Source organism: Paenibacillus silvae (genome assembly GCF_014639235.1).
In the GTDB taxonomy this organism is placed as follows: domain Bacteria; phylum Bacillota; class Bacilli; order Paenibacillales; family Paenibacillaceae; genus Paenibacillus; species Paenibacillus silvae.
In genome coordinates, this window is sequence record NZ_BMFU01000001.1 from 976,543 (window position 1) to 1,091,885 (window position 115,343).

A 115,343-nucleotide genomic window follows, 5' to 3' on the forward strand; every position below is an offset into this window, starting at 1 on the left:
TATACAATCCTCGTTGGACAAAATTTTCGCGCGAGAAAAATGTTCTTCTCTCAGTGAAGGTAAGTTATTCGTTTCAAACGAAATAGTACCGTAGCCCTTCAGAGGAGATTGTTGACTCTAGGACAGACTGTCCTAGAGACCATTCCGAGGAATATCTCGTTATGTTTTACGCAATGTTAAACAATTGTTATAGGATATGTGACTCACGCCAATTTTCGGTCATTATTAGAGACTTGTATTCAAGTTGGACATAACGCCCAATCAAGGAGGATGGAATTTCAACTCACCTTAAACAGTTCCCCTCAGTTTGGGGCTTCAGGTCAAACTTACGAGTAATATAGTCATGAATCAATGTGGGCATTTTGTCCTTATTGAGACCACGAATATATAATGTAAAAAAGGACAACACCCATTTGTGTCATCCCCATACATCTATTCAACTTGTCTTGTTATCTCCTGATCCATTAATCGTTTCTGTTTCCTGATCAGTGCGAGTTCCTTTCTAATCTTCATCCTACGTTCAATTGTGATATCTAATCGTGATCCCTCTTTAACCAAGTCATTATATAAACTTTCCAATTCAGTTGTGATGGTATTCGTCTGTCTTAGATTTCTCATCTTCTTCTGATACTTCACTTTCCCCACTGCGCGATATGGTGGAATATCCGTAGTACTCAAACTCATGATCTCATCAAATAAGGATCCGTCAGATATCATTTTATGTTCCTCCTTCCTACACGGATGGAGCCATGATATCAAACATTTCCGAATACAATGTCTCCAGGGCAAAGGATTGCGGTTTATGATTAATTCTGATTTTAGCATCCATAACTTTCATTAGTATTGTCCATTGTGGCTGCGACTGCCTTGCACGATCCAGTAATGCTAATGTGAGCAAAGCACATGATGAAGGGGATTTAAAGAATACATCTATGACTTCTCGTTGCATCTGATATTTATTAAGCGTCCAGTATGATTGCTCCTGCTCAGATAACCTGTAATACTCTTCTTCGTAACGCTTGTAACGATAATCTTTAATCAAACCCTTAATGTATAGTATAGGATTCATGGTTCATCTCCTCTGATTTCAATTGCTTTTTAAGTACCCACAGGTGGGAATGAAAGAGTCATTTCATCAAATGTGGTATAATCGTGTAGTATCATTCATATATATTGCTCTTTCTTCATCTGGGGAGATGGTATTTACAGAGAGAGCAATATATATGATATTTAAACCATTGTTAAATGAATTCACAAAAATATTATGTTGCTTGTTCCATCACATTCTCTATTTAATATCATTAAACAAGTTGCATTACTGCACGTTCAAAACGGATATTCTTATCAAACTTTTTTGCAGTAATCAGATCATTTACGTTAACTCCCCATTGTTTCATACGTTCTACTTCGTGAGGCACAATACTTTCCTTGAAGTAGACACGCAATGCTTGCAATGGATTGAGTAAGTACATATCCAAGAAAGAATCATCAGATATTGAATTGAGTGCAAGTTGCTCTTTTCTTATGTCATATAACACAAGATTAGTTGCACTACTGTTACCATAGCGTTCATTATTTGCAGGGTGATCAATTACACGTTGGATAAAGTCAGTGATCAACTCAGGCGTTGTAAGGATTGCCTTCATATTAGCAATAAGGACGATTGCTGTTGAACTGATTTCAAGAGTAGCGATTGCAGATTCAATAGTTGTCATAGTGTTGATCCCCTTTACTTGTGTAGTTGTGGATGATTTGATAATCAGTGTCATTATGTATTAACTCCTTTTGGTTTGGATTGCGTTGTGCTTCACTCGATACTCTCATTCTATATCGAATTTCATTAAATGTAAATAGTTTAACTAAATTAATTTATCGTTTTTAGATATACTATATATAATAAGAAATGCGTGTTACAATACTGACTATAGTACTACAACTACACAATGAGGTGTTAAAGTGTCCAAGATCGACATTAATCTAAATTCCATCCTTGAAGAATTGAATATAAGTAAGAACAAACTTGCTGTTGAAGCTAAGTTAAGACCCAACCTAATTACTGAAATGTCAGAAGGTAAAACAAAGGCAATTAAGCTTGAAACACTTCAGAGACTTCTTGATACTCTAAACACCATTTCTAAAGATGTTTATGGTAAAGATAGTAAAGTTTATGGTGTGTCTGATTTGATTAAATACACCCCCAACATTATAAGAGTTCACAGTGGCAAAGATTAATTACTCAATCTTTCTCAGTATTAAATAGCATAATCAGCAAAATGAAAAACAGCGAGAACACACTCCCGCTGTTTCTTTTTGTCTATTGGGTAAAATTAATCTTTCTTAAAAAATAAAGAGATGCATCTGCATCTCAGTTGAACTTTCTATTGATTTTTATCGGGCCAATCCGAACCATAACCTATTTTGCCACAATCCGCACAGATAAAGTCCCCTGTAGAAGCACCTTTAAAGTATTCTTTAATAAGGCGTGAGTGAAAACATGGTTTATCCCCATTTTTTTCAGAAAGTCTCCTGCTGACTTCATCGGAGTCGTCTGCTTGAATATTCATAGAAATCACCCCACATATTTAATTATATTTAAATTCTACATTCTTAAAATGAGTTTTGCAAGGAACCCATTCTCTTTGTTTTACTACTTAATTACTCTAGAAATTGAAAATATAAATCAGAATTTCATTAAGAGTTAACTTACGTACTGTACTTGCCCATAATCGCTTCAAATATTTGTAAGTTAAAAAAACTGACAGTATCCCTATGCGACTCTGAGCCGTGTTTTAATTTGCTCTAATGTCGCTCCGCGCTGAGCTTGGTTGTAGATAAATTCAATCATGTCATGCTTTTTCTGAATACGGTAGCGATGTAACCCATCGATCAGGTTTCCCCGGCTACGATACGCACAACACAACGCGGCAAACATAAGCAGTGTCAAATACCGATCTATGGCCTGAGCCGAACGAACCTGGTAACGATCCATGGCTAGCTGAACTTTGGCTGTGCGAAAATAGGTTTCAATCGCCCAACGTTTGCTGTAATAGCTCAATATTTCTTCATTATTCAGGGAAACATCTGTACGTAGAAAAGCTTTCATCTGCTTGGGATCAAAGCCTTCTCCCTCAGTCCAACACAGGAGCAAAACGGCGTTTTCGACCAAGTTAAGCTTACCTTCATAACGATATACTCGGTAAGTGGAGGAGCCGATGGTCACCAGATCGGTATCCGTTTTTGAGATGTATGAAGCAAAGCTTTGGAGCGATTGCCGGATGCCTTGCGGATAAAAAATGCGGTTTGTTTTCAAGCCACTAATGACATGAAAGCCGCGCTCCGCACAGGTTTGAAGTATCGAAGCAGATGGATACCACGAATCCATCAGGACATAGGTTTGGCAGGAAGAAAGAGGGACAGCCCGAATCATGTCACCAGCCAGTTCAATTTTACTTTTTCCTTGCGGATCGTAACGCGCTGTGGCAAAAGGAAATACATGATCCCCTGAGCGAAGCAGCGTTTGAACCACAGCGTGCCCGTAAACATGTCGCCGCTGGAGGTGAGAATATTGAAAAGAAGCCCCTTGAATCGGGTGTGTGGCCTGTGACGAAGGCTTGGTTTTTTCACACACGGTATCATCGAGAATAACAAACATGGGGCTACGTTCTCGCCGAGCGAACGCCTGAATTTGCTGAAAAGCGGCACGTTGAACGATGTGTTCCAGATAAGAAGCCTCCCAGTTTCCGTGAGTTAAGAAATGACTCAGCGTCCGGCGATCCCGCTCTTGCAAGCTTTCCCGGTGAATATCCGTCAACGTTCCTGTATATCCAGTTGAAAGCATCCCATCCACAAAATGTTTGATGTGGTGAAGTGCAGGTTTGGAGAAATAAAACGGAAGTTTCCACTCATTCCAACGATTGTTCCAATAGTTTTGTTGTGATAAAGTAGACGTATGAGACATATCTTGTTCTCCTCTGCGTGGGGTGGTTGGTGGTACTTCTATTTTACGCAGGGAGTCAAGTGTGTCTCTATTTACATTTCATGGAACTAATTTTGAGCAAGTACAGTTACGTACTTATCAATAATTCTTCTAAGCATTATTTATTTAATGTGAAAAATTCATCAATATATTTAATATATGTATCAATCACATCAAAACAAAAATTCTTTAATAAGAAAAACTTTTGTGCATCTGCATCAGTTAATTTAATTATTGGTGAAAGATGTACATTCTTTTCTCCTAACACTTCATTTATAACTTCCATAAGTGAGTACTCTATTGTAGGATCTGGAGATATTATAGAGATTAATTCGGCTCTCTTACTCTCTTCCTCCCATATATTACCGTCATTATGCACAATACAATTCCTAATTTTATTTAAATCTAAAATCCGATCTCTATTTGCCCCTGTAGGTAAAACTGCTCCAGCTTCCTCTTTCATGAATAACTCAAATCTTTCAAGGAGAGACAAGTGTGTATTCTTATTTCGATTATAAGTTACATTCTTTTGTTCAGAAATATAACCAACAATTTCATACAAGCATTTTTCAAATGTCGAACAGATAGTAATAAATAAAGAAGAACGAGAAATATGTGGAAATATATTTAAAATTTCAACGTTTTTGATAATGGGTTTAATATACTCTCTTTCTTCTTTTCCATTAATAAGAAGTGTTCCCGTTTGAATTTCAACAATATCAGCATTCGAAATAAAGCCTTCTGTTGTTTTAGCATATGAATCTAATTTCATTAATGCATACTTTAAATGCTCAAGGCTAGAAAAATTGATTTTTAAACTCATAAAACAACCACCTTAATGTTTATTTTAATTGTAGCATTTAGATTACAATATATGCTTGTTTTAGATAAAGTTCAACTTTTAAGTCAATTGGTCAATGTTACGTCCAAAATAGAAAACACAAAAAGGTTGACGCAATGTCAACCCCAATAGGCTACCCTATACCGTATATCAAACCTAAATTGTCCATATTCAGAAAGCCAACTTTATATCTTGAATAGGCGTACGAACCATCGGGTTGCCTACCTACGTTATAATGCTCACAGATCTTATAGTATTCTTCTCTCTCTAGTTTTCCATGCTTGATATACAAATCTCTTGCCATTTTAAGCATTCCACTATTCCTAATGTTTGTGACAGTTAGTTGTGGCAAGTTGTACCACTCAGCAATTTTAGTCAACCTAGACTGGACAAGATACTTTGTCGTTGGCTCATCAAGACTTTGCTTAATTTTCGAGCTTACAGCAGATCTGACTATATAATCATTATCAATCAATTCGTTTGAATCAATTTTGATGTTCGATTTAAGAACACCATTATTTTTAATGTATCTCTCTTCTTGATTTGCAATCCTAAGAATATTGTATAGGTAGTCTGATACCGCTATATCCCTGATTTCTCTACCCTTACGACCATCATTGAAGAGCATTATTTTATATCTTATTTCGTCATTTTCTCGTATTTGAGTAATATGCTCCATCTTCATATTAAGCAGCTCACTATTTTCTTTGCCCATGATACCTTCAAATATAGCCTGTACTATAGCTTTATCCTGAAAGTTTAAACATCCATCAACAACATTTCCTATATCTTCTTCGCTGAAGAGTGTAGGATTGCTGTCATCTAAAAACTGAATATAAAGTCTATTTCCTTTTACAGCATCAAGCGGATTTATATTGTCCTTACGTAAATCCTGCTCAATAGCCCAACGAATATAATTCTGAATGATGCTCACTGTGCTTCTGACAGTAGCAAGTTTAGTGGACTGCAATAGGAGCAATACTTGTTTGATTTCATTTAAATTAAAATCATATAAGTCCATTTCTAACCGTTCTTCGATAGCCGATGCTCTACGAAGTACTCTAGAATATGCTTCTTTTGTATTCTCATTCTGTCTTTGCAGGAATCGCTCTTTCTGCGACTCGTTGTATAGATGATCATCATATATCTTATTCACTGTTATTCCCCTCTGAGCTTAGATTCAAAGTGATTAATTATTTGATTACGGATACGTTTGTTTCCTGTGAGTGATTTCTTGGCATTTAGAAGTATCTCAAGTTCTTTATAGTCAGAAATAATACAGTTCACATATTGTTCTATCTGATCTAATCCTATATCAAGATCTTTCATGAACTTAGATAAAACAATGTATCCTATAAACATCAATGGATGGCTCATAATTGGAGTTTTACGCTTATCAGCGTCAATTGAAAACTCTTCTGGATAACTTCCAACCAAATAAGTAAAGAAATCATTGAGATAATTTGAAGTTTTAATTACGTCTAATTGTCTGTCGAAATGATACATGCGGTCAATTGAGAAACTCATGATATCAAAAGTAGTCAACTCACCAGCCAAATCATTTACTGTCGTTGCTGAAGCAATCTGCTTTCCAATTTCTGATTTCCTCTGGAGAATGGCAACCACCTTGTCCGACATTCTTTCCTGTGCAAGCTCATCTCTTCTTTCCTTCTTCAATACGTTAATTGTATTGATCTGACCAAAATACTTTTGAGCTGTCTCATGGTCATATGACCTAATAGAAAGTATCATGTCTAAATCTAAATTAGGATTCATCTGTAAAGCTGCTATAGCACCCTTTAAGCGGTGGAAACCATCGAGTATAGATATAACTGCCCCATCGTTAATAGTTAGCGTTCTAGAGTCCTCATAGTACGCCACAGGATCAACTTCTGTCGAGAATACATTAAGTGTAATCATATCTTCAAAGTAGTGATTAGCAGCCATTTTAGATGCAATCCTCTTAACACTCGCCTTATTGACAATTGGTGTTTTGACGACTCCTTCAGACTGGTTAACTGCATATTTAGCACCACGTTGAGTTTCGTAATCGTACACAATTAATTGACTCTCAGACATCCTCACTAAATCTGTAATAGCAATTTTAGTTATGTAGCTGTCATATTTAAGCATGGTAGTGTCTGAAAATGAAATAGGTAATTCCATTCTTTTCTGAAGTATAGATTTAAGGTTATCCTGAGCATCTCTTATCTCACGTTTACCGAAAAGTTGGTTTGGATCTAATTGCTCCTTACCTGTCACATTAAATAAAGCTTGGCATACACCGTACAATATTGAAGCATCAATTTGTGTAATGTATTGTGAAACATACTCTGCTTTTTTCAATAGTGAGTCGATTACTTCTACAGAAATATTCAGTTCAATAAGCTGATATTTAAATTGATACTTTAGTTTCTTCGAATCGCTTATTTCTTCAAGTTGTGTAATGATTAATTTCTCAATTTCTGATCTGTCTATTTTCATATGCATGAACTCCTTCCATACATATAATATGGTATCACAATTAAACTAAAATAACATGGTTAAGTAAAATTTTGCGATTCAATTGATGACACTGTTTCAATGAACATTACACTTCCGAAATTCGGAACTCGTTCTTAAAGTTAGGGTGTCATCAAGTGACACCCAGAGACACGATTATATAGAGCTAGGAGTGGCTGTGTTTGATTTTTAGGAGCTAGATGAACAATTATAAGGCAAATAAAAAACAGCCGTGTGAGGGCTGCCTAGAAGTTTATTGTTGGTATCTGTGGTTTAAGCGGTGCAAGAACTGATGCTATAAAGCCTGATAAATGTTCAAATGAGTATCCAATAAGATCGCCCACACCTTGATAGCTATAGTCTGTCTTGTAAGCAATGTAAAATAAGATAAGAAATGCAGAACCGCCGAAAAGAATAAGCTTGTCCTTTAAAGATAATGATCCCATGTAAAAACTCCCCTTATTATATAGGAATACTATACCATGTAACTATAGTATGTTTGCAAATCACAAGTATTTAAACTTACGATTTAATAATCGCTCTTATTACATATAGAGTTTAGTCCTACACTATATGTACAGTGGATGTTTTCTTAATTGCTTTTCGTGTTTTATTTGATCCCCTAACCAACTTTTCGAGAGTCAATTTCCCTTTAAGAATAAGAGTTGCTCCATCTTCAATCTTACCTTGTTTTGCGTGTACATCATCTTGACGATATGCGCCACCAGGCGCAGATTGTGTTCAATAAGCAGATTGCGCGAATGGGCATTGCCTTCTGCCATAAGGCGCAGATGTTTGGCTTCGTCATCCTCAGCAAGCGGCTGGGGAAACGCATTGTTTTTGACATACGAGACAAGTAACGTTAACTCTTTAATGAACAGGGCAATTGCGGTAAACAATCCGGGCACAGATGACACCTCCTGCAGTTTTACAACGATCTGGCCTGAGCACACAAGGGAACAGGGTCGATCTATTGTATGTGGGCAGGGGCCCATAAGTGCACGTACCATTGAAAAACACATGAGCTTTATGAGGCCCTCGTATTAGCGGAAAATACGAACGGATTCTCTCTCTCGATCTTTTGTTCGATTACTGTAAATAAATGTTGTTAAATTGATTTTTTTACCTTATTATAGTCTCGAAAGGAGGAAATATATTCCATTTACAAAGAGGTAAGACGCCTCATTTTTACCATGCTTTCTTGCACTCTTGTTTATCTGCAAACTACTTTATTTTCTGGGAGGAAAATAGTATGCACAACCTGTACGCCTCATTCAAGAAGTCCTGGGTTTCTATTTTAGTTCTCTCTCTCTTGCTTCCTATGCTCACAGGAATTTGGCCCTCACATGTTTATAGTGCATCTAACAACGAATCAACAATAACAATAACAGCAGATAATGAATTCACTTTATATGTTAACGGAAAAACGATTGGCACGGGGAACGATTGGACCAAAGCGTATACCTTCCAGGTACCGATCCAGTCAGGGAATAACGTTGTTGCAGTCAAAGCGACGGATTGGGGCAGCTACGCCGGGTTCCTCGCTGATCTCCGTTATATGGAAGACAGTATCGTCACGGATATGAACTGGAAAGTGTCTGAACACTATGCGAGCGGCTGGGAAGATTCCAAATTTGATGATTCTGCCTGGTCCAGAGCCAGCGACTTTGGCCGATATGGCGCATCGCCATGGAATCAGATCGCAGGTATGCCAGACGACACGAGCGCACACTGGATCTGGGCTGGCAATAGTAATATAAACACACCAAGCACTGAGGTCTATTTCCGAATTTCGTTTAATGTTAGCGAAGATGGCGCATCCATTATTAATCCTTTTCAATCCTCAGGACAGTTCGAACAAGTCGAGTACCAGCTCAAGCCTAACCTTCCTATGCCCTCGGTCATCTCGCAAAAATTGCCTGTAGTTGATAACGTTTTTGAAAATGTTGAAGAGAAGGGCAGCCTGCTGCTTACGTCCAACGAGGCGGAGCCATTAGCCTCCAGTCTGTCTCCAGGGCAAATTTTCCTTGATGAACATGCGGCTCGTGCGATCAAAATAACCAGTGCCAGCCGCAGCTCGGATGGAACATTAATTGAATACACCACACCAGGCGTTGAGGAACTGTTCGATCATTACGACATCCCCGAGCAGGAAGTTTCTTTGGAGGAACGCAACATCGTCATACCCGATCCGGATATGGTGCTGGATGAACCGGGGCTGATTCAGACAACAGAAGCTGACACGTTAGCCGTTGAATCGGAGCAAGCCGACTCTACATCGATTAAGCAAATTCAGATCGACTCCTCTGTCACCGGTTCAACCGAAAACGCAACCGAAAATTTTGACGAGTTCCAAAGTGAGTCTTTGTCTTCGCAAACGAAAACGGCTTCAGATGATGCCGAGGCCATTCAATTGAACGAGATCACGCAAGGGACAGCAAGCAATGATTTTGCCAACTGCCGCAAATCCGGGAATGAATTCATCTGTGATTTCAAGAAAGTGCTCGTGAACCAGCAAAATGCAAACGGCAACAAGGTCTTTGTCGAAGCAGGCGGCAAGCTCACATTAATCACACCTAAAATTACAGGTAAATACAAAGCTTTAGGCAATTATGACCTTAAATTCACAGCAGGTGAGAAAGCCAATATTTATCTAAAAGGCGAAGCCAAATTCAAGAAAGAAGTTAAAGTTCCCATCATGGGATTCAATGTCGAAGCAGGCAAGCTGGGCTCGGTTTCTGTCGGGGTATTCCTCGTCATCGGTGTTGACGGGAACGTTACATTTGAATTTCAGGTCGATCAAGGCTACACCGTTACGGCGGGTGTCAAGGGAAAAACAGTTGCATTTATCCCGATCCAGATCAAGCCATACAGCAGTGTGGATCGATATCTGACGGTCACACACAAGATCGAAGGACAGATTACAGCATGGGCAGGCGCCAAAGCTGAAGTGGGCCTGAAGCTCGTTGGCAAAAAGATACTGGAGCTGAGTGTTTTTGCGGGCATTGAGGGAACGGGCAAATGGACAAGCAGCAACGATGTACCAAGCACCATGTCACTAACCATCGATGCACTTGTAAAGGGGGAAGGGGCTGTACTGAATAAATCCTTCAAGCTGTTTGAACTGCGATGGAATCTGGTCAAACTGGTGAAGAATCCTTCAACCAATCCTGGCATAGGAACCAATCTGGCACGGAATGCATCCATAACCGTAGATTCAACCTTCCCGGGCTACTCGGCTTCCCGGATCAACGACGGTGACCGTAACACATCTCTTGGCGAGAGCTACAGCTGGGCCAATAATCGAAATACACCCTTGCCTCAATATGTCGTTGTAGATATGCAGACAGCTCAAACGATTAACCGCATTGATCTGTACACTTCCCAAGGCTATGCGCTTGCGGATTACGACCTGCAATATTGGAATGGCTCAACCTGGGTGAATCTGGTTCAGATTACAGGTAATCAGGAGCTGATGCGTTCCCATACATTTAATGCTGTAGACACAACCAAGGTTCGTGTTGTTGCTCGCAAAGGGCCAAGTCACCAGCCGGGTTATGTTCGGATTAATGAGCTCGAAATCTATGGCAGCCCTAACCTTGCACGCACGGCAACCATAACAGCAGACTCCACCTTCAGCGGATACTCTACAGCCAGAATCAACGATGGTGATCGCAGTACAGCTCTCGGCGGTGCTTCCAGTTGGGCAAACAATGCCAACACTGCTTTACCACAGAACGTAACCCTCGATCTTGGGCAGAGCAAACAGGTAAGTAAAGTTGATCTGTACACAAGTCAAGGTTATGTAATGTCTGATTATGATGTGGAATACTGGAACGGTTCAAGCTGGGTATCACTTGTGAAGATCACAAACAACACCAACGTATACCGCTCACATAGCTTTAGTCCGATCAACACTTCCAAAATAAAAATTGTGTGCAAAAAAGGGCCTTCGCATCAAGCCGGATATGTCCGAATCAATGAACTCGAAATATACTAAGTTGAGCTAATCAATCAAACATCCTCCGGGGGAACCGCCAGAACATGTGCGGCGGCGTACCCCGGAGGATTGTTATGTCGGCAATTGCACGGTAATAATCGACCCGACTCGCTGCAAGAGCACAAACTCCTTCTCAACACTTTCAACAAAGTATTTTTTCTCCCCCAGCAAAATGACATCATTTTCAGCCAACGGCACCTCACTTTTGAAATAGATTACATTGTCTGTTTCACGGAAAGCGCCCCTGTAATATATCATCTCATCCCTCTCTTTCTTCCCACCGCTATGTACTCTTTATTCTATATTATAATATCTCTCCTCCTTATTTGAATCTGCTTCAAATTGCTGTATAACACAAAAGCCTCAGATTCTGTATCACACAGAACTGAGGCTGCTGCTCATCCGACTCACTTCAACACTGAACGTGGTCTATGGATGATTCCTTTTGGATGGAATAAAGTGTACTTATTTGAAAATACGTTGAGAGAATTGATACAATCCGCTATTCCAAACTTTCGGCTCATGTCCGCCTACATCTTGATACCAGATGTGTGGAACGTTCATACTGCTGAGACCATTTTTAAAGTTCTGGCTTACCCACAACAGACCATCACTTCCTCCGCAGGAAATCCAGAGCAATTTCAGTTTGCTGGCTGCCTGTCCAGGATTCGTGATCAATTGGTTCACAGGCTTCGTATTTGGTGCTGCCGAGAAGGCACCCACATAAGCGAACGTATCCAGATTCTTCAATCCAAAATTGAGAGATTGTCCGCCACCCATGGACAGACCGGCAAGCGCACGATTGTTCTTATCCTTGTACACCGGATAATTAGCTTCGATATGAGGGATGAGGTCCTTGAGCAGATCCTGCTCGAACCGTTCAAACGCGGCGACCTTATCCGGTGCATAAATGTCACCTATCGGGCGATCATCCTTCATCGCACGGCCATTCGGCATAACCACGATCATATCGGACAGCTTGCCTTCTGAATACAGGTTGTCCAGAATGTTCTTCGGTTTCATCGCATTAACCCATTCGTACTCGTCCCCGCCAATACCATGCAGGAGGTACAGAACACTATACTTTTTGTTTGGTGTATAACCAGGCGGCGTGTACACCATTGCCTTTCTTGCATTGCCAACAGTCGTGGAATAATACGTAATCAGATTTGTGTTGCCATGCGGAATGTTGTTCCGATATCCATCATACCCGGGTGGTGCAGGCACAACCGGAGTGTTGGCCAGCGCATTCTGACCTGTAATATCTGCAGTGTTTACTGCACCCTGATCAACCGTGGCTTGGATCGCAGCCGGGGCTGTACCTTCACTTGTTTCAGCTGCCGATGCCATCGTTGGAACGAGAAGTGCAGCTGTGATCGAAAGACTTAAAATACGGGACAGACGTTTATTCATCAATATCATTCTCCTTTAACATTGGATTTCAAAACGTGCACTCACCTTGCAGTGCAGCTATTTAGCTGCACCCCTACTTGAAAGCCCTTACAATATAAAGTGAAGTTCCTCCCTTCCGCAAATAATCGCACCTCTGTCTGCCTTTTTTCACAAACGCAAAAACAGACATCCTCCAATCAAATTTTACAAAGAATTCCATTTACCACTCCATTATATCACCGATCTTGTTATGTACATCAACCAAATACTTAAAAAACCATACCTCTTACTTTGAAAAATATACCTATTTTTTAAGAAAACGAATATATGCCTATGCGTCTCATTCTCTTTACATAAGCTGAACAACAAAGCCTCCGTTTCCCGTTTCAAGAGAAAACAGAGGCCTTGTCCAGTACTTTGACTTCAGTACACCGATGCCTGATGCATAACATCTGCACCTTCAGGTGAAGCTTTCCTGTCATGCATCAGCAGACTGAATAACAAACCGACCAGACCAAGTGCGGCAATCACCGCGGCATAGAGCGGAACCGAGATTAGCCCCGTGTGTGTTATAGCAAAACCACCGATATAAGCACCAGCGGCATTCCCTAGGTTAAACGCAGAGTGGCTTGATGTTGTTGCCAGCAAAGGTGCCTCGCGGGTCATATTCATAATGCGGATCTGGAGTCCAGGCATAATGCCAAAGGCTGCAACGCCCCAGAGGAAAATGGTTATGACCGCCAGAACCGGATGGTGCAGTGTCAGTGTTAATACTGCCAGCAGAACTGCCAGAATAGCAAAGTTAACGATAAGCGAAGGCATGAGCTTCCAGTCTGCCAGACGACCGCCGACCATATTGCCCAGCGTAACACCGAAGCCAAACAGCACCAGAATCCAGGTTACACTTTGCTCGGCAAAACCGCTAATATCCACCAGCAGCGGTGTAATATAGGTAAACACTGCAAATAAACTGCCGCAGCCCATCGCCCCGATGAGCAGCACAAGTAATACCTGCGGCCGGATCAGATTACGAAATTGCTGTCCCAGATTGGCAGGCGGCCCTTGAGGAATGACCGGAATAAATCGAATAATACCCAGCAGTGAAATAATGCCCAGGATGGTGATCGCTCCAAAGGAAGATCTCCAGCCAAGCTGTTGACCGATAAATGTACCAAATGGCACACCAATAATATTGGCAATGGTCAGGCCTGCAAGCACAACCGACACAGCGCCAGCCCTTCGATCTGGTGTAACCAGCTTTGTAGCCAGAATTGAACCTACACCAAGAAATGTACCATGGGCAAATGCCGTCAGAATACGTGCAGATATCAGCAGTCCGTAAGTAGGTGCTATGACAGACAATGCGTTACCAAGGATGAAAATACACATCAACAGCACCAGCAGTTTTTTCTGTGGAATTTTGTGAGTGAACACGGTCAGAATCGGCGCACCCACAGCTACGCCCAGCGCATAACCGGTAATAAGCTGCCCGGCTTGTGGAATACTTACGTTCAGGTCTGCCGCCACATTGGGGAGCAAACCCATAATGATAAACTCCGTCATGCCAATGGCAAATGCTCCGATTGTCAAGCATAACAGCGATAAAGGAAATGTCCTCTTTTTACCCGATCCAGAGGCAGATGATCGTCCTGTGTCTTCTTGCGGCTCTTCCGCAGAAGCATGGAGTGAATGTTTTGTCTTGCTCATGATGATTTCTCTTCTCCCGTCTTTCTGATAACTATTATTTTCTCTATTTATTTATCTGCGCATCTTCGCCGTGTGCTTTCAACCATAATGCTTCGTTTAAACGTTCGAAATCCTCTTTCATCGCCAGCTTGTCCTGCCAGTGTGCCGGAATACCACTTTGCCCGTAATACGCTCCTGCGATCTGTCCATATACAGCGCCGGTTGTATCCGCGTCATCTCCCAGATTCACTGCGAGCAATGCCCCGTCCGCAAAGCTGGATGACTTATAAAATGCCCACAATGCAGCTTCCAGAGAACGAACCACATAACCACTACCCTGAATTTCGGGCGGTTCTTTGCGCTGATAAGATCCCGAGACCACTTCTTCGATCCCAGGTGAAAAAGACATACCCGGCTCCGTCCGCCAACGCTTCATCATCTCAGGGGACAACATGGTTGCCTTGTCTGCTCCGCGAAGCCCGGCTACGACAATCGCCGCGAGCGCTTCACAGGCTTCTACACTCTCGAGCGCAGCATGTGTCGTTCGAGAGCTGAGTCCGGCGTAGCGAACAGCCTCTGCGGGTTGATGAGCATAAGCCATCGCCACTGGTGCAAGCCGCATAATGGAACCATTGCCCGCTGTCATTGGATCGCTTGAACCGCTATAAGGTTCACCGGTTCGTACAAAACGATCCAAGGCACTTCGTGTCGCCCCGCCAATATCAAAGCATTCTCCCGTACTGCTCATATAACCAACTTTGTACCAGTTCGTATACCGGCGCATCTGATCAGCCGCATTGAAGCCCTGCTGACGGATCAAGCTTTCCGCCAAACACAGAGCCATGGACGTATCGTCAGTCCACTGCCCTGCTTCCAGGCCAAACACGCCACCGCCTATCATATCCGTAACGGGCTCGAAGGTCCCTGGGGCACTGAATTCAACCGTAGTTCCCAGTGCATCCCCCACTGCAAGCCCGATGAGACATCCGTCAAAACGATCCTTGTTAAGCATAGTGTAGTGCTCCTCCTCTTTATTTGTTTTACTTTACATGCTTGCGGCCCGACAAGCAGATGCATTTCTTCTATTATAAACGTGTCGAAAGCTGTTGAACGGTCAATCTCATTTATTTTCATAAAAAAATTTATTTTTTTTGATGCTGAAAAATCCGTTTATTCAGTATAACGCTTACATGCTTAACGCTTAACGGTTTGCAAAGCCATCAATTTACTGAAAACAAATCATTTCTATGAAAATTTTCAATGTAAATAATCATGACATGCTTGACCCTGAACTTTGTCCTATGTTACGGTTTTATTAGCTTCACCGCATATTTTTTCCCAAATTAATTATCATTCATTGAATTCGCGTCAACTAATGTTCCGCGAATTCAATGAATGTTCGGGAATGAAATCGCAGAAAACTTACGAAAATAATGTTTCATTTTCCAAACCCAAAACAAATTCTGAAAACAGGAGGAACAAAAGCATGATCAAAGCGCTGATTTTTGACTTCGATGGAACGATTATTGATACAGAGACGGCATGGTTTGTTGCGTTTCGTGATGCGTATAAAAAACATGGGGTTGACCTTACGCTGGAGATGTATTCTCAATGTATCGGCACCAGTCTCAAAACGTTTAATCCGTACGAGTACCTTATCACAGATCTGAATCTTCCGATTGATCGGGATGCGTTCAGGGAATCCGTTCAGCTGCAGCATGCTGCGCTAATGAATAAAGAGCAGGTTCGCCCGGGGATTCAGGCGTATCTGGAGCAGGCACGCGAAGCCGGACTCAAACTCGCCGTTGCTTCCAGTTCCAGGCGTGATTGGGTGGAGCAGCATCTGGAGCAGCTGAAACTGAAAGATTATTTTGAAGTGATTCGTACAGCCGATGATGTTGCCCATGTGAAACCAGACCCCGAATTGTACAATCAGGCGCTTGATGCGCTCGGAGTCCATGCGGACGAAGCTGTAGCCATAGAGGATTCACCTAACGGTGCACGGGCAGCTGCCGCAGCCGGTATGCACTGCGTAGTCATTACAAATACCATTACAGGAACACTGGAATTCGAAATGCCGCACCAACGGCTATCCTGCCTGACCGACCTCGAATTAAAAGATTTGATCTCGAATCCGCTCGTCACTACCGTCTAAGGTCTGAACGAATTTCGTTATCCAATCTCAAAAGGGGGAGTTCACACATGAAAGCTGTACATTTTGGTGCGGGCAATATAGGCCGCGGATTTATCGGTCATATGTTGTCCGCTTCCGATTATGACGTCTGCTTTGTCGCACGTAACCCGAAGAAAATATCCATGCTTCAACAAAGGCAGGAGTATCCCATTACACTCGCCAACAAGCAGCAGGATACCACCATCGTCAACAACGTAACCGCCATTAACGTAAATGAGCAGCGTCGCGTAGCGGAAGAGATTGCTTCCGCAGATCTGATCACAACGGCGGTAGGTGTGTCAGCCCTTGGCGACATTGCCGAGCCTATTGCCAAAGGCATCTATCTCCGCATGAAAGCAAACAATTACAATCCTCTGCATATTATCGCTTGTGAAAACGCCATTGGCGGCAGCACACGGCTGAAGAAACGCATCTATCCATTCCTGGATGAGCGCACACGGGCCAAGGCCGAACGTTATATTTCATTTCCCAATGCAGCTGTGGACCGGATTGTTCCGGCACAAAACCACGAGGACCCGCTACAGGTTACCGTTGAACCTTTTTATGAATGGGTTGTGCACCGCCCGGCTCTGCTCGACGGTTTCAAAGAAATCCATGGCGTTCATTACGTCGATTCTCTTGAACCCTATATTGAGCGAAAGATGTTTACCGTGAACACGGGTCACTGTGTCGCCGCATATTTGGGTTATCTCGCGGGATTCAGAACGATAAGGCAGGTCATGAGCAATTCCACTCTTCGCGCCAAAGTACGCCATGTAATGGAAGAGACGGGCGCCATGCTGATTCGCAAACACGGTTTTGACACTGAAAAGCACCAGAAATATATAGATACGATACTCGAACGATTCGCCAACCCGAATCTGACCGACCAGGTCACCCGGGTCGCACGCTCCCCGCTTCGCAAGCTCTCGCCTCACGACCGGCTTGTACGCCCGGCGATGCAGGCCAGTGAATTCGGAATTGCTATTCCCCATCTAACCTCTGCGATGGCAGCCGCGATGTTATTTGATGACAAACGTGATGAGGAAGCCATGAAGATGCAGCACATCATTCGTGAAAATGGCCTCTCTTCTTTCATCCACGACCGCATGGGTATTCCCGAAGAACATCCCGTTCATCAGCAAGTGCTCACCCGATATGAAGAACTGCAAAGGAGCAAAATAAACGCTGTTCTCACCTGAATCCGCTGTTCAGAAACTGGATTCAACCCAACAACAACATCAGATGAATCATGACAAAAATGCCGGGAGGAACCCATGTCTTATTTGTTCCTTCCGTTTTTTTGACTTCGATCCGCCAGACAACAAAAAAATAGCGCATCCCTCTCTACTGAAAGGAAATGCGCCGCGTATTTGTTAGTTCTCTAATCTATTCATTCATTATGGAGTTGATTGATGCATAGACCATAGGCACGAAACCTTCGGATGGTTCACCAACAGGTGCATGAATGTGGAAAATGTATCCGTTGCCGTCCAGTTCTTTAACGATGAAATATTGCGTTTTCTTCTCATTCTGAGACATCATGAACAATCTTGCATCTTTCATCGGCCCGTTACTGAGTTGTTCAGCTGTTAACGCCTTGACTTCTCCGTTCTTGGACAACTCTTCCCTCGCATCCATTTTCAAATGATCCAGATTAAAGTCCGCAGGCAACTTCTCAATCTCTACCTTATATGCAGGATCAATCTTCATCGTTAACTCATGGTCTTCTGCATCAAACGACATTGGCTCAAAAATATAAAGAGAATAGCCTTTGGCCTGCGCCAGCGTTACTGTTCGCTTCTCTGTTATTCCTTCGACCGTTACTTCGAGTTCTGACGCTGCGGGTCGATCAGACGTTACAGCTCCTCCTGTACCCGAACCCTGGTTGCCATCATCGGCAGATGCGATCTTGGTAATCTCGGTGAGTACGAGCTGTTTCGTGGAAGCGTCAAGCGTTTTCTCTACATATTTGAATCGAACCGTATCCTCATCATCCATATCGTCCATTGACTTCTGCATATCCTCTCCCACCTGGAAGGACATCGCTTTGTCATTCACACGAATCTCAACCGTATGCGGGTCTGCCCAGCCTGTCAGAATTCCTTCCGCTTCAATGGCATCACTCTCCTGCTGCGGCGGCTCTGTTGCTGGTGACGACTCCTCCGTATTACCCACAGTCGGCTGAAGTGCAGGTGCACTGCTGCCGCAAGCCACAAGCGAGAATCCCATAAGCAGAACCAGCAATGTGGCGCTGACCTTTACCGTATTCCCTTTTCGCATATGAACACCTCCGTTAGCTTATACGCAATGCTGCTTGTCCATGTTGCTGCCCAACTATATAAGCTTAACTAAAGATTTTACACCATACACTCCGATGACAGAATAACCTTCCAATCGCTGTTATCCCCAGATTTTTCTTACTCCCTTTTCCAAAGGGGAAAATCCGGTGATAAAGGCGATCGCTCCGCTTTTTCAGGTTTTTTCTGTCCTCTCCGTTCACGTGTAAATGAATAGTTTAACTTATACAGTATACAGCTTCGTTCTATACTAGTACTTACACGAAAGGCAGGCAGATCAATCACGTAAACACGGTATTGGATAGTGCACATCCCCGTCAGCTCTTTAGCCCGCCTGATCCAGCTTGACCAGTTGTGCATGAGCTGCGTTGAAGGCCTGCGTTTGCAAGTTGAATTGTTTGCGTACTTCGGCCAGCTTGGCGTACTCTTCATTACGCGTGCGAATGGCACGTTTAATTTTGACCAGATTCGGCTTGGCCTTTGCTCTCATCAGTCCGTACAGCTGCTCTTCCGCATCCAGACTGCTCTCGTAGGAGGCAACAAACAGTTCGAACGTCTTGGCTCTGGCCTCATATTGATCCAGTACTTTCCCTGCGTGAGCAAGTGTCTCTTGCTTCTCGATCGTAAGCTCCCCTAGCGAATGACGAAGCTCTTCCGTCTTCTCTGCCGTTTCCTGCATGACCTTGCCAGTCTGCTGCAGCAGTTCTCTGCGTTCCTTGATATGAGCCTCCGCCTGATCCAGCAGCGGTTCGATATTACTGTTTTTACTTTTACCTTTGCTTAAAATAGACTTATATAATTCCATATCCTCTTGTTCATATTTGGTCATGGCTTTCAGACTCTGGTCGATCTGCTGACCGCCCTGAACCAAACGATTGACCTGATTAGCTGCCGGCTCCTGCGGATCTCCACATCCACTGAGCAGAAGCAGCAGCAAAATGCTGACTCCAAATATTATTTTCTGACGCGTAATTCGCATGTATTCTCCCTCTCTTGCATTACTCTTTATATTCGATCAGTTATAAGCGGGTATCTCCGCTGAAATTGACAACCCAGTGTGCATTCGGATCGTAGACCTCGAACTCGTAGCCGCGCTCCTCCAGCAATTTCATAATACGCGGCAATGCCTGTACAGTCTGTTCCCGTTCATGCATCAGAATTACTTCTTTATCTCTGTGCACACTGTTGCTCACCCGGGCTACAATTTTGTCAGGCTGACCCGGCAGGTTCCAGTCCAGCGAGTCTGTCGTCCAGTCCCACATTTTGAAACCGGCGGCTGCGATATCCCCTCTGAAAGCTTCGCCGATCTGCGGGCTGCTTCCATATGGCGCACGGATGAGATGGGGTGTAAAACCGATGATCTTCTCAACCATCTTTTGCTCTTTTTTGAACTCGTTCACAAAGTTTGCCGAGCTTCCGCTCTTATAGAGCTTTGTATAGTTATGTGTCATGCTGTGCAGTCCTGGGTAGCTGCCCTCTTTCACCAGACGTTTCACTGCACCCCGATGCTCATTCAGCTGACGTCCCACCATGAAAAAGGTGGCCTTTGCCTCATGCTGCTTCAAGATGTCGAGCAATTGATCGGTATAGATACTTGGCCCGTCATCAAATGTTATGTACGCCACCTTGCGAACCTGTCCCAGAAACCGCGCAGGCTCCTCTTTTGCCTCAGGTGTAACCTGAATCATGCCCAGCTTGGCGGGCTGCTCAATTACCGCAATGGGGGGCGGGGCTGCTACCGTTTTGATCCAGTGAGTCATACCGATGAACAGATATGTCATACCCGCAACAAACAGGGCTATAAGCATAAGGGCTACACTTAACCTGCCGTATCGAATTTTTCTTCGTCTATGGGTTTGCTTCCGGCTCATGCTGCGAATTGCATTTCCATACTCTCTCGTTGCTTCTTGTTGTTGTACTCTCACGTACTGCCCACTTCCTAACTTTCATTTTTTCCCGATTCATGGAATATTCTCTCGACTAATGTCTCTATATAGAAGATTAATAGAAAATTGGGCCTTGTGAATGACAGAATAGTTACAAGCTCGGTTACAATCTGCTTATCTCTTTTCCATGTTTCTCTAACGACTGCTTATCAGCTGATTTTAACCTTTGTTACAGGCAAAAGCTTCTCCTAATTTTCCAGGCTCCCGGCAGTTTATTTCGAGCTTCCCTGCGGTGATCTTCTCCTGTATAATGAGATGATTTAGGTTATCTATTTTTCAAGAAGGAGCTACACCCATGACAAGTATAAGCCGTGTCGGCAAATCTATCTATTTGTTATTTTTTGTCGGCATTATTGCCATTTCTTTCTCCTCTATTTTTGTACGCTGGTCTGAAGCAGATGTTGCGGTCATTGCCATGTATCGTCTATTTTTAACCAATCTGGTTATGCTTCCTTTCATTTGGCCTCACAGGCATGAGATGATGCGGCTTGATTTCCGTCAGTGGGCTCTGCTGCTTGCTTCCGGTGTCATGCTTGCCCTGCACTTCCTGCTGTGGATGGGATCATTGCGATTAACCAGTGTGGCGAGCTCCACCGTCATTCTTGCACTGGAGCCGATTCTGATTCTGGCAGGCTCGGTCTGGCTGTTCAAAGCCAAAATCAACCGTATGATGCTGATCGGCATGGGTATAGCGCTGTTCGGGTCGATTATCATTGGTGCTGGTGATTTTCAGGTGGCAGGCACTGCACTGAAAGGGGACATTTTATCCTTGCTTGGCACGATGGCAGTAGCTGTGCATATGCTTCTGGGTCAATTTTTGCGGACGGGGCTCAGTGCCTTTTCGTATAATTTCTGGGTGTTCCTTGTTGCTGCCTGTACGTTTGCCGTTTACAATCTGTTCATGGGTCATGCTTTTGGCGGTTATGCTGCTTCGGAATGGGGCATCTTCCTGCTGCTCGCGATCGTACCTACCATCTTCGGCCACTATCTCTTTAACTGGCTGCTGCAGTATATGAATGCAACTACGGTGTCGATGGGTGTTCTTGGAGAGCCTGTATTCTCATCCCTGCTGGCGTGGATGCTGCTCGGTGAGTCACTGAGTACTCTGCAAATGTCGGCGGGTGTCGTTATCCTGTTCGGCGTGTGGATCTTCATTCGTTATGGCAAAACCAAACCGCAGCCTGTTCCGGCTGATGCTCCCATAGCCGCTCCAGGCTCTGTTGAACCCAAGACAGTGTAATGGATGGGTCAGGAAGAGCTGATCCACATGGGAATACGGAATGAAAAAAAGCAAAAGGCCGGAGCCTGCAAACAGCAGACTCTGGTGATGAAACAGTGTGAGCGAAGGAAATCAGTTTCGAAAAAAATCATTACATATAAAGGCGGTGTTTGTTGTTATGAAAAATATTGTATCCATGCGCTGGCTGCTCGCCAGAATGTACGAACCGGACGTTGTTATCGCAGACTGTCGCTTCCTGCTTGGTCAGCCCGATGCCGGACGTGAAGCTTACGAAGCCGGACACATTCCAGGGGCAATCTACCTTGATCTCGAAAAGGATCTGTCCGCTCCCGTAACCGAGCATGGCGGGCGTCACCCGCTTCCTGATCCGGCTGCGCTTGCAAGCCGCCTTGCCAAAGCAGGCATCGGCTCCAACAGCCGCATCATTGCCTATGATGATCAAGGCGGCATGAACGCCTCGCGCTTGTGGTGGCTGCTGCGTTATATGGGTCATGAACAAGTATATGTTATGGACGAGGGCTTCTCCGCTTGGCAGAACGCAAAATTCCCGGTAACAACAGATGTGCCGGTGCAGATTCCATCTTCGTTTGAATGGAACTTACAGCCGCAGATGCTGGCAAGTGTAGAGGACGTACAGCATGCTTCCGCAAGTGGCAGCGCGGTGCTGATTGACTCCCGTGATGCCCGCCGTTATGCGGGGCTCGAGGAACCGATCGATGCCAAGGCCGGACATATTCCGGGGGCCGTGAACTATTTTTGGAAAGACGTGCTTAATGCGGATGGTCGCTGGTCTGGTGTTGAGGCATTGGAGGAGCGGTTCGTGAAGCTGGGGAAAGATGATGCCATTATCGTGTACTGCGGCTCAGGCGTCTCGGCGTGCCCGAACGTGATCGCGCTGGAGGAAGCAGGATTCTCGAATGTGAAGCTGTATTCCGGGAGCTGGAGCGACTGGATCAGTTATGAGGGGAACTCGGTGGCGACGGGGGAAGAATAAAGACTTAAATAGACATACAGGATATGATCTGGAGTACATCGCTCATGTGGGGATGTACTTTTTGCGTTGGGCTGAGAAGGATAGAAGACAACAGGGAGTCAATGTTTGTACGCTGAAAACATTTTATATAGGTCCAGAAGTGCTTGTTATGTCAAATCTACACGATATATTCGATGTATAATCCCCTCTCACATTTCCCTAAACACATATATCCCTGCAAAAGCTGGCTGAAGATCCGAAAATTCAGCTTAGTAGTTGAAAAGATAGTGTTACTGGTGCATATAGTCTTAAAGGAATAGGAAGGTAATCAACAATTGATGCAAGAAGTAAAGTAATCAACAAAATATATAAAAAACGTGGTACTATATTCCTGTATGTGGTAATGTTTTGTTAGATTTTAGGGGAATTCATTTATTGTAGATGAAATAATGATAACCAATAATTTAGAAGACTTAGACAGCAATTAGTTCTTCACAGTCACGAATCGATTCAATTCTATTTTTCTTGTGACGAAATTAGCGATGTGTCTCAGGGGTGTTTGAAATCTTTCTTAAGTAGATGACCAGCATCTAGAGATTAAACATTTTCATTAGCAACGTAATCTTGCTGTTCATGCCAAATTTGAATTGTGCTCATCGTATTCTGCTTGCTTTTACTGGTGAAATTTGAAACAAAGGTGGTACATAGCTTGTTGCAGCTTAGTAGATACCTGACAAAACGATTATGGTAGCCCTACGCATAATGGCTGAATCGAATAAGAAGAAACCGAGATGAGTATCCAATGCAAGGCGACGAAGGAAGAAAATATATAAGTAGTCATGCCCATTACTCATGTGAATAAAATTGTACAATTTACCCAAGGGAAAGAGCAATTCTAACAATATTCCAAATTTTGGGTTTAATTAATAAAAAGTTTTTTACCTCGTAATATACAGATGCCATAATGACTGGAGAAGAAAAAATGAAGAATATAAATAATGAAAAATTTTGGAGAAGATTACTAAATTATATTTCATTTGTTCTGATATTTGCTTTAATAGAATTTGTCATATATCATGTTCTTACTAAAATTGGGATTGAAGAATATTGGTTAGTAATACCAGTGGTATTTTATCTTTTTTCTATGTTGATTAATAATTTTTGGGCCAAATCAAATTTAAATTCTCGATTATTAAGTGCTGTAAGTTTAGGAGCATTAATCGTACTATATTTCTATATCAGTATTGAGAAAATCAATCTTTGGGTTACCAGTAATGCAGAATTGCTATCTTTTCTTATTGTGTTGATTTATTTTATTAATTTGATTCTAGTTAATAAAGCAATAAAAGTTACTGAAGTAGATAGTATGAGTAATGATAATAATAGTTTATTTAATTTGTTTTATATTAATACATCGAAAGTCCATGAAATAGTAATGCTAATTGATAATAAGATTATGAAGACAGTAGAAAAAGAACAAATCTCAGAAGAATTACTCAAATATAACTCATCGCTTAATTTAAATGTCCCTGATACTCTGACAACTGGAATTGGTTATTTGAAGGAAGATAATTCTAAAAAGAAAGTGTATGAGAGTTTTGATGTGAAAAATACGAAGTCTATAATGCTTAGAAAAATATATGAAACAATACAGGCTAATAAGCAACAAAGTAGAAATACGCTAAAAACTGGCGATTTAGTTGTTTTTGAAAACATAGAACTCAGACCAAGGAATATTGATGATACGGTACTTGTATTAAATATTTTAAGGGATAGTAATATCAAGAATTCATCAAATGATAATTTAGAGATAAATCTCAACAAAATGATGGATAAAATGCTTGATGACTTTACTATAGACTATATATTTTCATATAAAACTGATGATGTTGAAGAAGAATTTATCGTTCAATTGCCGTTCAAAAATAACGATAACTTTGAAAATGGTTATCAACATAATGACTTGCAATTAGGCAAACTAAGCTTAATGGGTATATACCGTGGGGAAATTGACTACTCTCAGCGAGAAAGTACATCATCAAAGTTTTTAGATCTAATGTCAAAATCATATCAAAATGAGTTGAAAGAGGGTTCAGACGCAATCATGAAATCTAGTAATGCATCTGGAGAAGCGGTAGAGATAGCATTTGACTTTAGTCATAATAAATTGAGCGAAAAATTAAATTTGATTGATGTAATAGCAATTATACAAGAATTAAACATAGATAGGAAAAATTGAAATGGGAGCATTATTATATATTTATGATAGAAATAAAATAACGGATATGAGAGATGCTCTTTCTGATAGGAGATTTATTAGCATTAGTTATTTGCTTCATATTTGCGACAATATAGACGACTTGATGAATCTTGATTATACTTCTAGGAGTAATCTAGTTATAGATCTCAGTAATCTTATTAAAGAAGGAAATCTGAACAGCATTTATACTGAAAGATATTTACTTACAATACTAAGCGAATTTGAAAACACCATATTTTGCATTAGATCCGAATACTTTAATTCATTAATTGATATATATCCATACCTTTTTGATGATGATAAAATAAGCTTAGAATTCCAAGAAGCAGAACAAATTCAAAATGAAATAATTGGTAAAAGTCTGAAAATTATTTCTTCTTTAAAGTTGTTCGTATATAGAATGAAAAGTACGTTTAGACAATTATCAGATGATAATAAAATAGTATCTTTATTAAATCTGGTTGATGCATTTGATGGAGTATCATTAAAGTATAACCCTGACATCATAAGAGATGCAACGAAGGAAAGTAATGTTGATTTTGTTGATATATCATCAATCATCCCACTCTTTAATGTTAGAAAGGATTTAATTTCTTATTTTGAAGTATTACTTTATCATATTGCAACAAACGAGAAAGTAAGCTTTTCAATTACTGATGAATTCTCTGAGGAGGCTTTACAGTATTTCCCTTTAGTTTTTAACGGGGTAGAATACATCGACAGCGAAACTGTTAACACTAGTACTATCAGTGATAATGATAAAGTAGTTAATATAGAAGAGATTAATTTGATATCTAGACAAATAAACAGAAAATTACAAGGGCATCAAGCATTCAAAGATGATTTTAGTCATAATTTATTAAAATTCACTTTTTTAAGCACATTATCTAAACGAAAGATACTATCGATATTTCTTTGTGGCGATTCTGGAATAGGCAAGACTGAGTTCGCTAAGATTGCATCTACCATAATGTTTCCGAGTGAGCAACTTATAAAAATAAATTTCGGGAATTATTCAACAGAAGGTGTTTTGAATAGCTTGATAGGCTCACCGCTTGGTTATGTAGGGAGTGGAGAAGGTGGCGAATTAATAAATAAAATTAAAACATCAAAATCAAGGATAATTTTGATAGACGAATTTGAAAAGGCAACTCCAAGTGTATTCAATTTTTTTTATGAATTGCTGGAGGATGGGAAATTTACTGATCGACATGGGGTAGAACATGATCTATCTGGATATATTATTGTGTTCACTTCGAATATGTCCCAAACAACATATCGAAATATGATACCAGACCCATTAAAATCAAGGTTTGATATGGTATATAATTTCACTGATTTAGCAGAAGAAGATAAGATGACATATATTATAAGTACAGCAAGTAACTTAGTTGATAGGCTAAAAGAAGAATTTGGCATATTAGTGGATATTAATTCGATTCAGACACCTTTAAATGAGCTTGCTAGATATAAAAATCTTAGAGATATTAAACGTAAGATAGAAGACATAGTATTTGTCACTTTCTTTGATCTATGGAAATTAGATATTTGAGTTGGATATTGCTGTGTCATTAAGGCGCAGCTTTTTGTACGACTGGCACTCGCCTCTTTGCGAATGTTCTCCGCAATGAACAAGTTATGACAAGCAGCGGTTACGCTACATTGAGTAAACACGAACTAAGAGTTTAGAGGATTGTTTTCCACAGGGGCAGTTTTAAATGTATGCTGAAAGCTGGAGCGAATGGATCAGTTATGAGAGGAATGTGGTGGCTACCGAGGAGAAGAACTAATCGTTATCCAGAATCACGGAACTATTTGGATCGTTGAGTCTTCTTTGGCTTACTAAGGAATATATCGCTTTGGTACCTCAAATATCGCCTAAGATGTTCTTGCTGTTCTCCCCTGCTCGTAATACTATTTCATATTCAGCGAAATGTACCAAGATTCCGCGAGCGGACCGAATTGGAGGCGGCTTTTCCAGCTCATTTTCATAACGGGCTGGAGAAGCCAGATATACGAAATTAAAGCTGTACTCCATCAAGTTAGTGATTGAGTCTTCGTACCTTCGCCATTTTGGAGAAATCATTTTAAAGCCAAATTGATTTTATTCGATAAGTCGGCTATTTGGAGATTTCTCCGGAAAAATTAATGCGCTTTCAATGAGATATTTAATTTTTTTTCGTTGTTCTTCAATGACTACGACCTCTTTAGAAAGTTCATTGAAAAAAGAATAATGACTTTTGACTCCCAACATGATTAAGTATGAAGCTCCTTCAGATCGGCTGTTTACATGTCCACTTGTAATTAAATCATCAATAATACTCATGACATCATCTGAAATACGAACAGAAACGACATTTTTTCTAGTTTCTTTATTTAGATCATTTTTTTGAGCTAATAAACGCTGAGCCGCCTCTTCGGTAAGTAATTTCTTTTCTATAAGACCTTCAAGAATCGTTTCATCAATCGGAACTCCCATTTGCATTTTACGTTCAAGCTTTTCTTCCGTGGCTTTTTGAATATCCATTTTTTCACACTCCTTCATATCGACATTACATTATTACACGTAATTTATAAAGTCATTTAGCCGCGTTTCTTCCCCAAAAATCGAGTGAAATTCTTGGCAAGTTGATTCCTGTGATATTTGTTCCTACAGCACGAAAGGAAACATTTTATTGCTATCGGACCGTAATCCCAATTCGGCATTTCATAGTTGCACACCAAGCTTGCCTCCCGTAGGACATATGTCTCCTTTTCTACGAAAACGATTAAAAAAGCTTTATAATCCACTGCAAATGTTCGATATACAACAAATGAACATCCGCATATCCCATGTTTACATCCTGAAATCGAGCTCAGAAATGTGGCACGGGAGAACAGAATAATACATATAACAGGTTGTTAGGAACAGAGAAAGTTCTGTCTGGTGGTAAGGCAGGAACTAACAAAGGAGAAGAAGACATGAAGGGACGAACGAGTCACAAACGAAACAAACGCAGCATCTGCGTGAACTTGCTGTTATCCATGCTATTGTTGGTTAGCAGCTTGCCGCTATGGCCAAGCAAGGCAGCGAACGCTGCAGCCGAAGGGTCATATCTCTTATCCCTGAACAGACCGGTGTATAGCTCCTCATCCCTTGGTGGGAATACAGCCGATCTTGCCGTGGATGGAAACAAAGATACCCGATGGGAAAGTGCATGGCAGCAGGACCCTCAGTGGATCTATGTTGACCTGGGCGCAGTTGCCTCCATCTCGAACATTTCGATTCAGTGGGAAAATGCTTATGCATCCTCCTTCGATCTTGAAGTGTCGGATGACGAAGTTAACTGGGAGCAAGTATACTCCACAACGAAGGGTCAAGGCGGTCTGACGGAAGTGGAGGTTTCCGCCAATGCACGATATGTGCGTTTGTTCAGTCATGAACGGGCACAGCAAGCCTACGGTGTATCTCTTTACGCGTTCGATGTGTATGGAACGGGTGGAGCAAATCCGCCTCCAAAACCAACTGCAGCCAACCTTGCCCTGGGTAAATCGGTCATGGCGTCATCGGAGGAGATTGACGAACCTAGCCGCTCCGCCGAAGACAAGGCCAAAATGCAGAAGCGCGATTATGAAGCGCGCAATGTGACAGATGGTGATTCAGGTACACGCTGGTCTTCCATTTACAAGGATCAGGAATGGATTGTTGTGGATCTTGGTCAACCTCATGAAATCGGAGGAATTTCGCTGCAATGGGAAAATGCGTTTGGACGTGCTTACGACATTCAGGTATCCGACGACGCAAAGCAATGGACTACGCTGTATCGGGAGTTACACAGCAACGGTGGACGGGATGACATTCCTGTATATGCTGAAGCCAGATATGTCAGGCTTGCAGGGCTTGGCCGAGGTACAACCAATGGGTATTCACTTTATGCCTTTGATGTATATGAGTATATTCAAGGGAATGAAAAACCGGTCTACACCATTCCGTCTATTCCAGAGATGAGCTCGGTACAAGTCGGCGCTGGCAGTTATGCCATTAATGACATCACGATGCTGCAGCCGAAAAACCCGAAAAATCGCACAGCCGACATCACCGCTCCAATTCCATCCAATGACTGGTGGCAATCGATTCTCGTTTCGGATTTAGGAGATGGAAACAATCTGGTCACGCTGCCGTTCAAAAATAGATACTCCAAGCAGGGGCTTCATATTTTGAATCCTGGTGCCGGATACGTTTCTGCTGACGGCAACTCGATGGATGCTGATGGTGAAGCTGACCTTATCCTGACAACAAGCGATATGAACCCGGCCAAGGTCAATACCAAGGTCGCAGGATACGGAGATTACTCCGCTAACATCATCATGAGTGATGATGACACGGCGAAGGTCAATACAACCTTCGTAAAAGGCTCCCCTTTTCTATACAATACGTTCGAGAACCCGGAAACCATCCTGCTCCGTTCACCGAACATCACACGTCTCTTTGATGATCAAAATCATGAGATTGTGCTAAAGGACGGGGAATCATGGACCGGGGATCATATCGGCGTAGAAGTCACCAATCAGGACAGAGCGCCTTCGCCGCAAACTTTTACAAGAAACTACGGCCTTTATGCACCTGAAGGAACCACATTTATAAAGCTTGGCAATACAATTAAGATTAAGCTGGGATCACACGAAAATTATTTATCGCTGGCTACTCTGCCATCTGCGTCAGAATTAGCATACTATTACCAGCATGCCTATGCTTTTGTGACGGACACAGTTGTCGATTACGACTATAACGAGAGCACTTCACAAGTTACAACGACCTTCAGCTCGGTTACACAAACGAAGCGTGCCAACTTTTCCGCGAGCACATTAATGGCTTTGTTCCCGCATCAGTGGAAACTTGCAACAACTCCACTCACGGAGCTCGCTTACCCTTCTATTCGTGGAGAGATGAAAGTGAGCGAAGGCAACAGCTTTACAACACAAGATCGTTTCTACGGCATTATTCCTCAATTTGTGGAGCCGGATGATCCGACTTACTCACGCGCGCAATTAATCAGTTATCTGGATCAGCTTGATGCAGATACGTCAGGCAATATAATGAGTGAAGATCCCTACTGGCAGGGGAAAAAACTTCATCCGCTTGCACTGGGTGTGCTCATTAGCGATCAGCTTGGAGATCAGGAACGTCGGGACCACTACCTGTCCCAGTTAAGAAGCATTTTGACCGACTGGTACACCTATTCACCGGATGAACGTCTACACTCCTATTATTTTTATTACTCGGATGAATGGGGAACGATCTTCCCTTATGGAAGCGGGTTCGGAGTCAATACCGGGCTGACGGATCATCATTTTACGTATGGTTATTACGTCTTTGCATCTGCGGTGCTGGCTATGTATGATCCAGCTTTTGTACAGGATTATGGCGATATGGTCGAACTGCTGATCCGGGATTATGCCAATCCTTCGCACACAGACGATCAATTCCCATGGATGCGTAATTTTGATCCTTATGCAGGTCATTCCTGGGCGGGCGGTTATGCCGACAATCGCAGCGGAAACAATCAGGAAGCTGCAGGCGAAGCTCTATTCAGTTGGGTCGGACAATATATGTGGGGCGAAGTAACGGGGAACAAAGCCTATCGCGACGCAGGTATCTGGGGCTTTGTCACCGAGGAAAAAGCAGCCGAGCAATATTGGTTCAACTATGATGGGGATAACTGGCTGGAAGGATACAAACATGCTACCGTAGGGCATGTATACGGCAGTGCTTACCTGTATGGTACGTACTTCTCCAACGAGGCCGAGCATATTTACGGCATTCACTGGCTGCCGCCCGCAGAGTGGATGACCTATTATGGTCGTGATCCGAAGAATACTGCGGCATTATACAACGGTCTGATCAAGGATCTTGGGGGTCAGCAGGAGCACACATGGCAGCACATCATCTGGCCCTTCCAATCCATCGGGGACCCGCAGGCTACTCTTGCGAAGTGGGATACGAAAGAGATGCAGCAAAACGAAGTCTTTAACGCCTATTGGTTCATACACAGTATGGCATCCACAGGAACACGTACCATGGACATTTGGGCTGATTCCCCCGCAGCGACCGTATACGAAAAGAATGGCGTCTACACGGCACAAATCTGGAATCCATCAGATACCGCCAAAACGGTTCGCTTTTATAATGCAAGCGGTGCTTTGGGTTCAGCTACCGTCTATGCGAAGGCTCAAGTGAAGGTCAATCCATTGGAACATACAGTAGTCGAACAGCCGGATGCTTCACAAGGCGTCACCTATCTGGATCGCAGCAAATGGACGATTACCGCCTCTTCCAGTTCGGAAGCAGTGGAACGCATGATAGACGGAGATTTGACTACCCGCTGGTCATCGGGACAAACACAACAGCCCGGAGACTGGCTCCATATTGATCTGGGCAACGAGCAGATGATGGACACTCTTTTCATGAACTCCGGCAACAGTGGAGGTGATTATGCCCACGGGTATGAAGTTTACGTTTCGAAGGACGGTGAGAACTGGAGCATGCCGATTGCACAGGGAACCGGGACATCTCCGAGCCTGTCCGTCGATTTGGGAATGCAGACCGCGCGTTACATCAAAATTGTATTGACTGCTCCCGCAGACAGTTGGTGGTCCATCTCGGAACTCAAGCTCGCCCGATTCGGGAAATTGGACCAAGCACCTGAACAACCAAATCCAGCTCCAGCCCCGCTGCCCGATCGGTCAACCTGGATCGTGACCGCTTCCTCCACGCAAGGAACGGATGTCTCAGCTCACATGCTGGATGGAAATAAAGACACATTATGGACGAACGGACGAAAGCAAACGAGCGGACAGTGGATTACGATTAATCTTGGGCAAACGAGTGCTTTTGACGCGATAGAGCTGGACCCGGGGAACGCCAAGGATGACTATCCGCGGCAATATCGCATTTTCGTTTCCGATGACGGGCAAAACTGGGGAACCTCTATTGCCGGAGGCGAAGGAACGCCGGGACGTCTCTCCATCACCTTCCCCGAACAGCAGGCACGTTATGTGAAGATCATGCAGACCAGTGAATCCGATCAATGGTGGTCGGTCTCTGAGCTATTTGTTAATCACTATGGAACAGGAAAACAAAAACGTCTGCTTCCAGATGGCTGGTCCGTCACAACGTCTTCCGGTGAGGGGGCTGCCACGGTGCTGGATGGCTCGAACGAAACTCGCTGGACTTCCGGTCAGACACAAACAGGCGGTGAGTGGCTTCAGCTGGATCTGGGCCATTCAGAGACAGTGAACCGGATTGTACTGGATAGTGCACACTACAGTGAGGATTATGCTCGTGGTTATGAGGTATACACCTCTCTCGACGGCATGGATTGGGGTAAAGCTGTGGCTACGGGTGAAGGGAAACATGCCTTGCTGTTCATTGCATTCGCTCCTCATGAAGCCCGCTATATCAAAATCGTTCAGACCGGAACGGATTCTCACTGGTGGTCTGTAGCTGAAATCGCAGTTTACACTGCCGATCAGACACTATGGATACCCGGGAAACAGGATGAGCTGCTGCCTACCGAACTGGATCGGACATCCTGGACAGCCACAGCTTCCACGTATGAGGACGTTGGTGCACTGCTGGATGATGATCTGAACTCACGCTGGACCTCTGCATCCGGACAACAAGCCGACCAGTGGATTCAGATCGATCTGGGAAGCATCCAGAATTTCAGCCGGTTAACTATGGACTCAAGCAGCAGCACCAATGACTATGCCCGCAGTTTTACAATCTTCACTTCAACGGATGGCGAGCAATGGAATTCGGTTTCAGAAGCTGTGGGAACAGATTCTTTAATCTCAGTGACATTCACGAACCAGAAGGCACGATATGTCAAAATTGCTTTGACTACGGACAATGCTGAGTGGTGGTGGTCTATTGCTGAGCTGAAGCTGTACCAATGATACACTGAATTAAAAATCATCAATCTTACGCTGAATAAAAAAACATTAATCCAAGGATTTAAATATCGTTCGTGTAACCACCTCTCTCCCTTAATTTTGCGGGACAGGGGTGTTTTTTTGAATTCACCCGCTTCTAAATGCAATAAGCAGTTATCTCGAATTGAATACGTACTTTCAAATCACGAATACGAACGGCAGCAGGACACACTGAATATCCACCTAAGCACAGCTTTAGCGACCGTCATATGTTTTTTTTGCGTTGTTCCCGAAATCAGCCTATTGGAAAATTGAGGATTGACAGCGCTAGACATCCAATTTAATATAATCTTAGCGGAAAACTATGAATAAATTCAGTAGAAATAAATCCACTAAAAGGAGACTACAAAATGTCTGCCCTCCAAACGTTTAAAGCATCTGCTCATCTGCAAAACGGAGTTCAAGTGAAAGTAGCATCCCGAAACTTCGAGTTTATTATCGACGAGCCCAAAAGCTTGGGTGGCACTGATACCGGCATGAATCCGGTGGAAGCTTTACTCGCCTCGCTGGGAGCATGTCAGTCGATCGTAGCCAGGGTATATGCGCCTAAATTCGGGGTGAACCTCAATGATTTCTTTGTAGATGTAGAAGGCGATATTGACCTGGATGGCTTTTTCGACAAATCAGAGGTGCGTCCGGGCTATTCCGATATTCGGTATACATTCCGTATCAAAACAGATTCTCCTCCAGAGCAGGTTGAAGCATTTGTACAATTCCTAGAGAGCAAGTGCCCGGTTGGAGATACGTTGGCACATCCGGTTAATCTCAAGTTGGACAGAATTATCATCGAAAACTAAGCAGCCTATAAATACTGTGAAACCGGGGTTTTAAAAGATTCCTCCCAACAATTTAATGGTCAAAAATTTTTCTCTACCGTAATAGGTAGAACTGATATTGAATTGTTAACCATACAAATATTAGAGATAAAAAAAGCCCGCGTTTTTCGCGGGCTTCTGGATGAAATCTATTATTGCTTTTTACTTAAAGATACATTTGCTGTTAACGTCTTGTCGATCGTCGTCCAGTTTACATAAGCACCCAGTATTTCATTAATAACGGAAACCGGAACTGCGGTTTCGCCATTTAAAAGCTTTGGTACTTTACTGTTGAACACTAGTTTATCGTTAATTGAATACACATCTGAACCAATTTGAGCACTTATATTTTTTGTGCCTAATTTGATTTGTGTTGTACGCGACTTATTAACCCACACTACTGTACCGCCCAAAAGCTCCGAAATTGTTCGAATCGGTACATAGAACTCATTGTTATGAACAACCGGTTTGATTAACGTACCATCTACATTCATGGCAACGTCAACATATTCAAGGAAATCAGTCTTTCGAATGAGTCCATGAACCCCTTTAGTTCGGTCTACGACCTGAGATACTTCATAATCCGTTGCAGCCGACAGATAAGCATAAGCTACACTTCTATCCATATCAAGCTTATCGGATAAAAATTGAATCGATTCACGCACTGATTCTTTCATTGCTTCATCCAAATCAGGATCCAGTCCAATGGGAATCCAATAATCCTCTGTTTCAGCAAAGGGCTGCGTGAATTCTCCACGATGTGGTATTGATGGATCACCTTTCTTTAACACCGTTAACCGAACCGTACCTCTTAAGGAAGCTTCCAATGCAGTTAACGCTACTTCTCCATCTCCTTGAGCAAAATGTGGATCTCCAGTATAGAATAACCCGCCTTTAACTTGAATCGGATAATAAATAGTCGCACCAACACCTAACTCATTAATATCCATATTGCCTCCTGTTTCAATAGGCGGGATAGAACTCACAACTTCGCTGGTATTTGGCGCAACCCCCATCACACCTAGAAACGGGTTAATTGGAAAACGTACCTTCTTGCCGGCTTTTGTTGGTAATAAACCATACCAATTGCCGTTGATTTCTTCAATAGGCGTAAATATAGATACATTATTATATAATTCCGGTTTTGTTGCGCTAGCTCCCTCTTGCGGGCCTGTATTTTCTGGAAATTCGTTAGGAAGGGCACCTTTACCATGGCGGTTAGAAATGACACCATATGGAACTCGAGTTTGCAACGAAAGGACTTCTACTTTAAGAACATCTCCTGGCATCGCTCCTTCAACCGCTACTGGCCCAGTGATAATATGAGGTCCGTCTTTTACATAATCATGCTTAATCGCAGACGCCGCAATTGCCTTCGCATCATCCAACACTCCATCGGGTGAGATACCGAATTTGCCGAAGTACTCCACTGGATTTCTCCCTTGATCCTCTATCAGTCCCTCATGCGATACCGTATCAAACGTTACAGCACTCCCTGATGGTACAGTAAGAATCGGTGAGCTGTCTCGATTAGGCAGTGATCCCCAGCGAATGTTCTCAGTCGCAGACGTTACATAATAATCACCTTCTACCTTATCGATGGTTGTTGGTTGCAGCGGCATAGAAAAGCCCACTGAAGGTAGAGCAAATGTAAACATACCTATAATCCCTGCTGAAATGCCAAATTTCCTAATGGTTCGGTTAATAAACATTAAGCTCCCCTTCTATAATATGTAATATTACCTAACACGAATATACAATAACATATAAATGTATTAACAACAATATTTTATTGTCATAAAAAATAACATAATAGAACCAAATGTCAAGAATACCCATATAAAATCCATAAATATATGTCAATATAATTATCATGAATAAGACATGTAAAATTTAAATACATTTAGTAAACTTGAGGATCCTTCTTCAGAGATTTGAACAAACGAAATGAAGTGAGCTGGAGCGACTGGATCAGTTATGAGAGGAATGCGTTTGCGACGGGAGAGGAATAGAACACCGAAACATTGGCTTCAATGTCAACATGAAGTCAACCAGGTATGAGTAAAATATCAAAATGACGTAAACAGAAATTCAAGCTGATATAACAAAAAGCCTCCGTGAGGAGGCTTCAGCGTTGTTTATCAAACAACATTTTTGGCTTTATTTTAGCGGAACCTTCATTTCCAGCTCTTCAATGTAATTTTTAACGATCTCCCCATCGGCATCCAGCTTATACGCGCCATTTGTTGCACCAGGTACTTCCATCTCGGGATAAAACGGTTTAATCGTGATAGATTTAGCGTTTGCTTGAATCGGAGTTAACACGATGTCATGATACAGTGCTTTTTCTTTATTGTTATCATCTGTACCAAACGCAGTTAAGTAATCCAGTTGACGGCCGCTGTCATCCACAAACTCATACATCATACCAAAAACCCGCTCTGTTGTATCTCCCTTCCCAATCAGTTGAATACGAGTTGAAGTTGATGTAAGACTTATTTTACCAAGCTCAAGAGTCAGGTTCCCCAGCCTGTTTGGTCAAGCTGTCTGTTAACACCACTGGTTTGTCTGCTGTCTTTTGCATTGGAAGTTCAACAATGTAAGGTTTATCCACCCCTGCAAGCTTTACCTTTAGTTTAAGCTGAAACTTCTCTGGAAAAGTGTAGCCTTTGCCGCCTAACCATGAAGGATCCGTAATTTTAACACGAATACTTTTAGAATGATCTCCAGGCCCCCACCCTAGGTTAGGCCTTTGCCCAAGCGTTTTTCCACCAAGATCCATAATAGATTTTCCGTTAATATAAACGTCAATAGACTCAAGAGTCCCTTCATCCATAGGCTTGCTTTCATCTCCTGCACCGTTGTACACGAAGCTGTTCTTTAGTCCCTTGCCCGTCCGGTCGATCGAAATATCAATAAGGTTTCCGTCAAACACAGCTTTTTTCACCTCAAGCGTAATTCCACTCTGAGTCACTCGAACCGCGTCCGCTTTAATCGCAGCCTTTCCTTTTTCTCCAGTAGCTTGAGCTGCCGCAGCATCAACCGTTGTTGCTTGATATCCCCAAGCCCCGCCTCCAACTAACAATCCTGTTGCCAAAGCTGTTACCGCAATCATTTTAGATGTGTTTTTCATGGTTTATCGTCTCCTCTTGTTTCGGATGAAATCTCGTATAGTTTCTGTATTTCTGCTTGATCCACCGGAAAGGTGATCTCCAGCCCATTGATATAATTTTTAATGACTTCCCCGCGCTCGTTTAGTTTGAAGCGTCCTGAAGAGGATGAAGGATCCTCCATTTCAGGCAAAAAAGCTTTCAGTTTGATCGATGAAGGAGCCTTTGCCATACGTTCAAACAGCACATTATAACGAAGCTCTCCTGCGTGGCCGGTTTCATGCGCACCATATCCGCCAATGAAACCCAGCACATTGCCCCTGTCATCCCACAGTTCAAACCATAGCCGATGCTGCCATTCCTGATCATCCGAATCAACACTTAACAACACTTGGGTTGTAATTGGTGTGAACTGGATTTCACTTAAGGTCAGCTTGTGGCCTCTCCATTCTCTCGACTTCTGAACGGTGGACATGACATTGGCCTGCTGTTTACGTACCGGGAGTTCCATCACAAATGGCTCCTCAATCCCCTCCAGACCAATCTGAACTGTCAGCGTAAATGCATCTGGAAGTGCTGATGTGAACTGCTGCGATGCGGAACGTGGCGTTAATTCATAAATGGCTGTATTTGGATCGGATGTGCGTTTTGCACTAAGACCCATATTCCATCCATTTTCCTGCCGATCGATGGGACGTCCATCGATCTGCGCATCAAAGGAATGAATGGCTCCTTTAGGGTATTCGTGCTTTGTTCCGTTCCCCGTAGAAATTTGGTCAAGAATACCGCCACTTTGTTTTTCTCCATCACGAGTAACTATCATGGATAGCCTTATGCCATCGTAGACAAGCTCTGGAATACGGAGAGTAATTCCATCATGGGTGGCGCTGGCTTCCACGACTTCTGCAAGACCGTTCTCCTCCAAGGTTTGCAGGCCTAAGTCGTCGGCGGCCAGCTTAAACAGACTGCCGATGAGTGGAACACTTTGCAGTGATGCTGCTATGGCTGGTGATACAGCGGCACCGCCCAGCAAGCCACCGATCGTAACAATCATCACCGCTGCAGCTATCAAAAGGAACCGGTAAACCGGGGACACAGAACGAACAGACTTTTTACGGTGGTGACTGCGTTTTCGCATCGGGAGAGCCTCCAGTGCGGCATAGACCTCTTCCTGACGGTGGCGAATCATGTCGGGTACCTTACCCGCATTCGCTTTACCCAATTCCCGCAGTTCCTGATCAAGATCACGTTGATTCAATCGCACTCTCCCCTTTCCAATCCATTTGTTTCGCAAGCACCCCGCGTGCTCTGTGTAAGCGTGCTTTGACAGCACCTTCCGACAGTTCCAGAACACTCGCTATTTGTTTGATCGGCAAATCCTGATAATAGAACAGATGAATAACCAAACGTAACGACTCGTCCAGATTCTCAACAGCTTCCCTTAAATCTTGCTGCCTGCTGTTTACAAAATGTGTTAGATTGCCGCGTGTTTCAGTCTGCTCAGGCAGCTCCGCCATGACAACGGTTCGTTTGCGCATACGGAGCACCTGATTACATTCATTAATGAGAATGCGAATAAGCCATGTTTTAAAATAAGCTGTATTCCGTAAACCGGTTATGCCTTTATATGCTTTCAGTGTTGTTTCCTGAAGAGCATCCGCGCAATCCTCATCCCGTCCCACAATGGATTTTGCCAAACTGTACAGCTCGGGCTCCAGCCTCCGGAATAGCTGAATAAAAGCTTCACGATCTCCCTGCTGTGCTCTTTTGACTTCTTGCTCCATAATTTGATGCACGAATTTCACTCCTTCTGAGGGCCCTCTATTAAATTAGATGGACGAGTACAGCAAAAGGTTATATGTAGGATAAAAATAAATTTCTGCGATTCACTAAAATGCTAAAAACCGTACATTCGGGCTCCTTTTATGATGTGGAGAAAATATCCTGTTCAAATCATGAGTAAGCAATGAAAATAGATTATGATCATTACAATCAAGAATGGATTTACAGTTTTACAGAAGGGAGCCACTCTCCATTGAAAGCAACCATAGATACACAAGAACAGCTGTTAGTTTGGCATCGGGCAGCATTAAGCATTATGGATATACGATACATTACGATAGAAGCTGGCGATCGGCACTCTCCTTATTTGTTTCCAGCAAGTGCCTTTCTGTACGTAACACACGGCAGTGCAACAATAACTTTAGATGGTATTGAGCATGTCTCCAAACCTTTTTATATGTTACATGGAGGAAAAGGTACCCGTCTGGATATCACCCTGACCAGTGATGCCTTTCGTTTTTATCTGATTCTGTACAAGGCTTTTTTTCCCAACCCGGCTGATCTGCGGGTCCTTCGACATCTGGATCCACATATGCCATTCCGCGTTCAGTATGGCTTTATTCCGCTCCACCCTGCTATCTTATACAAACTGGCTGAACAGATGCTTAGCGAATGGCATACAACCAAGCGATTAGAGCATCTTCATGTCAAAACAATGTTTTATCAATTCACCTATGAATTGCTCAGACAAATGGATCAGCAGAAGGTCCATACAACATATCCCAATCTCACATCTCAGCTCATAAATTACATCCAGGAGTACTATGCTGAGCCATTAACCAGGGAAACGCTCGCCCACACCTTTCACTATAGTGGTGCTTATCTGTCAAAATGCTTCAAACGTGAAACCGGCACAAGTATTATTGATTATTTGATAAGTGTTCGGGTCACTAAAGCTAAAAAACTGCTGCTTCAAACCAGCTTGTCTTTACAGGAAATCGCAGCAAGTGTCGGATATCCAGACGTCTCCTACTTTATTCGCATATTTAAAAAGCACACTGGAATTACGCCGAAACAATATAAAAGTGAAACACGCTCACAGAAAAAAAGCGCTAATGATCCTATCATAAAGCTCGGATCATCCATTGCCCCTCGTAAACTTCGTCGTTATATTGAGAACAGAACTGAGAATCATTATCAAAACAATGAAAGAGGAGATTTACGGATGTTTAAACGCAAATTACCTGTCGGCATCACGCTGCTGTTATGTCTGACTCTTTTGGTCACGGCCTGCTCCAAACCAGCAAGCACAACTTCAGCAAGTGACAGCGCCACCAATACTTCTGTAGGTACAAATACAACGTCCAGCACAACAACGGGCAACGCTTCTGAATGGATTACTTACAATGCGATTAATGGCGAAGTAAAAATCCCTAAAAATCCACAACGCGTCGTTATGGTAGCAGGGGCATTCACCGGGCATTTGTTAGCACTTGGTATTAAACCCGTTGGAGCAGGAGACGAGTCTTTCAACAGCTATACGGAAGGAAAACTTGATGATGTTGTAAACATAGGAAATGACGTGTCTTATGAGAAAATAATGGAGCTGCAGCCAGATTTAATCGTCGTCTGGAATGATGCAGAAACCATTGAAAAACTGTCCAAAATTGCACCGACCGTTGCTGTTGAATACGGAGTTCCTTTTCGCAAGCAATTGATCGAGTTTGGCAAAATGACAGGCAGAGAAGAACAAGCAAAGGCATGGATTGCGGACTGGGATGCCAAAATTACTAAATACAAGCCACTGGTGAGACAAGCGGTTGGTAATCGTACCGTATCCATCTTTGATTCAGGAAGTGCCAAAGAATTTTATGCCTATGGCAGCTTCGGCAGAGGTGGAGATATTATTTATGGAGAGTTTGATCTAAAGGCTCCTCCTATCATTCAAAAAGAGGCCATTGATAGCGGTAAGGGCTGGGCCAAACTCTCTCTTGAGTTGTTGCCCCAATACGCGGGGGATTACATTTTTATTAGCAGCTGGACAGGTGATGAAAGTGCTGCTCCGATTTTTGAAGGCACGATCTGGGAGAGTCTTCCTGCTGTGCGAAACCAGCATGTTTACAGGGAAGATAGCCGTGGCTTTGTGTTCAGTGACCCCATTTCGCTGGAAGCCCAGCTTGAATTTGTCGTGAAAAGCTTAACCGACATGGAGTGAAATCATTTGCATATTTTCATAATCAGCTTCAAATCCTATGAGATGGTTGGGACATTCTGGACCCAATAATAAATTGATGCCATTCGCTATTAAAGGAGAATCCCACATGAAGGCAGCCATCGTCACAGAGGATAAAAAGGTTCGTGTAGAGGAAAAACAGCTGCGCCCACTCAATCATGGAGAAGCACTCGTACAGATGGAATATTGCGGCGTGTGCCACACAGATTTACATGTGAAAAATGCCGATTTCGGTAATGTTACAGGCAGGGTGCTTGGGCATGAAGGGATTGGCAAAGTCATTAAGTTAGGGGAAGGCGTGACAAGTCTAGAGATTGGTGATCGAGTCAGTATAGCCTGGCTGTTTGAGAGCTGCGGTCGCTGCGAATATTGTTTGACGGGGCGAGAAACACTGTGTCGTCAAGTCAAAAACGCGGGCTACACAGTGGATGGTGCGATGGCAGAACAATGCATCGTTACCGCAGATTATGCGGTCAAAGTACCCGACCAGCTTGATCCCGCTGCAGCAACGAGCGTAACCTGTGCCGGGGTGACCACTTATAAAGCGGTAAAAGTAAGTAATATCCGCCCTGGTCAGTGGATTGGAATTTTTGGCATCGGCGGTTTGGGAAATCTGGCTGTCCAATATGCCAAACATGTGTTCAATGCCAAGGTGATTGCTTTTGACATCAGCGATGAGAAGCTTGAGCTTGCACTGAAGGTGGGTGCAGACCATGCCGTGAATAGTCTAAAGGATGATCCAGTGCTGAAAGCCAAACAGCTAACCAACGGAGATGGTCTTGATGCAACTGTAGTCACCGCCGTTGCCAAAAAACCTTTTAATCAAGCCGTAGATGTTGTCAAAGCAGGTGGCCGGGTAGTTGCTGTAGGATTGCCTACTGACAAAATGGATCTCGATATTCCTCGTCTGGTTCTGGACGGCATACAGGTGATTGGCTCCTTGGTGGGCACCCGAGAGGATCTGCAGGAGGCCTTTGGCTTTGCCGCCGAAGGCAAAGTGGTACCGATTGTGAGCAAGCGTAAAATTGATGATATCAACCAGATCTTCGAAGAGATGGAAGAAGGTAAAATTCAGGGCCGCATGGTGATTGATTTTACAACTTAATGCGAATTACACAAACCGATAGGCTATGATGATGACATCGTAGCCTGTTTTATTTATGTTCTTTTATGGTTTTTATAAATGCTAAAAAATTGTCCTCCTGTCGTAGACACAAACTATTCACTTACAATTATTGGTGTTTTGTAGTAGACTTTTATTGTAAATATATAGTTATTATATTATAAATTTAGGAGGAATTTTCGTAATGAATCGTTATCTCTCATTATTGCTAAGTTTCTGTTTGATTTTTCTTAGTATTGCTCCCTTTGCAGAAGCAAAGCCGAATCAGGTTGGCTCCAGCGGACTTTATGAAGTCAGCACAGGTGTTTCTTTATATGCTGAGATTCAGGGCGTTAAAACCTCTCTTCCCACCGTTGTTTTCATTAGCGGGTATGGTGATGATTCATCCGTCTGGTCTGATATGCAATCCGAGATTTCCAAAACAACGTTAACTGTATCCTATGATCGGGCCGGACTTGGTCTTAGTGACGACACCACCAAGGATAAAACAGCAAAACAGCAAGTGAAGGAACTACATAAGCTTTTGCGAAAAGCTAATATTCCAGGGCCGTATGTACTGGTGGGCCACAGCCTCGGCGGGGTAAATGTGCGAGCTTTTGCTGACCGTTATAGAGATGAAGTTGCAGGAGCTGTTCTGATCGACGCCTCTCATGAAAAGCAGGAGGAAGCCATTTTAGCCACCCTGCCTGAAGAATTTAAAGAATTGTATTTATCACAATTTACTGTTGAAGGAAGCTATAAGGATGTCATCAAAAGCTTCAAATACATTGAAAAGCTGCGTGCCAAAGATACATTACGTGATCTTCCTTTAACCGTTGTTTCTGCAACAGAACATGGTATGGGACCAGAAATGGAATTGAAATGGGCAGAAATGCAGCTGGATCTGGCTTCGTTGTCCAACCATTCTACGCATGTCATTGCTCAAGGATCAGGACACTATGTATACCTTGACCAGCCAGAACTTGTGAAGCAGCAAATCCTTACCATGCTTGCACAATAGAAACCGGATATGTATCAGTGAATAGATCACGTGGAGTGATATATATTACGCTGTGACTGGTTAAACAATAGCCTCCAGAAGGAGACTGGGACATGGAATGGATGTATGAAGATGAAGATGTAGCTCAAAGAGTGACACGCGCCATTCAGACAGGTGATACTTCCTCTTTGGAGCAGCTTTTATTGGATCACTCCGGGTTGGCAAAAACAAAAATTCTGGAACGGAACCCTCAGAACAAAGGGGGCTGCTCAACCGTTTCCCGGACACTGCTGCATATAGCCACAGACTGGCCGGGTCATTTTCCCAATGTAACAAAGACGATTCGTATGTTGACCGGATACGGTGCTGAAGTTAACGCCCCCATGCTCGGTGCAAATCACGAGACCCCCTTGCATTGGGCTGCAAGCTGTGATGATGTACAGGCACTGGATGCTCTGATCGATGCTGGTGCTGACATTGAAGCATCCGGGGCCGTAATTGCCGGAGGAACACCGCTGGACGATGCCGTTGCATTTGCACAGTGGAATACCGCAAGGCGTCTGGTTGAACGCGGAGCTCTTACCGCACTTTGGCATGCAGCCGCACTCGGAAAGATCGATGCCATCAAAAACCATTTTAAAGGAAAGTCACTACCGGAATATTATCCTTGGACTTCAGGTAGCTCCTCGGCTCCAACAGATACAGTAAATATATCTTTCTGGTGTGCTTGTCATGGGGGCCAGCAAGAAGCAGCCGCATACCTTCTCCAGCAAGGTGCTGAACTGAATTGGGCAGCTGCCTGGGACGGATCGACACCATTGGACACAGTCAAGCGAAATGGTTTCACCGACTTGGTTACTTGGCTCGAACGACAGGGAGCTAAAGGTGCAGATAATATCAATCGTGAGATATGAACAGCCAGACTTACCGTAACAAGCAGTTAATTTCAGCGCAAATAAGGGGCTGGGTGCACTCAAACATGTTGAGTCGCCCAGCCCCTGCTTATGTATATTTTGCCATCATCATGTCATCCATGATGAGCTCGGACCCAATCACATTATAATAGATCATAAAATGCAGCCGTACCTGATTGATATTGAAGGTGCAGGGTTCTTTGACCTTGAGCATGAGCACAGCTTTCTGAAGCTTCGATTCGGCGAATACTATCGTTATTTTGAACAAGAAAATCTTGATTTTGCACGGCTGTCATTCTATCGTTTATGTCATCATTTATCGTTGACCTCAGGGGGACTAAAGCTTCTTCACAGACACTTCCCCGATCGGCAGTTTGCCAAGAATCTTGCTGCATATCATGCAAGGCAAGCGATAGAGATGCTTTCACATAACCGAGATTAATCGTTATTACCATTCATTGGGAACAATCGTTATTTCTCACAGGATGGGACCAAAAATGGAACTGAAATGGGCGAAATGCAGCAGGATCTCTTAACGCTGTCCCACCATTTTGCGCATAATTGTTGCTCAAGGATCAGGGCACTATATGGCTCGACCAGCCAAAGCTTGTGAAGCAGCAATCCTTACCATGCCGACCCAACAGAAAACAATATGTGTACAGTGAGAAAGTAACCGCCTAAAGTTCTAAAACTTCTGGCGGTTACTTTCTTATCGACAATGAGATTAACGTGCCCTGCCTTATAAAAGATTCCTTCAAGATCAGACAGGAATGCAAATCCATCCCCTATTTTATACATTGTAGATAAGAGCCTACTGCTCTAATATTTAAGAGTTTTTTGTCTGGATTGGAACTATTTAATATTTCCATTAAGTGATGCTAAGACCCGCGCTCGCATATCCTGCAACAGTGGTAGCCACATCGATTCCGGCTGTAACTGTTGCTGAGAAGACCATAAGCAATCGGTCACTCGCAGCTACTGAAATACTCAGCCCTGTGGTCAATCCACTGGAGATTGTGCCTAATGCTAGAATGCCAGTCAACGCTGGTGCCAAGGTTACAACGGCTCCCGGCACGGCCGTAAAGCTATTATCAGGTGTAGTGGATCGGAATAATTGTGCAGTAATAGTTATTGTAGTTCCGACCAAGCTAAGTGCTGCTGTTGTACTAAAATAAGCAGCAAGCGAAGTAATCGTTCCAGCACGCGGTGCAGAAAAAGCAAAGTTAAGCAACGTGCCCGGTGAGCCTGTGAGGTCAATAACTCCTCCACTGATCGTTATTCCAGTTGTACTGCTCCCAAAACCAACCAAGCTGGAAGTATTCAAAACTCCGCCTAAAACCGTAGTTAGTGAAGCCGGAAGACCAGATGCATAAGGAATAATCGCTCCAGTACCTGCCACGCCTGTTGCACCTGTCACGCCTGTCGCTCCAGTACCACCTGTCGGACCTGTTGCTCCTGTCACGCCTGTCGCGCCAGTACCACCTGTCGCTCCTGTCGGACCTGTTGCTCCTGTCACGCCTGTCGCGCCGGTACCACCTGTCGCTCCTGTCGGACCTGTTGCTCCTGCCACGCCCGTCGCGCCGGTACCACCTGTCGCTCCTGTCGGACCTGCTGCTCCTGTTACGCCTGTCGGACCTGTTGCTCCTGTTACGCCTGTCGGACCTGTTGCACCAGCAACGCCTGTCGCTCCCGTCGGGCCTGTTGCACCAGCAACGCCTGTCGCTCCCGTCGGGCCTGTTGCACCAGCAACGCCTGTCGCTCCTGTCGGACCTGTTGCACCAGCAACGCCTGTCGCTCCTGTCGGACCTGTTGCACCAGCAACGCCTGTCGCTCCCGTCGGGCCTGTTGCACCAGCAACGCCTGTCACGCCTGTCGCGCCGGTACCACCTGTCGCTCCTGTCGGACCTGTCGCTCCCGTCGGGCCTGTTGCACCAGCAACGCCTGTCGCTCCCGTCGGACCTGTTGCACCTGCCGCTCCCGTAGCCCCAGTTGCCCCTGTTGTACCCAGAATTTCACCCAGTAGTTCCGAAGAAACTAAACGATGGGCTGTCACTAGAGAGCCAGTACTGCTCTTCCCCCACACAGATATTTGGACAGGATCATTAAACTGAGCTGTTGTAGTGAAGGTGAATTCAAAGGCATCTAAATTGGCAAAGTAATTGTTTGTTATCACTTGATTTGGTGCAATATCAAAAGTTTGACTGACATATTGAATCCTTGTTCCGCCACTCATATAATATCCTTGAATTAGTACAGTCGAGACTGTAGCATCACTTCGATTATCAATTCTAACCGTTACGGATTGCGTCGGTCTTACACCACTAACAGCGTTATTTTCAATTGGCCCTGTCGATAAAAAACTCATCGCTTTGCTCCCTTCGTTGAAGAATAGTACCTTTGATGTGCATCTACCAATTCTCCTGATGCCTTTTTTCCCCACACTGAAATTTCGCCATCTCCCACATTTGCCTCATTTATTTCAAAAAGATACTCAAAGGCATCTAAATCCGCAAAATAATTACGAGTCAATGCCTCATTAGGAGCAACACTTATCAGTTCACTCACATACAACGTTCTTGTTGTGTCTAGCACATACCCCTGCACTGATACGAGTAGCTACCCGACTCACAATTCTAATAGTTACCTGCTTTGTTGGTCTAACACCGGAAACGGCATTATTCTCAATCGGTCCCGTTGACAAAATTGTCAATCTTCCATCTCCCTCCTTCTGTGAACCTCTTACTCCAGCAGCAATGCTTTACTAAAGACTTAATAATAATATTCCTGTACAGAAGCAAAGGTTCGGTACAAACAGGTATAATTCGCTTTGTTTACAGCTTTTTTGCATTTTCCTCCTAAACGCCTCTATCCCGAATTGGGGCGTATCTTGATACCTACTGAAGTGCATCTTTTACCGCCTTTTCGCCCCCTGCTTTATCACTTTTCCTTGACGCGCCCCGGCACACCTGCAGAAAACTTCCTGACTTGGAACGAAAATTCAGCAAAATTGGCTTCCTTCAGAATTCTCAGACACGCCCTAGTAAGCACACAAGAGAATTGAAGAATATATTCACTTTTGATCAAAAAAGGTCACAATAAAATTAAAAAAGCTGGCATCAGCATATCACCGACGTCAGCTTCCATAATGAATTAAATCATCGCCTGTACTTACTACAGCTTGTTAAACGCTTTGTTTTTATCAAAAAAACGGGCATTGTGAGAGGAAACACCTGCCATATTCGGGGCAGAAGGGTCCAAATATGTTTTTGCACTGTTAACTGCAAGGACTGCGTCAGAAAAAGCGCCTGCGATCAGTCTGAACTTGCTTCCATAAGTAATAAAGTCACCTGCACCAAATATCCCGGGAATACTTGTCCGCATACGTGCATCAACCCTTACTCCATAATCATCCTGCTTTAATCCCCATTGTACAAGCTGACCGAAATCACGATCATACCCATGGCATACAACAATCTCGTCGATGTCTAGCTGCGTAATCTCTCCATTCTCTACCTGAGTAACCTCTACCCGCTCTATATGCTCTCCCGCCCCGTATAAACGAGAAAGGGAATAGGGTGTCATTACCCGAACCATCGCTTTCATCTGCGCAACAGGTAACTCATGTGCACTGAACTGATGCTGTCTGTGAATCACGGTCACTTCGGAAGCGATTGGAGTGATCTCATTCGCCCAATCGACGGCCGAGTTTCCTCCACCTGAGATTAGAACACGCTTTCCAGCGAATCTTGACAGATCAGTAATCGTGTAATGCAAATTGGTCAGTTCATATCGATTAGCGCCTTCAATATCAAGCTTCTGTACCTGAGTTATGCCCCTTCCCGCACATAATATGATTGTTCTTGTATAATGCAGCTCTCCTGTTTGAGTAGTGAGCACAAAAATCCCATCTTCACGCCGTTGCATCTGATCTACTTGTTGCCCGTAAACGATGGTTGGTTCAAAGGTTCGTGACTGAATCTCCAGTGAATGAATCAGCCTCTCACAGCGAACTGGCTCAATTCCGCCAACATCCCAGATCAGCTTCTCTGGATAGGTTCGCATAAATCCACCCAGCTCCTGCTTGGCCTCAATGATTTTGGTTTGCATGGCTCTCATACCACTATAAAAAGCTGCGTACATGCCCGCCGGGCCCCCACCAACAATGGTGATATCATAAATATCCGGTAGCTTCGTCATCTAAGGCACCAGCTTTTCTACCACATAATCCATTAACTTCACAGAGCCGATTGGACCGACACCTGATGTAAATTCACTTGTTTTTAACGGAAAGACATGATCATTCTTCACAGCTTCGAGATTTTTCCACAGCTTACTTTGCTTTAAATTTTCCATAGATTGCTTCGTATCATAACCTTTAAGCGTTCGATCCTCCAGGAATATATAATCCGGGCTCATCTCTGGCAGAAACTCCAACGAAAATGGGTTGAACCATACAGTAGAGTCCTTGATCGCTTCCGGACTGTTCAAACCTAACGTGTTATAGAAAAATATGCTGCTATTTCCTCCCTTTGGCCCCATAAAACGATATCGATCATGCTCAACTCTGAGTACCAGTACCGTTTTATTCCCTAGAGCAGCAGCTATTTTTTCTCTGGCTTGTTTTGCTTTTTCATCAAATTCAGTTAATATACTTGTCGCTTTTTCAGACTTATCAAATATGGCAGCCAGTTTTGGCATGGCTCGCGTCATTTCACTATTGGAATCTAGTGCCACAGTAGGAGCAATTTTGGACAACTCATCATACACGCTTTGTTCCATACCTTCACCTGCTGTAAGAAGCATATCCGGCGACAGGGCCAACAGCTGTTCATAATTCATTTGATATTGCTCAATTTCAATAATTTGAACACCATGTTCCTTAAAATATGCTGGACGATATTCAGCCTCTACTTCCGGTGTATATAAAACGATTTGTGGTGTGATCCCCATCTCTATCAAATACTCGGCATAAATAGAGTTTAATACAACAAGATTTTGGGGATGTGCAGGGATCGTTACCTCCCCAAACTGATCATGCACCACTTTTGTCTCATCTGCTACGTTAACTGCTCCCTCTGCCCCCGTTGTCACTTCGGTGCCAGCTACTGCTGTGCCCCCTGCATCTGTTTCCTCTGTCGCCCCACCACTGCATGCAGCAAGCAGTAAGCCTGCAATCAGCAACAAAATACCTAATCCTTTAATTCTGACTTTCATGATTTGCTTCTCCCTCTCAAATTGATAATGATAATTATTATCAATAATACTATCAAATCAAAAGGGCCTCTTCCATAGCATATCGTGCGTATCAATTTGGATTATTGTGCTTCCACAAAAGTGGTACTCGTCAGATGCTTGGTGATTTCATCGAGAATGATTCGATGTCCTGTAACACCATGACCATTCACCCACAAACATGTATCCACATAATACACAGTATTGTTTTTTACTGCTCTCAGTTCGTTCCATTGCAGAGTTTCACTTAATTTACGCATACTTTCATCCGCATTCAAATGCTGCATTTTACGTATTTCGACAAACAGATAATCAGGATCAGCTTCCCATAGCAGCTCCAGTGAACAAGCATTAAACCAGGCATTTCCCTGTTGCAGTGGTTGAGGCAGGGCAAGCCCGAGTTGTTCATACAGCAGCTTGGATATACCATGTGAACGTCCTCCCAAATAACGATAACCGAATGCCTCTACCCTCAAGACCATGACCGTGGAGGAATTTTGAATTACGGGCTGCAGCTGTTGCTGTGCATTCTCTATTTCCTGCTTCATTTGCAAACACAACTGTTGTGCCATCTCCTCACGTTGAAACCAGACAGCCAATTGATGAAGTACAGGTTCTACATCCTGTGGAAGTCCGGTCAGAACGGGCCCATCATTGCGAAGTTTATATTTGACCTCTTCCGCCCATACGTTGCCAATTATAAGTTCAGGTTGCGCTTCTAATACAAGCTCGATATCCGCTTCATACTGAGCAACCTCCAGCAGTATAACTTCATGGTCAGCAAAAAAATCACGTTGATGCGAGGACAGCAATAACGGTGTTACAACAACAGCATTGGGAATAATCCCTAGATGAATCAGCGCTTCCGCAAAAAGCGGAGAAAGAGATAGAATTCGGCGTTGACATAACGTCTGCCGGTAGCTCTTTGGTGAAATGCCAGTCAGTTGTTTGAAACGACGGCTGAAATAGTGCACATCCTCGAAGCCGGATTTTTTAGCAACATCCTGAACGGTTGCAGTGGTCAACACCAACTCCTCCTGCGCACGATAAATGCGGTAATGCGCCAGAAAATCCAGCGGTGGCTTTCCATAGCATTCATTAAACTTTCGAGAATAATGCCACGGACTGATTCCGGCAACTTCCGCCAGCTGCTTGCGCGTCACCATCTGATCGTAATGCTCCTGGATATAAGTAACGGTTCGCTGGAGGCCAACTTCTGGCGTAACCTCATCTTCTGGTAGATAGAGGATATGTAAAAGCTCATACAGCAAATGTTGCTTGGTTACCCACGCCGATTCACCTTCCTGCAAACCAATCCCGTTCAAATACTGAATAAGGCCGGCCAGTTTCCCGCTCGTCAGTTGCACCTTCTGATATGCATACGTATTCCCTGACGGGAGATGCCATCTGAATGTCTCTGTTTGTATGTGTTCTTGTGGCACAGAAAAAATATCGAACTGAATATTAAATCCGGCCAGATCGAGATTTCCGACCTCCAAAATCTCCACTAAAGAGTTTTTTTCAAGTGCGATAAGTTCTCCACATGAAACCTGAATAGGTTGACCATTAATATTCCAGCTTGCTTTTCCGTCAATGATTAACAAAAAGCTGTGATTGACCAGATGATGTCGCTCACCATTAGACACCCATGCACTGTCTAATGCGCTTATTGATTTCCATTGGGCAATCCATTCCGTATTGTTAGACATCCTTTATCCTTTCTGACATTTAGAACCTATCAAATCAAAATTAGTACATCTATCTGAATCAAGTTAATCATTCTCAAAATATTTGAAAAAACGGATCGTTTCTTCATAGTCCGCTTCATCCGAATAGATGCCTCTCATTTGTCCCAGAGCTATGGCAAAATCCACGTATCCGTTTGCTTTTGCTGTGATCAAGTTGTCATGCACCTCATACGTAACAGTGTGACTTGCATCATTACTCGTATACTTCTTCCCTTCCAAAAGGCCTGCCTGTTTAATCAAATCTACGCCAGAACATATTGCACCAATATATTTATGATCTGTGTTCATCTTTTGCAAGAGTGAAACCAGTTTTTCATTTTGCTGAATTTCGCTGATATCCCCACCTGGAATAATGAAAGCTTCAATATCACCATCATTAACCTCATCAAGCGACTGTTCTGGATTAACCCTCAAGCCTTCATAAGACTTCACAGGATTAGAAGAAATACCAACGGTGATGATCTCTCCCTTGGTTTTCATCAGGTACATCGCAAGCATAATTTCAAAGCTCACATATCCATCATAAATTAAGACATGTGTTTTCATATAAACCACCTGCTCTTATGTATCAGTATTGTAAATCAGCTTTAAAAGCTACAACCTGATTCCAATCATAACATATGAGATATAACGATAAACATTTAGAAGTTAACCCGCAAATATATTCTTCCGTTGCTTCTACTTTATTTTACATTCTTTGTTACAAAGTGATTGTATTCTTTCCAAAATATGATATGATATCGTCAAAACAATAAACATTTTAAAGAAAATATGAAAAATAATTACATTAAAATCTCTTCCACTCTTCCGACACTCGTTTCTAAACCATTTTATTGAAAGCGATTACAAACGACAACCTGACAGATTATAGTTAAAAGCACCAACACTCCTGCATTTTGCTTTCATACCTTCGGGTTAAAGCTGTGCATCTGCATCTTATTGATGTTCTCACCTTGTTGCAGGTCTTCAGCTTGAGCCATAGATCACATCTTGAGCACGAATCCAAACGCTTATTTAGAAAGGAGGCTTTGTTAAGGAAACCCTCTCCATCGTTGTAAGCGCTTCAATTCAACTTTTTAAGGTACCATCATCCTAATCCAATGGAGGCGAACGTATGATTCGTAAACGATTAGCTTTGCTGATGTCACTCATACTGGTGTTTGTCATGATGCCTATGGAATCAAGCTATGCAGCCAATAATGCTGTTGCCAAAACACCTGTGAATGCTAATCCCCTGGTTGATCATAAGCTGGGAGCCGACCCTTATGTGCTGGTGCACAACAATCGGGTCTATGTTTATATGACGGGAGATACTTACTTGTATAACAACGATGGCTCTGTCAGAGAAAATAACTACGGCACCATCGGTAGAATCAGTGTGATCTCTTCAGCTGACATGGTGAACTGGACAGACCACGGTTACATTCCAGTAGCCGGCGCCAATAATGCCAATAACGGACAAGGCATCGCCCGTTGGGCAAGTCAATCCTGGGCTCCAGCGATTGCCAAAAAAACCGTTAACGGCAGAGAAAAGTTTTTCCTGTATTTTGCTAACTCGGGTGCAGGTATTGGCGTTCTCTCAGCGGACTCCCCAATCGGTCCTTGGTCCGATCCAATAGGACGGGCACTCGTAACTCATGGAACACCCGGGATGTCAGGCGTAACCTGGCTCTTCGATCCGGCTGTACTGGTGGATGACGATGGCTCGGCATATTTATATGCTGGAGGCGGCATTCCGAACGAGAGTAACGCGGCTTCCATCGCCAATCCCAAAACATCTCGGGTCATTCGTCTCGGTGCCGACATGACCAGTGTAGTGGGCAGCGCAACAACCATTGATGCCCCTTATATGTTTGAGGATTCCGGCATTCATAAATACAACGGCAAATACTACTATTCGTATTGCATTAACTTTGCTGGCAATCACCCGGCAGCCTATCCTAAAGGTGAGATCGGATATATGGTGAGCGACAGCCCAATGGGTCCATTTACGTATAAAGGTCATTTCCTCAAAAATCCGGGCACCTTCTTCGGTGTTGGCGGCAACAACCATCATGCTGTATTCCAGTTTAACAATCAATGGTACGTCGCATATCATGCACAAACGGTCAGCAAGGCTTTCCTCGGAGATGGCAAAGGCTACCGTTCCACACACATCAACAGGCTGACGCATAATGCAGATGGTACAATTCAGGAAGTACAAGGCAATATGACTGGTGTGCCGCAGACGGCGAACCTCAACCCGTATGTACGCGTGGAAGCTGAAACCATTGCCTGGCAAGCAGGCATTAATACACAGCCAAGTCAGGCAAGCGGCGGACCAGCATCCAATCAGAACGTAACCAACATCCATAATGGCGATTGGGTTGCTGTAAGCAATGTCGATTTTGGCTCAACAGGAGCTTCCAAATTCAAAGCGAACGTTGCTTCTAACGGCAATGGTAACATTGAGCTCCGACTTGGCAGTCCGACAGGCACCCTGATTGGTACACTTAACGTAACATCCACGGGTGGGGCTCAGACCTGGCGTGAACTGGAGACCAACGTTAACAATACGACCGGCATTCACAATCTGTATCTTGTGTTCACCGGTTCAGGTAGCGGAAATCTGTTCAATCTGGACTACTGGCAGTTCACCTCCGGTTCAGGGGGAAATCCAAATCCAAATCCTAACCCGAACCCTTCTGTGACACGGATTGAAGCGGAAAATATGACTGTAGGTGGTCCATACGCAGGTGTGATCAGTTCTCCTTTTAACGGAGTTGCGCTGTATGCAAACGATGACTATGCAGCATACAATCAATATTTTGCCTTTCCAACACATCAATTCTCTCTAAGAGGCGCTTCCAACAATAACAGTACAGCCCGAGTCGATCTGGTGATCGGCGGTGTAACGGCAGGTTCATTTTATTTTACCGGAACACAACCAACGGTGCAGACGCTTTCCAACATCACACATGCTACGGGGAATCAGGAAGTAAAGCTCGTTGTCACCACAGATAATGGAACCTGGGATGCTTACATTGATTATCTGGAATACTCTCTATAATTTGTGATCATGACATTCAGGGAGGCATCGTTATGTGGAAAAAAATCGGGGCACTTTTGCTCACCATTCCCTTGCTGTTGACAGCATTGCCTCTAACTCATCAGCCCGCCTCTGCGGCGACCTTTAACAATCCGGTGCTATATGCAGACGTGCCTGACAGCGATGTTATTCGTGTAGGCAACGCCTTTTATATGACCAGCACCACCATGCATATGAATCCGGGCGTACCTGTCATGAAATCGTACGATCTGGTCAACTGGAGCATTGTAAACTACGTGTATGACACGCTTGGCAACGGCGATGTGCAGAATTTGAATAATGGTCAAAATGAATATGGACGCGGCTCCTGGGCGAGCAGCCTTCGCTACAACAACGGCACCTACTACGTAGCCTTCGGCTCCCTTTCCACGGGAAGGACCTATATCTACCAGACAAATAATATTGAGACCGGACCGTGGACGCCATATACCTTAAACAGCTATTATCATGATCCGTCCCTGCTTTTCGATGGAAACCGGACCTTTCTCGTGCACGGCAGTGACAACATTAGCATTGTGGAATTAACACCGGATGCCAAAGCCGTCAAATCTGGCGGACTGAATCAGGTGCTGATTCCGAATGCCAGCAATATTGCGGGTTCCAATATGATCGTAAAAGCAGAAGGGGCACATATCCAGAAGATTAATGGCATGTATTATGTATTTCTGATTGCCTGGCCTGCAGGTGATGGACGCATACAGCTCGCTTATCGTGCAAATACGTTGACAGGCCCATACACTGGAAAAGTTGTGTTAAGAGATTCTGGCATCGCCCAAGGCGGCATCGTAGATACTGCATCAGGAGCTTGGTACGGTATGCTGTTCCGTGATAGCGGAGCCATCGGACGCATTCCTTATCTGGTTCCAGTCACCTGGTCGGACAACTGGCCTGTATTCGGAGTTAATGGCAAAGTCCCGATGACCATGAACTTGCCAGTGGATGGCCAGCCAACGACCAAAATTTACGGCTCGGATGAATTCAATGCCGCTTCTGGCTCATCGGGTCTCTCAAAATTTTGGCAGTGGAATCACAACCCTGATGCCAGCAAATGGTCCTTGAGCCAGCGACCAGGCTTCCTGCGTATAACCACAGGCAAGCTCAGCAAAAACATTTTGGAAGCACGCAATACGCTGACACAGCGTACCATTGGTCCAAAAAGCACGGGCATTACCGCGCTGGAAACAGCGGGCATGAAGGATGGAGATTATGCGGGACTCGCTGCGTTCCAGGCCAAATACGGTTTTGTTGGGGTAAAGATGAACGGCAACAACAAATCCATCGTTATGATTAATGCCGGCTCGGGCACGATGACTGAAGTCGCAAGTGTACCTTTGAATCAAAACAAGGTCTATCTGCGAGTCATATGTGATTTTACGAATCAAACAGATAAAGCTTATTTTGCTTACAGTCTGAATGGAACCAACTGGACTACCATTGGCAACACACTGCAAATGTCGTACACGCTGCCACACTTTATGGGCTATCGGTTCGCATTGTTTAATTACGCGACCAAATCTACCGGAGGGTATGCCGACTTCGACTTTTTCCGTATAGAGTAGCCTTAGTCGCCTTCAGTTGAGATTACGCTGTACGCCATCACATCTGATGACCTGGACTTCACTTTTCCGTGGAGCCAGGTCATTTTAGTTTTGGTTTTCATTTTCTGAACTGCCTGATATAACGAATGTATTCTTTCGCACTTTGGTCAATTTCTTCATCGGTTGCCTGAAATGAGGCGCCATAGACAGCATAATGCGGCAAGGCGATAACGCCGACATGATTCATACTCGCCTTGAATGGTGCAACCAGTTCCTCCACACTGAAGCCAACCGGCATAGTTTTTGCATAATTTCCCTCTTTGTCCCCAATAGATATTGCGAGCCCCATCCGCTTTCCGTGCAGACGATCTCCCTTTGATCCATATGCCCAGCCATGAGTGAAAACGTCATCCAGCCATTTTTTAAGCAGTGGCGGGTAGCTGTACCAATAGAACGGAAATTGTAAAATGATATGCTCGTGTGCCTCCAGCAGTTTTTGCTCGCGAACCACATCGATGCTCCAGTCAGGATAGGTCCGATATAACTCGTGAATGTGTACCTCCTCTGCATGCTGCTCCAGCTCCTTTTTCCAGCGTTGATTCACCCTTGAAGCAGCTATATTCGGGTGTGCCAGAATAACTAACGTTTTCATACGTCGATCCATTCCTTTCTCCAGAAAAATGATTACAGGCTTGAATACGAACCATTATCCACTGTGCCAGATCAAAAGAAAATACACACAATGAAGTAAGATGCTTACCTCAAAGTGCGTATGGACTTCTGTTTTGCATCCGTGAGACAATATATAGTTATAAACGAAATTGTACGAGGTGGTATCCATGAAGCAGTATCAATTAGGAATTGAAGCAACACTAGAAATCATCGGCGGCAAATGGAAGGCCCTGATCATCTGTATCCTGATGTCAGGTGTCAAAAGAACAGGTGAACTGGAACGCAGCATCCCTGGAATATCGCAAAAAGTGCTCATTCAGCAATTGCGTGAACTGGAACGCGATGGCCTTGTCGAAAGGCATGTCTATCAGCAGATGCCTCCGAAAGTAGAATATAGTCTTACTGAATACGGGGTGACAGCCAATACAATTGTCGATGTGATGTGTGCCTGGGGAAGAGATAATATCGCGTTCAGACAGCAGCGGGGAGAAGAGATTGTACTGTTATCTGAAACATGAAACATGCCTCATTCAACCTTCATGTTCCATACTGCACCTTTATAGTAAAATTTATGGTGATACCATATTAATAATGGTGTTGATACAAATGGTAACATAAGGGGGATTTCAAAAATGAAAAATTTTATTGTGTTTGGGGCCAGTAAAGGACTCGGTGATGCATTTGTCAGAGGATTGCCACAGGCTGGTGATAAAGTATGGGTTGTATCCCGCAGCAGGCCGGAAAGCCTGAAGCTGGACGATGGTGTGCAGCGGATATGGATTCAGGCGGATCTTTCCGAGCTTCAAGCCGCCCGGCACATTGCAGAACAGCTGCGAGGCGAAACGCTGGATGTTCTTATTTATAACGTGGGCATTTGGGAAAAGGAAGGATTCGAGGAGCATTATACCTTTGATCAGGATGAACCTGCCGATATTCAACAGCTGATTCATGTCAACGTAACGTCCACCATTGTATGTATTCAGGCACTGCTGCCTCAACTGCGGCTGTCAGCGGCAGGCAAAATTATTGTTATTGGCTCAACCGCCGGTCTAAGCAATGCGGGCAGCACGCAGGTTTCTTTTGTCGCCTCCAAGTTTGCATTACGGGGTATCACAGAAGCTTTACGCGAACATACCAGGAAGGACCGCATTGCGGTAACATGCATTAACCCTGGCGAGCTGGCGGCAGAGATTCCGTACGAAGCAGGTGCAGAACGTGCATTGTCCGAGTACGGCGGGACACGCATCCCTCTTCAAGACATCGTGTCCATCGTACAGTGTGTTGTCAGCCTGTCCAACGCAGCCTGTGTCAAGGAGATTAACGTGCCTGCGCTTACCGATCTGAACACATAGGGCAGTTAGCTGGATCCATACTGCGCCTTCAATCTAAGTCTGATGGCTATTCCCTTCACATTGTTCTCTATGTCAAGTATCGGGATATATGCTCTATCGCCATCGACTGCACTCGATTTTGTTCCGGAATATGCTCATACAGAATATGTGATTTTCCCTGCTGTATGAGCTGTTCACGCATAGCAGCAATGCGTCCTTTATTAAAATCGATGAAGCGAAAATCAATCTGACGCAACAGCTCAAGCTCTGACAGCCGGGCGAATGATTCTGCTTTGAGTGCAGTATTGATCTCCTTCAGTTCCAGCACTTCAAGAGCTGTGGCCGTCCACAAATACTCCATATCCCGAAGCGATTTCATATAACTGAGCTCGAGCTGTCTAAGCCGGGGCATCTGCGAAAAATCACATAATTGCTCCAGCTTGGACAAGCATAAATGCAGGAATTCCAATCCACGCATACGTTCCAGTCCATGGATACTTGTCAGCTTCCGCACGGAGCTGAGCTTGAGTATACGGATGGATGACGGTGCCAGTATATCCAGTTCGCTTCTCAACTCACAGTTATCAAGAGACAAATATTGAAGCGTCGGCAGCACTGCTAATGTGTCAAGACAATCGACCGGGCAGTTCAGGATGAGCGTCTCCAGAGACTTACATTTCTCAATGGAGGTCTGGCTTTGAAATTTCCCATGCAGCTCAAGATACGTTAACTGTGTGAAATGTCCAATAAAACTCAAATCCGTGGCCTTGGCAGGGGAGTTTATAATGAGAAAAAGCATCTGACTCATTGCACCTAAAATAGTAAAATCCTGCTTCTGGGAAACATGCAGCTGTAGAGCAGACACATTTTTCAGCTGCGCCAAGCGTCCGAGGAAGCTTGATTCGTACTTTGCTTTGACATCTGCATTAGAGATGTGAAGAATGAGATCGGGTCTGGCTGAGAAAACCTTCGCATCCAATTGGACCAGATCCTCAACCGTATCCACACCGACGCGAAAATGAACCGTCGCCCTACGCCGCAAATGCTGAACGGCCTGATTCATCTTCTCTTCATTCCAGGGCATTCCTTGCATTGAAGCATGCCAAATCTGGGTCATCTTCATCTTTCTTCCTCCTGTCTCCACCGATATCGAAATCATACTCCATCACTTCATTCCATTATAAACGAATTCCATTAAAGGAACGATCCTGCAAATTACATCAAAATTAAATTAAAATATTTTTCATTCGACAAAAATATACAAAAACCTATATGATATGCCGACATATAACTCAGGAGTTTAGCGCTTCTTAATTAAACATCTGGGGAGATGGAATATGTTAAACATTTTAAAAAAACGGGGAAAAGCCGGGGCACGCAAAGCCAGTATGGCGAATACGCTGTCCATTGTTTTATTGGTGATTATTGTCGTTGTGTTCGCTGTACTTGGAACATTTGTGTTCACGAGTACAAAAGACATCATGGTTCATCAGCAGGAATCCATGCTCCAGACCAAAACACAAGCCATTGTCAGTGAATTCGATGCACTGTTTAAAGAAAAAGGCGCTCTGGTCAAGCAAATGTCAACGAACAAATTATTCAGGCAATACATAGAAACAACCAATTCAGCGGCTGAAGCATCCACGTCCACTTATGCTGAGGAAACAAAGGAAACACTTGCCGCTATCGTGGAGGCTGAGCCTTCGTTTGCCGATGCATGGGTTGCCGGGCTCAATGGAAAAGGCTTCTGGATTCAAAATGACGGCGTAGTCTCTGCACCTGATTTTGATATTCAGGCACGTCCATACTTTCAGCCGCTGAAAGAAGCCGATGGACTCTACTATTCTGACCCGTATATAGATGTTGCCGCGGGCAGTGTTCTTATGGGCATTTTCTATCCAATCAAGGATGAGAACAACAATATGATCGGTTTTGCAGCAGCCGATATTGCATTTAAAGATATTCCGAACATTATGAAAAGTTATTCTTTGGGCAGCACAGGTTATTCCATTTTGCTCTCCAAGAGCGGAGAAATTCTGTACCATCCGGATGAGAGCAAGGTGCTAAAAGAAAATATCCTGAAGAGTCAAGGCGATATGGCTGAAGTAGGTAAGAAAATGATTGCTGGAGAATCCGGCATAACCTTGATAAATGACAATGGGGAGAACCGCTACATTGGCTATGCAACCAGCAAAGATACCGGATGGTCGGTAGGCTTGACCATCTCCGAGAAAGAGGTTTTGGAGGAACTCAGCAAGTTTACCACCTTGACTTTGGCGGGATTCATTGTAGCCACCTTGTTGCTTGTAATTATTAGTAATATTACCCTTCGCGGTCAGTTGCGCACGATTCCGCAGCTACTTGGCAAGATCAAACAGATTGAGCAAGGAGATCTCACGGTCAAACTGGATATCAAATCCAAGAACGAGATTGGACAGATTGCCGAGGGACTGAACTCCATGGTGCATAAAATTCAGAGTATGCTGCAGATCGTGGGCAATTCAGCACAAGTTCTTAACCAATCCTCCAATGACCTGCAATCCATATCTTCAAGAACTGCAGTGACGATGAATGATACATCCACCGCGATTAACGAGATTGCCAATGCAACCAACTATCAATCCATTGAAACCGAAAATATTTTACGCAAAACAGGCTCATTGTCGAACCAGATTGATGAGATTGCCGCCGATGCACAGGTTATGGGAGCTATGGTACAGACCTCTGCCGATCAAAGCGGTCATGGCCTGGCCGTCGTAGAACAATTATCCAGATGGTCCGATGAGAACCATACCTCAACTCAGGCCGTATCCTCTATTATTCAGGAAATTGATCAGAGCCGGAATGAAATATCCAGCTTTGTCGATACGGTGAAACAAATTGCCTCGCAAACCAATCTGCTCGCCCTTAATGCCTCCATTGAGGCTGCACGTGCCGGAGAGCATGGCAGAGGATTCGCCGTTGTAGCAGAAGAGGTTCGCAAGCTGGCTGAACAGACTGCACTGGCTACAGAGGAAATTAACAAAAAGGTCAATGTAATCGAAGAGAAAACCTCTCTATCGGTTGAACATACCGTGCGTGGTCTGAACATTGCTGAGGAGAACGCGAAATCCGTGGAGAATACCAAGAAAGTGTTCTACACCATTAACAAGGATCTGAAGGAGCTGCAGCTCCGCATGCAACAGATTACAAACAGTACAGCCAGTGTGCATCAGCACAAGGACGAAATATTCCAGGCTCTGGAGGTTATCTCCTCGACCACCGAAGAGAACTCTGCTTCAACCGAAGAGGTAAGCGCAAGTACACAGGAACAGCTCGATAGCATTCAGCAGGTCGCTGATCTGTCCAATGAGTTGAATCAGCTGTCTGCCAAGCTTCAGGACGAATTGAGCCACTTCAAGGTCAAATAAGCTGCTCAGCTCTCTGCTCTTCTCTTTTGTGCGTTATGCATTTATTATTAATAAATATGCGTACGAAGAGCATTGGAGGCTGATGGAATTAACATGGAATTTGCAAAACGAATGAATCACTTTAGTGAAGGCATCTTCACCAAGCTACTGGACATCAAGCGTCGCCGGCTGGAACAGGGGCAGCCCGTCATTGATCTTAGCGTCGGGACACCCAACATTCCACCGGCCCCGCATATTATGAACGCACTCTGTGAGGCAGCGGCTGATCCGGCTAATTATATTTACGCAGTCAACGATCAAAGTGATCTGCTGCAGGCCGCAAGTGACTGGTATAAAGAGCGATATCACGTTGAACTGGACCCGCAGACAGAAATTTGCTCACTGCTCGGCTCCCAGGAGGGGCTTGCACATATCTCCCTCTCGATCGTGGATGAAGGTGATCTTGTACTCGTTCCTGATCCCTGTTATCCGGTGTTCGCAGATGGTCCTCTTCTGGCGGGAGCTGAGCTCTACTATATGCCGCAAAAAGAAGAACACAACTACGTTATTCAGCTGCATGAAATCCCTGAGGCTGTCGCAGAGCGAGCCAAATTCATGCTGGTATCCTATCCGAATAACCCGACTACAGCGATGGCCCCAGACTCCTTCTATGAAGAGTTGATTGCCTTTGCCAAGAAATACAGCATTATCGTGCTGCACGATAATGCGTACAGCGAGCTTGTATTTGACGGTAAAACGTGTGGCAGCTTTCTGGCTTACCCGGGTGCCATGGATGTAGGGATCGAGTTCAACTCCTTGTCCAAAACCTATGGACTGGCTGGAGCACGAATCGGTTTTTGTCTAGGCAACGCTAACGTTGTCTCTATGCTGAAAAAACTGAAATCCAATATGGATTACGGTATGTTTATTCCAATTCAGCGGGCGGCAATTGCTGCTATTACAGGTGACCAAACGGATGTTGGACGGGTTAGAGCCATCTATGAGGAACGGCGTGATATGCTGTGTGAAGGCTTTGCGAAATTAGGCTGGCTTATCGACAAACCGGAAGCCACCATGTTTATCTGGACCCGCATTCCTGCACATTACAGTACTTCGGAGCAATTCGCGACGGAGCTTGTTACCAAAGCAGGTGTCATTGTTACGCCAGGCAGTGCCTTTGGCCCATCAGGTGAAGGCTATGTCAGACTGGCTCTCGTTCAGGATGTCGAGCAGCTGCAGCAAGCCCTTGACGCTGTAAGAGACAGTGGTATCCTGATGGCTGATTAAGTTCAACTGATAAGCTGTATGCAGGATGTGCAAAAAGTTAAAAGCACCAAACCCGTATGAAAGGGTTTGGTGCTTTTTTTATTTTACCGCTTTGCGCCAGTTCGAACGGTACATCAGGTACAGGAAGTACGGTGTGCCGATGATTGCTATCAGAATACCTGACGGTATTTCGGTTGGAGCCATTACCGTTCTGCCTATCGTATCGGCGAGCACCAGCAGAACTGCCCCGGCCAGTGCCGACAGGAACATGGACTGTCTCAGCTTGTGGCCTGTTAACAGCCGAACCATATGTGGTGCAATCAGACCGATAAATCCGACCGTACCTACACAAGCGACGGCGCCAGCCGCAAGCAAAACTCCTGTTGCCATTGCGAGCAGGCGAGTACGCCGTACGTTCATGCCAAGCCCGGAAGCGCTGTTGTCATCAAACACCAGCAGTTCGAATCTGCGGGCAAGCCACCAGGCGATCGGAATCAGAACCAGCAGGAATATGCCAATAACCTTGACCTGTTCCCATGTACGGGCATACGTACTGCCTGTGAGCCAGATGTAACCACTGCTGCCGTAGACGGCTCCGCGTACAATCAGAATCTGAATGCCCGCGCCGGCTATAGCTGACATGGCAATCCCCAGCAGTACAACAGCGGATGGATTCAAGCCTTTTTTCCACGATAGCGAAAATACTACTGAAGCTGCAATGGCTGCACCAACGATAGCTGCAGCAGGCAGCATATACATCGGCAGACCAGGCCAGAGTATGAACACCATCATAGCTCCCAGCCCTGCACCCGAAGATACTCCGACGATGGAAGCATCGGCCAGCGGATTACGTACTGCCATCTGAATCAATACACCGCTGATGGCGAGAGCAGCGCCTGCCCCGGCAGCCACCAGCGTACGCGGGATGCGAAGCTGCACAAGTGCAGAGAACATGCCATCTGACTGGAACAGGCTTGGTAGCAGCTCAGCCAGAGGAATACGCATTCCACCAAACATGGTACTAAGCAACAGCAGCAGAATCGTAATCGCTGTGAAAAGAATAGCCAGAGGCATGAAGGCGAAGCGGCGCACACGCCCGCCAGTGCTCATAGATGTTGTCATGCCGCCGCCATTCCCCGCTTTCATGCGGGTAAGCACCAGCCAAATCAGCCAAGGCGCGCCAATGATTGCCATAACAGCGCCTGTTGGCAGCTCCATGCTGGAGTTGTGAACCATTTTGGCAAGCACATCCGCTCCAACCAGCAACGCTGCCCCCCAGATGAATACACCAGGGATCAACAGTCGATTGGAGCGCACACCACTCAGACGGACCAAATGTGGAGCTACCAGACCGACAAAGCCGATGGGGCCAATGACACTGACAATCACAGCAGCCAGAATAACGGCAATGATGAGTCCACCCGTCCGCGCAAGTCCAACTCGCTGGCCGAGGGAGGAAGCAGTAGATTCATCCAGCTCCAGCATATCCCATTGCTTGGACAAAAGCAGCGCGATCAGCGTTACTCCAATAACCCACGGCCAGGCATATTTGACACCTGTCCAGTCATTTTGTACAAGCGTCCCTGAACCCCACAGAAATAAACCCTGTGTCTCCATGGAGAAAAAAATATGCAATGCGCTCGTAAATGAACCAAGGATCATCGACACAATCATACCGGACAATGCCAGCCTTACCGGAGTGGATGTCCGTCCACCACCCATAAAATAAGCGGCGAACGCAGCAAGCAGGCCACCCATGGCAGCAAAAAGAAATGGCGACTGACTGAGTACACCAGGAAAAAGAATAGCGCCGAGCACAACGACAAAGTAAGCCCCGGCATTGATACCAAGCGTGTCTGAAGCAGCCAGCGGGTTTCGCGTAATCGTTTGGAGCAATGCTCCCGCCACAGCAAGTGCCCCACCGGCAAGGATGCCAATAACGGTACGCGGCATACGCAAATCCCAGACCATGTTATGCTCAAGCGTCCCTTGTCTGTTCGTAAGCGCACCCCAGACGTCATGCAAAGAAATGGCGGCCTCACCATAACATAAACTTACAAAAAAAAGCACGATAAGGGCGGTCAGACCGCCCCCATAGATGCTTAACATACGCCAGTTCACCGCTGGCTTGGCTCCTTGAAGCGAGCTCATTTGGTAATCGCCTCAACTACACCGTCAACCAGCACTTTGGAAGAAATCGGTCCGCCAAAGGTCCAAGTTGTACTGCCCAGCTGGTACGTACGTTTTTCCTTCACAAAGTTCAAACCGTTCCATACCGAATTATTTTTCATCGCCGTTCCAAACACGTCATCATCCGGTTGAGTAATATAGATAAAATTACTGTCCTGTACAGTAGATAAGGATTCGATGCCTACAGTAGAGAAACCGTAATTTTCAAGCTTGTCCGGCTGCCAATCATTGACCATGCCGATCTTGTTCAGGGTACCTGCTACGACCGAGTTATCCGAGAACATACGCAAGGAAGCCGCGTTTTGATATGTGAATGCCTGTGTCAAAGCATAATGGAAATTTTCTTTACCGGCTGCAGCCAGCTTTTCTTTGGCATCTGTATAGTGCTGATCCAGACCGCTCAAAACTTCCTTCGCTTTATCTTCTTTGCCCAGTACGGCTGCAATGGTATTAAAAATAGTCGTCATCTTATCATAGTTATAACCTTCACCATTGTATGGATCGAATTCCAGCGTTGGAGCAATCGCATTCAGCTGATCATACACATTCGTATTGTTGTCCGCATTAGCAATAATCAGATCCGGCTTGAGTGCGGCAATAGCCTCCATATTCGGTTCACTGCGTGTTCCGATATCTGTTACGCTGTCATCCAGAGCAGCTTCATTTGTTACATACACTTTATAGTTTGCATTATCAGCATTACCGACAGGCTGAACCCCCAGGGCAACAACATCCTCTGTATACGTCCATTCCAGCGTGACAACACGCTTAGCGGGCTTGTCCAGTGTAAACTCTCCACGATTATGCTGCACCGTAATCGGACCGGCAGTCTCTTCAGCAGGCGCACCGCCGGAAACAGCGTCTTTACTCGGTTCTGATGTGGTAGCTGCCTTACCGCAACCTGCCAGCACCAAAACAAATGCCATCATAATCAATAGTGCGTGTAACCCTTTTCTCATATCTCTTGTCTCCCCTGTTTGTATGTATTTATATGATAACAATTATCATTATCACTAATGAGTTCTGTTTTGTCAATGCTTCTGCCGATATCTTTCCACTGCTTCACCTCAGCAAAAAAAGGAAAGGCATGGCTTGCAGTCCATCCTCTCCCCGTACCCATTCAGCCTGAGTTGTTTGAAAATACCAGCTTAAAATAATCAGATACCTCACATTAGCTGCATTGTAGTGATGCAGGTTTGGTCATCTGGGTATGTAGACAGCTGCTTCTCGGCCACCTTGCCATCCTGAACGATACGGATCAGATAGGTACGGTCCCTCGGCACCCATAAATCCATAAATCCGTTCGCTCCAGACTTTAACACTTCATCTTTCATGAATGTGTTCCCCTCAGAATCATGAATCGTCACCATGAACTCCTCATTCACCATCTCGCCCTGACAGCCCGTTAAACTATGAATTTCACAGGGATGGGTCTGCTGCACGTAGGGAGCAATGGACAGAAAAAATTCATTTTCCGGCAGGGTGTAAGTCGTTTCCTTATTCCCTGTTTCTGTCACGGTCAACGTTGTAGCACTAATCGAAGCAGACTGCGGTTTCTCCCGGCCTGTACTGATATCCTCTACCAGCTTTCGAACATCCGTCCCTTCGGCCTGCTCAGCCTTATCTCTGCCTGCTGTGTTTGCAATCAGATACGTACCAAGCAGAATCAAAACGACAGCACTGACAATCATCCATAATGGCTTTTTCATCAGGCAACTCCCTTCTTCTTTCCTCTAATTATATAAAGAAATTACCTTTAAAAGGGATCTGTCCAGCATCGTTCACCATTTTTTCATATTTTTGGTTCTTATTCATATATAGAAAAAGATATCTGCCTATCACATAGAAGAAGAAGCCTGCCTATCACATCTGTGATCAGCTTGCTTCTTCGGTTCTTTCTTGTTCCTCAGCAGGAATATGGAAGGATTGCGAAACGGGGATTATTTTGCAGGGGTTGTGCTTGCACGGAGCTGTTCATTCAGCTTCAATACATTTTCAAACTTGAGAATGCGTCCACCTTTTTCAGGTCTGTTGTAAGAACTCGGTATTGGAATCAAGTGGTTTTCACCTCCTTTCAGGTTAATTAGTCATTCAGTCAGATCGGGACGTCGTTTGAATCTTCAGATAAACAAGTAAAGGCTCTAATTCAGCCGTATATACATGCTCCCTTCTACCGTTACGCACCTGAACATCCGTCCATACCGCAAATTTGCTGTATAATCGATTGATATAACGGTTGTTTGCGGCTGCGTGAAACTGTATGGTCTGAACATGCCTGTTCTCCTCACAGATCCATAAGACGACATCTCTAAGGCCTGCAAAAAACACTCTGCTGCTTCGATACTTTTTAACCAGTACGGCTGAATCAATAAAAGCGGTGTGCACGTTCTCGATGTAACGATACTGGATGAACGCGCTGAGCTGACCCTGATCATCATCAAACAAGAGTAGATGAGTTTGCTGAATCGTATCAATTAAATGAAATAAGGCGTCATGAAGCATATACTGCTCATCGAATTCATCACTGTTCGCCAGATAAAAACGGGCAAACCGGGCATAATCCTCATCTTTTAAGGAATGATGGCCCTTTGGCTGCAAAATCAAGATGACGTCATCCTTTCCTTACCCTTCTACACACAAACCTCACGTTCAAACGAAGCCAGGTACGCCCGAAGCTCAGCAAGCTTTACAGCATAAGCATGTAACGTGCCTGCTCCAAATGTTTTACTGGATACTTGTTCTGCAAATTTGGAGAATAGCCGGTGCATGCTCCCTTCATGAGGAGCCCAAAATCGAATCTCCTGTACAGGCACAACCTCATGCACATGATCATCCAGATGTTGTACCAGAAACCGGAGCCCCTCTATAAAAATTCGGCTGCCACGATGCTTATTTACAATAAAAGCGACCTGCAGTTGTACCACATGCTGATCTTCATAATTCTGCTCTCCCGTACCATGAATAAATCCAAATGCACCTGCTGTCTCATCTTCTTCATCAAAACATAAGATTGCACTACCGTTCATAAATAGCGGACTGGAGATATAGCTTAGCGTTGTCGAAAAAGAATAAGGTATATTCAACTCACTATAATGAGCCAGCAGAAAATCCATATATCGATGTTGGTACATAAATGTTATGCAGTCCGAAAAGTAATACTTCATAAACCAATTCCCTTCCTGGTTGCCGGGTCTTAATGCCTATGTATTATGTGGACTATTGTACTTAGATAAGTTTAAGTTTTGTTTAAGTTCATCGAGATTCAGGAAATTTTTCTTTCGACAAGTCGGACAATGCATCTATAATAAATATACAAATTTCCCCTCGGCCGGAGGTCACCCTGATGAAACAAAGCAAATCGGCATATGGTCCTATCCACAAACATCCCTTTATGCTGGCTGGCCTGCTGCTGCTACTGTTTGCTGCCATAGTCCTACTGAGACAATGGAGCAAAAATGATGGTATTTCAGCCCAGGTTCCCAAGCCTCCTCCTGCCGCCACACAGGGCATGCTGGATTGGTCCAATCTGTACACAGATCAAGCAGAAAACATCCCGCTGGATGGAGAGTGGGAATTTTACTGGCGTCAGCTTCTAGAGCCTATTGATTTTCAAGCCGCTCATGCACCTGCCCCCAGTTTCGTACAGCTGCCTGCACCATGGACAAACTATTTGGACAGCAGCGGTAAGCTTCTGCCCAGTGAAGGCTATGCAACATACCGGCTGAGCCTCCTGCTCCCGCAGGAATTGAGCGAGAAGGCTCAGCCTCTCGCACTGTATCTCAAAAGCATTGCCTCCGCTTACCGCATCTGGATCAATGGTCAGCTCGTTGGCGGGAATGGCAGTGTGGGAACGGATCGCATATCCGAAACCCCGAAAAGTTATCCTGAAGTTGTTTATTTTCAACCACGAACGGGCTGGAACGAAATTATTATTCAAGTATCCAACTTCTCTCAGCGCAATGCAGGCATATGGCAGCACATAGAGCTGGGTACAGCCGATAACATCTCCTGGGCCCGTATTCTGCATGTCTCTGCACAATCCAGTATTGTTGGCATTTTCGGCGTTATGGCACTGTATTACGCATTTGTCTTCTGGAATCGCAGAAAAGAAACCTCGGCCCTGCTCTACAGTCTGCTCTGTATGGCGGTTGGTGTACGCACTGTAGTGCTTGGTGAATCCACTGCACTTTACCTGCTGCCCGGGCTTCCTTGGGAATGGGCGGTTAAAGCAGAATACATATCTGTTACCATGACGGCTCTATTATTAATCCTGTTTATTAACCGGGAATACCCGGCGGAAGCTGTGCGCCAAGTCTCCGCCTTATCTGGAGTTATTCTGCCAGGATGCATGCTGCTCTTTCTAGTGACGCCTGCACATGTGTATACATATCTGTTAACGCCATTTACATGGGGAGTTTTGTTCCCGGCTCTGCTGTACACGCTGTACATCTATATCCGATCTGCGATGAAGCGCAGAAAAGGGGCCGTGACCAGCATGATTGGCTTCCTGTTTTTTATGGCTTTTGCCCTGAATGATATGCTGTTCTACACGGTCCATCTGCCCACGGAGGATATGTTGTCTGTAGGACTGCTAGTGTTCCTGTTAACCCAGGCGTACAATCTCTCCTCTCGTTTCTCGCGGGCATTACATCGATCAGAACAGCTATCATTACAGCTTCAGGAATCGAATCTGCAACTGGAGCAGATTGTCGAGGAACGAACACGGTCACTGCAACGAACAAATGCAGAGCTTCAGGAAGCCAATCAAAAAATGTCTGACTCCGAGCTGTTCCGTACCCGGCTGCTATCCAACATTTCTCACGAGTTGAGTACACCCATTACTTCGATCAAGGGCTTTGCCAAGGCACTCAGAGATGGAATTATTACAACCGATGCTCCCAAATATGTGAATCGGATCTACACCCGTTCAGTTATGCTTGAACGGATGATCCATGATCTGATTGACCTGACCAAGCTGGAGACGCATCAGGTGCAATTCAGGATGCAGAACGTCTATATCATTCCTTTTATGCAAGAGCTGTTCCTTAAATATGAACCGGATGTTCAGGCACACGGCATTCAGTACGTGATGGATTTGCCTGAAGGAGCAGACCTGCTATCCCCCGGGGGAGATGGCTGGATCGTGCGTTTGGACCCGATTCGACTGGAGCAGGTGTTATCCAACCTGATTTCCAATGCACTGCGTTTTACTTCGCCTACGGGCATCATTCAAGTGCAGCTGCGTTTAACAGAAGCGCCTTCGACGGAGACGGGCTGGGTCGCATGCGTCTGTGTCAAGGATACAGGAATAGGTATCCTGCCCGAGTGGCAGGAGCGAATCTTCGAACGTTTCGAGCAAGCCAGTCCAACCTCGGTTCAGGATGAACATAAAGGATCAGGGCTAGGGCTCGCCATCTGCAAGGAAATTATGCACTATCATCAGGGAAATATAGGTGTAAGCAGCAAGCCCGGCTCGGGCAGTGAATTCTGCTGCCGATTACCTGCGTGGAAAGGAAGGTTGTCACCCCATGACAAGCCGTGAAGACATACGTCATATTCTCATCGTGGAGGATGATACAGATATTGCGGAACTGGTACAGATTTACTTACATCATCAGCATTACAGCACTTCTGTAGCGCATACGTTAAAGGATGCAGCCAAGCGGTTCGAAGAGCATGAACCTGATCTCGTGCTGTGTGATATCCTACTTCCTGATGGGCTGGGAACAGAATGGATTCATCTTCTCAGGGAAAAGACAGACCTGCCTGTTATTTTCCTGAGTAGTCGGCAGGAGGCCGAAGATATTATTCAAGGCTTGGAAATCGCAGATGACTATATTACCAAGCCGTTTGATCCAGATATTATGGTGGCTCGGGTCAAAAAGAGAATGATGTCTTCACGAATAATCCCTTCCCATCCTGGCGATTCGAACGGAAAGGTTTGGCGAGATGGATGGCTTGATATCCACTTTGATCGTTATGAGGTTTACGTCGGAGGGAACGAGCTATCCTTGCCTGCCAAAGAGCTGCAGCTTCTGCTTCTGATGGCAGGGCGCCCCGGACATGTTTTCAGCACGGATCACCTGTTTGAACAAATATGGGGGCTCGACAATTGGAGTGATGTGCGTACAGTCATGGTGCATATGCATCATCTGAGACGTAAAATTGAAAATCCGCTTGACCCTCATCGTTATATTGTGACTGTACGCGGTCTTGGATATAAATTTCAGGCAAAGCAGGATCACCGATAAAAATGCGATGTGAAACTGTCGCCTGCTCTCCATTGTGTGTGTTCCTTTCTTCATCATCAAAATTAACCAAAAATAAAGGCTGTTCCTTACGAGGTCATCATCGTATGACCTCGTGGAACAGCCTCCATCTCGTGATTGGAACAGTCAGGGCTTCATTTCCTGTTACTGCACCTTTCTTCTCATCAACATATACGCAAATAACGTGGATATCACATAAGCGATAAATATCCCTATACAAGTATGCAGCATATTCAGCGTTCCCTCTTCCACGTAGAACGGAAGATCCAGTAGACTACCCGTGCCACCTAACACCAACGATTTGACAGACAATAGGCCGAAATACAATCCGCCTAAGGCACCGCCAAGCATAGCTCCACCAAATGTTACCCAGCTTCTCATATTAATGGCATACATTGCGGGCTCCGTAACGCCGAACAACGCCGCTCCGCTTGCCCAAAAAGACATTTTTCTGGACTGTGTCTGCTCGCTGCGCAAACCTGCTGCGAGTGCAGCTCCCGCCTGAGCAACGAAGGCAACAAGCATGACGGGAAGCAACGTGGTGGAACCCGTCATCATCAATTCATTGATTGCAATCGGAATTAACCAGTAATGCATACCCATGAGCATTAGAAGAGGTATTAGTGCTCCCAGCAGCATTAACAAAAGCACAGGTGAGTCGCTGAGCAGCGAGTTGATGCCTTCCGATAACTGTGCACCACTCCACTCCCCAAGCGGACCAAGCACGATGAGCACAACGGGCACCATCAAACCGAGAGCCAGTGCCGGAGCCAAAATACCTTTCAGCCATTCAGGGCTAAGGCGTTCAACATGTCTTTCTACCCAGGACACGATCGCGATTGCAGCAACAACCCACAGCGATGCCGAGTAGAAAGGAGCCTGTGACACAAGCGGCACCTTCATAAAATGCACCTCTTCACCGCTCGCCATTAATTGCACCATCTGCGGGTACAGCATCAGTCCGCCAATAGCACCTGCTACATACAGGTTACTGCGCAAACGATGTGCCGTGCTTATCGCAACCAGAACAGGCAGCAGATAGAAAGCACTGTCACCAATGGATTTCCAGATCATCCAGGTCTGACTGTTCATAAAAGAGCTTTCCTGCTCGCCAAAGGAGTCGATAACTACAATCAAACCAAGGATACATTTGAGCACCGCAGCCCCCAGAAGAACAGGCATTAACGGCCTGAACACATCTGCAACAAAATGCAGCAATCGTGAAGCCCTATTCGCTTTAGGTGTATTGTTCCGGAATTTCGCTTGCCTCTCTTTCTCTTGGTTCATTTGGTTCTTATCGTTCCCTTCTTCAAGCTTGCTTCCTGCTTTCTGATCTTTTACTTGCTGCTGTTCTTGCGTTTGCTTTGGTTCTCTCTTTTGCTGGTCTTCCTTCTTTTCTTTCTTTTCTTCGTTGTTATTCTCCATATGTACCTGCTCCTTCTCCTTGCGTTACGGTAAAACCGTATTTTATGATGCATCCTAGGACGTGTCTTGAAACCTACTGAAGTGCATCTTTTACCGCCTTTTCGCCCCATGCTGCGTCACTTTCCCTTGACGTGCCCCGGCACGCCTGCGGAAAACTTCCTGGCTTGGAACGAAAATTCAGCAAAATCTGCCGCCTTCAGAGTTTTCAGACACGCCCTAGTTTATATAGACATATCCATGAAAAAACTTCAATAGGATTAAAACACTAATTATCCTGATTCTTCTTTATTTTCGCGCAAAAATCACCTCTAAAAAATGCAAAGAACCTGCATCGGATGCAGGCTCTCGTTCCTGGCTTCTATTCAAATTCAAGATAAAGCCAGCATAGCGTTCATATCTTCTTCTGCTGTCGTAATCAGCTTCAATCCGAACAGATCAACGAGCACATCCAGAACACCTTGTGAGATAAACTCGGGCGGCTTCGGCCCGATTCGGATATCCTGAATGCCAAGACTGAACAGGCCAAGCAGGATGGCAACCGCCTTTTGCTCAAACCAGGACAACACAATGCTGACAGGCAGCTCATTCACGGTGCAGCCAAATGCATCAGCCAGGGCCATTGCAATTTTCACCGTTGAACCCGAGTTGTTACATTGCCCCAGATCAATGTACCGTGGAATTCCAGTATTGCCCACCGTACCATAATCCACATCATTGAAACGGAATTTGCCGCAAGACGTGGTGAGGATTACGGTATCATTTGGCAGCGATGTCGCGAGCTCCCGATAATAATTGCCCCCCTTGCCCGGTGCGTCACAGCCTGCAATGACAAAGAAACGGCGAATGTGTCCGTCTTTGACCGCTTGAATAATCTCTGGCGCAAGTCCGATCACCGTCTCGTGATGGTATCCTGTCGTTAACACTTGCTCTGATTGTACATTCGCTGCTGGCAAGGCCAATGCCCGTTCAATCAGAGGCGAGAAGTCCTCTCCCGTAATCTTGGCTACACCTTCAAGGCCAGCTACTTCATAAGAGAAAAAGCGGTCCGCATAGGTACCTTTGATCGGCATCACACAGTTGGTTGTTGCCAGAATGGCACCCGGAAATTCCTCAAACAGTCTGCGCTGATCGTACCAGGCTTTACCGATGTTTCCTTTGAGATGAGCATATTTCTTCAACGCGGGGTAACCGTGCGCTGGCAGCATTTCTGAGTGAGTGTAGATGTTGATGCCTTTGCCTTCAGTCTGACGCAGCAGTTCCTCCAGCGCATACAAATTATGACCGGTCACCACGATACACTGCCCTTCAATCCGGTTCTGACTGACAGTGATCGGCTGCGGAATACCAAATCGCTCGGTATGCGCCCGGTCCAGTACATCCATAATTCGAATGGCAGCATTGCCCACCTTCATCGCCATCTCCAGATGCTCCTGCTGATTAAAATTGGAGTTTGTGAGCGTCATATACAAGGCCTCATGTGTGATTCGATCCACCTCGGGATCGGAATAGCCCAGCTGGCGTGCAGGTGTGGCATACGCTGCAATGCCTTTCAGCGCAAAGATCATCGTATCCTGCAAGCTGGCAATCGTTTCATTTTTACCACATACTCCGATCACTTTACATCCACCGCTCGGCGTCTGCTCACATTGATAACAAAACATAAATATCCCTCCATACCTGGTTTAAACGCTCTTCGTTATACAATCAGCGTACCAGACATGGGCAGGCTCAAGTGTGATGGTGCACACAGTTTTATAGTAGAACCGTGATCAGAAGCAGAAAAACAGCCACAGTAACCCGAAATTTATTGTCCATTGTACGTTATCCCCCTGCATTAAAATAAATTGGATGTCGTGATCGGCTAATCGAGCTTCGCTTAACGTTATTTGCTGTTCCATATGCATACATTTCCTACTATGTTTCGCCAAAAAAAATATGACATTATTGCCATATAAGCAATTGAAGTGTAAAATAAACTATTGCTTTGTGGCGATTTCATATGCCCGAACACAACTGAAATTCATTTTAATCATGATTACCCTATATACAGACAGGAATGGTTACGTGAAAGATAAAATTGTAATGCCGCTCTGGACCTGCTGCTTGTTTATCGTGGTGATGAACACCACCATGTTTAATGTGTCGCTGCCGGTTATTATTCGCGATCTGAAGATCACATCCGACCTGGGATCCTGGGTTATCTCCAGTTATTCCATCGGATATGCTCTGTCTACCGTGATCTACAGCCGTCTGTCCGACCGTTTTCCAATCCGCAGGCTGGTGACGGTAGGTTTACTGATCCTCGGCTGCTCATCCTTGCTGGGTTTGTTCGCACACAACTTTGCCTTGCTGCTCACAACGCGTATTTTGCAATCAGCGGGTGCAGGTGTGATGGCCGGGCTCGGACTGGTCATTGCAAGCCGGTACATCCCGATTGAGCGACGCGGTGCCGCACTGGCGCTTATCTCATCAGGCAGTGCAATGGCTTTTGGACTTGGCCCCATTGTGGGCGGACTGATCAGTGAGTATTGGGGCTGGAACGGGCTGTTTGCCATTACTGTACTGGTGCTGCTTGCCCTGCCAGTATTGCTTTATTTTCTGCCGCGAGAACCCGTCAACCGTGAACATCCTTTCGACCTGACTGGTGCCATGCTCACCATAATCAATGCAACCACCCTGCTGGTGGCGATTACACAGCGCTCATGGATATGGCTGGTGGTAGGCGTCGTTTCTCTGGGGGCACATATGCTGTATATTCGCAAGGCAAGTCTTCCTTTTGTGAATCCGCATGTCTTTCGAACACGAGGCTTCACCCGCCTTATTCTCATTGGCTTCTGTGTGCTGGTCGTTAATCTCGGCAACCTGTTTCTCATGCCGTTAGTGCTTGCTGATCTGTATCATCGTTCTGCCCTTTCAATTGGCTTGCTGATCGCTCCAGGCGCGCTCATATCCGCCTTCTGCACTCGTTATGTCGGTCGCTGGATTGACCGTTATGGCAATATGCGTTTTATGCTGATCGGACAAAGCCTGCTCGCTGCAGTGCTCCTGTTGTTTATGCTTGGACTTGACCAGTCGGCCCTGGTCATCACCGGCGGTTATGTATTCTTCTCTCCAGCACTGTCGGCATCTATGGCCTCCCTGAACAACGAAGCCTCACGAATACTGCCCAAGCATCAGATCGGTTCAGGCATGGGACTGCTACAGCTGATTCAGTTCTTCGGCGGTTCGGTATCGGTTGCTGTGTGTGGAATACTACTGCATGGCATACCCGGCGTCTCGGTAGAACAAGCCTACCATGTGGTATACGGCTGCCTTTTATTCATATGTGCCGTTTCGCTTGCACTCACCTTATGGCACAGCAAAGCTGCTTCCCATGCCCGGCGAGAGGTTCATTCCGCATCCTCTGCACGTTAATACTCATGAAATATACTGCCAAAGGCTCGCATCTGTTTGCGAGCCTTTGGTCTATGTTAATTCAAGCGTTATTCCAGCGAGGACCTGGGCTGGAGAAGCGCAGCAAAGGCCCCGAAATGCGCAGCAATAAGCTGTACATTTTCCTCCATCAACTGCTGTGCTTCTTCACTCGTCTCCGCTTCACTTTCGGCGTCCTCTCGCACCATGGCCATCTCATGCTCCATCAAGAGCACAGAGGGTCTCTCTTCGTTCTGTCGAAAATCCAGCAAATAATTGTTGCCACTGCTTACACTCCACGCGATCGGAATAATCCGCTGCGGATCAGGATTAACTTCATCCACCAGCTTAGCATTTTTGGCAATAAACTGACTATCCAGCACATGAAAACGAATATCCCAATCCTCCACCTCCGTACCCTGCATCAGATCAAAAGAAGCACCATCATGAAGACGTATAAATTCCAGATAATCCTGTGGAAAAATAATACCGTAATGCTGCTGAATACGAGTCACCGTTGCATCTACATCATTCATGTCAATCCAATCCTCCTTCGGGCCACCAGAATAGATCATTACCTTGTGTTCGCTCGATCTTCCTACTCCACGGACTCCGTCTTCATGTCACTTGGCTTCCAGCACAGTTTTCCAGGCTTCAGCGATAGGAATCGGCGCTTTGCTGCTGCTCTCTCCGCCGCCTTCCTTCGTCCACAGCGGGGGATAATAGGCAAACACCTGGCCCGCTCCCAGCTGTGCCGTATCCTCCTGCCAGCCTTTCCAGCGAAACGTTTCGTAAAACAGCTGCAAATCTCCCTCGGCCAGCCAGGTCATAAACTCCGAATAGGACAGGTCTGTCGCTTCCCATTCAAGCGCATCAGGAGCAAAATAATAAATCTGGCCCGTGCCGCCATACTTGCCGGTGTCCAGCGCAAAGAAGCCACCTGCCACATCGTAAGCAACAACCATCATACCCGCGAGCGGTTGTATCTCAGGCTCATCACTCAAGCCATTCCAGCGGGTCAAGCTGCCATGTCCATGTTCATCGCCTGCACCCAGCAGCGTAATCCAGCCATGATCTACCACGATGCCCTGCGTCTCATATGCCACCGCTCCCAGATAGGAGCGTGTGCTCACCTGCAGCCTGCACAGCGCATCCTCTCCCAGCTCGAGCTGTGCAGAGACGTAGTTATATGTATTTTCTCCCTGATCGAGAAGCTCCTTGAGCTCCTGCCAGGCATGATTCTCGCGGTCAATCCATTCGTTAGCAGATAACCTGTTCATTTTTTGCAAACACCTCTCCCGTGTCCATAATTTTTCTAAAGCATAACATGGCTTATTCTGCCATTCAAATCTGGGGGCTAGCAAATTATAGCCTCTCGCATCTGGTATAATTAGCTTCCAGACCATTATTGAAGGAGGTGTCCCTTTGTTTCGTTCAGTCCTGCTCTTCTCCGCTCTACTCCTGACGATAGTGACTACCAGCTGTTCGGATCAGGGCCATCCCCTCTCCGCTACACAGCCAATGACTTCAGATACAATGACGGCAGAGAGAGCATCCAATCACCAGATGATCTACTATATTTCACCACAGGGAGACGATAACAATCCCGGCACAATCCGCTCTCCATGGAAAACCATTCAGTACGCGGCAGATCATGCAGCCCCGGGCAGCACCATCTATCTGCGTCAGGGTGTATACGCTCAGAAAGTCAAAATAACCCGTAGCGGACTTTCCGCGGGCAAGCCTACCCTTCTCACCAGCTATCCAGGGGAGAAAGCCATTCTCGATGGCAAAGGTCTTCCGGTTCGCGGTGTGGAAGGCATGATTGAGCTGGAGCATGTAAGCCATGTGACGATTCAAAATATAGAGATTCGCAACTTCTCCACAACCCTTAGAGGACAGGTTCCTGTTGGCATTTACGTCCATGGAGCAGGGGAGAACGTACAGCTTCTCGGCAACAAAATACACGGGATCGCCAGCCGGGCCACACCCAAAGGGGCTAACCTTCAGGGCAGAGATGCCCACGGCATTGCGATCTATGGCACGGAGCATCCACAGGCCTTGCGCAACATTATTGTTAAAGATAATGAGCTGTATGACCTCGTGTTAGGCTCCAGCGAATCTCTGGCGGTCAATGGCAATGTGGATACATTCGCTATTCTGAACAACAGAATTCATGATAATGACAACATCGGTATTGATCTGATCGGATTCGAGGGCATCTCAGAGGATGATACGTATGATCAGGCCAGAAACGGCATCGTGCGCGGCAATACCATCTATAACATCACATCCAGCCGAAATCCATCTTACGGTCTTCCCCTTCCGAATAACAGCAATGCTGCTGGCGGCATCTATGTTGATGGCGGCAAAGACCATATCATTGACCAGAACAAGGTATATCGTAACGATATCGGCATCGAGATTGCCTCCGAGCACGCCGGACGTTCCACCCGTAACATTACCGTTCGTGACAACCTGATTTATGCCAACCGACTGACAGGTATCGCCATGGGCGGTTATGACAACAATCGGGGAGCAACGATGAACAGCACAATCATATACAATACAATCGCTAACAATGATACGTTAAATGCAGGCAACGGCCAGCTTCTGATCCAGTCTCAAACCAGAAACAACCTCTTCACGCACAACATCGTTGTCGCCGGCTTATCCGGCGTGCTGATCTACAACGAATATACGAGCAACGTGAACAATGTGTTTGACCATAATATTTATTATGTTGAAGGTAAGACAGAAGACGCCCTTTGGGTATGGAAAAATAAAATCTATCCTGATTGGACAGCGTACCAACAAGGATCAGGCAATGATGCACACTCACGCTATGCAGATCCGGCGTTTGTGAACAGCTCGAAGGCAGATTATCGCCTGCGAGACAACTCCCCGGCCAAAGCCTATGGCCATCTGGCCCCCAGGTAATAACCTTTATTTCAGTTTATACAAATATCTGTATTTCAATGGATGAACTGCTGTTTTAATATAGAATAAAATAAGATGATTACTGATATCAGGAGGATAACATGATGCAATCTCTGAATGCGGCTTTAACCCGTTTTGTGGAACAGCAAGATTTATATAATGAAGCCTACGGACTTTTTCAAAATCACGATCTTCGGCCCCGGGTGCTTCCGGTTCAGCCAGAAGTGGACAAGCGTATTTTTCTTTCTCCGGAACTCCAGTACTTCTATAGTCACTACGAGATGGTAGATGCTAAAGCGGAGGGAACACTGAAAATGAAGAGTGCAGCTGTGGAAATTGGCGATGCGGCTCTGCTCTTTTTCGTGGCCCCTGAGCACCTGCATCGTCAACAGCTGGGGTTTCGCTGGACCGGTTTGCAGGAACCTTACGAGGAATCGGCTTCCTGGCCGCCCAATCATGTTGTCATCGCCAATATGAACGATGATCCCGTTATCGTTGACACAGAGGCACCAGATTCTCCTGTATATGCTGCATTTGAGGGTGGAGAAGCAAAAATTGTCGCTCATTCTCTGGCAGACTTTTTTAACGCTCTTGCCATCCTGATCGAAAGTGCACGTACATATGCAGGAGAAGTAAAGGACGAAGAAACCTTTGAGACGAAACCGGAATACCTTTCTGAGGTGCAGCCAAAATTAGAGGCGTTGCTCGGAGAAGAAAACACAAAACACCTTATAGAATATCTATCTTTATGACGAGTATACGTTAATCAGATAGGTATGGTTAGGAGGATCTATCCATGATTTACGTCGCTTTGCTGCGAGGCATAAATGTAGGTGGCAATAGCAAAATCGGGATGAAGCAGCTCAAGGAAACGTTTGAACAGGCCGGGATGCAGAAGGTCGTGACTTACATTAATTCCGGCAATATCATCTTTGCCGATGATCAGGAACGAACCGATGCCCACATGGAAATATCCGAACTTCTGGAACAGGCCATTGCGGCGGATTTCGGCTTGCAGATTAAAGTACTGCTACGAAACCTGGAGGAGATGGCATCTGTCATGCAGGTGCTGCCTTCCGATTGGACAAACGATGATCAGGCCAAAAGTGATGTGCTCTTTTTGTGGGATGAAATTGACAATGTCGATATTCTGGAGAAGCTGCCGCTTAAGCCGGGGATCGGAGCGCTCATTTATACGCCTGGAGCACTCCTGTATTCGGTCAGCCGAGATGAAGCCTCCAGAAGTGGCATGAATAAGCTGGTGGGGTCCAAAATGTATTCCTATATGACCATCAGAAATGTCAATACGACACGTAAAATCTATGATCTTATGCAGGCAGCAGCAGAAAAGTAATCGCATACCGCGACACTGGTGTTAAATTTCCTGTTAAGGAAGGGTTCCTGACGTTTAAAAATGCATGACAAAGACAAAGGGCTTAACATTCTTGTTAGAATGCCAAGCCCTTTTACAAATTTTCACTCTTATCTATGCTTTCCAGTTAAATCTTCGGATTTGCACCCTCTATCTTAGAAAATCCTGAGCTTTTGATTCACGCATCGTGCACCGCTCTCTGAATCCGCATATCCTCGCTTTACAGCATGCTGTAGAGCTTTATCTTCATCAATCAATCTGAATGCGTCTGCGTGACTGCTCATCGCCCGGACGTTTCGGAATGTCCAGCTTCAGCACACCATTTTCCAGCCGTGCCTTGATATTATCCTCGTCAATATGATCGACATAGAAGCGGCGCACAAACTCCCCGGCACGACGCTCCTGCCGAATCATTCGGCCCTCGTCATCCTTCTGCTCGACCATTTCGTTGCGTTTGGCGCGAATGATGAGCTCATTGCCCTGTACCTGAATGTCGATGTCTTCCTTGGCCATGCCCGGAAGCTCGGCTTCAACGAGATATCTGCTATCTTCCTCTCGAATGTCGGTACGGAAAGGCTGCATACCCGTTCCAAATGAAGAGAAGAATGAGGTGTCAACCATGTCATGGAAGGATTTCAGCATCTGTCCGAACGGGTCATCATTTCTTCTGCGAAATGGAATCAGATCAAACATGAACATCATCTCCTTTAATGTGGTTGGGTTTAATTGTTGCTTACATCTATTATTGTATTCATGACACTGCAAAGGTTCAAAGTCGATGTACAGCGATATAAAGCGATGATTCGCCGTCTTGGTTAATTAGATAAAAATAGATCGTTTTTTCATTTAATTTGACCATTTTTGACCTTCTGACTTTATCTGACCAATTCCAGATACGTTACCGTATCTCACTGCACATGAATCTCCTGTCCAGATGCCTCTACTTGCCTTTTGCCTGCTCCCCTAAACTGTAATATGGCTAATAAGAAAGCTACAACTACCGCGGCAAAACCTGCCCAGTTCAATGTCATAACAGAAGCACGGCTAATCACAAGTCCGCCTAGACCCGAACCCAACGCAAAGCCAAATTGAATAAATGACGTATTCACACTCAGTGCAATATCCGGGCTGCGAGGTGCCAGCGTAACCAGATATAATTGCTGGGCAGGAGAGATACTCCACGTCGCCAACATAAATATCATCAAAACGAGAATCAGCAAGATCAGATGTGTACCCGTCACCGCAAATAAAAGAAGAGTTACTCCTTGCAGCACCAGCCCTAGGAGAATAGTGAATTTCGAGCCTTTGGCATCAGCCAATTGTCCACCCAGTTTGGAACCGATAAAGCTGCATATGCCTGCCAGAAACAAGATCAAGCTAATTTCGGTCATGGAAAGGGAAGAACTCGTTTGCAGAAAAGGCGTAATATACGTGAACAAGGTTGCGTATCCACCCACATATAACAGGGTCATCATCAACGCAATCAAAACTGCTTTATTTTTAAGCATCGAGAGCTGCATGCCAATCGTAACCTTCTCTTGCTCCCGAATGGATGGAACCTTCCGATAAATAATAAGCAACGGAACAATACTCAGGATACCGATCACAACAAACAGCATTCTCCAGCCAAACATCTCACTGAAAAATGTGCCGATGGGCACACCAAGCACAAGCGAGCTGCTTAGACCCATCAGAATAATTCCGATCGCATTGCCCCTCTTCTCCTGCTGAACAAGCCTTGTCGCTGCAGCCATGGCCACAACGGTTGTCATGCCTCCGCTTGCTCCCTGAATGATCCTTATCCAGAGCATCGCTTCATAGGAGAGATCAAATATCATGATGCCATTGCTCATAATAAAAATCCCAAAAGTCAGCAGCAGCAGTTTCCTGCGGTCGACATTAATGGTTGCAGCAATCAGTATCGGTGCAGCGATAGCTGCTGCAAGAGCAAATACAGTGACGAGCATGCCCGCTTCCGCCGTGGATACGCCGAGCTCTGCAGCCATCATCTCAATGATTCCCGTAATAATGTATTCAATCGTGCCGATCAGAAACACAGCAAGTGCCAGAATATAAATCGTGCCTTTATTGTTCAACCGTTCTCACTCCATCTTCTATATGTTTTCCATTCATTTCCCCTCGTTACGTTCATATAATAGGGATCTGAATTTCAATGTACTGTGCATCCTCTTCAGGGGATAAAGGCAAGTATAATTCTCTGCCAGGCTCGTTCTCCTTGATCTGATAATTGTTTTTCTCGATCCATCGCGCCAGATGTACACAAGCGGCCACATCAAAATTCGAATGTGAATGAAACGCCATGGAAGCAACCATCGGTTCAGCCGGCAGACTTCTCAGCTGAAACGGCTCGGGAATAAAAGCTGGTTCGCCTGTTAAGTAGTAGCCTATTTCATACTCGAACTCGTCCTCTTTTCCATGCACATCTCGCCATAAAACAACCTGTGGACCTTGAATCCATTGACGTATGTCTTTGGTCAGCAAGGATTCCAGGTGGCACAGCAGCTCTGGAATGCGCTCTTCTCCACCGCTTGCATTATAGAACAAGAACGTTTGAGCTGCCTCGGTCTTGATTCGAATCTCCTGGCCTGTCTCCCATTGCCGGTCCTGCTCCATAAGCTGGAGGCGCTCCTCAATACGAGCAAGCCTCGCTTGCTCCAGGTCAATCATGTGCTGAATCTCACTTCTTTTCAGCCTCAACATGCCCTGAATCTGCTGATGTGATATGTCTTCCTGAAGCAGCTGCGCGATCTGCGGCAGCGTAAATCCCAGTTCCTTGTAGATCAGAATGCGATTCAATTCAAGCAATTGATCTGCTGCATAGTATCGGTATCCCGTCTCATGATCAACCTTACGCGGTTTGAGGATACCGATCTGGTCATAATAGCGCAGCGTTTTCAGAGAGAGCTTGCTGAGCTTTGCAAACATACTGATTTTGAACAAGATATCATCTCCAATCCATAAAGCTTAATGTGAGTATACAGTCTCCCGTGCAGGGGAAAGTCAAGAGTTGTTAGATTAAAAGAGAAGCAAAAAAGGACAGGAGCAACGTTCTCCTGTCCTTCATTCTCATTTTAAGCTAATGGGTGTTATTTTTCACTACTCCCAGAAGAAACGACCTGCAAACACTTTCTCGGTCAACAGTTTATAGGTATCTTCAGGCAGTTCCTTTTTCATCTTCGCCATCACGGCTTCCTTGCCCTGATTATATTGAGAGGACATACCGATCTCGGCTGTAGTGTTATTGGCATCCAGACGCATGATCGGTGCCTTCGCATCTCTTGTCCACGGTGTCCATGCCGCAAGTGTCGCCTTGCCGCCCGTGCCCGGATTGCCAGTATATAAGAACTGCTTCAGGTAAGCTGCCATCGCAGCAGACAACTGCTCACGTCCAGGCTTGTTCTCATCACTGAAGTAACCTTGCGGGAAATAAGCTGCGATTCCATCCGCATGCCCAGTATAGAAGTCCATGTCTGCACCATGCGGAGCACCAAGCAGTGTCAGCAGACGTTCCGAGATGACTCCCGGCTGTGTGCCCCATGCAAAACGATATGCATACACGGGCGGCTGACCTGCTGCGCTGGTCAGTTTCTCCGCTACACGCTCCGCATTAAAGCCTGCGTACGCTTCGCTGCCATATTGGAGTGCTGCTGCATACTGTTCTGCTTTTGTCTGATCCGTAAACAGCGTTCCATCATTGATGGATGGTGCAAAGTTCGGATCACCGAAAGCAAATCCCGAGAATTCCGTTTCCAGGCTGCCTAGCAGCACAGGAACTTTAGCATAGTTGCCATCGTTAATCGCATCAAAGCCTTCTTTTGGAATCACTGTACCATCCCGGAACAGATGCGGGAATGGCTGCATGCGGATGGCGGTTGCGCCAAATGCAGTAACCAGTTTGTCCGCAGGAAGTGCGCGCAAATATGCTTCGAGCTGTGCCGGTGTCTGCTTGGCGATCCATGCTTTGGCTTCGTCAGCATTCGCAGCTTTGCCATCCTGCACGAGAATTTTCACCATTGCATCCTCGGATTTTTGCTCCCCTTCTTCAGGTGTGGCAGTGGTCAAGCCGCCACTGAAAGCAATGGCTTTCTGATACAACCCTTTGCTCAGCGGAGAGATCAGTGTGGCCAGCACATCACGCGCTCCGGCTGATTGTCCGGCAAGGGTAATATTTCCTTTGTCTCCACCAAAACCTTCAATATTATCCTGAACCCACGTTAATGCACGGAAGGCATCCAGCAGACCGTAGTTGCCGGAATCGTCAAGCGCATTGCCTGTTTTTAGCGCAGCATTCTGGAAGAAGCCAAGGGCTCCTAGGCGATAGTTTACCGAGATGATGATGCTGTTGGTATTCCGGGCAAGCTGTTCCCCCTGAAAATCCTTGCCTGATCCTGTCATGTTACCGCCGCCGTGCAGGAAAACCATAACGGGCAGTTTTGTACTGCTTGTGTTTGGACGCCAGATGTTCAAATATAGAGAATCTTCACTGCCTGCTGTACTTTTACCGGAGATTTGCAAGCTGTTAGCCGCAAAATCCTTCGCCTCTCTCGTACCCGTCCAAGCCTTCGGCTCCTGTGGTGCCTTCCAGCGCAGCTCGCCGACAGGAGGTGCAGCGTATGGAACGCCCAGCCAGCCAAGTGTACCGAATTGCTCATACGTTTTACCATCAATGGCACCGTACTTGGTTTGCTGTAGTGTCTGAGGTTTGAACGCTCCATTCTGTGCATGCTTCGACAAGAGCTGCTCCAGCGTTCCTGTGCCGTTTTTGAGCTGGGCTTGCAGTGCCTGTGCAGTCGCTTCTGCCATCAGGCGATTGGTTAGTGGCGATTTTTCTTTACCTTGAAGGGATTGGATACCCTGGCTTGCTGCAAACGCAGAAGCTTCTCCCGATTTGTAATCTGCATCTGTTTCATAACCAAGAACCTTGAGCAGCAGCACCGCATATTCTTCTGCCGTCAGCGGAGCGTTAGGATCAAAATATTCTGTATCCGCTTCCAGCCCAGCCAGGTAAGGATGCTGCTTCAGGTAACCAACGACCGGTTCAAGCACTTTACCTGCTTGCGCAGCATCTTCATATGTTGCTGTGCCCTGATAAGCGAGTGCTTCTTTTTCCAATCCCGACAAACGCAAGTAAAGCACAGCAGCCTGAATACGAGTCGCTTTTTTATTCAAATAGGCTGCATTTACCCCCTGGCCGTTACCTTGGATAAGCTTTGCTTGAATCAGCTTCTCCATCGCCGGGGATATCGCTGGACTTGTATTACCTGCTGCATATGCCGGAAAACCCGACACACACAAGCTTAGAATCGCTGCTATTGCAATAGAACGCTTCATTTTTTTCATTGGTTCATTCTCCTCGCTGTCTAATCGTGTATGATTCAAAGAACTGCATTGGCACCGTTATACTCTTCGCACAGTATGCCAATGTTTGGAGTTTTCTATTTCTCTATAACAGCCTACGAAAATATGACCCTCCTTCCGGTTAAAAATGTACGAGCCGCTGCACTTCCGGGCATGACCTCAGGCGATTTAGAATATAAAAAAACCTGAATCAAAGGCAATCAGACCGCGTTAAAACATGGTCTTCCGCCCTTAATTCAGGTTTTGCCTGCAATTTCGTAACAACCCTGAGCATGATGAGGTTTTGAACTGGAACAGGTCTTGCCCTGAATTCGGTTACAATCCTGTCATTATCGTGATATTAACACACAATGAAAGCGTTAGCAATATCTTTTCGCACTGAAATTCAGGTGCGTCAATGTTACTCCTGCAGTTTTTTAACTTGCTCGATCAAGCTGTCCAGACCCTTATCGGCCAGATATGGACCGTAGTTCCAATAGTTGCGAGAGACGTTGATAATTCGATTATTTTTAATTGCAGGTATGCTCTGATATACAGGCTCCTCAAACAGCTCCATCATCTGATCCATCTCATCGTCTTCCATCTGGGTAAAGAAATAATCTGCTGGTTTGTCAGCCAGCTTTTCCAGAGAGAGCACTGTTCCACCATCCGAGTATTGTTTGTACTGCTCGGGCATCGAAAAGCCGAAATCTTCGTAGATCAGCTTGCCCAGGGTACCGCCCTCACCGCCGAGCAAAACCTCTTTATTATAGATAACAAATGACATCGCTGTTGTTCCCGGCTGAATATTAATGTTTAACTCACTGCGAATACTCTTCAATTTATCTTCAAACGTCGTAATCCACTGTTCTGCTTCTTGCTTGCGATCCATAATATCACCCATCGTTCTGAGCGTATTCACTACATCCGGGTCTCCGCCCCAGGCAACCGTTATCGTCGGGGCAATCTTCTCGTAGGTCCCTACGATTTCCTTGCTGGTATAATCGGGCACGATGATCAGATCCGGCTCCAGGCTTGATATCATCTCAACATTGCCATTGCCTGACCCAATATCAGGTACACCGGCCATTTCTTCTGGATAGAGCTCCAGTGTCTCCGTATTGACTCCAGCCGGTTTCATACCCAGCGGCAACAGATATCCACCATATGTAATGACTACAGGTTTGGAAGGCTTCGCCGGAATCTCAACCTGACGATTAGAAGCATCTGTATACGTGCGAACCGATTGCTGAGCTGGCTCTGTACCCGATGCAGACGGGGAATCGGCACCCGCCCCGCATGCTGCAAGCAGCAAAGACAAACTAAACAGTAAACTGACAGCCATTGAAGGCTTAAAACCAAAATTCAAATCGTTCACACTCCATCTGTCGTATTGATAATGATTATCGTTATTATCAATATAACGACGCATGTTTCCGTCAGCAATGAACGATTCCGACCTCTTGTTCGTACGATTTGAACCTTTGAGCCGATGACTGTGCATTTTATATTGTGCCGGAGTCTCTCCTGTCGTTCGTTTAAATATGCGGCTGAAGTAATACAGATCCTTGTAACCTACGCTCTCGGCTACCTCACGAATCTGAGCGTCCGTCTCGGCCAGCAGGGTTTGAGCTCGTTTGATCCGTGTCTGAACAATATAATCCATCGGACTGCAGCCATACTTTCGTTTGAATACTCGTGCCAGATAATGCGTGCTGTAATGGAAATGAGCAGCCATATTCTCCATTGCGATCGAATGGGTATAGTGCTCCTGGATATAGGCCTCAATCTGCTCCGCCAGTTCAAGTGATTCACCTTGATGCTGACGCGCCATCTCCCATTGCCGGAATTGTTCATGCACCAACTGATAGAACAGCCCCATGACCTGTAATCGGTCCAGTTCCCTGCTGCTGTTCCAGGAATCTGCCATTTTATCTAAAATAGCAAGAAGCGTCATTGGGTAAGTGACCGCAAAGTAATATGAAGCAGGTGGTTGAGAGACATCCGTTTCCATCCGACTCGCGTCATCACTGGCATCTTTACTCACATTGGAACTAACAATAGGAACCGGTTGAGGTTTATATAAGATCAGATCATATTCCGCTGGTTGCTGCCGCAAACAACGAATAAAGAGCGTCATGCCTTTGTCACCATGTAAAATAAGGGGCTGCACCGAGGTGAACCTCTGTGTGCCAAACTGAATGTCGACCTCCCCTTTATGAATAATCACAAAAGCTCGGGCAGGGAAAACATAGGGCTGTAGCTCTTGTCCTGGCTGGAGCACAATATGGCGAATATCCATAAGCTTCACCTGATGTGTGTTCCACCATCGAATGGCTTCTGACCATTCATTCATCCTTTATCACCTCAAAACAATCATTGAACTATATTTCCGCATGTCTGATTTAATCCTTAACATACAAGAGTGCCCATCATTTTGTCCAGTTTGTATGCATGTCAAGAAATATATGTCAAGACTTATATGTCAATCCTTGTATTTAATCGTAATTTTTACATTTAATTAACCCAATCCCATCTCTCCTTTAGCAATTGTTGTATACACTGGGTTCTGGATACTACACTATACATATCTATTAGGAGGATGTTCATGTTAAATCGCTTCAGTACCCGGGCAGCCAAAATGATGCTCGCGGTGACCACCATTGTTACAGCTACGCTGGGAGGCAGTAATGCAGCCTCGGCTGTGGAAGACAGTACGTCAACGACTTCGGGTTCACCAATTAAAAATGTTATCATTCTGATTCCTGACGGTATGGCAAATGACGCTACCGCCCTGGCTCGTTGGTATAAGGGCTCATCCCTGACCATAGATTCCATGGCAAGCGGTATGGTGCGTACACATTCCGCAGATGCGCCGATTGCCGACTCGGCCCCTGCAGGAACAGCCTTTGCAACAGGTCACAAATCTCACACCGGTTATGTCGGTGTATTACCTGATAAAGCGACTATGCCTGGGCAAAAGGCCATTGCTGTCGGTGATGAGAAGAAACCGGTTGCTTCCGTGCTGGAGGCTTCCAGACTTGCAGGCAAATCAACTGGGATTGTAGCTACATCTGAAATTATGCACGCTACCCCAGCGGACTTCTCTGCGCACTATCCGGATCGTAAAAACTATGATGCACTCAGCAAGCAGCAGGTGTTCAATGGCATGGACGTTGTATTGGGCGGCGGCAGCAAATATCTGGAGCCAGCAGGACGCAAAGACGGTGACAACCTTGTCGCCTCCATCAAAGCGCTCGGCTACGATTATGTAACTACACCTGCGGCGATGAAGGCCTCAACGTCAAACAAGCTGTGGGGCATGTTTGCTCCAGCAGGGCTGTCCTACAATATGGACCGTGATCCTGCCAAACAGCCAAGTCTTGCGCAGATGACCTCCAAAGCCATTGACGTGCTCTCCAAAAATGAAAAAGGCTTCTTTCTGATGGTTGAAGGCAGCAAAGTGGACTGGGCCGCACATGCCAATGACCCGATTGGCATTATCAGTGACGTGCTTGCTTTTGATGATGCCGTCAAGGTTGCCATGGATTTTGCCAAAGCCGACGGACAAACCGCTGTTGTTGCTGTTTCCGACCATCAGAACGGCGGCCTCACGATTGGCAATGCTGCGACTACAGGCACGTATGATAAGGAGCCGCTGTCCACGTTTATCGGACCTCTGAAAAAAGCAAAGCTGACAGGTGAGGGCGTGGAAGCCAAATTGAATGCCAAACGCACCAACATCAAAGCGGTGATAAAGCAATACTACGGCATTTCGGACCTGACTTCAGAAGAAATCGCTGCGATCAAAGCCGCTGAACCGGGCAGCCTCAACTATGTTGTCGGCCCGATGATCAGCAAACGAGCAGACATCGGCTGGACAACCGGGGGACACACAGGCGGAGACGTTGTGCTATATACTTATGCACCTAACAATGATCGCCCGTTCGGGGTTATTGATAACACAGATGTAGCGAAATACATGGCCCGTGTACTCGATCTCAATCTGGACAATGTGAGCAAGCAGCTGTTCGTACCAGCGAAGCAGGCATTTACAGCGAAAGGTGCAGCGTACAAGCTCGATCTTACGGATGTTAAAAATCCCAAAATTATCGTTACAAAAGGTAGCACCAAGCTTGAATTGCAAATCTACAAAAACGTGGCACTTGTAAACGGCAAGAAGACAGCGCTTGAAGGTGTTATTGTGTACAACGGTGTCGATGCTTTTGTGCCGCAAGGCGCTGTGGATCTGATCCAATAGAACAAGCTGGCTCGTTATTTTCCAATCCAAAAAAGCTGCAGAGATCATCTCGCAGCTTTTTTGACGTATACCTGAGGTTCAATTCACTTATGTTACGCTTATATTTACTTGAAGAATGTCACAATGCCATACTGAGAAGTATTCTTCCAGCTGTCATTGGTCAGGTCATTCCATTTCGCTGTGCTTTTGTTATTGTTCCCCTGATTATCGTTAACCTGAAGCTCGAAGCCTATTACATCCCCTGCCTTAGGCGTAAGAGATTGCAGCCTTATCTTCGCCTCCACCTGATATCCCTTCGCCGTTTTCTTCACAGCACTTTGGAGACGTCCTGGAGAAGCACTGCCTGCAAAAGTAGCCACATTATCTGCACTAATTCGGAACTGCGCATCATCATACTGGTAAAAAGGAGTGCGCTGATGATTCTCATCCAGGAAAATCTCAACCGAGTCCTGATCCCACGGATCGGTAGCATTGGTGATAATGTTCGGATCGGTTACATCAATGAACAGATACAGGTCTTGACCGGACCACATTGCACGAGCTTCCGCAAAGGCTCCCCCGCCTGGATTGAGAGGCATCACCTGGAATGGAGCAACTTTATTCCACTTGGCATCCTTCTCACCATCAATCGTGACGGTTCCTTGCAGAGCTTGAGCAGATTTAGGCATATTGGCCAGCTGAATGACGCCGTATTTGCTCGTATCCGAATGCTGAGATAATGTACGATCATTCCAGTACAGCATCTGATGTGCATTCGTTCCACCTGCTCCGGCATCCGTCACCCGCACATCCAGCCCTATTTCACGGGACAGTACCGCTGGTGCATTAGCCCACGGAATGGATACCTCCACCTGATATCCGTTCGTAACCTTTCGCACATGATACGTATGCGGCTGTGCTCCTGTCGCCGTACCTGCACGAGTTATCGTAATATGATGATCATCCGCTTCATACACAGGAGTTTTACCATTATTGAGATCAACAAACAGTTCTACCTTGTCCTGCGGATTTTTCGTTGTGTCCTGCACATCAATTAAAACATACAAATTGTTGTTATCCCACAGCGTTCGGAACGCCGTTACTCCTGCACCCGAATTGCCTTTTAAGGCAGTAGCTACGGCCTTGTTCCAGACCGTATCCTGCTTGGGTGCTTTGATATTTGGTGTTCCGGACAATGTAACGGCTCGATTCGTCAAAACAGGCAGGCTTGATGCATCCGCCAGTCCCCAATAGGCCGGTTTGGATTGCAAAGCCGAGTCAAACAGGAAGGCTTGATTGTTATACGATTTCTCATCCTGCAGTCCCCATAAGGTCACGGAGGAGATCACATCACTATGCTTTTGATACAAGTCGAACAATTCCTTATACCGATAGGCTTGCTTCACGGCCACATCCTGAGGCAGCTTCTCGCCAAAAGGAATACCGCTGTCTACATCCAGCTCGGTAATCTGGATATCCAGTCCGAGCCCGGCGAACAGATTAATCGTTTTCTCAATTTCGGCAATTGGAGGAGATTCCAGGTTATAGTGAGATTGCAGACCTACACCGTCAATCAATCCTTTATCCTTTAACCTTTTCACCAATTGGTACATATGCTCTCTTTTCTCAGGAACCTCTGTAAAATACTCGTTATAATATAATTTCGCATCCGGGTCGGCGGCTCGGGCAAATTCAAACGTTTTCTCAACATAATCCGGACCGATCAGCTCATAGAACGGACTTTTGCGCATCCCGTTGGCATCCCCGTTGCTGTCCGCAATCGCTTCATTCACAACATCCCAGGCATATATTTTGCCTTTATATCGTTTCATGACCGTATCAACATAGTTCTGAATGCGACTGAGAAGCAGGTCTCTGCTTGCGGGATTACCCTGATCATCCTTGAACATCCACTCCGCTGCATCAATATGCCACAGCAAGGCATGTCCACGCAGGCCCATATTATGCTGTTCTGCAAATTGCACATATTCATCTGATGCCTGGAAATCATACACTCCCTTCGAAGGGGATACGAATTTGGGCTTCATCTCATACGTTGCCGTCAAGCTGTTAAAATGTTTGGATAACAATTGACCGTATGCCCCTTCGAGCTGCCAGCGATACACAGCTGCCCCGATGGGGAACTCGTTCTGGTACAAGTCCTGCAAAGAAGCAATATCGGTCTCAATAGCCAGCTCTCCCGCTTCCTCAATCTTCACATCATCCACATAAAAGGATAAGGTATCAACCGCGTCTTCGGAAACATATGGCGTTTCAATAAACAGATTCAATTCCTGCGGATTGTCACTGTATTGAAACGTTGCGGTAATGTTATGCCACTGCTGCCACTCGTCCTTAGGAATAGTCACCTTGTCCAGCATATTCCAGCTCTCTGCCCCGTTTTTCTTGTAGGCTGTGAGTTGAATCGTTTGATCTGCAGCTGGTTTCTCCGTAAGTCTGACATAAACCGATATGTTATACGTTGTATTGGGTTTCAACAGACCTTTCATCGGCAAACTCGGCCCATAATAGGAACGTTCCCGATTCGTAACCAGCATGCTGTATGTACCTTGGTGCGCTGCCTGCTGTGTGACCGTCAGCTTCTCGCTGCCGATGCGAGGAACCCAGCCTTGAAGTGTGCCATCCTCAAAGTCGGCGTTAAACGGACTACCATTCTGTTTGACCGTTGTCGCAGCCCCCGGGTTGAATGCCTGCTCCGTCTGCTGTTCTTGTGCAAATACAGGCTGCTGGACAGGCAGCATGGTCATGATCAGCGTTGCTGCCAGCACGGTTGAACTCCATTTTTTAAACGTATTCATTAAATGCCTCCTCTCGTTTTTTACATTATACTCTATGAAATAACGCTTACATATATATTTTTGTAATTTTTTTCAATATTTTAGCCTACTCTACTTTCTTCGCGTATAATAAACATGAACCGACACCACCCATGCCAAAAAGGAGAGATCCATTATGTTGACCAAACTCAACTGGATTACACTGCGCGTACGTAATCTGGACGCGTCGATTCACTTCTATCACCATCTGCTCGGCATGCTCGTGCAGCGCCGATTCGAAAGCCGCGGGCGGCAGATCGCCATGCTTGGCCTGGGTCTAACCGGCGAAACCTTGCTGGAGCTAATTGAAGGAAGTGAGCAGGTGCTTCAACCTGAAGCCGGCATATCTATAGGATATGAAGTTGCGGACCTTGATATCGCAATGGAGCGCCTGGCGGAAATGCATATCCCCCTGCTGCGCGGACCTGTGCAGCCCAACTCCCGCCTGCGTTTTATTTACATTGCAGACCCGGACGGCTTCGAGGTACAGCTTGCCGAGCATCTGGAATAAGATATACATATGAGCGTACTCACACGGCCGGAGCAGAACAGCGTTGCTTACAGCTTCATGCGCCGCATCAACGGCACACCTATACGATTCAGCAGATGATCCAGCAGTGCCCAGCACCACCGTCTGTGCAGCGGCAGATGGCGGTCATACACGGCGGAATATTCGAAATCCGCTTCCGCGCCGCGATTGCGCTTGAACTGGGCCGCACCCGCACTTTCATGCAGCAGAACACCGTTGTCACGAGCTTGTTCAATGAGACAGGCCGACAACATGCGGTACAAGCCAACGGATTGTGGAATGTCTGTATCATATCCGAACAATGGAGTGGTCATGATGCCATTCCGGCAGAAATAACCCATAACGGCATCGATTCGCCCCTGCTTGCGCAAGCCATAGATCCTTAACGATCCGCTCGCTTTTGCTGCAGCAATGAAACGTTCGCTGAACCGGGGATTGTCGTAGGAATACTTGTCCAGATATAACATGCGGTACAGCTCCACAATCCGCGGAATGTCTGCATCTGTCATTTCAGCGCCGGTTATCAGTTCATAACCATGCTTGTCCAGCAGCGCTTTATCTCGCTTGAGCAGCCACCGCGACTTGGCATTGCCAAAGCCCTTATCACTCGCCTGATACAGATAAATTTGCCTGCTAGGTATGGAACGGCAGCCTGCACCCTGAAGCTCTTTTATAATGTCCGAATGCAGCCGGGCACTCAGGGAACGGAAGATCACGGTATGCCGGGGATATCGCTGTTTGACGGCTTCAAGAATACAAACGGCCTGTTCGCCAGTCATGGCGGGATACAGATTGGTCGATAACAGCCAGTTATTCACATGTACAACCTTGTTGATTTTCGCTTTTTTCATGCCCCGGCCGAGGATACCGAGCAGCATGGAAAGTCCTTTTTCCAGCATCGGCTTCTGGAGCATGATCAGTTCCTGCTTGGCATACGTGACGTAATGAGTATAAGGTGAACAGACATATGCGTTATCATACTCTTCTTCATTAACAGTCACCGGCAGCACAAGCTCATTCATACGGGCAAGAAGCAGCGTCGTATTAACATTCGTCATATATTCAATGGTTCCATGCATCATCATCGGTTCAAGATAAGCCTGGGCGTATTTTGCATCTGCAGTATCGGGCCAGGTCATATCCTGGATTGAATCGCGGTCATAGAAGGTGACCTGTGTATCTATCACTCTTTTTCCCTCCATAGCGGCCTATTCCTGAATCCTTCCTCTGTGTTTCACAAAATCAGCGATCCGCTCACCTGCTTGCAGATTCGCACGATCATAATAATAAACCATACCAAAGTGATAGGTCATCTGTTTTGCAACGATATAGAAGCGCTGATGCTCAAATTCATTTTCCAGACAAAACACGATACCGTTTCGTTCATAGCCATACATCACAGGATGTAGCTGAACAATCTCCTCTTCGGTTGCAAGCCGAATCTGGTCCACGCTGAATATCGTTCCCGGGCATAGAATAAACTCCACCCCCGTAAACGTAATTTCTACATTATGATAATATGTAAAGTCAAAGCTGCCTGCCAGCACCAACTGCTCGCTCTGCCATTGTGAAGGCTCAGTGATATAAAAGTGCTCAATATGGTCTGCCCTTAACTTCTGCTGCAGCTGCTCGACGATTCGGACCTGCTCGTTAAACGATTCATGTGTCATGATCCAATCCACCCTTTCTCCCGGTTAAAAATTCCGCAAGATGTCGATATGTTGGACCGTGCACTCTGCTGTTCACTTCTGCCATGTCCATTTCCAGCCAGTAATCCGCCTCCATCAGTTCAATCATATCCAGCCGGGTTATATGCGCACATTTCGGATGCTTGGCCGCCTCAACCATCGGCTCAGGGCTGTCATCCCAATTAAATTCGCTCACCACAGCATGGATCAGCACTGCCGAATCCAGCGTTTGGACTCGTTCACACGCCTTGACTGAGGACTCCTCATATATAATATCATCTACGATCTGCTGCTCCTCAGCCGTCAGCTTCAAACGAACGGCTCCCGCTGTATCCAGCAGCAGATCAGCAAGATTCAGGTTGTGTTTTCTTGCCAGATTCCAGGCTGTCGCCAAAATGCCGTGAGGGGAATCCACTCTGGCGCCATATTCAAGCAACAGACGTATTGCTTCAGGCTGCTTGAACTTGACTGCTTTTTTCAAAGCGGTATCCCCAAGCTTGTCTTCCGATTCCAGATCGGGTTCAGCCTGAAGCAGGCAGCGAATCCCCTCCAGCGGCATGCGATTGGTCAAAAAAAGCATAAGCGGTGTGCGTCCACGCTCATCCCGTTCATTCAGGTCTAATGCAGATGAAGCGATGACCTCGCTGACATATTCAATATGTTTGGATTTACTGATTTCGGTCCAATTCATGGGTCCTTCCCCTCGTTTCTTCATCTTGTATCTCACTACTCTCACTCTATCGAAAAAGACAAAGCGCTACAAGGGACCTTTGAACGCCAAAAAAAGCCCGCATAGTGCAGCATCTTTGTGCACTCGCGGACTCCTTTCCGGCTCGTCTGGATTGAATTAAACTTGCTCGTTTCCTTTACAAGTATACAAGCTGCAACCTGACTTGTACTCAGGCTGACCTGGATTCCAGACTGACCTTACTGACCTTGGCTGCTGACGTTTTTTCTGGAAGCTTGGCTTCTTTTACCGCGGCTGCGCTGGCTCTCTGATGATCTGATACCAATGCACTTAAATCCACGATCAGCCTCTCCAGCCCTCCAAAGCTCTCCACCATATTCTGTGTCAGATTACGCTGCTCCTCCATGCTCGCCAAAATCTCCTCCGTGGCCGCACTCGACTGCTGCGTCACACTCGAAATTTCGGAAACCTCATTCACTATTCGGGTTGAGGATGTCTTCATCGTTGCCGAGCTTGTCTCGATCTCGGTAGCCTGACCCAGCACATCCTGCGAACCATGATTAATGGACTGGAACACTTCACCCGCGGTCTGTACACTTTCTCTTCCTTGCTGCAAGGACTGGCGAATGTCTTCAAATCGGCTTGTCAATGCCTGTGTTTGTGTTCTCAGACCTGTTAATATCGATGTAATCTCATGGGCAGATTGACCTGAGCTTTCAGCCAGCTTGCGTACTTCCTCCGACACCACAGCAAACCCCCGTCCATGCTCACCTGCGCGTGCTGCTTCGATTGCCGCGTTCAGTGCAAGCAGATTCGTTTGCGTTGCAATATCGGAGATGCTGTTCAGCATCATCGTCATGGATTCACTCTGGTCATTGAACTTCTGCATATCATCAGCGGTTGTATGAATTGCTGTATACAAGTCCCGCATTTGCATATTCAACTCATCCATCTGTTTACTGCCCATTTGTGTACTTGAGGCCATGCTCGCCGAGAGCTCCTTCATCTGCCGGGAATAGGAAGCCACATCTTGAATATGACGATCAGACAAAGTAAGAGACTCTGAAATATCCGCAATGCTTGTGGCCTGAAACTCCACTCCCTTGGCTACCTCGCTGAACCCAAGCGTCACCTCATTGGTGATAGAGCCGGTAGCATCTACCTTTTCCTTGAGCTGTTCCGTATATCCCGAAAGTCCAGCCACCGATTTTTTAACACGTTCCAGCATTTCTTCTACACGCTTCCGCGAGTTCTCTACCTCATCCCATCTCTTCTCACTCTCTTGAAACAACTTCTGATTCAGTGCAGAAACTACGACTAAAATAATCCCCGCCACTGCAAAAAGTGCCACATTCGTGATGTTCTCAATCAACTGCTCCCGAGTAGCTGTAGGTACAATCAACAGTTGCAGAATGCTGTTTGCAAGCAAAACCGAGAACCCGCTAAGAAATATGCGCTTATCCGGATACACCAGCAGTAGAGCTGATATAACTATAGCTATGAGTGAATCCACGGTTCCCCAGCCGGCAAAAATGCCGCATGCGGTGATTAGGGCAACGTTTATCCACGGAATCAGATGGATATGCTTTTTCTTGGCATTGGCATAAGTCAACCAGATCCCATACATAATCACAATTGCATTGGAAGCAAACAACTTGGGATCCGTAAAAGCAAGCGCTATTCCAAATACTACTACAATCCATAACATCATCGTAATCAATTTGTTTCTTTTCCAGATAATTTCATCAATACGACTCATGTGTACCCCGCCTTTTATGTAAGTTCAAACAAATGCAGGCTGCCGGTTTCATAAACATGCAAGCAGACCGCTTAAATATATATCGGCCGGAAATGATACAAATGAATATAGTATTTTAAATAATATTATGTTCATATACTATATAACGTCCAAAAGAAAAGAGCCTGCTCATGCGCAAATACGCATGAAACAGACTCAGCTTTTCTTTGAATTAGAGACACATGGTCCTGCCTCCGTTATTTACCAAATACCAATGTAGTATTGGATGATCCGGCGTATTTCGTAACAAATTCACGTGCATACGCTGCGCTCTCCACCTGATAGCTGTAATTGGAGCTTGGTCTCCAATTCGTTTTTGGCGAAGTCGGGCTGTTCAAAGCAGGTGTACTGCCTGAATCTGTGAACTCTCCCTTGCCCTTGTCATCCAGAATGCCGCCTTTTTCGGCCCCTGCACCAAAATAGTTATTTTCCGAGTAAATCCGGGCCTTCTCCCCGATTGTGATTGCTTGATTGAAGTTGTTTGCATAATTGTTTTTGATATGGAAGTATCCGTAACGCATAAGTCCAGGGCCACGTACATACAGGTTTTCAAAATAGTTGTTGGACATCGTCACATGAGGTACGCCGTTGTAGCTGCTGTTGCCATCATTCGGGTGTCCCAGAATAATACCGTATTTGTGATTGGCAAATTTGGAATTGCTGATCGTAATATAATCGGCCCGGTCACCGATATACAAGAGCTTGTCCAGATCGCTGCCGCCAGAACTGTAGCTGTGGCCAGAGAAGGTCACATGGTCAATCCAATAGTTTGATCCGGAAGTGATGTACATCTGGATATCATCGTTCGCATTGATATTAGCTGAATGATTAAAAGTCAGGTTTTGAAAAATAACGTTGCTTGATCCTGATGTGGATCTGAAGTGAATGTTTGTTAATGTGTGATTGTTAAAAGAACCTACCAATGTTTTGTTGGAACCAAATTCAACTTTTTGCAAGCTGGAGGAAGAAATATTTTGTTCAACCACAACAATCTTGGCCGTGGAGCCCGCCATATGAGTTCTCAGATCATTCAGATTACTGACATACACCACTTGACCATTCCGACCGCCTGTTGTAGCCGCCTTGGATACACCATTCTCATTCTTGGCATTACCTGCAAAACCGGTCAGACCGTTCGTGCCTGTGTTCGGATAGCTGGCTGCACCATAAGTAGCAGGAGCCGCCGTGGACACGGTCAACAGCAATAATGTAACAGCGAGCAAAAGCAAAGAAAATTTCTTCAAAATATCACCATCCTTTGTAATTTGTCCCTTCAAACAACTCGATTATAGCTTGTAACCTGCACTGTGACAATAAAATTATTGCAAAAAGACAATAATCTTATCTTTTTTGCAACAGCAGTCAGATATAGTGAAAAATAAAAAGATGAGAGCTGTCACACTACACGCGTGAACGTCCCCCATCTTTTTTGTATTTATTTAATTTTGCTATGATTTACAGATTGCCTGTCACTTCAATGCCGTCAGCATGATCCAGAACCTTTCGAATCCAGACGATGAGTTTATCCAAAAATGCCTGCATATCCGGATCAGCGCTGTTCACCTGCTTCAAGTCCGCAACAATCGTATCCCACGTTTCTTTCACAATCGGATTGTTCCAGCAGGGATCAAAAGAAGCATGAATTTCTCCGCTCCACGGGTCTGTTAACGGAAAAACACGACTGATCGCTGGCCGTATATGCTCAAAATCTTCGTCATAAATAAACAGCATGTCCTCCTGCCGAACCTTGGACGTATCTTCATTCAAATATAAGGGGGAAAAGGTAAAGCCGATATTCCTCGCCGGGCCTTCATATCGGTACAGAAGTACCGGGATTTTGCTTTTGGATGCTCTCGCCACTAAAAAACTTCCCTTCCTGTGTTATTCATATACGGCATCACAATTCAAACCATTCGAATATATCAGGGTACTGACTTGTCACCTCCTGCATCTGCTGCATCCAGGCACGTCCTTCCTCACCCCAAATATGAAACAAGCAATAGAAGTAACGTTCACCGTCTCCCACTTCGTCCAGACCGCTCGCTTCCTCCAGCCTTACTTCCAAAGCGTTCGGCCAGGATGCATCGTCACGCAGAAGAACAAAACCATCAGTGTGGTGTTCGAGACTATACATGCTGCTGTACGTAAGTGAAGCTACCAAGCGCTCCATGATTTCAGGTAACCTGGCATGCTCCTGCGTTCGGATTCCATACTCCCACCCCATAGATGCGCACTCCCTTTCAAACGTTCAGGGGACAGCTCAGCTCATTTCATCCCACTCTTCTCTTCTCTTCTCTTCTCACGTTTCTCTGGTTCAATCCGTTTCCCTTCGCTCCACCGTACATCCACATTGCTGCAATTCATTCATCGCGGCTAACACGTCACGCTTCGGATTCAGTCTTCGAATCAAGTCGGCAGTGACTGGTGTATTATTATATATTTCAGTTACAGCAGTCAAAGACATCTCCTGAATATCGTAGTACCCTTCAGCCCAATCGATATAGCCCTCAGGTGTTGACTCGATATAACCTAACAGAAATTCAAACCCGCCGCTGGCATACACTTCTTCTTCTTCAGCCATGGCAAGCTCCATCCAGCTGCCTGCCTTCCAACCTGGAGCTCGTTCCTCCTGCCATAAACAAAATGTAATGTGCTCCCGATTCAGTGCATCCTCGTGCTCCCGTAAAACCTTCATGAAGCTCTCCGGCACCTCGTCGTACATTCCCGGATAAATCTCTCCATCTTCACGATTATGCGGGCTTAGGGGGGATTCGTGATCAAATCCTTTGATTAACGTGCCTGTATTCGCAAACAACACATGCAGATGATCTCCTGCACCGTTATCCACACTTCCCCAAGCCATATCCGGTTGGAATATATTAAAGTGATAGCGATGTACGCGAAGCCATGCCTCCTCAGACAGAATGATATCGAGTGCAGCCAATACCCGCATCCGCTCATGCAAAACAGGTGCATCTACCATCGCTGTACCTAACCAGTCCCGCATATACAATCCCCTTCCTGCAGTAATCTGTGTTATGTAAGCCAAGTTATCTGCTATATGCGAATCAGATCATCTAACCTGTTCTGCCCCTGAACACTTGGCGAAAGTGTAACCGAGATCTGCGTGTCCTTTTTGAACACAGCACAGGCATAATTCCCGGGCTTTAATTGCAAGAAGATCCCTTGGGACAACTCATCCGGTTCCAGCTCCCCGCCGCTTACATCATCTGCCGAGCCCAAATAAACGTTGCCCGAAGGAGCCTGAAAATAAAAGTGCATTCCTTGCTCCGACATGAGCGGCGCTTCCTGCACACGCCACTGCACTTCGTATAATCCATCATCCCCCAGATTCAGAAACAGACAGTTGCCTGCATTAACCTCCTGCAGTTCATCCTCAGGGATGGACCACCAGTCCGCTGTATCCTCCAGACGATGCTCCAATGCTGCCAGGTCATAGCAGCACAGCGTAGCTGTATCGGTATCCATATGAAAGTTTCCTTCCATGCTCATCCACCCTCTCTTCATTCCATTATAACTATCCGACAACACCCGTTAAATACAACTCTTGAACCATCTATGTCGCTGCACTCTTCATTTCTCGTTCAAAACTGTCGATATAACGATAACTGAATTTTTTTGAATTTGATGGAGGAATCTATGCCGATTAACAATAGGAAAGAACCTTTTCGCTATACTCTGAAGGAACCGATGTCCTTCGAAATTTATATTTTGAGCATTAACGGCATGGACGGTCCACCCAAGCCCATTCAGGCCGAATTGTGCGACATCAGCCGGTCCGGCTGCCAAATTGCTTTTCCGCTTTCTCTGCCTGTAGAAAATAACGATATACGCATCGCAATCAATCTCAAGCTGTCTGAGGATTTGTTGTATGTTGAAGGTACTCTCCGGTGGGGGATGGAAAAAAACACATTATGGCACTATGGCGTGCAACTTGAAGTCGAAAAGGAAACCCAGGACCGATGGTCCAAAGAGATGCGTATGCTGGCAGGTCAAGGTAAAATTGTAGTGAGATAAGAGACCATCATTTTTAGCTGCAAATTTTACTATATACATAACAATATATAGATTTTCAAATTTATAGTCTGTCTTTAAACCTAATTTGTACAAATACAAAAAAAGCAGCTGCTTCCCAGACATCATCTGAGAAAACAGCTGCTTTGTCGTTTTCAGGATAACAGCGATTGGAAGGTTATTCTGTCATCGAAGTGGATTGTGTAAAATCTTTAGTTCAACTTATATGGCTTTATGCTTTGGCAGTGAACAACAGCTCTTGCTCTTTCACCGCTGTACGACCAGCAGATTCGATGGATGCATACTGATGCATATTCGTGATAATGACTGGAGTAATCGTTGTGTAACCTGCTTTTTCGATCTCTTCGCGGTCAAACTCCATCAGCACATCCCCTACAGAAACCTTGGCTCCTGCCTGAACTTTTGGTGAGAAGAACTGACCTTTCAGCTTCACTGTATCAATTCCAATATGAATCAGCATCTCGGCTCCGGTATCACTAACCAGACCGATGGCATGTCCACTCTTCGACAGGGAGAACACAGTACCGTTAATCGGAGAAACAACACGGCCTTCCGTCGGTTGAATTGCAAAACCTTTACCCATAATTTCTTCCGAGAACGCAGGGTCAGGGACTTCGCTAAGCGGTCTGACTTCACCCGTGATCGGGCTGAATACTTGCTCATCTTGTGCTTTTGTTTCTTCTGTTACAATTGGAGCTGTCGTTGTGGCTGTGGTTGCAGTTTCTGTAGAAGCTGAAGTCGCAGCCGCTTGTGGCGCATTATTTTCCTCGAATCCCAAGATGTACGTAATTAATGCTGCAGAGGCGATCGCAATGAGACCACCGAGCACACCATATACCAATGTACTGATGGACGGACTGATAAATGCTGCAAGTCCCGGCAAACCTACAAGACCTGTCAGTACATATGCTTTAACCTTCACAATACCCATAAAGCCACCACCAATTGCCCCACCGATAAGTGCAGCAACAAACGGTTTTTTGTATCTCATATTAACACCATACATCGCTGGTTCAGTGATCCCCATAAATGCGGTCAGACCAGTGGAATAAGCCATAGATTTCGTTTGTCCATTTTTGGAACGAAGTCCTACACCAATCGCTCCACCCGCTTGAGCCCAGTTCGCTGCAAGCATCAAAGGAATAATAAAGTCATAACCTAATGTAGTCATGGAGCCTACAATGATTGGCAGCAAGGCATAGTGCATCCCTGTGATGATTAACAGTGACATTGTACCACCAATCAGAATACTTGCAAGGATGGATGCATTATCGAACAACCAAGCAATACCGCCAGACATACCATTACCGATAATGGAACCCAGAGGACCAATCGCGATCAATGTAAGTGGAACCATGATCAGCAAGGTAACCGTTGGTACGACAATGAGTTTTACCGATGAGTGGGTAATGCGGTCAACCGCTTTTTCCACATAAGAAGCAATCCAGATCGCAATAACAATCGGAATAACCGTTGAAGAATATGTTGCTGCGACGACTTTTATCCCCGCGAACGATGAGTTTCCTTCTGCCAGCAAAGCTGTAATGGTTGGGTGCATAATCCCGGCCGCAAGCGCCGCACCAATATACATATTGCTTCCCAATTTCTTAGCAGCACTGATTGCAAGAATAATTGGCAGGAAGTAGAATGCACCATCACCAATGGCAGATAAAATAGTGTAAGTCGAACTCTTATCTGACAGCCAGCCAAACGCCACAAGGATCGCCACGATCCCTTTGATCATACCAGCGCCGGTAATAGCCGGGAGGATTGGAGTAAATACGCCAGAGATGAAGTCAAACAGAGCACTTATCGGATTTTTCTTCGGTTTCGGGCCTGTAGAAGCCGCAGAAGATCCGACGTTTGCACCTTTGGACATGTTGCCTACCAGCGCATTGTAAACCTTCGGTACATCATTACCGATGATGACCTGAAACTGTCCACCATTTTCCATAACACCCATAACCCCAGGTGTGTTCTTTAATGTTTCTTTGTCTGCTTTTTTGTTGTCATTCAGGTTAAATCTGAGTCTTGTCATACAGTGGGTCACTTGATCAATGTTCTCTTCGCCACCAACAAGCTTCAGAATATCTTTGGACAATTGTTGTTTATCCATTGTGTTTTGCTCCTTTTATGTGTATTGAAAGGTTAAAAAAAACCTAAACACCGAATAATGATGCAAGCTTCAGAAGCTTATCATTAATCAACGTTTAGGTTTTGCCTTTTTTGCAGTAACAATCCCAAATTTATTCAATTGTTTGTTCATTTCGCACAACACGTTCAATGTGAATGGTGAGATACAGCACTTCTTCCTTCGACAAGACCCGATGATATATTTTGCGCGTATAATCGTTAATCTTGACGGCACATGCATGTGCTTCCGGATATTGCTTGCTCACCAGGTCATGTAGCGGGTTGTCCTCTTCCTTGTCCTCAATCGCCGTACCTTGCAGTACACGTTGAGCAAAAAACTTCAGATGGGTCAGGAATCGGTAATAGCTCAGTGAGTCTTCATCGAGTTCGATGACAAAGCTGCGCCGAACAATATTCAGAATATCCTTCACGATATTCATAATACTGATCGTTTCCCTCATCTCACCATTCATTTGGGCATTAACCAGATGCATGGCGATGAAGGCGCATTCGTCCTCGGGAAGCAGCACACCCAGCGTTTCTTCAATAATCTGCAATGCCTTGAGGCCAATCGCATATTCCTTGCGGTACATCCGCTTGATCTCCCAAAACAGCGCATTGCGAATCTGTAATCCTTGACGATGCCGATCAATGGCGAAATGAATATGATCGGTCAGTGAAATGTAGATGCTTTCATGAAGCTTCTCACCAAGTACCGTCTCGGCGTAACGGATAATTTCATCCGAGCACTCCACATATTCAACCGGAATATCGGACAGAAGTGTCTTCAATTTCTGGGATACTTCCTTGCTTTCGAGCGAAAATATTTTTTCGACTAGACTTTCGTCGATCAATTCACCAGTATGCTTTTTGAAGGCAATTCCGCGTCCCATAACGACCAGTTCATTACCTTCCGGGTCAATTACAGTAACCACATTGTTGTTGAGTACCTTCTCAATTTTCATTTTCTCCACATCACCTTGCACCGCCAAAGTAGTAAAAGGCAAAACCCAGACAGGTTACAATGTATACCTGCCTCTGGTTTTGCCTGATTGAACAGTAACAATCCAGTATTCAATAGCCTTAGGTCTATCTTACCATACAAGCTTGCAAATGACAACGTTTTTCTGAAAGCGGTTTATGCGTATCTGCGCATAATGAATGGCTCTCATCGAATGTTGTCATGAAAAGCTCTTATCGTAAGCGGTTTGGCTTTCAGACCATACTCGATTATTTTTGAAGACTTGCTCCATTGGTACTAATAACTTCCTTATACCAATGGAAGGACTTTTTCTTGTAACGCTCAAGTGAACCCGAACCGTCATTGTTGCGGTCAACATAGATGAATCCATACCGTTTCTTCATCTCTGCCGTTGATGCACTTACCAGGTCAATACATCCCCAGGACGTATACCCCATCACTTCTACACCATCTTCAAGAGCTTCCCCAACTTGTACCAGATGGTCATTCAAGTATTGAATGCGGTAGTCATCATTCACTGTTTTATTTCCGTTCTCATCCGTAATGAGCTCATCAACGGCACCCAAACCATTTTCGACAATAAACAACGGTTTCTGATAACGGTCCCAGTATTTATTGAGGGTTACACGCAGCCCCTGCGGATCAATCTGCCAGCCCCAATCACTTGCTTTCAAATACGGATTTGGCACACCTGCAAACAGGTTTCCCTTGCCTTCTTTACGTTTCTCGGGGTCACCCGTCTCGCAAATACTTACATAATAACTGAAGGAGATAAAGTCTACCGTATGTTTAAGAATTTCCGCGTCTCCGTCTTCAAACTTGATATTGATATTGTTAGCTTTGAAATAACGATTGATGTATTTCGGGTAATACCCGCGCGCATGAATATCGGCAAAAATATCATTTCTTTGCTCCGCATGCATAGCCGCAACCACATCATCCGGGTTAGGTGTGAGCGGATACGTTGGCATACTCAGCACCATACATCCGATTTTCGCTTCCGGCATAATTTCATGGCCCAGTTTAACGGCAAGCGCACTTGCTACTAATTCATGATGGATCGCTTGATACAGATCCTGCTTGGACAGTTTTTCTTTTGGCGTATAGATGCCCCCGCTCATGAAAGGCTCTTCCAAAATAGAGTTGATCTCGTTGAATGTGAGCCAATACTTCACTTTTCCTTTGAAACGATTAAAAAGCACAGTAACATAACGCTCATAAAACTCGATCATTTTGCGATTAACCCAGCCATCATAGGTTTTGGACAGATGCAATGGTGTCTCATAGTGAGAGATCGTTACGAGCGGCTCAATACCGTACTTATGACACTCGTCAAACAGATCATCATAAAACTGCAGACCCTTCTCGTTTGGCTCCAGCTCGTCACCTTTGGGAAAAATGCGAGACCAGGCAATCGATGTCCGGAACACCTTGAAGCCCATCTCGGCAAACAATTTAACGTCCTCTTTGTAGCGGTTATAAAAATCAATACCGATCAATTTCAAGTTATCTTCGGTAGGGCCTTCTGTTCTTGGTGTTGTAATACCATGCGGCATAACGTCCTGCACAGACAAACCTTTGCCATCAACATTATATGCTCCCTCAAGCTGGTTCGCCGCCACTGCGCCGCCCCACAGGAAATCCTTCGGAAATGGTGTTGTCATTTGAATTCATCCTCTCAACTTTGATTATCTATATAAATTGAACTAAGGATTTTACACAATCCACTCCGATGACAGAATAACCTTCCAATCGCTGTTATCCCCAGATTTTTTCTATACCCTTTTCCAAGGGAAAAATCCGGTGATAAAGGCGACCGCTCTGCTTTTTCAGGTTTTTTCTGTCCTCTCCGTTCAAGTGTAAATAAATAGTTCAACCTATATAGAATTTATCTTCTAACCGTACTTAACTTTACTTAGTCCCCACCTGCTCGAGACGCTCCATGATCCGCTCAAGCTGTACTCCCGTTACGGTTTGCATCGTATCAAATTTGCCTTTGCTCACTCCCGTCATAACACCTGCACGGGCGCTATTCTGAATTGCTTCATATGCCCAGTGTTTGCTGTTGACATCACCAAACACCAGTTTCACCGAATCTGCAGCAGGCTTCCAATTCTTATTAGCCAAGATATGGTCTACAATGACTGCCATCTGCGCACGTGTTACTTCATTCTCTGGAGCAAACAGTTGATTGCCGATTCCTTTCATTAGTCCTGCCTTGGTCACCTTCGCAATGGATTCAGCAGCCCAGTCGGGAGCGCTGTCCACATAAGGATAATCCTCAGTTCCTTCCGAAAGCTGCAGAGCATCAGCCAGAATCACAGCGATCTGTGCACGGGTTACTGCTTCAGATGGTTGTACACCATGCTCGGATGAACCCGTGCCCTGCTCTTCATTCGTTCCTTTATGAAGTTTGAACAAACTCGCGATTACCTCTTTGTTGTTGAACGCGGGTACCCAGGACCAGTGCTTCAAACCTCCGTACAATCTCTGGCTATCCATGTATGCATCATCATATAACGTTAAGTGTACCTGCTTCGCTCCCATCTCTGTCAAAGCCTGATAAGCAAGTGAGCTTGTGCGACTATCTGTTGTTGGATCATTTTGGGCATGCATAATCCACACAGGCACATTTACAATGCCTTTCAATTCTTTCTTGAACGCATCAACGGAGCCCGTATAATCCGCAACGGTATCTTTAGCTGCAACGATGATTGCTCCTGCAAACAGGTCAGGATACTGCATCAGAAAGCGGAATGCTCCACCGCCGCCACTGGATACACCAGACAGATAGATTCGGTCCGGGTCTACTTCACCTTCAGCAACAAGCTTTTGAATCAATTCATGCTGAGCTTCGAAGTAGGCCTGCATGATTGGCAGCTGCTCTGCATTGTTGTAAATTTTGAAGCTGTAATTCTCGGGATATTGCACCGCAAGCACAGAAGTATCATACCCCGATTCCGTCCAGACTACTGCACCGCGATTAGCAGTTAGATGATTGCGTCCGTCCGTTCCAACTTCGCCTCCCCCGTGAAGCCATACCATGAGCGGCTTAGCTTCTTTGGAAGGACTGCGTTTCAGGTTATAGGATAGCGTCACACCGTTGCTGGCTGTAAATTCTGCCTTTACAAACTCATCGACGGTACGTGTTTTCACCTGGTTTACACTTTTTGGATCAAAAGAAAGCTCTGGATATGTTTTGCTGGTTACGGCAAACTCGGATTTCAGACCTCCAGGATATTTGAAAGGTTTCACGGTCATGTGGATCGTATGATCCTTCATGGACAACGTGATGCCATCATCTTCATAGTTGTCTTGCACAATTTCTCCTGCAGCATTTAACGGATAACCGTCATAGTTTCCTGTAATATCAAAGTCCGACGCCTTCAGATTTTTGTATTTGTCCACGTCTGCAACCGTAATGTCAAAAGATTCGACCATTTCACCCGGATCACCAACAAACGTATTCGCCTGAATTTGCGTAACTTGTGCGCTTTCTGCACCTGTTGCCCCAGGCCAGATCATACTCAGACTTAGCGTTAATGCCAACATACAAGAAACATGTTTAACGCCTCTGTTCCACTTTTTCAAAAAGAACCCCTCCAGCTTATATGATGGTTGATTGCAAAGTAAAAAGCGGACAAGCGCCAACCAAAAGGGCTGTATGAAGCGAAAGCTCATATCACACTTTTAAGTCAGGTTTTGCCCGCTCCTGTGCGGTAACAATCCTAAGAATGTCATCACTGAATATCTCTATATTTCAGGTGTTTATTTCGGATGTGTATCTACTCACTCATGCACTCGATAAAGTGTCGTCCAGAGCGAAAGAATTACAGTTGCTCACCATTGCTCGCAATGACGTTTTTGTACCATTCAAATGAATCCTTTTTGGAGCGTGCCAGCGTTCCGTTGCCTTCATCGTCCAGATCCACATAGATGAAGCCATAACGCTTGGACATTTCGGAAGTCGACATACTCACGAGGTCAATCGGGCCCCATGCAGTAAAACCAATCAGCTCAACCCCATCTTTGATAGCCTCTTTCATCTGTTCGATGTGCTTTTTGAGGTAATCTACGCGGTATGAGTCATGGATGGATCCATCCTCTTCCACTTTGTCATACGCACCCAGACCATTCTCAACAATAAAGAGCGGCTTCTGATAACGGTCCCAGAAATTGTTCAACGTTACACGCAGACCGATCGGGTCAATCTCCCAACCCCAGTCGGAAGCTTCCAGATAAGGGTTTTTCACACCACCCGTCAGATTACCTGTAGTTTCAGCAGCGTCCGCAGAAGCCGATTTGGTCACGGACATGTAATAACTGAAAGAGATGAAGTCTACGGTGTTGTTAAGCAGAATCTCATCATCGCCTGCTTCTTTTTGAATAACAATGTTATTCTCGTCAAAATAACGCGCCATGTAGTTCGGGTATTTACCACGAGCGTGCATGTCCGTGAAGAAGAGGTTAAGCTGATTCTCATGCTGAGCCAGTTGAACATCAACCGGATTACAAGTCGCCGGATAGGTTTCCATTCGTGCAAGCATACAGCCCACCTGGGAGCCAGGGATAATCTCATGTGCAAGCTTCGTCACCATAGCACTTGCTACAAATTGATGATGCAGTGCTTGATACGTTGTTTGCAGCTTATTGTCTACTTTATCAATCAGAATGCCGCCGCCCGTGTACGGACTGAACACCATCACATTAATCTCATTAAATGTCAGCCAGTATTTCACTTTATCTTTGTAACGTTTAAATACGGTTTCTGCGTAACGAACATAGTGTCCGATCACTTCACGGCTTGCCCAGCCGTTATATTTTTGCGTCAAGCCAAGCGGAGTCTCATAGTGAGACAGTGTAACAAGCGGTTCAATACCGTATTTATGCAGCTCATCAAATACTTCATCATAGAACTTCAAGCCTGCTTCATTTGGCTCATGGTCATAACCGTTCGGGAAAATACGTGCCCAGTGAATGGACAAACGGAATACTTTGAAGCCCATTTCAGCAAACAGTGCGATATCTTCTCTGAAACGGTGGTAGAAATCAATACCAAAGCGTTTCGGGAAACGTTCTTCAATTTTGCCAGAGAGAATCTCTTCGATTCGGGAAGAGGAAATTTCCATGGCATGTCCACCCGTACGCTTTTCTTTTGGCACATGAGCGATCATGTCCGCTGTGGATAGACCTTTACCGTCCTTATCGAATGCGCCCTCCAGTTGGTTCGCAGCTGTAGCACCGCCCCACAGGAAGTTTTCAGGGAATCCTTTTTTTGCCGTGGTCATCATAACAACCTCTTTTCGAAATATTTTTTGGTCTTTCATCGTTCAAGAGCAGCTCGAAAACAGAGCAGAAAACAAGAAAAACCTAAACTCAGGGTAAAATGGCACCAGAAAAAAAGGGCCTACATTTCACCATCAGTTTAGGTTTTGCCTGTCTTCACAGTTACAATCCATCAAAAGATGTTATAACATATTCTGTTGTTTTGCTCTTGTGATGTAAGCGTAACACATTTATTTTGTAAAATCAAATTCATCAAAACGAGCCGCTTCAGACCGCATTTAATCTCATCTAACAAGCAATATTAACGCGGCATTTGCATAATCGCTGCCCTTAGCGCATTAGCTCCTTCTACCGTTTCCAGATAACTTGCAGGACTTTGGTCCCCTAGAGCCGGAACCTTCTTATCCATCCACTTGAACGCATAGTCCCCCATTTCACATAAGAGCACCTTGCTTATATCATCCGGAATTCCTTTTATTCGTGCGTTTTCTTTCCATTCGTTCGGCACCCGGGTATACCATTCGTCAAACAGCTGAGCGAAGGAGTCCCAATGCTCCTGTCTAAATGCAGATGAACAAGTATCTTTCATACTCATGTAACATTCCTGCCTTTCTTAGGAGATGTGCCCCTCAGGTCCTATCTCTCATAATTCAGCCTAAAGCTCCTTGTAGCCATTATTCTAAAAGTTACACTTAATTTTAAATGATCTTCAGGCCAAAGAACAACCAGGAAGGAATGAAATGATTATGTCACATGAAGAAAATACCTCCGGCTGGGATGCGATTGACCAGGCGATGCAGCAACTATATGGAGAACAAGAGCCTAAACATTACGGCACAGCAATCCCCTATATGCTTGGCGGGCCTGATCCCCTGGATGGCATTAGCGCCTACGCGGTCGATACACCGATGCCGCACTGGCATTTTGTTACGTATGGCTTCTCGGAACTCTATGACAAAGAAGCTGAGGATACGTCTCGCAGTGGATATGGATTCGAGCTGACGTTTCGTCTGACACGCACAGAGGATGAAACGGAGCCCCCGGCATGGGCACTAAATCTGCTGCAGAACATGGGACGATATGTGTTTAATAGCGGCAATCTGTTCCAGCCTGGTGATTATCTTGATGCTAATGGTCCCATCTGTCTGAACTCCGATACACTGCTGACTGCACTTGCCTTCGTAGCAGACCCGGATTTGCCTGAACGGATGACACCTAACGGCGCAGTGCAATTCATTCAAATGGTCGGCATAACCTGTCGGGAACTGGAGATGATCCAGAGCTGGAATACCCGTGGTTTTCTGGCTGCCTGTGAGAGCTACATGCCCAAGTATGTCACGGATTTGATGAGAAACTCCTACGCAGATATTCCTTCCGTGATCCAGGCTACGGAGCGAGGCATTGAGGTGGACGGTTCAAGCACAGCCTTTTTATTCATACAACAACTAAGCTGGGAGCCCGCACGCAAAAAACTGTTACAGAAAAATGTGCCTGCCAAGCTTGTGTTGGGCGCCCAGCAGGCCACACTTCTGAGCAGCATTCTCCGCAGTCGAATCGCCAAAAAAGCGACCTTGTCCCTGATTGGACCTGAGATCAATATCGTCTTTGAAGCCGGGGACCAGCCATCTGTTGTGGAAACCGAACGAGAAGTGAGGCTGACTGTAAATCAGCAGGCCGTCGATGAGCTTGCAGGTCAGCTTCGTCCCCAGGCCAGTTTCTTTGAGCTTCCTTCGCTGGACAAGCTTCAGATCGAAATTGTACCAACACAGATTAAGGATCAGGAAGGCAACGTGATTAAAACGATAGGATAACCAATCGTTCAATTAATATAATTTAATTGTTGTTTCAAGAACTCGTTAATTGTCTTATTGATAGGAGAACACTGCCGTCAATATTCACCCGCACTATACAAAGAGAAAATCACACACATCTTTTCAGGAGGGCTTTTATGTCTATTATGAAAAAAACATCTTTATTCGCTATGCTCATTATGGTAATGCTTGTGGCTGCTGCTTGTGGAGACAAGGCAGATAACAATGCAAAATCCAACGATTCCACTGCAGCAGAATCAACGACTGCAGGCACCGATGACGCTGCATCCAAAAGCGATGACACGGACAAAACAAGCGAAACTGGTACTGACAGTACCAACACTTCCAGCGAAGAGAACAATGCATCCGACGATACGTCAAAAGTAGAGCTGGGCACAACTCAGAAAGGTTCTTACACCAATGATTATTTCGGCGTATCCTTGAAATTCCCTGAAGCTTGGCAGTTCCAGGATGCAGAGGGCATGAATGAGCTGACTAGTGCTACTTCCGAAGTGATTGCTGGTGATGATGCAACGAAGAAAAAACAGATCGAGCTGTCTCAAGCCAAAACGCTGAATTTGCTTATGGCATCACAATACCCGCTCGATGGCAGCAAGGTCGGCCCTTCCGCGATGGCTATTGCCGAGAAAGTCAGCTTGCTGCAAGGCATTCTTACAGGGAAAGACTATCTGAAAGCCACCAAGAAGTTCATGGAGGATAGCAACTTTCCTTATGAATACAAAGACTTCACAACGGAAACCATCGGAGGTAAAAAGATGGATCTGATGCAGATTACGATGGATGCAGGCGACGGAACAACGATTACCCAGGATTATTACAGCACCATCATTGAGGGATATGCGTTTAACTTTATTTTCACGTACATGGATGAACAAACCAAATCCGAGATCGACAACATTAAAAAGTCGGTTCAATTCAAATAAAAACAAGCCCCGGCGAATGATGCAAACCGATCACGCCGGGGCTCCTTGTTTTTTTTGTACAATAACACTCACTTAACCTGACAAGGCTACCCAATGTCCTTCTTTCACCTCAACCCATCGGGAATGCTCCAGATGATATCGGTCTCCTGTGTCCAAACCTTCCTTGTCTTGCTCCCCTGCAGCAACACGTGGTTTATTTTTCTCTACGGCCGGATCAGGAACCGGTATAGCTGACAACAACGCTTTGGTATACGGGTGCTGCGGATTGGTGTACAGCTCTTCACTCTCGGCCAGCTCTACAATTTTGCCGTTATACATCACTGCAACACGATCACTGATATGTTTCACCATCGACAGATCATGTGCAATAAACAGATACGTCAGTCCCAGACGCTGCTGCAGCTCTTCAAGTAACTGCACAATTTGCGCCTGAATGGAGACATCCAGTGCCGACAACGGCTCGTCGCAGACAATAAACTCCGGCTCCACGGCCAGAGCTCTCGCAATACCGATTCGCTGGCGCTGTCCCCCCGAGAACTCATGCGGGTATCGCTGTGCGTGGGATGGATCAAGACCCACCATGTCCAGCAGCTCCTCCACCCGTTTTTGCCGTTGCTGGCCAGTGCCCGCAAGCTGATGAATATCCAGGGCCTCGCCGATGATATCCATAATTCTCATTTTAGGATTAAGGGAAGCATACGGGTCCTGGAAAATAATCTGCATGTGTCTTCGCATCGTTTTCATCTCGGCAGGCGTGAGGCGCTGCAGCGGAATGCCTTTGAAGAGCACATCTCCTCCTGTCGGCTCATGCAAACGCAAAATCGCTCGCCCCGTGGTTGATTTCCCACTGCCTGATTCACCTACAACACCCAGCGTCTCCCCTTGACGGATATGAAAGCTGATATCATTCACGGCTTTTAATGTATTGCCTTTGCCGAGATTGAAATATTGTTTAAGGGATTTGACTTCCAATAAGGGCTGGGCGTCATGTACTTCTTGTTGAACCAGAGAAGCCGGTTTCGGCTTTTTCTTCTCGTCCAGACGCGGCAGCGCGTTCAGCAAACGGATCGTATACGGATGCTTCGGATTAGCAAATATCTGCTCCGTGGTTCCCGTCTCGACAATCTCTCCTTCTTTCATCACGACAACACGGTCACACATGCCCGCAACGACACCCAGATCATGTGTAATGAGAATAATGGATGTGCCAAGCTGATCCTGCATATCCTTCATCAGATTCAGGATTTGTGCCTGAATGGTCACATCCAGAGCCGTTGTCGGTTCATCCGCAATCAGTAATTCAGGGCGACATGCAAGAGCAATACCAATCATTACCCGCTGACGCATGCCCCCGGAAAATTCATGCGGGTATTGGTTGTAGCGTATAGCGCTTTGTTTGATGCCAACCCGTTCCATCATGGCAATGGCCTGCTTTTTGGCTTCCCTTTTGGATAGCTTTTGATGTTTGATCAGGCTCTCCGAGATCTGTTGACCCACCTTGATAGTCGGATTAAGCGAGCTCATCGGGTCCTGGAAGATCATGCCGATGTCGCGGCCGCGAATGTGTTCCATTTCCTTTTGTGATTTCCCGGCAAGGTCAACACCTTTAAACCAAATTTCACCCGACTTCATCTGTGAAGGAGGCGAGGCAAGCAGTCGCATAATGGAACGTGCGGTTACACTTTTACCGCTACCCGATTCCCCGACAATGCCTAACGTTTCCCCTTTTCGAAGTTCAAAGCTTACCTGCTTGACCGCCTGAAATTCACTCTCTCCTGTGTAAAAAGAGACCGACAAATCATTCACTCGAAGTAAAGTCTCCACGTGTACACCCTTCCTTTCCTGCATTCGATCAGTTTATATGTATACAATTCCATACCTTGACATTTAAACATACCCTACCTAATATATACTATATTGATCGGAATAATGCAATTAACCTTCGGTGAAAGGAGGTATTATCGTTTGACTGATGGAGTACAAAGCCAAAGCACCTCACGTTTGGCAGCACATCTGAGCTTCATTTATGGCAAAATGCTGCTTCATCCCGTGTACCGATATGTACTGCTGATTTTGGGGTTACCGATAAATCTGATTATTTATCTGCTCTGGCGCTCTGATCGAAAGCAGGATCAATGGGACGCTGTCAGACAGCAGATCGAACAGGAACTGCGAAGCACTTCCTACCTTGAGGTCAAGCGGTTGGAGCTTGAAGAGCAATTAAGACGAAAGCATCGGTTCTTCAAACAGGAGGTCAGTGAGGCAGCGTTCAATCAGCAGCTTCACAGCTGGCTTGAGGAAACACTTCAGAAGGAACTGCAGGAACGAACAGAGCGCGAATTGGAGAAGCAGGGGCGATACCGCCTGGAAATGCATGATACATTTGGTCAGTGGATTGCCAAGCCCTGGTTTTTGACTTTGTCTATCCTTCCAGGCTGTCCCATGTACCTCATCCTGTTCCTGTATGGGAATGCGTATCTCAAGTACATATTTGAAAGAGTGCTCATGACAATCTTTGTCATTCTGGGTGTAGCCACACTTGTATTTACGATTTTGTACCTGTCTCCGTTTAATCCGGCAGCCAACATTCTTGGCGTGACGGCGACTCAGGAGCAGATTGCAGCCTTTAATCATGTATATGGTCTCGATCAGCCTTATCTGACACAGCTGTGGAACAACATCAAAGGTGTCGCCACGTTTGATCTCGGCAAATCTTTTGCGGGAAATGAAAATGTAACAGCCACGATTGCCCGGAAGTTTCCCATCACACTGACTCTTGCCGTGATCTCGCTGCTGCTGGCACTGGTTATTGCTTTACCTATCGGAATTATATCGGCGATCAGGCCTAATTCCTGGTTTGACTACACGTTTATGTTCATCGCGCTGATCGGATTGTCGATTCC

93 protein-coding genes and 2 pseudogenes (1 of these 95 running past the window's edge) are annotated in these 115,343 nt (G+C 45.4%); 33 read left to right on the plus strand and 62 right to left on the minus strand.

The window, feature by feature from the left end:
- Positions 1-432 precede the first annotated feature (432 nt).
- From IEW26_RS04480 to IEW26_RS04490, 3 genes are all read right to left on the minus strand, one after another.
- On the minus strand, positions 433-717 hold the full coding sequence (locus IEW26_RS04480) for a hypothetical protein (RefSeq protein ID WP_188591398.1): 285 nt from the start codon (positions 715-717) through the stop codon (positions 433-435).
- A 16-nt stretch (positions 718-733) separates the two neighbouring features.
- The gene (locus IEW26_RS04485) at positions 734-1,069 is read right to left on the minus strand and encodes a hypothetical protein (protein WP_188591399.1); all 336 of its coding nucleotides are present in this window, start codon (positions 1,067-1,069) and stop codon (positions 734-736) included.
- Positions 1,070-1,301: 232 nt separating this feature from the next.
- A complete protein-coding gene (locus IEW26_RS04490) occupies positions 1,302-1,769 on the minus strand; it encodes a hypothetical protein (protein WP_188591400.1) in 468 nt (155 codons plus the stop codon).
- Positions 1,770-1,956: 187 nt separating this feature from the next.
- On the opposite strand from IEW26_RS04490, the gene IEW26_RS04495 reads away from it, so the two are divergent.
- Positions 1,957-2,232 (plus strand): helix-turn-helix domain-containing protein, encoded by a 276-nt coding sequence (locus IEW26_RS04495; protein WP_188591401.1) that lies wholly within the window; start codon positions 1,957-1,959, stop codon positions 2,230-2,232.
- Between the two features lie 146 nt (positions 2,233-2,378).
- Here the strand turns inward: IEW26_RS04495 and IEW26_RS04500 are convergent, their stop codons facing one another.
- The 7 genes and pseudogenes from IEW26_RS04500 to IEW26_RS04530 all read right to left on the minus strand — a co-directional run.
- Positions 2,379-2,564 (minus strand): hypothetical protein, encoded by a 186-nt coding sequence (locus IEW26_RS04500; protein ID WP_188591402.1) that lies wholly within the window; start codon positions 2,562-2,564, stop codon positions 2,379-2,381.
- Positions 2,565-2,767: 203 nt separating this feature from the next.
- Positions 2,768-3,958 (minus strand): IS701 family transposase, encoded by a 1,191-nt coding sequence (locus tag IEW26_RS04505; RefSeq protein ID WP_188591403.1) that lies wholly within the window; start codon positions 3,956-3,958, stop codon positions 2,768-2,770.
- A 136-nt stretch (positions 3,959-4,094) separates the two neighbouring features.
- Complete coding sequence (locus IEW26_RS04510) at positions 4,095-4,799, minus strand: hypothetical protein (RefSeq protein ID WP_188591404.1); 705 nt, start codon at positions 4,797-4,799, stop codon at positions 4,095-4,097.
- 151 nt (positions 4,800-4,950) lie between these two features.
- The gene (locus IEW26_RS04515; RefSeq protein WP_188591405.1) at positions 4,951-5,973 is read right to left on the minus strand and encodes a phage lytic cycle repressor MrpR family protein; all 1,023 of its coding nucleotides are present in this window, start codon (positions 5,971-5,973) and stop codon (positions 4,951-4,953) included.
- Between the two features lie 2 nt (positions 5,974-5,975).
- Positions 5,976-7,301 carry a DNA sulfur modification protein DndB gene (locus IEW26_RS04520; RefSeq protein WP_188591406.1) on the minus strand — a complete coding sequence of 442 codons (1,326 nt, stop codon included), beginning with the start codon at positions 7,299-7,301 and terminating at the stop codon, positions 5,976-5,978.
- 263 nt (positions 7,302-7,564) lie between these two features.
- Positions 7,565-7,765, minus strand: a complete 201-nt coding sequence (locus tag IEW26_RS04525) for a hypothetical protein (RefSeq protein WP_188591407.1) — start codon at positions 7,763-7,765, stop codon at positions 7,565-7,567.
- 261 nt (positions 7,766-8,026) lie between these two features.
- A pseudogene (locus IEW26_RS04530) lies at positions 8,027-8,227 on the minus strand (RNA polymerase subunit sigma-70); the annotation flags it as partial.
- Between the two features lie 344 nt (positions 8,228-8,571).
- On the opposite strand from IEW26_RS04530, the gene IEW26_RS04535 reads away from it, so the two are divergent.
- Positions 8,572-11,319 carry a discoidin domain-containing protein gene (locus IEW26_RS04535; protein WP_188591408.1) on the plus strand — a complete coding sequence of 916 codons (2,748 nt, stop codon included), beginning with the start codon at positions 8,572-8,574 and terminating at the stop codon, positions 11,317-11,319.
- A 72-nt stretch (positions 11,320-11,391) separates the two neighbouring features.
- Here IEW26_RS04535 and IEW26_RS04540 read toward each other — a convergent pair whose 3' ends face one another.
- The 4 genes from IEW26_RS04540 to IEW26_RS04555 all read right to left on the minus strand — a co-directional run bounded on the left by IEW26_RS04540 (position 11,392) and on the right by IEW26_RS04555 (position 15,409).
- A complete protein-coding gene (locus tag IEW26_RS04540) occupies positions 11,392-11,577 on the minus strand; it encodes a hypothetical protein (RefSeq protein ID WP_111268316.1) in 186 nt (61 codons plus the stop codon).
- Between the two features lie 207 nt (positions 11,578-11,784).
- Entirely contained in the window at positions 11,785-12,732 is a 948-nt protein-coding gene (locus tag IEW26_RS04545) for an alpha/beta hydrolase (protein ID WP_188591409.1), read from the minus strand.
- A gap of 402 nt (positions 12,733-13,134) precedes the next feature.
- Positions 13,135-14,418, minus strand: a complete 1,284-nt coding sequence (locus IEW26_RS04550) for an MFS transporter (RefSeq protein WP_229729647.1) — start codon at positions 14,416-14,418, stop codon at positions 13,135-13,137.
- 43 nt (positions 14,419-14,461) lie between these two features.
- On the minus strand, positions 14,462-15,409 hold the full coding sequence (locus IEW26_RS04555; RefSeq protein WP_188591410.1) for an ADP-ribosylglycohydrolase family protein: 948 nt from the start codon (positions 15,407-15,409) through the stop codon (positions 14,462-14,464).
- A gap of 474 nt (positions 15,410-15,883) precedes the next feature.
- Here IEW26_RS04555 and IEW26_RS04560 point away from each other — a divergent pair, with 474 nt between their 5' ends.
- Together IEW26_RS04560 and IEW26_RS04565 are read left to right on the plus strand one after the other, a co-directional pair.
- The gene (locus IEW26_RS04560; protein ID WP_188591411.1) at positions 15,884-16,552 is read left to right on the plus strand and encodes an HAD family hydrolase; all 669 of its coding nucleotides are present in this window, start codon (positions 15,884-15,886) and stop codon (positions 16,550-16,552) included.
- Positions 16,553-16,599: 47 nt separating this feature from the next.
- Positions 16,600-17,772, plus strand: a complete 1,173-nt coding sequence (locus tag IEW26_RS04565; protein ID WP_188591412.1) for a mannitol-1-phosphate 5-dehydrogenase — start codon at positions 16,600-16,602, stop codon at positions 17,770-17,772.
- 187 nt (positions 17,773-17,959) lie between these two features.
- Here IEW26_RS04565 and IEW26_RS04570 read toward each other — a convergent pair whose 3' ends face one another.
- The 3 genes from IEW26_RS04570 to IEW26_RS04580 all read right to left on the minus strand — a co-directional run bounded on the left by IEW26_RS04570 (position 17,960) and on the right by IEW26_RS04580 (position 20,795).
- A complete protein-coding gene (locus IEW26_RS04570) occupies positions 17,960-18,853 on the minus strand; it encodes a DUF8580 domain-containing lipoprotein (protein ID WP_188591413.1) in 894 nt (297 codons plus the stop codon).
- A 342-nt stretch (positions 18,854-19,195) separates the two neighbouring features.
- Positions 19,196-19,849: a YkyA family protein gene (locus IEW26_RS04575; protein WP_188591414.1), complete on the minus strand. Its 654-nt coding sequence runs from the start codon at positions 19,847-19,849 to the stop codon at positions 19,196-19,198.
- A 40-nt stretch (positions 19,850-19,889) separates the two neighbouring features.
- The gene (locus IEW26_RS04580; protein ID WP_229729648.1) at positions 19,890-20,795 is read right to left on the minus strand and encodes a polysaccharide deacetylase family protein; all 906 of its coding nucleotides are present in this window, start codon (positions 20,793-20,795) and stop codon (positions 19,890-19,892) included.
- A gap of 316 nt (positions 20,796-21,111) precedes the next feature.
- On the opposite strand from IEW26_RS04580, the gene IEW26_RS04585 reads away from it, so the two are divergent.
- From IEW26_RS04585 to IEW26_RS04600, 4 genes are all read left to right on the plus strand, one after another.
- A complete protein-coding gene (locus IEW26_RS04585) occupies positions 21,112-22,056 on the plus strand; it encodes a DMT family transporter (protein WP_188591415.1) in 945 nt (314 codons plus the stop codon).
- 157 nt (positions 22,057-22,213) lie between these two features.
- A complete protein-coding gene (locus IEW26_RS04590) occupies positions 22,214-23,050 on the plus strand; it encodes a sulfurtransferase (RefSeq protein ID WP_188591416.1) in 837 nt (278 codons plus the stop codon).
- A gap of 961 nt (positions 23,051-24,011) precedes the next feature.
- Positions 24,012-25,268, plus strand: coding sequence for a hypothetical protein (locus IEW26_RS04595; protein WP_188591417.1), 1,257 nt, complete (start codon positions 24,012-24,014; stop codon positions 25,266-25,268).
- Position 25,269: 1 nt separating this feature from the next.
- Positions 25,270-26,841 (plus strand): AAA family ATPase, encoded by a 1,572-nt coding sequence (locus IEW26_RS04600; RefSeq protein WP_188591418.1) that lies wholly within the window; start codon positions 25,270-25,272, stop codon positions 26,839-26,841.
- A gap of 552 nt (positions 26,842-27,393) precedes the next feature.
- Here IEW26_RS04600 and IEW26_RS04605 read toward each other — a convergent pair.
- On the minus strand, positions 27,394-27,816 hold the full coding sequence (locus tag IEW26_RS04605) for a hypothetical protein (RefSeq protein ID WP_188591419.1): 423 nt from the start codon (positions 27,814-27,816) through the stop codon (positions 27,394-27,396).
- A gap of 434 nt (positions 27,817-28,250) precedes the next feature.
- On the opposite strand from IEW26_RS04605, the gene IEW26_RS04610 reads away from it, so the two are divergent.
- Both IEW26_RS04610 and IEW26_RS04615 read left to right on the plus strand, forming a co-directional pair.
- Positions 28,251-33,227, plus strand: a complete 4,977-nt coding sequence (locus tag IEW26_RS04610) for a discoidin domain-containing protein (RefSeq protein ID WP_188591420.1) — start codon at positions 28,251-28,253, stop codon at positions 33,225-33,227.
- A 386-nt stretch (positions 33,228-33,613) separates the two neighbouring features.
- Positions 33,614-34,060 carry an OsmC family protein gene (locus tag IEW26_RS04615; RefSeq protein ID WP_188591421.1) on the plus strand — a complete coding sequence of 149 codons (447 nt, stop codon included), beginning with the start codon at positions 33,614-33,616 and terminating at the stop codon, positions 34,058-34,060.
- 170 nt (positions 34,061-34,230) lie between these two features.
- Here the strand turns inward: IEW26_RS04615 and IEW26_RS04620 are convergent, their stop codons facing one another.
- The 5 genes from IEW26_RS04620 to IEW26_RS04640 form a co-directional block, all read right to left on the minus strand.
- The gene (locus IEW26_RS04620) at positions 34,231-35,790 is read right to left on the minus strand and encodes an acetamidase/formamidase family protein (protein ID WP_188591422.1); all 1,560 of its coding nucleotides are present in this window, start codon (positions 35,788-35,790) and stop codon (positions 34,231-34,233) included.
- 448 nt (positions 35,791-36,238) lie between these two features.
- The gene (locus IEW26_RS04625; RefSeq protein ID WP_188591683.1) at positions 36,239-36,607 is read right to left on the minus strand and encodes a DUF5643 domain-containing protein; all 369 of its coding nucleotides are present in this window, start codon (positions 36,605-36,607) and stop codon (positions 36,239-36,241) included.
- Positions 36,588-37,211: a hypothetical protein gene (locus IEW26_RS04630; protein ID WP_188591423.1), complete on the minus strand. Its 624-nt coding sequence runs from the start codon at positions 37,209-37,211 to the stop codon at positions 36,588-36,590. Before IEW26_RS04630 ends, IEW26_RS04625 begins: the two co-directional genes overlap by 20 nt.
- Positions 37,208-38,446 (minus strand): DUF4179 domain-containing protein, encoded by a 1,239-nt coding sequence (locus IEW26_RS04635; RefSeq protein WP_188591424.1) that lies wholly within the window; start codon positions 38,444-38,446, stop codon positions 37,208-37,210. The genes IEW26_RS04630 and IEW26_RS04635 overlap by 4 nt, the downstream gene beginning before the upstream one ends.
- Positions 38,433-38,984: a sigma-70 family RNA polymerase sigma factor gene (locus IEW26_RS04640; RefSeq protein WP_373288414.1), complete on the minus strand. Its 552-nt coding sequence runs from the start codon at positions 38,982-38,984 to the stop codon at positions 38,433-38,435. Before IEW26_RS04640 ends, IEW26_RS04635 begins: the two co-directional genes overlap by 14 nt.
- Positions 38,985-39,154: 170 nt before the next feature.
- Here IEW26_RS04640 and IEW26_RS04645 point away from each other — a divergent pair, with 170 nt between their 5' ends.
- The 5 genes and pseudogenes from IEW26_RS04645 to IEW26_RS30250 form a co-directional block, all read left to right on the plus strand.
- The gene (locus IEW26_RS04645; protein ID WP_188591425.1) at positions 39,155-41,185 is read left to right on the plus strand and encodes an ABC transporter substrate-binding protein; all 2,031 of its coding nucleotides are present in this window, start codon (positions 39,155-39,157) and stop codon (positions 41,183-41,185) included.
- A gap of 106 nt (positions 41,186-41,291) precedes the next feature.
- Entirely contained in the window at positions 41,292-42,308 is a 1,017-nt protein-coding gene (gene adhP, locus IEW26_RS04650) for an alcohol dehydrogenase AdhP (protein ID WP_188591426.1), read from the plus strand.
- A 202-nt stretch (positions 42,309-42,510) separates the two neighbouring features.
- Positions 42,511-43,326, plus strand: a complete 816-nt coding sequence (locus IEW26_RS04655) for an alpha/beta fold hydrolase (RefSeq protein ID WP_188591427.1) — start codon at positions 42,511-42,513, stop codon at positions 43,324-43,326.
- A 92-nt stretch (positions 43,327-43,418) separates the two neighbouring features.
- Entirely contained in the window at positions 43,419-44,219 is an 801-nt protein-coding gene (locus tag IEW26_RS04660) for an ankyrin repeat domain-containing protein (RefSeq protein ID WP_188591428.1), read from the plus strand.
- A gap of 115 nt (positions 44,220-44,334) precedes the next feature.
- Positions 44,335-44,661: pseudogene (locus IEW26_RS30250) on the plus strand (aminoglycoside phosphotransferase family protein); the annotation flags it as partial.
- 426 nt (positions 44,662-45,087) lie between these two features.
- On the opposite strand, the gene IEW26_RS04670 reads toward IEW26_RS30250, so the two are convergent.
- From IEW26_RS04670 to IEW26_RS04695, 6 genes are all read right to left on the minus strand, one after another.
- A complete protein-coding gene (locus IEW26_RS04670) occupies positions 45,088-46,584 on the minus strand; it encodes an exosporium glycoprotein BclB-related protein (protein ID WP_188591430.1) in 1,497 nt (498 codons plus the stop codon).
- The gene (locus IEW26_RS30255) at positions 46,581-46,784 is read right to left on the minus strand and encodes a hypothetical protein (RefSeq protein ID WP_229729649.1); all 204 of its coding nucleotides are present in this window, start codon (positions 46,782-46,784) and stop codon (positions 46,581-46,583) included. The genes IEW26_RS04670 and IEW26_RS30255 overlap by 4 nt, the downstream gene beginning before the upstream one ends.
- A 606-nt stretch (positions 46,785-47,390) precedes the next feature.
- Complete coding sequence (locus IEW26_RS04680) at positions 47,391-48,416, minus strand: NAD(P)/FAD-dependent oxidoreductase (protein ID WP_188591431.1); 1,026 nt, start codon at positions 48,414-48,416, stop codon at positions 47,391-47,393.
- On the minus strand, positions 48,417-49,433 hold the full coding sequence (locus IEW26_RS04685) for an ABC transporter substrate-binding protein (RefSeq protein WP_188591432.1): 1,017 nt from the start codon (positions 49,431-49,433) through the stop codon (positions 48,417-48,419).
- 101 nt (positions 49,434-49,534) lie between these two features.
- Complete coding sequence (locus IEW26_RS04690; RefSeq protein ID WP_188591433.1) at positions 49,535-51,160, minus strand: helix-turn-helix domain-containing protein; 1,626 nt, start codon at positions 51,158-51,160, stop codon at positions 49,535-49,537.
- Between the two features lie 63 nt (positions 51,161-51,223).
- The gene (locus tag IEW26_RS04695; protein ID WP_188591434.1) at positions 51,224-51,745 is read right to left on the minus strand and encodes a DJ-1/PfpI family protein; all 522 of its coding nucleotides are present in this window, start codon (positions 51,743-51,745) and stop codon (positions 51,224-51,226) included.
- Positions 51,746-52,313: 568 nt separating this feature from the next.
- On the opposite strand from IEW26_RS04695, the gene IEW26_RS04700 reads away from it, so the two are divergent.
- Positions 52,314-54,248 carry a carbohydrate-binding protein gene (locus IEW26_RS04700; RefSeq protein ID WP_188591435.1) on the plus strand — a complete coding sequence of 645 codons (1,935 nt, stop codon included), beginning with the start codon at positions 52,314-52,316 and terminating at the stop codon, positions 54,246-54,248.
- 32 nt (positions 54,249-54,280) lie between these two features.
- Positions 54,281-55,846: a glycoside hydrolase family 43 protein gene (locus IEW26_RS04705; RefSeq protein ID WP_188591436.1), complete on the plus strand. Its 1,566-nt coding sequence runs from the start codon at positions 54,281-54,283 to the stop codon at positions 55,844-55,846.
- 97 nt (positions 55,847-55,943) lie between these two features.
- Here the strand turns inward: IEW26_RS04705 and IEW26_RS04710 are convergent, their stop codons facing one another.
- Positions 55,944-56,477 carry an NAD(P)H-dependent oxidoreductase gene (locus tag IEW26_RS04710; RefSeq protein ID WP_188591437.1) on the minus strand — a complete coding sequence of 178 codons (534 nt, stop codon included), beginning with the start codon at positions 56,475-56,477 and terminating at the stop codon, positions 55,944-55,946.
- 187 nt (positions 56,478-56,664) lie between these two features.
- On the opposite strand from IEW26_RS04710, the gene IEW26_RS04715 reads away from it, so the two are divergent.
- Both IEW26_RS04715 and IEW26_RS04720 read left to right on the plus strand, forming a co-directional pair.
- Complete coding sequence (locus IEW26_RS04715) at positions 56,665-57,015, plus strand: winged helix-turn-helix transcriptional regulator (RefSeq protein ID WP_188591438.1); 351 nt, start codon at positions 56,665-56,667, stop codon at positions 57,013-57,015.
- A 114-nt stretch (positions 57,016-57,129) separates the two neighbouring features.
- Positions 57,130-57,849: an SDR family oxidoreductase gene (locus tag IEW26_RS04720; RefSeq protein ID WP_188591439.1), complete on the plus strand. Its 720-nt coding sequence runs from the start codon at positions 57,130-57,132 to the stop codon at positions 57,847-57,849.
- A gap of 67 nt (positions 57,850-57,916) precedes the next feature.
- Here the strand turns inward: IEW26_RS04720 and IEW26_RS04725 are convergent, their stop codons facing one another.
- Positions 57,917-58,951, minus strand: a complete 1,035-nt coding sequence (locus tag IEW26_RS04725; RefSeq protein ID WP_229729650.1) for a leucine-rich repeat domain-containing protein — start codon at positions 58,949-58,951, stop codon at positions 57,917-57,919.
- 214 nt (positions 58,952-59,165) lie between these two features.
- Here IEW26_RS04725 and IEW26_RS04730 point away from each other — a divergent pair, with 214 nt between their 5' ends.
- Entirely contained in the window at positions 59,166-61,238 is a 2,073-nt protein-coding gene (locus IEW26_RS04730; protein ID WP_188591440.1) for a methyl-accepting chemotaxis protein, read from the plus strand.
- A gap of 93 nt (positions 61,239-61,331) precedes the next feature.
- Entirely contained in the window at positions 61,332-62,504 is a 1,173-nt protein-coding gene (locus IEW26_RS04735; RefSeq protein ID WP_188591441.1) for an aminotransferase class I/II-fold pyridoxal phosphate-dependent enzyme, read from the plus strand.
- 78 nt (positions 62,505-62,582) lie between these two features.
- Here the strand turns inward: IEW26_RS04735 and IEW26_RS04740 are convergent, their stop codons facing one another.
- The 5 genes from IEW26_RS04740 to IEW26_RS04760 all read right to left on the minus strand — a co-directional run bounded on the left by IEW26_RS04740 (position 62,583) and on the right by IEW26_RS04760 (position 67,837).
- Positions 62,583-64,634: an iron ABC transporter permease gene (locus IEW26_RS04740; protein ID WP_188591442.1), complete on the minus strand. Its 2,052-nt coding sequence runs from the start codon at positions 64,632-64,634 to the stop codon at positions 62,583-62,585.
- On the minus strand, positions 64,631-65,632 hold the full coding sequence (locus IEW26_RS04745) for an ABC transporter substrate-binding protein (RefSeq protein ID WP_111272007.1): 1,002 nt from the start codon (positions 65,630-65,632) through the stop codon (positions 64,631-64,633). Before IEW26_RS04745 ends, IEW26_RS04740 begins: the two co-directional genes overlap by 4 nt.
- Positions 65,633-65,839: 207 nt before the next feature.
- A complete protein-coding gene (locus IEW26_RS04750) occupies positions 65,840-66,382 on the minus strand; it encodes a CueP family metal-binding protein (protein ID WP_188591443.1) in 543 nt (180 codons plus the stop codon).
- A 382-nt stretch (positions 66,383-66,764) separates the two neighbouring features.
- A complete protein-coding gene (locus IEW26_RS04755; RefSeq protein ID WP_188591444.1) occupies positions 66,765-67,277 on the minus strand; it encodes a hypothetical protein in 513 nt (170 codons plus the stop codon).
- Positions 67,278-67,303: 26 nt separating this feature from the next.
- Positions 67,304-67,837, minus strand: coding sequence for a hypothetical protein (locus tag IEW26_RS04760; RefSeq protein WP_229729651.1), 534 nt, complete (start codon positions 67,835-67,837; stop codon positions 67,304-67,306).
- 179 nt (positions 67,838-68,016) lie between these two features.
- Here IEW26_RS04760 and IEW26_RS04765 point away from each other — a divergent pair, with 179 nt between their 5' ends.
- Entirely contained in the window at positions 68,017-70,215 is a 2,199-nt protein-coding gene (locus tag IEW26_RS04765) for a sensor histidine kinase (RefSeq protein ID WP_229729652.1), read from the plus strand.
- Positions 70,202-70,924: a response regulator transcription factor gene (locus IEW26_RS04770; protein ID WP_188591446.1), complete on the plus strand. Its 723-nt coding sequence runs from the start codon at positions 70,202-70,204 to the stop codon at positions 70,922-70,924. Before IEW26_RS04765 ends, IEW26_RS04770 begins: the two co-directional genes overlap by 14 nt.
- Before the next feature lie 162 nt (positions 70,925-71,086).
- Here the strand turns inward: IEW26_RS04770 and IEW26_RS04775 are convergent, their stop codons facing one another.
- Together IEW26_RS04775 and hcp are read right to left on the minus strand one after the other, a co-directional pair.
- Positions 71,087-72,367, minus strand: a complete 1,281-nt coding sequence (locus tag IEW26_RS04775; protein ID WP_188591447.1) for a PTS sugar transporter subunit IIC — start codon at positions 72,365-72,367, stop codon at positions 71,087-71,089.
- A 368-nt stretch (positions 72,368-72,735) separates the two neighbouring features.
- Complete coding sequence (hcp, locus tag IEW26_RS04780; protein WP_188591448.1) at positions 72,736-74,028, minus strand: hydroxylamine reductase; 1,293 nt, start codon at positions 74,026-74,028, stop codon at positions 72,736-72,738.
- Between the two features lie 403 nt (positions 74,029-74,431).
- Between hcp and IEW26_RS04785 the strand changes: the two genes are divergently transcribed.
- Positions 74,432-75,781 carry an MFS transporter gene (locus IEW26_RS04785; RefSeq protein ID WP_188591449.1) on the plus strand — a complete coding sequence of 450 codons (1,350 nt, stop codon included), beginning with the start codon at positions 74,432-74,434 and terminating at the stop codon, positions 75,779-75,781.
- Between the two features lie 68 nt (positions 75,782-75,849).
- Here the strand turns inward: IEW26_RS04785 and IEW26_RS04790 are convergent, their stop codons facing one another.
- Positions 75,850-76,314: an SMI1/KNR4 family protein gene (locus IEW26_RS04790; protein WP_188591450.1), complete on the minus strand. Its 465-nt coding sequence runs from the start codon at positions 76,312-76,314 to the stop codon at positions 75,850-75,852.
- 87 nt (positions 76,315-76,401) lie between these two features.
- Entirely contained in the window at positions 76,402-77,058 is a 657-nt protein-coding gene (locus IEW26_RS04795; RefSeq protein ID WP_188591451.1) for a DUF2625 family protein, read from the minus strand.
- Positions 77,059-77,203: 145 nt separating this feature from the next.
- Between IEW26_RS04795 and IEW26_RS04800 the strand changes: the two genes are divergently transcribed.
- From IEW26_RS04800 to IEW26_RS04810, 3 genes are all read left to right on the plus strand, one after another.
- Positions 77,204-78,718: a right-handed parallel beta-helix repeat-containing protein gene (locus tag IEW26_RS04800; protein WP_188591452.1), complete on the plus strand. Its 1,515-nt coding sequence runs from the start codon at positions 77,204-77,206 to the stop codon at positions 78,716-78,718.
- Between the two features lie 101 nt (positions 78,719-78,819).
- Positions 78,820-79,470 (plus strand): type 2 periplasmic-binding domain-containing protein, encoded by a 651-nt coding sequence (locus tag IEW26_RS04805; RefSeq protein WP_229729653.1) that lies wholly within the window; start codon positions 78,820-78,822, stop codon positions 79,468-79,470.
- A 44-nt stretch (positions 79,471-79,514) separates the two neighbouring features.
- Positions 79,515-80,072, plus strand: a complete 558-nt coding sequence (locus tag IEW26_RS04810; RefSeq protein ID WP_188591453.1) for a DUF1697 domain-containing protein — start codon at positions 79,515-79,517, stop codon at positions 80,070-80,072.
- Between the two features lie 267 nt (positions 80,073-80,339).
- Here IEW26_RS04810 and IEW26_RS04815 read toward each other — a convergent pair whose 3' ends face one another.
- From IEW26_RS04815 to IEW26_RS04835, 5 genes are all read right to left on the minus strand, one after another.
- Positions 80,340-80,783: an Hsp20/alpha crystallin family protein gene (locus IEW26_RS04815; RefSeq protein ID WP_188591454.1), complete on the minus strand. Its 444-nt coding sequence runs from the start codon at positions 80,781-80,783 to the stop codon at positions 80,340-80,342.
- Between the two features lie 215 nt (positions 80,784-80,998).
- Positions 80,999-82,186: an MFS transporter gene (locus tag IEW26_RS04820; RefSeq protein WP_188591455.1), complete on the minus strand. Its 1,188-nt coding sequence runs from the start codon at positions 82,184-82,186 to the stop codon at positions 80,999-81,001.
- 52 nt (positions 82,187-82,238) lie between these two features.
- Entirely contained in the window at positions 82,239-83,051 is an 813-nt protein-coding gene (locus tag IEW26_RS04825) for a MerR family transcriptional regulator (RefSeq protein ID WP_188591456.1), read from the minus strand.
- 156 nt (positions 83,052-83,207) lie between these two features.
- Positions 83,208-85,451, minus strand: coding sequence for a carboxylesterase/lipase family protein (locus IEW26_RS04830; protein ID WP_188591457.1), 2,244 nt, complete (start codon positions 85,449-85,451; stop codon positions 83,208-83,210).
- A 418-nt stretch (positions 85,452-85,869) separates the two neighbouring features.
- Positions 85,870-87,804: an AraC family transcriptional regulator gene (locus IEW26_RS04835; RefSeq protein WP_188591458.1), complete on the minus strand. Its 1,935-nt coding sequence runs from the start codon at positions 87,802-87,804 to the stop codon at positions 85,870-85,872.
- 252 nt (positions 87,805-88,056) lie between these two features.
- Here IEW26_RS04835 and IEW26_RS04840 point away from each other — a divergent pair, with 252 nt between their 5' ends.
- Positions 88,057-89,709, plus strand: coding sequence for an alkaline phosphatase (locus IEW26_RS04840; RefSeq protein WP_229729654.1), 1,653 nt, complete (start codon positions 88,057-88,059; stop codon positions 89,707-89,709).
- 104 nt (positions 89,710-89,813) lie between these two features.
- Here the strand turns inward: IEW26_RS04840 and IEW26_RS04845 are convergent, their stop codons facing one another.
- Entirely contained in the window at positions 89,814-92,507 is a 2,694-nt protein-coding gene (locus IEW26_RS04845; RefSeq protein ID WP_188591459.1) for an endo-1,4-beta-xylanase, read from the minus strand.
- 154 nt (positions 92,508-92,661) lie between these two features.
- Here IEW26_RS04845 and IEW26_RS04850 point away from each other — a divergent pair, with 154 nt between their 5' ends.
- A complete protein-coding gene (locus tag IEW26_RS04850; protein ID WP_188591460.1) occupies positions 92,662-93,036 on the plus strand; it encodes a VOC family protein in 375 nt (124 codons plus the stop codon).
- Between the two features lie 47 nt (positions 93,037-93,083).
- Here IEW26_RS04850 and IEW26_RS04855 read toward each other — a convergent pair whose 3' ends face one another.
- The 9 genes from IEW26_RS04855 to IEW26_RS04895 form a co-directional block, all read right to left on the minus strand.
- Positions 93,084-94,241 carry a GNAT family N-acetyltransferase gene (locus IEW26_RS04855; RefSeq protein WP_229729655.1) on the minus strand — a complete coding sequence of 386 codons (1,158 nt, stop codon included), beginning with the start codon at positions 94,239-94,241 and terminating at the stop codon, positions 93,084-93,086.
- A gap of 21 nt (positions 94,242-94,262) precedes the next feature.
- Positions 94,263-94,724 carry a hypothetical protein gene (locus IEW26_RS04860; RefSeq protein WP_145406240.1) on the minus strand — a complete coding sequence of 154 codons (462 nt, stop codon included), beginning with the start codon at positions 94,722-94,724 and terminating at the stop codon, positions 94,263-94,265.
- A complete protein-coding gene (locus tag IEW26_RS04865; RefSeq protein ID WP_188591462.1) occupies positions 94,714-95,433 on the minus strand; it encodes a DUF4274 domain-containing protein in 720 nt (239 codons plus the stop codon). Before IEW26_RS04865 ends, IEW26_RS04860 begins: the two co-directional genes overlap by 11 nt.
- Before the next feature lie 208 nt (positions 95,434-95,641).
- The gene (locus IEW26_RS04870) at positions 95,642-97,189 is read right to left on the minus strand and encodes a methyl-accepting chemotaxis protein (RefSeq protein ID WP_188591463.1); all 1,548 of its coding nucleotides are present in this window, start codon (positions 97,187-97,189) and stop codon (positions 95,642-95,644) included.
- Positions 97,190-97,425: 236 nt separating this feature from the next.
- The gene (locus IEW26_RS04875; RefSeq protein WP_145406237.1) at positions 97,426-98,472 is read right to left on the minus strand and encodes a pectate lyase family protein; all 1,047 of its coding nucleotides are present in this window, start codon (positions 98,470-98,472) and stop codon (positions 97,426-97,428) included.
- Positions 98,473-98,683: 211 nt separating this feature from the next.
- Positions 98,684-99,088 (minus strand): hypothetical protein, encoded by a 405-nt coding sequence (locus IEW26_RS04880; RefSeq protein ID WP_145406236.1) that lies wholly within the window; start codon positions 99,086-99,088, stop codon positions 98,684-98,686.
- A 37-nt stretch (positions 99,089-99,125) separates the two neighbouring features.
- On the minus strand, positions 99,126-99,452 hold the full coding sequence (locus IEW26_RS04885) for a hypothetical protein (protein ID WP_188591464.1): 327 nt from the start codon (positions 99,450-99,452) through the stop codon (positions 99,126-99,128).
- A gap of 90 nt (positions 99,453-99,542) precedes the next feature.
- Positions 99,543-100,235: a hypothetical protein gene (locus IEW26_RS04890; protein ID WP_229729656.1), complete on the minus strand. Its 693-nt coding sequence runs from the start codon at positions 100,233-100,235 to the stop codon at positions 99,543-99,545.
- 50 nt (positions 100,236-100,285) lie between these two features.
- Positions 100,286-100,735, minus strand: a complete 450-nt coding sequence (locus IEW26_RS04895) for a DUF6386 family protein (protein ID WP_188591466.1) — start codon at positions 100,733-100,735, stop codon at positions 100,286-100,288.
- 153 nt (positions 100,736-100,888) lie between these two features.
- Between IEW26_RS04895 and IEW26_RS04900 the strand changes: the two genes are divergently transcribed.
- Complete coding sequence (locus IEW26_RS04900) at positions 100,889-101,266, plus strand: PilZ domain-containing protein (RefSeq protein WP_188591467.1); 378 nt, start codon at positions 100,889-100,891, stop codon at positions 101,264-101,266.
- A gap of 229 nt (positions 101,267-101,495) precedes the next feature.
- On the opposite strand, the gene IEW26_RS04905 is transcribed toward IEW26_RS04900, so the two are convergent.
- The 6 genes from IEW26_RS04905 to IEW26_RS04930 form a co-directional block, all read right to left on the minus strand.
- Positions 101,496-103,400 (minus strand): beta-glucoside-specific PTS transporter subunit IIABC, encoded by a 1,905-nt coding sequence (locus IEW26_RS04905; protein WP_188591468.1) that lies wholly within the window; start codon positions 103,398-103,400, stop codon positions 101,496-101,498.
- Between the two features lie 130 nt (positions 103,401-103,530).
- The gene (gene licT, locus IEW26_RS04910; protein WP_111272041.1) at positions 103,531-104,382 is read right to left on the minus strand and encodes a BglG family transcription antiterminator LicT; all 852 of its coding nucleotides are present in this window, start codon (positions 104,380-104,382) and stop codon (positions 103,531-103,533) included.
- 265 nt (positions 104,383-104,647) lie between these two features.
- Positions 104,648-106,063 carry a glycoside hydrolase family 1 protein gene (locus IEW26_RS04915; RefSeq protein ID WP_188591469.1) on the minus strand — a complete coding sequence of 472 codons (1,416 nt, stop codon included), beginning with the start codon at positions 106,061-106,063 and terminating at the stop codon, positions 104,648-104,650.
- 247 nt (positions 106,064-106,310) lie between these two features.
- Positions 106,311-107,990 carry an S-layer homology domain-containing protein gene (locus IEW26_RS04920; RefSeq protein WP_188591470.1) on the minus strand — a complete coding sequence of 560 codons (1,680 nt, stop codon included), beginning with the start codon at positions 107,988-107,990 and terminating at the stop codon, positions 106,311-106,313.
- A 239-nt stretch (positions 107,991-108,229) separates the two neighbouring features.
- On the minus strand, positions 108,230-109,687 hold the full coding sequence (locus IEW26_RS04925) for a glycoside hydrolase family 1 protein (RefSeq protein ID WP_188591471.1): 1,458 nt from the start codon (positions 109,685-109,687) through the stop codon (positions 108,230-108,232).
- 299 nt (positions 109,688-109,986) lie between these two features.
- Complete coding sequence (locus tag IEW26_RS04930; RefSeq protein WP_188591472.1) at positions 109,987-110,280, minus strand: MbcA/ParS/Xre antitoxin family protein; 294 nt, start codon at positions 110,278-110,280, stop codon at positions 109,987-109,989.
- Between the two features lie 151 nt (positions 110,281-110,431).
- Here IEW26_RS04930 and IEW26_RS04935 point away from each other — a divergent pair, with 151 nt between their 5' ends.
- Positions 110,432-111,496, plus strand: a complete 1,065-nt coding sequence (locus IEW26_RS04935; protein WP_188591689.1) for a suppressor of fused domain protein — start codon at positions 110,432-110,434, stop codon at positions 111,494-111,496.
- Between the two features lie 137 nt (positions 111,497-111,633).
- Positions 111,634-112,440, plus strand: coding sequence for a hypothetical protein (locus tag IEW26_RS04940; protein WP_188591473.1), 807 nt, complete (start codon positions 111,634-111,636; stop codon positions 112,438-112,440).
- 72 nt (positions 112,441-112,512) lie between these two features.
- Here the strand turns inward: IEW26_RS04940 and IEW26_RS04945 are convergent, their stop codons facing one another.
- Positions 112,513-114,264: an ABC transporter ATP-binding protein gene (locus IEW26_RS04945; protein ID WP_188591474.1), complete on the minus strand. Its 1,752-nt coding sequence runs from the start codon at positions 114,262-114,264 to the stop codon at positions 112,513-112,515.
- Between the two features lie 141 nt (positions 114,265-114,405).
- On the opposite strand from IEW26_RS04945, the gene IEW26_RS04950 reads away from it, so the two are divergent.
- Positions 114,406-115,343: the 5' portion of an ABC transporter permease gene (locus IEW26_RS04950; RefSeq protein ID WP_444543960.1), read on the plus strand. It continues 508 nt past the right edge of the window; only the first 938 of its 1,446 coding nucleotides appear in the window; the start codon lies at positions 114,406-114,408; the stop codon falls past the right edge of the window.

What these genes read in the sequence shown, in the direction of transcription:
- IEW26_RS04480 (WP_188591398.1), bottom strand. Translation starts at nt 717, where the DNA reads ATGATATCTGACGGATCCTTATTTGATGAGATCATGAGTTTGAGTACT.
- IEW26_RS04485 (WP_188591399.1), bottom strand. Translation starts at nt 1,069, where the DNA reads ATGAATCCTATACTATACATTAAGGGTTTGATTAAAGATTATCGTTAC.
- IEW26_RS04490 (WP_188591400.1), bottom strand. Translation starts at nt 1,769, where the DNA reads ATGACACTGATTATCAAATCATCCACAACTACACAAGTAAAGGGGATC.
- IEW26_RS04500 (WP_188591402.1), bottom strand. Translation starts at nt 2,564, where the DNA reads ATGAATATTCAAGCAGACGACTCCGATGAAGTCAGCAGGAGACTTTCT.
- IEW26_RS04505 (WP_188591403.1), bottom strand. Translation starts at nt 3,958, where the DNA reads ATGTCTCATACGTCTACTTTATCACAACAAAACTATTGGAACAATCGT.
- IEW26_RS04510 (WP_188591404.1), bottom strand. Translation starts at nt 4,799, where the DNA reads ATGAGTTTAAAAATCAATTTTTCTAGCCTTGAGCATTTAAAGTATGCA.
- IEW26_RS04520 (WP_188591406.1), bottom strand. Translation starts at nt 7,301, where the DNA reads ATGAAAATAGACAGATCAGAAATTGAGAAATTAATCATTACACAACTT.
- IEW26_RS04525 (WP_188591407.1), bottom strand. Translation starts at nt 7,765, where the DNA reads ATGGGATCATTATCTTTAAAGGACAAGCTTATTCTTTTCGGCGGTTCT.
- IEW26_RS04535 (WP_188591408.1), top strand. Translation starts at nt 8,572, where the DNA reads ATGCACAACCTGTACGCCTCATTCAAGAAGTCCTGGGTTTCTATTTTA.
- IEW26_RS04540 (WP_111268316.1), bottom strand. Translation starts at nt 11,577, where the DNA reads ATGATATATTACAGGGGCGCTTTCCGTGAAACAGACAATGTAATCTAT.
- IEW26_RS04545 (WP_188591409.1), bottom strand. Translation starts at nt 12,732, where the DNA reads ATGAATAAACGTCTGTCCCGTATTTTAAGTCTTTCGATCACAGCTGCA.
- IEW26_RS04550 (WP_229729647.1), bottom strand. Translation starts at nt 14,418, where the DNA reads ATGAGCAAGACAAAACATTCACTCCATGCTTCTGCGGAAGAGCCGCAA.
- IEW26_RS04555 (WP_188591410.1), bottom strand. Translation starts at nt 15,409, where the DNA reads ATGCTTAACAAGGATCGTTTTGACGGATGTCTCATCGGGCTTGCAGTG.
- IEW26_RS04560 (WP_188591411.1), top strand. Translation starts at nt 15,884, where the DNA reads ATGATCAAAGCGCTGATTTTTGACTTCGATGGAACGATTATTGATACA.
- IEW26_RS04565 (WP_188591412.1), top strand. Translation starts at nt 16,600, where the DNA reads ATGAAAGCTGTACATTTTGGTGCGGGCAATATAGGCCGCGGATTTATC.
- IEW26_RS04570 (WP_188591413.1), bottom strand. Translation starts at nt 18,853, where the DNA reads ATGCGAAAAGGGAATACGGTAAAGGTCAGCGCCACATTGCTGGTTCTG.
- IEW26_RS04575 (WP_188591414.1), bottom strand. Translation starts at nt 19,849, where the DNA reads ATGCGAATTACGCGTCAGAAAATAATATTTGGAGTCAGCATTTTGCTG.
- IEW26_RS04585 (WP_188591415.1), top strand. Translation starts at nt 21,112, where the DNA reads ATGACAAGTATAAGCCGTGTCGGCAAATCTATCTATTTGTTATTTTTT.
- IEW26_RS04590 (WP_188591416.1), top strand. Translation starts at nt 22,214, where the DNA reads ATGAAAAATATTGTATCCATGCGCTGGCTGCTCGCCAGAATGTACGAA.
- IEW26_RS04595 (WP_188591417.1), top strand. Translation starts at nt 24,012, where the DNA reads ATGAAGAATATAAATAATGAAAAATTTTGGAGAAGATTACTAAATTAT.
- IEW26_RS04600 (WP_188591418.1), top strand. Translation starts at nt 25,270, where the DNA reads ATGGGAGCATTATTATATATTTATGATAGAAATAAAATAACGGATATG.
- IEW26_RS04605 (WP_188591419.1), bottom strand. Translation starts at nt 27,816, where the DNA reads ATGGATATTCAAAAAGCCACGGAAGAAAAGCTTGAACGTAAAATGCAA.
- IEW26_RS04610 (WP_188591420.1), top strand. Translation starts at nt 28,251, where the DNA reads ATGAAGGGACGAACGAGTCACAAACGAAACAAACGCAGCATCTGCGTG.
- IEW26_RS04615 (WP_188591421.1), top strand. Translation starts at nt 33,614, where the DNA reads ATGTCTGCCCTCCAAACGTTTAAAGCATCTGCTCATCTGCAAAACGGA.
- IEW26_RS04620 (WP_188591422.1), bottom strand. Translation starts at nt 35,790, where the DNA reads ATGTTTATTAACCGAACCATTAGGAAATTTGGCATTTCAGCAGGGATT.
- IEW26_RS04630 (WP_188591423.1), bottom strand. Translation starts at nt 37,211, where the DNA reads ATGAAAAACACATCTAAAATGATTGCGGTAACAGCTTTGGCAACAGGA.
- IEW26_RS04645 (WP_188591425.1), top strand. Translation starts at nt 39,155, where the DNA reads ATGAAAATAGATTATGATCATTACAATCAAGAATGGATTTACAGTTTT.
- adhP (WP_188591426.1), top strand. Translation starts at nt 41,292, where the DNA reads ATGAAGGCAGCCATCGTCACAGAGGATAAAAAGGTTCGTGTAGAGGAA.
- IEW26_RS04655 (WP_188591427.1), top strand. Translation starts at nt 42,511, where the DNA reads ATGAATCGTTATCTCTCATTATTGCTAAGTTTCTGTTTGATTTTTCTT.
- IEW26_RS04660 (WP_188591428.1), top strand. Translation starts at nt 43,419, where the DNA reads ATGGAATGGATGTATGAAGATGAAGATGTAGCTCAAAGAGTGACACGC.
- IEW26_RS04670 (WP_188591430.1), bottom strand. Translation starts at nt 46,584, where the DNA reads ATGAGTTTTTTATCGACAGGGCCAATTGAAAATAACGCTGTTAGTGGT.
- IEW26_RS04680 (WP_188591431.1), bottom strand. Translation starts at nt 48,416, where the DNA reads ATGACGAAGCTACCGGATATTTATGATATCACCATTGTTGGTGGGGGC.
- IEW26_RS04685 (WP_188591432.1), bottom strand. Translation starts at nt 49,433, where the DNA reads ATGAAAGTCAGAATTAAAGGATTAGGTATTTTGTTGCTGATTGCAGGC.
- IEW26_RS04690 (WP_188591433.1), bottom strand. Translation starts at nt 51,160, where the DNA reads ATGTCTAACAATACGGAATGGATTGCCCAATGGAAATCAATAAGCGCA.
- IEW26_RS04695 (WP_188591434.1), bottom strand. Translation starts at nt 51,745, where the DNA reads ATGAAAACACATGTCTTAATTTATGATGGATATGTGAGCTTTGAAATT.
- IEW26_RS04700 (WP_188591435.1), top strand. Translation starts at nt 52,314, where the DNA reads ATGATTCGTAAACGATTAGCTTTGCTGATGTCACTCATACTGGTGTTT.
- IEW26_RS04705 (WP_188591436.1), top strand. Translation starts at nt 54,281, where the DNA reads ATGTGGAAAAAAATCGGGGCACTTTTGCTCACCATTCCCTTGCTGTTG.
- IEW26_RS04710 (WP_188591437.1), bottom strand. Translation starts at nt 56,477, where the DNA reads ATGAAAACGTTAGTTATTCTGGCACACCCGAATATAGCTGCTTCAAGG.
- IEW26_RS04715 (WP_188591438.1), top strand. Translation starts at nt 56,665, where the DNA reads ATGAAGCAGTATCAATTAGGAATTGAAGCAACACTAGAAATCATCGGC.
- IEW26_RS04720 (WP_188591439.1), top strand. Translation starts at nt 57,130, where the DNA reads ATGAAAAATTTTATTGTGTTTGGGGCCAGTAAAGGACTCGGTGATGCA.
- IEW26_RS04725 (WP_229729650.1), bottom strand. Translation starts at nt 58,951, where the DNA reads ATGAAGATGACCCAGATTTGGCATGCTTCAATGCAAGGAATGCCCTGG.
- IEW26_RS04730 (WP_188591440.1), top strand. Translation starts at nt 59,166, where the DNA reads ATGTTAAACATTTTAAAAAAACGGGGAAAAGCCGGGGCACGCAAAGCC.
- IEW26_RS04735 (WP_188591441.1), top strand. Translation starts at nt 61,332, where the DNA reads ATGGAATTTGCAAAACGAATGAATCACTTTAGTGAAGGCATCTTCACC.
- IEW26_RS04740 (WP_188591442.1), bottom strand. Translation starts at nt 64,634, where the DNA reads ATGAGCTCGCTTCAAGGAGCCAAGCCAGCGGTGAACTGGCGTATGTTA.
- IEW26_RS04745 (WP_111272007.1), bottom strand. Translation starts at nt 65,632, where the DNA reads ATGAGAAAAGGGTTACACGCACTATTGATTATGATGGCATTTGTTTTG.
- IEW26_RS04750 (WP_188591443.1), bottom strand. Translation starts at nt 66,382, where the DNA reads ATGAAAAAGCCATTATGGATGATTGTCAGTGCTGTCGTTTTGATTCTG.
- IEW26_RS04760 (WP_229729651.1), bottom strand. Translation starts at nt 67,837, where the DNA reads ATGAAGTATTACTTTTCGGACTGCATAACATTTATGTACCAACATCGA.
- IEW26_RS04765 (WP_229729652.1), top strand. Translation starts at nt 68,017, where the DNA reads ATGAAACAAAGCAAATCGGCATATGGTCCTATCCACAAACATCCCTTT.
- IEW26_RS04770 (WP_188591446.1), top strand. Translation starts at nt 70,202, where the DNA reads ATGACAAGCCGTGAAGACATACGTCATATTCTCATCGTGGAGGATGAT.
- IEW26_RS04775 (WP_188591447.1), bottom strand. Translation starts at nt 72,367, where the DNA reads ATGGAGAATAACAACGAAGAAAAGAAAGAAAAGAAGGAAGACCAGCAA.
- hcp (WP_188591448.1), bottom strand. Translation starts at nt 74,028, where the DNA reads ATGTTTTGTTATCAATGTGAGCAGACGCCGAGCGGTGGATGTAAAGTG.
- IEW26_RS04790 (WP_188591450.1), bottom strand. Translation starts at nt 76,314, where the DNA reads ATGAATGATGTAGATGCAACGGTGACTCGTATTCAGCAGCATTACGGT.
- IEW26_RS04795 (WP_188591451.1), bottom strand. Translation starts at nt 77,058, where the DNA reads ATGAACAGGTTATCTGCTAACGAATGGATTGACCGCGAGAATCATGCC.
- IEW26_RS04805 (WP_229729653.1), top strand. Translation starts at nt 78,820, where the DNA reads ATGATGCAATCTCTGAATGCGGCTTTAACCCGTTTTGTGGAACAGCAA.
- IEW26_RS04810 (WP_188591453.1), top strand. Translation starts at nt 79,515, where the DNA reads ATGATTTACGTCGCTTTGCTGCGAGGCATAAATGTAGGTGGCAATAGC.
- IEW26_RS04815 (WP_188591454.1), bottom strand. Translation starts at nt 80,783, where the DNA reads ATGTTTGATCTGATTCCATTTCGCAGAAGAAATGATGACCCGTTCGGA.
- IEW26_RS04830 (WP_188591457.1), bottom strand. Translation starts at nt 85,451, where the DNA reads ATGAAAAAAATGAAGCGTTCTATTGCAATAGCAGCGATTCTAAGCTTG.
- IEW26_RS04835 (WP_188591458.1), bottom strand. Translation starts at nt 87,804, where the DNA reads ATGAATGAATGGTCAGAAGCCATTCGATGGTGGAACACACATCAGGTG.
- IEW26_RS04840 (WP_229729654.1), top strand. Translation starts at nt 88,057, where the DNA reads ATGTTAAATCGCTTCAGTACCCGGGCAGCCAAAATGATGCTCGCGGTG.
- IEW26_RS04845 (WP_188591459.1), bottom strand. Translation starts at nt 92,507, where the DNA reads ATGAATACGTTTAAAAAATGGAGTTCAACCGTGCTGGCAGCAACGCTG.
- IEW26_RS04850 (WP_188591460.1), top strand. Translation starts at nt 92,662, where the DNA reads ATGTTGACCAAACTCAACTGGATTACACTGCGCGTACGTAATCTGGAC.
- IEW26_RS04860 (WP_145406240.1), bottom strand. Translation starts at nt 94,724, where the DNA reads ATGACACATGAATCGTTTAACGAGCAGGTCCGAATCGTCGAGCAGCTG.
- IEW26_RS04865 (WP_188591462.1), bottom strand. Translation starts at nt 95,433, where the DNA reads ATGAATTGGACCGAAATCAGTAAATCCAAACATATTGAATATGTCAGC.
- IEW26_RS04870 (WP_188591463.1), bottom strand. Translation starts at nt 97,189, where the DNA reads ATGAGTCGTATTGATGAAATTATCTGGAAAAGAAACAAATTGATTACG.
- IEW26_RS04885 (WP_188591464.1), bottom strand. Translation starts at nt 99,452, where the DNA reads ATGGGGTGGGAGTATGGAATCCGAACGCAGGAGCATGCCAGGTTACCT.
- IEW26_RS04890 (WP_229729656.1), bottom strand. Translation starts at nt 100,235, where the DNA reads ATGCGGGACTGGTTAGGTACAGCGATGGTAGATGCACCTGTTTTGCAT.
- IEW26_RS04895 (WP_188591466.1), bottom strand. Translation starts at nt 100,735, where the DNA reads ATGGAAGGAAACTTTCATATGGATACCGATACAGCTACGCTGTGCTGC.
- IEW26_RS04900 (WP_188591467.1), top strand. Translation starts at nt 100,889, where the DNA reads ATGCCGATTAACAATAGGAAAGAACCTTTTCGCTATACTCTGAAGGAA.
- IEW26_RS04905 (WP_188591468.1), bottom strand. Translation starts at nt 103,400, where the DNA reads ATGGATAAACAACAATTGTCCAAAGATATTCTGAAGCTTGTTGGTGGC.
- licT (WP_111272041.1), bottom strand. Translation starts at nt 104,382, where the DNA reads ATGAAAATTGAGAAGGTACTCAACAACAATGTGGTTACTGTAATTGAC.
- IEW26_RS04915 (WP_188591469.1), bottom strand. Translation starts at nt 106,063, where the DNA reads ATGACAACACCATTTCCGAAGGATTTCCTGTGGGGCGGCGCAGTGGCG.
- IEW26_RS04925 (WP_188591471.1), bottom strand. Translation starts at nt 109,687, where the DNA reads ATGACCACGGCAAAAAAAGGATTCCCTGAAAACTTCCTGTGGGGCGGT.
- IEW26_RS04930 (WP_188591472.1), bottom strand. Translation starts at nt 110,280, where the DNA reads ATGAGTATGAAAGATACTTGTTCATCTGCATTTAGACAGGAGCATTGG.
- IEW26_RS04935 (WP_188591689.1), top strand. Translation starts at nt 110,432, where the DNA reads ATGTCACATGAAGAAAATACCTCCGGCTGGGATGCGATTGACCAGGCG.
- IEW26_RS04940 (WP_188591473.1), top strand. Translation starts at nt 111,634, where the DNA reads ATGTCTATTATGAAAAAAACATCTTTATTCGCTATGCTCATTATGGTA.